Annotated in this window: 109 protein-coding genes and 3 pseudogenes (2 of these 112 running past the window's edge); 64 read left to right on the forward strand and 48 right to left on the reverse strand. The window is 56.4% G+C overall.

Going from position 1 to position 114,594, the window contains the following annotated elements:
• The 5 genes from atuD to ppnP form a co-directional block, all read left to right on the forward strand.
• Window positions 1-881, forward strand: partial view of a citronellyl-CoA dehydrogenase gene (atuD, locus tag ACA071_RS21785; protein ID WP_497641051.1) — the 3' portion only. 277 nt of this gene lie to the left of the window's left edge; 881 of the gene's 1,158 nt are visible here — the last part of the coding sequence; its start codon lies beyond the left edge, outside the window; it ends in the stop codon at window positions 879-881.
• A complete protein-coding gene (locus ACA071_RS21790) occupies window positions 878-1,675 on the forward strand; it encodes an enoyl-CoA hydratase/isomerase family protein (protein ID WP_497641052.1) in 798 nt (265 codons plus the stop codon). Before atuD ends, ACA071_RS21790 begins: the two co-directional genes overlap by 4 nt.
• Window positions 1,676-1,789: 114 nt before the next feature.
• A complete protein-coding gene (locus ACA071_RS21795) occupies window positions 1,790-3,751 on the forward strand; it encodes an acetyl/propionyl/methylcrotonyl-CoA carboxylase subunit alpha (protein ID WP_497641053.1) in 1,962 nt (653 codons plus the stop codon).
• Between the two features lie 71 nt (window positions 3,752-3,822).
• Window positions 3,823-4,365: a 3'-5' exonuclease gene (locus ACA071_RS21800; RefSeq protein ID WP_497641054.1), complete on the forward strand. Its 543-nt coding sequence runs from the start codon at window positions 3,823-3,825 to the stop codon at window positions 4,363-4,365.
• A gap of 69 nt (window positions 4,366-4,434) precedes the next feature.
• Window positions 4,435-4,719 (forward strand): pyrimidine/purine nucleoside phosphorylase, encoded by a 285-nt coding sequence (ppnP, locus tag ACA071_RS21805; RefSeq protein WP_149661813.1) that lies wholly within the window; start codon window positions 4,435-4,437, stop codon window positions 4,717-4,719.
• Between the two features lie 71 nt (window positions 4,720-4,790).
• Here the strand turns inward: ppnP and ACA071_RS21810 are convergent, their stop codons facing one another.
• Together ACA071_RS21810 and ACA071_RS21815 are read right to left on the reverse strand one after the other, a co-directional pair.
• Window positions 4,791-5,597 carry an MOSC domain-containing protein gene (locus tag ACA071_RS21810; protein ID WP_497641055.1) on the reverse strand — a complete coding sequence of 269 codons (807 nt, stop codon included), beginning with the start codon at window positions 5,595-5,597 and terminating at the stop codon, window positions 4,791-4,793.
• A 90-nt stretch (window positions 5,598-5,687) separates the two neighbouring features.
• On the reverse strand, window positions 5,688-6,623 hold the full coding sequence (locus ACA071_RS21815) for a chemotaxis protein CheV (RefSeq protein WP_497641056.1): 936 nt from the start codon (window positions 6,621-6,623) through the stop codon (window positions 5,688-5,690).
• A gap of 441 nt (window positions 6,624-7,064) precedes the next feature.
• Here ACA071_RS21815 and ACA071_RS21820 point away from each other — a divergent pair, with 441 nt between their 5' ends.
• The 3 genes from ACA071_RS21820 to ACA071_RS21830 all read left to right on the forward strand — a co-directional run bounded on the left by ACA071_RS21820 (window position 7,065) and on the right by ACA071_RS21830 (window position 9,596).
• Window positions 7,065-7,535 carry a hypothetical protein gene (locus ACA071_RS21820; protein WP_497641057.1) on the forward strand — a complete coding sequence of 157 codons (471 nt, stop codon included), beginning with the start codon at window positions 7,065-7,067 and terminating at the stop codon, window positions 7,533-7,535.
• A 511-nt stretch (window positions 7,536-8,046) separates the two neighbouring features.
• Window positions 8,047-8,940, forward strand: coding sequence for a sensor histidine kinase (locus tag ACA071_RS21825; RefSeq protein ID WP_497645365.1), 894 nt, complete (start codon window positions 8,047-8,049; stop codon window positions 8,938-8,940).
• Window positions 8,937-9,596, forward strand: a complete 660-nt coding sequence (locus ACA071_RS21830; RefSeq protein ID WP_497641058.1) for a response regulator — start codon at window positions 8,937-8,939, stop codon at window positions 9,594-9,596. Before ACA071_RS21825 ends, ACA071_RS21830 begins: the two co-directional genes overlap by 4 nt.
• Here ACA071_RS21830 and yegS read toward each other — a convergent pair.
• The gene (gene yegS / locus ACA071_RS21835; RefSeq protein WP_497645366.1) at window positions 9,580-10,497 is read right to left on the reverse strand and encodes a lipid kinase YegS; all 918 of its coding nucleotides are present in this window, start codon (window positions 10,495-10,497) and stop codon (window positions 9,580-9,582) included. The two genes, ACA071_RS21830 and yegS, sit on opposite strands and share 17 nt — an antisense overlap.
• Window positions 10,498-10,731: 234 nt before the next feature.
• On the opposite strand from yegS, the gene ACA071_RS21840 reads away from it, so the two are divergent.
• Window positions 10,732-10,998: a hypothetical protein gene (locus tag ACA071_RS21840; RefSeq protein ID WP_497641059.1), complete on the forward strand. Its 267-nt coding sequence runs from the start codon at window positions 10,732-10,734 to the stop codon at window positions 10,996-10,998.
• Window positions 10,999-11,064: 66 nt separating this feature from the next.
• Here the strand turns inward: ACA071_RS21840 and ACA071_RS21845 are convergent, their stop codons facing one another.
• Both ACA071_RS21845 and moaB read right to left on the reverse strand, forming a co-directional pair.
• Window positions 11,065-12,252: a molybdopterin molybdotransferase MoeA gene (locus ACA071_RS21845; RefSeq protein WP_497645367.1), complete on the reverse strand. Its 1,188-nt coding sequence runs from the start codon at window positions 12,250-12,252 to the stop codon at window positions 11,065-11,067.
• Window positions 12,253-12,274: 22 nt separating this feature from the next.
• A complete protein-coding gene (gene moaB, locus ACA071_RS21850) occupies window positions 12,275-12,814 on the reverse strand; it encodes a molybdenum cofactor biosynthesis protein B (RefSeq protein ID WP_497641060.1) in 540 nt (179 codons plus the stop codon).
• A gap of 81 nt (window positions 12,815-12,895) precedes the next feature.
• Here moaB and mobA point away from each other — a divergent pair, with 81 nt between their 5' ends.
• Together mobA and ACA071_RS21860 are read left to right on the forward strand one after the other, a co-directional pair.
• Window positions 12,896-13,498, forward strand: coding sequence for a molybdenum cofactor guanylyltransferase MobA (gene mobA / locus ACA071_RS21855; protein WP_497641061.1), 603 nt, complete (start codon window positions 12,896-12,898; stop codon window positions 13,496-13,498).
• A gap of 77 nt (window positions 13,499-13,575) precedes the next feature.
• Entirely contained in the window at window positions 13,576-13,797 is a 222-nt protein-coding gene (locus tag ACA071_RS21860) for a YgdI/YgdR family lipoprotein (RefSeq protein ID WP_133838227.1), read from the forward strand.
• A 77-nt stretch (window positions 13,798-13,874) separates the two neighbouring features.
• On the opposite strand, the gene ACA071_RS21865 is transcribed toward ACA071_RS21860, so the two are convergent.
• From ACA071_RS21865 to ACA071_RS21875, 3 genes are all read right to left on the reverse strand, one after another.
• Window positions 13,875-14,765 carry a pseudouridine synthase gene (locus ACA071_RS21865; RefSeq protein WP_497641062.1) on the reverse strand — a complete coding sequence of 297 codons (891 nt, stop codon included), beginning with the start codon at window positions 14,763-14,765 and terminating at the stop codon, window positions 13,875-13,877.
• A gap of 72 nt (window positions 14,766-14,837) precedes the next feature.
• Window positions 14,838-15,158, reverse strand: coding sequence for a transcriptional regulator (locus ACA071_RS21870; RefSeq protein WP_497641063.1), 321 nt, complete (start codon window positions 15,156-15,158; stop codon window positions 14,838-14,840).
• A 152-nt stretch (window positions 15,159-15,310) separates the two neighbouring features.
• A complete protein-coding gene (locus ACA071_RS21875; protein ID WP_497641064.1) occupies window positions 15,311-15,547 on the reverse strand; it encodes a glutaredoxin family protein in 237 nt (78 codons plus the stop codon).
• Window positions 15,548-15,768: 221 nt separating this feature from the next.
• On the opposite strand from ACA071_RS21875, the gene ACA071_RS21880 reads away from it, so the two are divergent.
• Window positions 15,769-17,481 (forward strand): cation:proton antiporter, encoded by a 1,713-nt coding sequence (locus ACA071_RS21880; RefSeq protein WP_497641065.1) that lies wholly within the window; start codon window positions 15,769-15,771, stop codon window positions 17,479-17,481.
• On the opposite strand, the gene ACA071_RS21885 is transcribed toward ACA071_RS21880, so the two are convergent.
• The gene (locus ACA071_RS21885; RefSeq protein ID WP_497641066.1) at window positions 17,478-18,686 is read right to left on the reverse strand and encodes an ammonium transporter; all 1,209 of its coding nucleotides are present in this window, start codon (window positions 18,684-18,686) and stop codon (window positions 17,478-17,480) included. The genes ACA071_RS21880 and ACA071_RS21885 overlap by 4 nt on opposite strands.
• A gap of 306 nt (window positions 18,687-18,992) precedes the next feature.
• Between ACA071_RS21885 and ACA071_RS21890 the strand changes: the two genes are divergently transcribed.
• From ACA071_RS21890 to ACA071_RS21930, 9 genes are all read left to right on the forward strand, one after another.
• Window positions 18,993-19,307, forward strand: a complete 315-nt coding sequence (locus ACA071_RS21890) for an ElaB/YgaM/YqjD family protein (RefSeq protein WP_497641067.1) — start codon at window positions 18,993-18,995, stop codon at window positions 19,305-19,307.
• Between the two features lies 1 nt (window position 19,308).
• On the forward strand, window positions 19,309-19,698 hold the full coding sequence (locus ACA071_RS21895) for a phage holin family protein (protein WP_497641068.1): 390 nt from the start codon (window positions 19,309-19,311) through the stop codon (window positions 19,696-19,698).
• Window positions 19,695-20,036, forward strand: a complete 342-nt coding sequence (locus ACA071_RS21900) for a hypothetical protein (RefSeq protein WP_497641069.1) — start codon at window positions 19,695-19,697, stop codon at window positions 20,034-20,036. The genes ACA071_RS21895 and ACA071_RS21900 overlap by 4 nt, the downstream gene beginning before the upstream one ends.
• A 126-nt stretch (window positions 20,037-20,162) precedes the next feature.
• Window positions 20,163-21,326, forward strand: a complete 1,164-nt coding sequence (locus ACA071_RS21905; RefSeq protein ID WP_497641070.1) for an EAL domain-containing protein — start codon at window positions 20,163-20,165, stop codon at window positions 21,324-21,326.
• 68 nt (window positions 21,327-21,394) lie between these two features.
• The gene (locus ACA071_RS21910; protein WP_497641072.1) at window positions 21,395-22,726 is read left to right on the forward strand and encodes a deoxyguanosinetriphosphate triphosphohydrolase; all 1,332 of its coding nucleotides are present in this window, start codon (window positions 21,395-21,397) and stop codon (window positions 22,724-22,726) included.
• A gap of 177 nt (window positions 22,727-22,903) precedes the next feature.
• The gene (locus ACA071_RS21915; protein ID WP_497645368.1) at window positions 22,904-23,308 is read left to right on the forward strand and encodes a response regulator; all 405 of its coding nucleotides are present in this window, start codon (window positions 22,904-22,906) and stop codon (window positions 23,306-23,308) included.
• Between the two features lie 255 nt (window positions 23,309-23,563).
• Complete coding sequence (locus tag ACA071_RS21920) at window positions 23,564-24,190, forward strand: response regulator transcription factor (RefSeq protein ID WP_054052066.1); 627 nt, start codon at window positions 23,564-23,566, stop codon at window positions 24,188-24,190.
• A gap of 8 nt (window positions 24,191-24,198) precedes the next feature.
• Window positions 24,199-27,843: a transporter substrate-binding domain-containing protein gene (locus ACA071_RS21925; protein ID WP_497641073.1), complete on the forward strand. Its 3,645-nt coding sequence runs from the start codon at window positions 24,199-24,201 to the stop codon at window positions 27,841-27,843.
• 49 nt (window positions 27,844-27,892) lie between these two features.
• Complete coding sequence (locus tag ACA071_RS21930) at window positions 27,893-30,841, forward strand: HD domain-containing phosphohydrolase (protein ID WP_497641075.1); 2,949 nt, start codon at window positions 27,893-27,895, stop codon at window positions 30,839-30,841.
• Here ACA071_RS21930 and ACA071_RS21935 read toward each other — a convergent pair whose 3' ends face one another.
• Window positions 30,842-31,324 carry a GAF domain-containing protein gene (locus ACA071_RS21935; RefSeq protein WP_497641076.1) on the reverse strand — a complete coding sequence of 161 codons (483 nt, stop codon included), beginning with the start codon at window positions 31,322-31,324 and terminating at the stop codon, window positions 30,842-30,844.
• The gene (locus tag ACA071_RS21940) at window positions 31,321-32,211 is read right to left on the reverse strand and encodes an ATP-binding protein (protein ID WP_497641077.1); all 891 of its coding nucleotides are present in this window, start codon (window positions 32,209-32,211) and stop codon (window positions 31,321-31,323) included. Before ACA071_RS21940 ends, ACA071_RS21935 begins: the two co-directional genes overlap by 4 nt.
• 166 nt (window positions 32,212-32,377) lie before the next feature.
• Between ACA071_RS21940 and ACA071_RS21945 the strand changes: the two genes are divergently transcribed.
• Entirely contained in the window at window positions 32,378-34,699 is a 2,322-nt protein-coding gene (locus ACA071_RS21945; RefSeq protein WP_497641078.1) for a hybrid sensor histidine kinase/response regulator, read from the forward strand.
• Here ACA071_RS21945 and ACA071_RS21950 read toward each other — a convergent pair.
• The 3 genes from ACA071_RS21950 to msrB form a co-directional block, all read right to left on the reverse strand.
• A complete protein-coding gene (locus ACA071_RS21950; protein ID WP_497641079.1) occupies window positions 34,683-35,144 on the reverse strand; it encodes a MarR family winged helix-turn-helix transcriptional regulator in 462 nt (153 codons plus the stop codon). The two genes, ACA071_RS21945 and ACA071_RS21950, sit on opposite strands and share 17 nt — an antisense overlap.
• Complete coding sequence (locus tag ACA071_RS21955) at window positions 35,141-35,626, reverse strand: glutathione peroxidase (protein ID WP_497641080.1); 486 nt, start codon at window positions 35,624-35,626, stop codon at window positions 35,141-35,143. The genes ACA071_RS21950 and ACA071_RS21955 overlap by 4 nt, the downstream gene beginning before the upstream one ends.
• A gap of 156 nt (window positions 35,627-35,782) precedes the next feature.
• Entirely contained in the window at window positions 35,783-36,178 is a 396-nt protein-coding gene (gene msrB, locus ACA071_RS21960; protein ID WP_010461282.1) for a peptide-methionine (R)-S-oxide reductase MsrB, read from the reverse strand.
• A 226-nt stretch (window positions 36,179-36,404) separates the two neighbouring features.
• Between msrB and ACA071_RS21965 the strand changes: the two genes are divergently transcribed.
• Window positions 36,405-37,616 (forward strand): pyridoxal phosphate-dependent aminotransferase, encoded by a 1,212-nt coding sequence (locus ACA071_RS21965; RefSeq protein ID WP_054052048.1) that lies wholly within the window; start codon window positions 36,405-36,407, stop codon window positions 37,614-37,616.
• Window positions 37,617-37,932: 316 nt separating this feature from the next.
• On the forward strand, window positions 37,933-38,820 hold the full coding sequence (gene htpX, locus ACA071_RS21970) for a protease HtpX (protein WP_109633611.1): 888 nt from the start codon (window positions 37,933-37,935) through the stop codon (window positions 38,818-38,820).
• 136 nt (window positions 38,821-38,956) lie between these two features.
• Here the strand turns inward: htpX and ACA071_RS21975 are convergent, their stop codons facing one another.
• Window positions 38,957-39,610, reverse strand: a complete 654-nt coding sequence (locus ACA071_RS21975) for a thiopurine S-methyltransferase (protein ID WP_497641081.1) — start codon at window positions 39,608-39,610, stop codon at window positions 38,957-38,959.
• 103 nt (window positions 39,611-39,713) lie between these two features.
• Between ACA071_RS21975 and ACA071_RS21980 the strand changes: the two genes are divergently transcribed.
• On the forward strand, window positions 39,714-40,481 hold the full coding sequence (locus tag ACA071_RS21980; RefSeq protein WP_497641082.1) for a DODA-type extradiol aromatic ring-opening family dioxygenase: 768 nt from the start codon (window positions 39,714-39,716) through the stop codon (window positions 40,479-40,481).
• Window positions 40,482-40,666: 185 nt separating this feature from the next.
• On the opposite strand, the gene ACA071_RS21985 is transcribed toward ACA071_RS21980, so the two are convergent.
• Window positions 40,667-42,340 carry a DEAD/DEAH box helicase gene (locus tag ACA071_RS21985; RefSeq protein WP_497641083.1) on the reverse strand — a complete coding sequence of 558 codons (1,674 nt, stop codon included), beginning with the start codon at window positions 42,338-42,340 and terminating at the stop codon, window positions 40,667-40,669.
• Window positions 42,341-42,761: 421 nt separating this feature from the next.
• Between ACA071_RS21985 and ACA071_RS21990 the strand changes: the two genes are divergently transcribed.
• Window positions 42,762-43,553 carry a crotonase/enoyl-CoA hydratase family protein gene (locus tag ACA071_RS21990; RefSeq protein ID WP_497641084.1) on the forward strand — a complete coding sequence of 264 codons (792 nt, stop codon included), beginning with the start codon at window positions 42,762-42,764 and terminating at the stop codon, window positions 43,551-43,553.
• A gap of 107 nt (window positions 43,554-43,660) precedes the next feature.
• Here ACA071_RS21990 and ACA071_RS21995 read toward each other — a convergent pair whose 3' ends face one another.
• Complete coding sequence (locus ACA071_RS21995; protein ID WP_497641085.1) at window positions 43,661-44,416, reverse strand: spermidine synthase; 756 nt, start codon at window positions 44,414-44,416, stop codon at window positions 43,661-43,663.
• A gap of 162 nt (window positions 44,417-44,578) precedes the next feature.
• Between ACA071_RS21995 and ACA071_RS22000 the strand changes: the two genes are divergently transcribed.
• Complete coding sequence (locus ACA071_RS22000) at window positions 44,579-45,925, forward strand: class II 3-deoxy-7-phosphoheptulonate synthase (RefSeq protein WP_497641086.1); 1,347 nt, start codon at window positions 44,579-44,581, stop codon at window positions 45,923-45,925.
• Window positions 45,926-46,047: 122 nt separating this feature from the next.
• Here the strand turns inward: ACA071_RS22000 and ACA071_RS22005 are convergent, their stop codons facing one another.
• Both ACA071_RS22005 and ACA071_RS22010 read right to left on the reverse strand, forming a co-directional pair.
• Entirely contained in the window at window positions 46,048-47,271 is a 1,224-nt protein-coding gene (locus ACA071_RS22005; protein WP_497641087.1) for a winged helix-turn-helix domain-containing protein, read from the reverse strand.
• A 64-nt stretch (window positions 47,272-47,335) separates the two neighbouring features.
• The gene (locus ACA071_RS22010) at window positions 47,336-47,551 is read right to left on the reverse strand and encodes a DUF1127 domain-containing protein (protein WP_201191694.1); all 216 of its coding nucleotides are present in this window, start codon (window positions 47,549-47,551) and stop codon (window positions 47,336-47,338) included.
• 96 nt (window positions 47,552-47,647) lie between these two features.
• Here ACA071_RS22010 and ACA071_RS22015 point away from each other — a divergent pair, with 96 nt between their 5' ends.
• A complete protein-coding gene (locus tag ACA071_RS22015) occupies window positions 47,648-48,502 on the forward strand; it encodes a LysR substrate-binding domain-containing protein (RefSeq protein ID WP_497641088.1) in 855 nt (284 codons plus the stop codon).
• On the opposite strand, the gene ACA071_RS22020 is transcribed toward ACA071_RS22015, so the two are convergent.
• Window positions 48,492-49,241 carry a sulfite exporter TauE/SafE family protein gene (locus ACA071_RS22020; protein WP_497641089.1) on the reverse strand — a complete coding sequence of 250 codons (750 nt, stop codon included), beginning with the start codon at window positions 49,239-49,241 and terminating at the stop codon, window positions 48,492-48,494. The two genes, ACA071_RS22015 and ACA071_RS22020, sit on opposite strands and share 11 nt — an antisense overlap.
• A gap of 111 nt (window positions 49,242-49,352) precedes the next feature.
• Here ACA071_RS22020 and ACA071_RS22025 point away from each other — a divergent pair, with 111 nt between their 5' ends.
• From ACA071_RS22025 to ACA071_RS22035, 3 genes are all read left to right on the forward strand, one after another.
• Window positions 49,353-50,309, forward strand: coding sequence for a LysR family transcriptional regulator (locus ACA071_RS22025; protein ID WP_497641090.1), 957 nt, complete (start codon window positions 49,353-49,355; stop codon window positions 50,307-50,309).
• A 69-nt stretch (window positions 50,310-50,378) separates the two neighbouring features.
• Window positions 50,379-50,840: a MarR family winged helix-turn-helix transcriptional regulator gene (locus tag ACA071_RS22030; protein WP_497641091.1), complete on the forward strand. Its 462-nt coding sequence runs from the start codon at window positions 50,379-50,381 to the stop codon at window positions 50,838-50,840.
• Window positions 50,841-51,177: 337 nt separating this feature from the next.
• Window positions 51,178-51,597 (forward strand): organic hydroperoxide resistance protein, encoded by a 420-nt coding sequence (locus ACA071_RS22035; protein WP_133838258.1) that lies wholly within the window; start codon window positions 51,178-51,180, stop codon window positions 51,595-51,597.
• A gap of 173 nt (window positions 51,598-51,770) precedes the next feature.
• Here ACA071_RS22035 and ACA071_RS22040 read toward each other — a convergent pair whose 3' ends face one another.
• Together ACA071_RS22040 and earP are read right to left on the reverse strand one after the other, a co-directional pair.
• Window positions 51,771-52,340, reverse strand: coding sequence for an elongation factor P (locus tag ACA071_RS22040; RefSeq protein ID WP_007943632.1), 570 nt, complete (start codon window positions 52,338-52,340; stop codon window positions 51,771-51,773).
• A gap of 48 nt (window positions 52,341-52,388) precedes the next feature.
• Window positions 52,389-53,531 carry an elongation factor P maturation arginine rhamnosyltransferase EarP gene (earP, locus tag ACA071_RS22045; RefSeq protein ID WP_497641092.1) on the reverse strand — a complete coding sequence of 381 codons (1,143 nt, stop codon included), beginning with the start codon at window positions 53,529-53,531 and terminating at the stop codon, window positions 52,389-52,391.
• Between the two features lie 124 nt (window positions 53,532-53,655).
• On the opposite strand from earP, the gene ACA071_RS22050 reads away from it, so the two are divergent.
• Both ACA071_RS22050 and ACA071_RS22055 read left to right on the forward strand, forming a co-directional pair.
• Window positions 53,656-54,063, forward strand: a complete 408-nt coding sequence (locus ACA071_RS22050; RefSeq protein ID WP_497641093.1) for a hypothetical protein — start codon at window positions 53,656-53,658, stop codon at window positions 54,061-54,063.
• Window positions 54,064-54,065: 2 nt separating this feature from the next.
• A complete protein-coding gene (locus tag ACA071_RS22055) occupies window positions 54,066-54,548 on the forward strand; it encodes a GreA/GreB family elongation factor (protein WP_497641094.1) in 483 nt (160 codons plus the stop codon).
• A gap of 166 nt (window positions 54,549-54,714) precedes the next feature.
• Here the strand turns inward: ACA071_RS22055 and cysB are convergent, their stop codons facing one another.
• From cysB to ACA071_RS22080, 5 genes are all read right to left on the reverse strand, one after another.
• Window positions 54,715-55,689 (reverse strand): HTH-type transcriptional regulator CysB, encoded by a 975-nt coding sequence (cysB, locus tag ACA071_RS22060; protein WP_054052018.1) that lies wholly within the window; start codon window positions 55,687-55,689, stop codon window positions 54,715-54,717.
• Between the two features lie 113 nt (window positions 55,690-55,802).
• A complete protein-coding gene (locus ACA071_RS22065) occupies window positions 55,803-56,306 on the reverse strand; it encodes a universal stress protein (RefSeq protein WP_497641095.1) in 504 nt (167 codons plus the stop codon).
• Between the two features lie 94 nt (window positions 56,307-56,400).
• On the reverse strand, window positions 56,401-57,306 hold the full coding sequence (locus ACA071_RS22070) for a 5'-nucleotidase (RefSeq protein ID WP_463258088.1): 906 nt from the start codon (window positions 57,304-57,306) through the stop codon (window positions 56,401-56,403).
• Between the two features lie 24 nt (window positions 57,307-57,330).
• Window positions 57,331-58,284, reverse strand: coding sequence for a putative 2-dehydropantoate 2-reductase (locus tag ACA071_RS22075; RefSeq protein WP_497641096.1), 954 nt, complete (start codon window positions 58,282-58,284; stop codon window positions 57,331-57,333).
• Window positions 58,281-58,667 (reverse strand): thioredoxin family protein, encoded by a 387-nt coding sequence (locus tag ACA071_RS22080; RefSeq protein WP_497641097.1) that lies wholly within the window; start codon window positions 58,665-58,667, stop codon window positions 58,281-58,283. Before ACA071_RS22080 ends, ACA071_RS22075 begins: the two co-directional genes overlap by 4 nt.
• On the opposite strand from ACA071_RS22080, the gene ACA071_RS22085 reads away from it, so the two are divergent.
• Window positions 58,666-59,109: a PilZ domain-containing protein gene (locus tag ACA071_RS22085; protein ID WP_169373736.1), complete on the forward strand. Its 444-nt coding sequence runs from the start codon at window positions 58,666-58,668 to the stop codon at window positions 59,107-59,109. The two genes, ACA071_RS22080 and ACA071_RS22085, sit on opposite strands and share 2 nt — an antisense overlap.
• A gap of 128 nt (window positions 59,110-59,237) precedes the next feature.
• On the forward strand, window positions 59,238-60,314 hold the full coding sequence (locus tag ACA071_RS22090; RefSeq protein WP_497641098.1) for a 3-deoxy-7-phosphoheptulonate synthase: 1,077 nt from the start codon (window positions 59,238-59,240) through the stop codon (window positions 60,312-60,314).
• Window positions 60,315-60,375: 61 nt separating this feature from the next.
• Here the strand turns inward: ACA071_RS22090 and ACA071_RS22095 are convergent, their stop codons facing one another.
• On the reverse strand, window positions 60,376-60,663 hold the full coding sequence (locus tag ACA071_RS22095; RefSeq protein WP_020800382.1) for a GNAT family N-acetyltransferase: 288 nt from the start codon (window positions 60,661-60,663) through the stop codon (window positions 60,376-60,378).
• A 638-nt stretch (window positions 60,664-61,301) separates the two neighbouring features.
• Here ACA071_RS22095 and oprI point away from each other — a divergent pair.
• Window positions 61,302-61,553, forward strand: a complete 252-nt coding sequence (oprI, locus tag ACA071_RS22100; protein WP_002553018.1) for an outer membrane lipoprotei OprI — start codon at window positions 61,302-61,304, stop codon at window positions 61,551-61,553.
• 122 nt (window positions 61,554-61,675) lie between these two features.
• Here oprI and ACA071_RS22105 read toward each other — a convergent pair whose 3' ends face one another.
• The 3 genes from ACA071_RS22105 to ACA071_RS22115 all read right to left on the reverse strand — a co-directional run bounded on the left by ACA071_RS22105 (window position 61,676) and on the right by ACA071_RS22115 (window position 63,742).
• A complete protein-coding gene (locus ACA071_RS22105) occupies window positions 61,676-62,647 on the reverse strand; it encodes a L,D-transpeptidase family protein (RefSeq protein ID WP_497641099.1) in 972 nt (323 codons plus the stop codon).
• A 139-nt stretch (window positions 62,648-62,786) separates the two neighbouring features.
• Window positions 62,787-63,080, reverse strand: a complete 294-nt coding sequence (locus tag ACA071_RS22110) for a hypothetical protein (protein WP_123432651.1) — start codon at window positions 63,078-63,080, stop codon at window positions 62,787-62,789.
• Window positions 63,081-63,136: 56 nt separating this feature from the next.
• Window positions 63,137-63,742, reverse strand: a complete 606-nt coding sequence (locus ACA071_RS22115; RefSeq protein ID WP_497641100.1) for an arylesterase — start codon at window positions 63,740-63,742, stop codon at window positions 63,137-63,139.
• A gap of 10 nt (window positions 63,743-63,752) precedes the next feature.
• Between ACA071_RS22115 and ACA071_RS22120 the strand changes: the two genes are divergently transcribed.
• The 3 genes and pseudogenes from ACA071_RS22120 to ACA071_RS22130 form a co-directional block, all read left to right on the forward strand.
• On the forward strand, window positions 63,753-64,436 hold the full coding sequence (locus tag ACA071_RS22120) for an ABC transporter ATP-binding protein (RefSeq protein WP_201205497.1): 684 nt from the start codon (window positions 63,753-63,755) through the stop codon (window positions 64,434-64,436).
• On the forward strand, window positions 64,436-66,940 hold the full coding sequence (locus ACA071_RS22125) for an ABC transporter permease (RefSeq protein ID WP_497641101.1): 2,505 nt from the start codon (window positions 64,436-64,438) through the stop codon (window positions 66,938-66,940). Before ACA071_RS22120 ends, ACA071_RS22125 begins: the two co-directional genes overlap by 1 nt.
• Window positions 66,941-66,974: 34 nt before the next feature.
• Window positions 66,975-67,148 (forward strand): annotated as a pseudogene (locus ACA071_RS22130) (transcription elongation factor GreB); the annotation flags it as partial.
• An 84-nt stretch (window positions 67,149-67,232) separates the two neighbouring features.
• On the opposite strand, the gene greB reads toward ACA071_RS22130, so the two are convergent.
• From greB to ACA071_RS22145, 3 genes are all read right to left on the reverse strand, one after another.
• A complete protein-coding gene (greB, locus tag ACA071_RS22135) occupies window positions 67,233-67,706 on the reverse strand; it encodes a transcription elongation factor GreB (protein WP_497641102.1) in 474 nt (157 codons plus the stop codon).
• Window positions 67,707-67,845: 139 nt separating this feature from the next.
• Window positions 67,846-68,154, reverse strand: coding sequence for a hypothetical protein (locus ACA071_RS22140; RefSeq protein ID WP_497641103.1), 309 nt, complete (start codon window positions 68,152-68,154; stop codon window positions 67,846-67,848).
• A gap of 130 nt (window positions 68,155-68,284) precedes the next feature.
• The gene (locus ACA071_RS22145) at window positions 68,285-68,569 is read right to left on the reverse strand and encodes a helix-turn-helix domain-containing protein (RefSeq protein WP_448108837.1); all 285 of its coding nucleotides are present in this window, start codon (window positions 68,567-68,569) and stop codon (window positions 68,285-68,287) included.
• A 126-nt stretch (window positions 68,570-68,695) separates the two neighbouring features.
• Here ACA071_RS22145 and ACA071_RS22150 point away from each other — a divergent pair, with 126 nt between their 5' ends.
• The 6 genes from ACA071_RS22150 to ACA071_RS22175 all read left to right on the forward strand — a co-directional run bounded on the left by ACA071_RS22150 (window position 68,696) and on the right by ACA071_RS22175 (window position 76,673).
• Window positions 68,696-69,094 (forward strand): hypothetical protein, encoded by a 399-nt coding sequence (locus ACA071_RS22150; RefSeq protein WP_497641105.1) that lies wholly within the window; start codon window positions 68,696-68,698, stop codon window positions 69,092-69,094.
• Between the two features lie 45 nt (window positions 69,095-69,139).
• Window positions 69,140-69,595 carry a hypothetical protein gene (locus tag ACA071_RS22155; protein ID WP_497641107.1) on the forward strand — a complete coding sequence of 152 codons (456 nt, stop codon included), beginning with the start codon at window positions 69,140-69,142 and terminating at the stop codon, window positions 69,593-69,595.
• Window positions 69,596-69,651: 56 nt separating this feature from the next.
• The gene (locus tag ACA071_RS22160; protein ID WP_497641108.1) at window positions 69,652-70,059 is read left to right on the forward strand and encodes a hypothetical protein; all 408 of its coding nucleotides are present in this window, start codon (window positions 69,652-69,654) and stop codon (window positions 70,057-70,059) included.
• 417 nt (window positions 70,060-70,476) lie between these two features.
• A complete protein-coding gene (locus ACA071_RS22165) occupies window positions 70,477-72,615 on the forward strand; it encodes an ATP-dependent nuclease (protein ID WP_497641109.1) in 2,139 nt (712 codons plus the stop codon).
• Complete coding sequence (locus ACA071_RS22170) at window positions 72,616-74,400, forward strand: UvrD-helicase domain-containing protein (RefSeq protein WP_497641110.1); 1,785 nt, start codon at window positions 72,616-72,618, stop codon at window positions 74,398-74,400.
• Between the two features lie 809 nt (window positions 74,401-75,209).
• On the forward strand, window positions 75,210-76,673 hold the full coding sequence (locus ACA071_RS22175) for an RES family NAD+ phosphorylase (protein ID WP_497641112.1): 1,464 nt from the start codon (window positions 75,210-75,212) through the stop codon (window positions 76,671-76,673).
• Window positions 76,674-76,942: 269 nt separating this feature from the next.
• Here the strand turns inward: ACA071_RS22175 and ACA071_RS22180 are convergent, their stop codons facing one another.
• From ACA071_RS22180 to ACA071_RS22190, 3 genes are all read right to left on the reverse strand, one after another.
• Window positions 76,943-77,275, reverse strand: coding sequence for a nucleoside 2-deoxyribosyltransferase (locus ACA071_RS22180; protein WP_497641113.1), 333 nt, complete (start codon window positions 77,273-77,275; stop codon window positions 76,943-76,945).
• Window positions 77,276-77,400: 125 nt separating this feature from the next.
• Window positions 77,401-79,038: an SIR2 family protein gene (locus ACA071_RS22185; protein WP_497641114.1), complete on the reverse strand. Its 1,638-nt coding sequence runs from the start codon at window positions 79,036-79,038 to the stop codon at window positions 77,401-77,403.
• A gap of 440 nt (window positions 79,039-79,478) precedes the next feature.
• On the reverse strand, window positions 79,479-79,790 hold the full coding sequence (locus ACA071_RS22190) for a hypothetical protein (RefSeq protein WP_497641115.1): 312 nt from the start codon (window positions 79,788-79,790) through the stop codon (window positions 79,479-79,481).
• 1,305 nt (window positions 79,791-81,095) lie between these two features.
• Here ACA071_RS22190 and ACA071_RS22195 point away from each other — a divergent pair.
• Complete coding sequence (locus ACA071_RS22195; RefSeq protein ID WP_497641117.1) at window positions 81,096-82,118, forward strand: DUF4238 domain-containing protein; 1,023 nt, start codon at window positions 81,096-81,098, stop codon at window positions 82,116-82,118.
• 101 nt (window positions 82,119-82,219) lie between these two features.
• Here ACA071_RS22195 and ACA071_RS22200 read toward each other — a convergent pair whose 3' ends face one another.
• Window positions 82,220-82,861: a DUF1109 domain-containing protein gene (locus ACA071_RS22200; protein WP_497641118.1), complete on the reverse strand. Its 642-nt coding sequence runs from the start codon at window positions 82,859-82,861 to the stop codon at window positions 82,220-82,222.
• Complete coding sequence (locus ACA071_RS22205; RefSeq protein WP_497641119.1) at window positions 82,858-83,430, reverse strand: sigma-70 family RNA polymerase sigma factor; 573 nt, start codon at window positions 83,428-83,430, stop codon at window positions 82,858-82,860. Before ACA071_RS22205 ends, ACA071_RS22200 begins: the two co-directional genes overlap by 4 nt.
• A 75-nt stretch (window positions 83,431-83,505) precedes the next feature.
• On the opposite strand from ACA071_RS22205, the gene ACA071_RS22210 reads away from it, so the two are divergent.
• The 7 genes and pseudogenes from ACA071_RS22210 (at window position 83,506) to ACA071_RS22240 (ending at window position 87,636) form a co-directional block, all read left to right on the forward strand.
• Window positions 83,506-83,643: a hypothetical protein gene (locus tag ACA071_RS22210; RefSeq protein WP_161599957.1), complete on the forward strand. Its 138-nt coding sequence runs from the start codon at window positions 83,506-83,508 to the stop codon at window positions 83,641-83,643.
• A gap of 36 nt (window positions 83,644-83,679) precedes the next feature.
• Window positions 83,680-83,952 (forward strand): BufA1 family periplasmic bufferin-type metallophore, encoded by a 273-nt coding sequence (locus ACA071_RS22215; RefSeq protein WP_010461569.1) that lies wholly within the window; start codon window positions 83,680-83,682, stop codon window positions 83,950-83,952.
• A gap of 28 nt (window positions 83,953-83,980) precedes the next feature.
• Window positions 83,981-84,835 (forward strand): MNIO family bufferin maturase, encoded by an 855-nt coding sequence (bufB, locus tag ACA071_RS22220; RefSeq protein ID WP_497641121.1) that lies wholly within the window; start codon window positions 83,981-83,983, stop codon window positions 84,833-84,835.
• The gene (locus tag ACA071_RS22225) at window positions 84,832-85,599 is read left to right on the forward strand and encodes an HvfC/BufC family peptide modification chaperone (protein ID WP_497345951.1); all 768 of its coding nucleotides are present in this window, start codon (window positions 84,832-84,834) and stop codon (window positions 85,597-85,599) included. Before bufB ends, ACA071_RS22225 begins: the two co-directional genes overlap by 4 nt.
• Window positions 85,600-85,619: 20 nt before the next feature.
• On the forward strand, window positions 85,620-86,093 hold the full coding sequence (locus ACA071_RS22230) for a DoxX family protein (RefSeq protein WP_347802133.1): 474 nt from the start codon (window positions 85,620-85,622) through the stop codon (window positions 86,091-86,093).
• A gap of 232 nt (window positions 86,094-86,325) precedes the next feature.
• A complete protein-coding gene (locus tag ACA071_RS22235) occupies window positions 86,326-87,072 on the forward strand; it encodes a YkgJ family cysteine cluster protein (protein ID WP_497345948.1) in 747 nt (248 codons plus the stop codon).
• Window positions 87,073-87,434: 362 nt separating this feature from the next.
• A pseudogene (locus ACA071_RS22240) lies at window positions 87,435-87,636 on the forward strand (hypothetical protein).
• Between the two features lie 839 nt (window positions 87,637-88,475).
• Here ACA071_RS22240 and ACA071_RS22245 read toward each other — a convergent pair.
• The 3 genes and pseudogenes from ACA071_RS22245 to ACA071_RS22255 form a co-directional block, all read right to left on the reverse strand.
• Window positions 88,476-89,638, reverse strand: a protein-coding gene (locus tag ACA071_RS22245) for an IS3 family transposase (RefSeq protein WP_497303756.1) whose coding sequence is annotated in 2 segments (ribosomal slippage) — window positions 88,476-89,383 and window positions 89,383-89,638 — 1,164 coding nt in all. Because the reading frame shifts where the segments join, the coding sequence is not laid out codon by codon here.
• A gap of 426 nt (window positions 89,639-90,064) precedes the next feature.
• Window positions 90,065-90,735, reverse strand: a pseudogene (locus ACA071_RS22250) (transposase); the annotation flags it as partial.
• Window positions 90,736-91,165: 430 nt separating this feature from the next.
• Window positions 91,166-92,620, reverse strand: coding sequence for a TrkH family potassium uptake protein (locus tag ACA071_RS22255; RefSeq protein ID WP_497641122.1), 1,455 nt, complete (start codon window positions 92,618-92,620; stop codon window positions 91,166-91,168).
• A gap of 743 nt (window positions 92,621-93,363) precedes the next feature.
• Between ACA071_RS22255 and ACA071_RS22260 the strand changes: the two genes are divergently transcribed.
• Window positions 93,364-96,714, forward strand: coding sequence for an Ig-like domain-containing protein (locus ACA071_RS22260; protein WP_497641123.1), 3,351 nt, complete (start codon window positions 93,364-93,366; stop codon window positions 96,712-96,714).
• Between the two features lie 130 nt (window positions 96,715-96,844).
• Here ACA071_RS22260 and nhaA read toward each other — a convergent pair whose 3' ends face one another.
• Window positions 96,845-98,182: a Na+/H+ antiporter NhaA gene (gene nhaA / locus ACA071_RS22265; protein ID WP_497641125.1), complete on the reverse strand. Its 1,338-nt coding sequence runs from the start codon at window positions 98,180-98,182 to the stop codon at window positions 96,845-96,847.
• Between the two features lie 228 nt (window positions 98,183-98,410).
• Between nhaA and ACA071_RS22270 the strand changes: the two genes are divergently transcribed.
• Complete coding sequence (locus ACA071_RS22270) at window positions 98,411-99,688, forward strand: DUF2254 domain-containing protein (RefSeq protein ID WP_497641126.1); 1,278 nt, start codon at window positions 98,411-98,413, stop codon at window positions 99,686-99,688.
• A 6-nt stretch (window positions 99,689-99,694) separates the two neighbouring features.
• On the opposite strand, the gene ACA071_RS22275 is transcribed toward ACA071_RS22270, so the two are convergent.
• The gene (locus ACA071_RS22275; RefSeq protein WP_497641127.1) at window positions 99,695-101,017 is read right to left on the reverse strand and encodes a chloride channel protein; all 1,323 of its coding nucleotides are present in this window, start codon (window positions 101,015-101,017) and stop codon (window positions 99,695-99,697) included.
• 225 nt (window positions 101,018-101,242) lie between these two features.
• Between ACA071_RS22275 and ACA071_RS22280 the strand changes: the two genes are divergently transcribed.
• From ACA071_RS22280 to ACA071_RS22290, 3 genes are all read left to right on the forward strand, one after another.
• A complete protein-coding gene (locus ACA071_RS22280) occupies window positions 101,243-102,193 on the forward strand; it encodes a TAXI family TRAP transporter solute-binding subunit (protein ID WP_497345930.1) in 951 nt (316 codons plus the stop codon).
• Window positions 102,194-102,267: 74 nt separating this feature from the next.
• A complete protein-coding gene (locus ACA071_RS22285) occupies window positions 102,268-104,295 on the forward strand; it encodes a TRAP transporter permease (protein ID WP_497641129.1) in 2,028 nt (675 codons plus the stop codon).
• Window positions 104,292-104,678: a DUF1850 domain-containing protein gene (locus ACA071_RS22290; protein ID WP_214380599.1), complete on the forward strand. Its 387-nt coding sequence runs from the start codon at window positions 104,292-104,294 to the stop codon at window positions 104,676-104,678. Before ACA071_RS22285 ends, ACA071_RS22290 begins: the two co-directional genes overlap by 4 nt.
• A 589-nt stretch (window positions 104,679-105,267) precedes the next feature.
• Here ACA071_RS22290 and ACA071_RS22295 read toward each other — a convergent pair.
• The gene (locus ACA071_RS22295; RefSeq protein ID WP_214380598.1) at window positions 105,268-105,471 is read right to left on the reverse strand and encodes a hypothetical protein; all 204 of its coding nucleotides are present in this window, start codon (window positions 105,469-105,471) and stop codon (window positions 105,268-105,270) included.
• Between the two features lie 391 nt (window positions 105,472-105,862).
• Here ACA071_RS22295 and ACA071_RS22300 point away from each other — a divergent pair.
• The 6 genes from ACA071_RS22300 to ppa all read left to right on the forward strand — a co-directional run bounded on the left by ACA071_RS22300 (window position 105,863) and on the right by ppa (window position 111,381).
• Window positions 105,863-107,025, forward strand: a protein-coding gene (locus ACA071_RS22300) for an IS3 family transposase (protein WP_497303756.1) whose coding sequence is annotated in 2 segments (ribosomal slippage) — window positions 105,863-106,118 and window positions 106,118-107,025 — 1,164 coding nt in all. Because the reading frame shifts where the segments join, the coding sequence is not laid out codon by codon here.
• A gap of 66 nt (window positions 107,026-107,091) precedes the next feature.
• Window positions 107,092-107,772, forward strand: a complete 681-nt coding sequence (locus ACA071_RS22305) for a response regulator transcription factor (RefSeq protein WP_214380597.1) — start codon at window positions 107,092-107,094, stop codon at window positions 107,770-107,772.
• Window positions 107,750-109,135 carry a sensor histidine kinase gene (locus ACA071_RS22310; protein ID WP_497641130.1) on the forward strand — a complete coding sequence of 462 codons (1,386 nt, stop codon included), beginning with the start codon at window positions 107,750-107,752 and terminating at the stop codon, window positions 109,133-109,135. Before ACA071_RS22305 ends, ACA071_RS22310 begins: the two co-directional genes overlap by 23 nt.
• Window positions 109,136-109,354: 219 nt before the next feature.
• A complete protein-coding gene (locus ACA071_RS22315) occupies window positions 109,355-110,461 on the forward strand; it encodes a D-alanyl-D-alanine carboxypeptidase family protein (RefSeq protein WP_497645369.1) in 1,107 nt (368 codons plus the stop codon).
• A gap of 66 nt (window positions 110,462-110,527) precedes the next feature.
• Window positions 110,528-110,824, forward strand: coding sequence for a DUF6388 family protein (locus ACA071_RS22320; RefSeq protein ID WP_497345921.1), 297 nt, complete (start codon window positions 110,528-110,530; stop codon window positions 110,822-110,824).
• A gap of 26 nt (window positions 110,825-110,850) precedes the next feature.
• Window positions 110,851-111,381: an inorganic diphosphatase gene (gene ppa, locus ACA071_RS22325; protein ID WP_497641131.1), complete on the forward strand. Its 531-nt coding sequence runs from the start codon at window positions 110,851-110,853 to the stop codon at window positions 111,379-111,381.
• Between the two features lie 402 nt (window positions 111,382-111,783).
• Here ppa and ACA071_RS22330 read toward each other — a convergent pair whose 3' ends face one another.
• The 3 genes from ACA071_RS22330 to gmtZ all read right to left on the reverse strand — a co-directional run.
• Window positions 111,784-112,605 carry a hypothetical protein gene (locus tag ACA071_RS22330; RefSeq protein ID WP_497641133.1) on the reverse strand — a complete coding sequence of 274 codons (822 nt, stop codon included), beginning with the start codon at window positions 112,603-112,605 and terminating at the stop codon, window positions 111,784-111,786.
• 701 nt (window positions 112,606-113,306) lie between these two features.
• Complete coding sequence (gene gmtX / locus ACA071_RS22335) at window positions 113,307-113,906, reverse strand: gamma-mobile-trio protein GmtX (RefSeq protein WP_497641134.1); 600 nt, start codon at window positions 113,904-113,906, stop codon at window positions 113,307-113,309.
• A 9-nt stretch (window positions 113,907-113,915) separates the two neighbouring features.
• Window positions 113,916-114,594: the final stretch of a gamma-mobile-trio integrase GmtZ gene (gmtZ, locus tag ACA071_RS22340; RefSeq protein WP_497641135.1), read on the reverse strand. 3,068 nt of this gene lie beyond the right edge of the window; the window shows 679 of its 3,747 coding nt (coding positions 3,069-3,747); its start codon lies off the right edge, out of view; the stop codon is at window positions 113,916-113,918.

Genomic DNA, 114,594 nt, shown 5'->3' on the forward strand with positions numbered 1-114,594 from the left:
TGTGCACCCCGGCGCTGGCGCGTTTTGGCTCCGATGAGTTGCGCGAAGAGTTCCTGCGCCCGGCGATCACTGGCGAGCAAGTCGGTTGCATCGGTGTCTCGGAAGTCGGCGCCGGTTCCGATGTCGCCGGGTTGAAAACTACCGCGCGCAAGGACGGCGACGATTACGTGATCAACGGCAGCAAGATGTGGATCACCAACTCGCCGAGCGCCGATTTCATCTGCCTGCTGGCCAACACCTCGGACGACAAACCCCACGTCAATAAGTCGCTGATCATGGTGCCGATGAACACGCCGGGCATCAGCCTGAGTTCGCACCTGGACAAGCTCGGCATGCGCAGCTCGGAAACCGCCCAGGTGTTTTTCGACAACGTGCGCGTGCCACAGCGCAACCGCATCGGCCATGAGGGTGCGGGGTTCATGATGCAGATGTTGCAGTTCCAGGAGGAACGCCTGTTCGGCGCAGCGAACATGATCAAGGGCCTGGAATACTGCATCGACAGCACCATCGAGTACTGCAAGGAACGCCAGACCTTCGGCAATGCATTGATCGACAACCAAGTGATTCATTTCCGCCTCGCGGAACTGCAAACCGAAATCGAATGCCTGCGGGCGCTGGTGTACCAGGCCACCGAGCAGTACATCAAAGGCCAGGACGTCACGCGCCTGGCGTCCATGGCCAAACTCAAGGCCGGGCGTTTGGGCCGCGAAGTCAGCGACAGTTGCCTGCAATATTGGGGCGGCATGGGCTTTATGTGGGACAACCCGGTGGCCCGGGCTTATCGCGATGTGCGGCTGGTGTCGATTGGCGGTGGGGCCGACGAAATCATGCTGGGGATCATCTGCAAACTCATGGGCACCCTGCCGGGGAAAAAGAAATGAACAGCTTGCCGGTTTGCCAGACGCTGTTGCTCGAACTGCACAACGGCGTGCTGCACATCACCCTCAACCGCCCGGAAAGCCGCAATGCGATGAGCTTGCAGATGGTCGCCGAATTGCGCGCGGTGCTGGCGGCAGTGCGTGATGACCGCGCCGTTCGGGCCTTGGTGATTGGTGGTGCCGGCGGGCACTTCTGCGCGGGCGGGGACATCAAGGACATGGCCAACGCCCGTGCTCAAGGGCCGGAAGCTTATCGCGACTTGAACCGGACATTCGGTGCCTTACTGCAAGAAGTGCAGCACGCCCCGCAAGTGGTCATCACCGTGCTGCAAGGCGCGGTGCTGGGTGGTGGTTTTGGTCTGGCCTGCGTCAGCGACGTCGCGCTGGCCGATCATCAGGCCCAGTTCGGTCTGCCGGAAACCAGCCTCGGCCTGCTGCCGGCACAGATCGCCCCGTTCGTGGTCCAGCGCATCGGCCTGACGCAGGCCCGAAGACTGGCCCTGACGGCTGCGCGGTTCGATGGCACCCACGCGCGGCGAATGGGCTTGGTGCATTTTGTCGAGCATGACCCGCAGGCATTGGCGGAGCGCCTCGATGAGGTGTTAGCCCATGTCTTGTGCTGCGCGCCGGGGGCGAATGCGTTGACGAAAAAACTGTTGCTGGCGAGCGCCGGGCAGCCTTCCGGTGCGCTGCTGGATCAAGCGGCTGAGTGGTTCAGCGAAGCGGTGGCCGGGGTTGAAGGGGTCGAGGGGACGATGGCTTTTGTGCAAAAGCGTAAACCGGGGTGGGCCTCTTAAAAGCTTCGCGGGCAAGCCTCGCTCCTACAGGTTTTCTGTTTGCGGCCCCTGTAGGAGCGAGTCTTGCCCGCGAAGAGGCCCTCAACTTCACCGCATAACATGAGAGAAGCCCCCATGCCCGGACTCAACAAAATCCTGATCGCCAACCGCGGTGAAATCGCCTGCCGCATCCAGCGCACCGCCCAGGCCCTGGGTTACCGCACCGTCGCGGTATTCAGCGATGCCGACGCCGATGCCCTGCACGTACAAATGGCCGACGAGGCCGTCAACATCGGCCCGGCCCCGGTGCAGCAGTCGTACCTGAACATCCCGGCCATCATCGACGCCGCCCGACGCACTGGCGCCGACGCGATCCACCCCGGCTACGGTTTCCTCTCGGAAAACGCCGGCTTCGCCCTCGCCTGCCGAGAGGCCAATATCACCTTCATCGGCCCCAGCCCCGATGCCATCGAGTTGATGGGCAGCAAGCGCCTGTCGAAACTCGCCATGCTCGCGGCCGGTGTACCTTGCATCAAAGGCTATCAGGACGCTGAACAGGACGACGCCACCCTCAGCCGCGAAGCAGAACGCATCGGCTATCCGCTGATGATCAAGGCCAGCGCCGGGGGTGGCGGGCGCGGGATGCGCCTGGTGCACGATGCCAGTGATTTGCTGGAGCAACTGCGCACCGCGCGCTCCGAAGCCCTGCACGGGTTTGGCAGCGATGAACTGATCCTCGAACAGGCGCTGATCGATCCGCGCCACGTCGAAGTTCAAGTGTTCGGCGACCAGCACGGCCACCTGATCTACCTCGGCGAACGCGACTGTTCGATCCAGCGCCGGCATCAGAAAGTCATCGAGGAAGCGCCCTGCCCGGTGATGACCACCGAACTGCGCCAGGCCATGGGCGAAGCGGCGCTCAAGGCCGGGCGTGCGGTGAATTATGTCAGCGCCGGCACCGTGGAGTTCCTGCTGGATGCGCGCGGGCAGTTTTACTTTCTGGAGATGAACACCCGGCTGCAAGTGGAACACCCGGTAACCGAACTGATCACCGGCCTCGACCTCGTTGCCTGGCAACTGCACGTCGCCGAAGGCCGACCGCTGCCACTGAATCAGGAGCAGGTGCAACTCAATGGGCACGCCATGGAAGTGCGCCTGTACGCCGAAGACCCGGCCCAGGGTTTCCTGCCGCAGACCGGGCAGATCAGTGCCTGGGAACCGGCGTTGCACGGTGGCGTGCGCATCGACCATGGCCTGATCGAAGGCCAGCACGTCAGCCCCTTCTACGACCCACTGCTGGGCAAGCTTATTGCCCACGGCGCCACCCGCGAAGAAGCCCGGCGCAAGCTGTTGCGGGCGGTGCAGGACAGCGTGCTGCTGGGCGTGCAAAGCAATCAGCGCCTGCTCGCCAGCCTGCTGCAACACCCGCAATTTATCAGCGGCGAGTTCAGCACCGGGTTTATCCCGACGCATTTTTCCGACCACCCTTGCCTGCATGCCCATCTCCCGAGCGCTGAAGAACTGGCCATTGCGGCGGCGCTGCTCTATCAGGCCTCAGCGCAACATCACACCGCCCCTTTGGCAGGCTGGCGCAACAACGCCAGTGTGCCGCTGCACTATCGCCTTGGCGTGGAAGCTCAGGACTGGACGGTGGAACTGAACGCGGTACCTGGCGAGCCCTACCGGCTTCAGGTCGGCGAGCGAACACTCGAACTGAAGCTCATCCACTGCGACGCACGCCAGGCCACCCTGGAAATCGACGGCATCCGCCAGCGTCATGCCTATCACCTCGACGCCGGGCAACTGTGGTTGTTCACCCGCCCCGGCAGCTTGCGTCTGGAGGATCGCACTCAACTGCCGGTCAGCAGCCAGGCCAGCGTCAGCTCCGGCACGCTCAAGGCGCCAATGGACGGGGCGATCGTCGATGTACTGGTCAGTGAGGGTAGCCCGGTCAGCAAGGGCCAGCTATTGGTGGTGTTGGAGGCGATGAAAATGGAGCATCCACTCAAGTCCGGCATCGACGGTGTGCTCAAGCGCTTGCAAGTCCGGGTCGGCGATCAGGTCAAAAATCGTCAGATTTTGCTGGAGGTCGAATAAGGCGCTAGGCGGATCCGCCGGGTTTGGCTACGCTCAAGCCCTATCAGCACGCGGATACCAGGAACCCTGCGATGCCTCACTGGTTGGTCATTGATCTGGAAGCCACCACCGATGAGGGCGGCTGGCCAGTTACAGAAATGGAAATCATCGAAATCGGTGCCACCCTGGTGGACCGAAAAGGTCGAGAACTGGATCAATTCCAGCGCTTCGTACGCCCGACGCGCCGGCCTTTGCTGACGCCGTTTTGTCGGGAACTGACCCACATCACCCAGGCCAACATCGATACCGCGCAGCCGTTGACCGAGGTCTGGCCGGCGTTCGAGCGCTGGCTCGGCCAGCATCATGCGCGCCTCGAAGGCTGGGTCAGTTGGGGCGACTACGATCGCAAGCAATTGCTCCAGGAATGGCAACGCCTGCAACTCGACAGCTACTTGAGCCAGGTGCCGCACATGAACCTCAAGCAGCGTTTCGCCAAGGCGCGGCGGTTAGAGCGCCCGCTGGGGCTCAACGGCGCGTTGCAACTGGCGGGCATGCAATTCAATGGTCAACAGCATCGGGCGCTGGAAGATGCACGCAATACCGCGCGGCTATTACCGCTGGTGCTTCCCCTCTAGGAAGGTGACGGCGCCAGGGGCGTTGTGCATACTGGCCGGCCCTTTTAAGCCCTTTTCGAGGAATCGCCCATGTTTAAAGTCAACGAGTACTTCGACGGCACCGTCAAGTCGATCGCTTTCGGCACTGCTGAAGGTCCGGCGACCATCGGCGTCATGGCCCCGGGCGAATACGAATTCGGCACCAGCCAGCGTGAAATCATGCACGTGGTGACCGGCGCCCTGAGCGTCAAACTGCCGGACAGCAGCGACTGGGAAACCTTCGCCGCCGGCAGCCAGTTCAACGTGCCAGCCAACAGCAAGTTCCAGCTGAAAGTGGCCGTCGACACCGCTTACCTGTGCGAATACCGCGGCTAAACCCCCGGATTTTCACAGTGCCAAAAAAATGCCCGTGTCCAACGACACGGGCATTTTTCATTCAGGGGCGGCTATTCGAGGATCGTCACCGGCATGCCGACTTCCAGCCGACCATTGCTGTCGTTGACCAGGTTCTGGCCGAACATCGCGCCGTCCTCCTCGGCACGATACTTTTGCAACGTGGCCAAGGGCTCGCGATCACCGCTGCGTTCACCGGTTTGCGGATCGATGGTGGTCAGGATGCACCGTGAGCACGACTTGACCACGCGGAACTCGACATCACCGATGCGAATGCGCTTCCAGCCATCCTCGGCATAGGCCTCACTGCCCTCGATGACCAGATTCGGCCGAAAGCGCAGCATTTCCAATGGACGTCCAACCTTTTGCGACAAGTCCTCCAGAGAAGCCTGGCCGATCAGCAACAGCGGAAAGCCGTCGGCGAAGGCCACTTGGTCGTCATCCTTGCCGTAGCCCGACTGAGTGGTGCGCGCACGATCCAGCGGCACTTGCACTAGCCGCGTCGGCTTGCCGATGAACTCACTGACCCAAGCCCCCGCCGCGTCGCCGGCATCCGGCACGCGCAAGGTGTCACGCCAAATGGTCACGCCGCGCAGTCCGGCGTCGCTGCCGGGCAAAGCGATATCGATCGGTGAATGACCAGGCGCGCTGAGGGTCAAGCCGCCGTCGGCATTCCACAGCGCCGACAACTGGCTCATCTGCGCCACCGCACGCTGGGTCAGGAAACGCCCGCTGGCCTCGTCCACCAGCATCCAGCGTCGATCCCCGTCCAGACCCAGTTTGTCGAGGCCGACTTGATGCAGGGTCTCGCCCTTGCCGGATTTCAACGGATAACGGTAAAGCGCGCTCAGACGCAACATGGCCAGCTCCCTGGTGGGCAAAAACGCCACCCTATACGAGCTTGATCGCTGAATCAAAGGCTGACTCTGCGCCAGCCTTTGTAGTCGGGATCAGGCCGGTACTTCGTCGAGCATCAGGCGCTGGCGCACCACGTCGACGAGTTTGTCTGGCTGAAACTTGGAGAGGAAGTTGTCGCAGCCGACCTTCTTGACCATCGAGTCGTTGAAACTGCCCGACAACGAGGTGTGCAAGACCACGTAAAGGCCACGCAGGCGCGGGTCGTTACGGATCTCGGTGGTCAAGCGGTAGCCGTCCATTTCCGGCATTTCGGCGTCGGTGAAGATCATTAGCAGCTTGTCAGTCATGACCACGCCGGTATCGGCCCAGGCCTTGAGCATGTTCAGTGCCTTCAGGCCGTCGCTGGCGATGTGCATCTTCACGCCCAACTGGCCGAGGGTGTCGCGCAATTGCGAGAGCGCCACATTGGAGTCGTCCACCAGCAACACTTCACGCCCGCGGGCGCGTTCCAGGATCGGGTCATCCAGTTTGTCCTTGGACACCTTGGCGTTGTACGGGACGATTTCGGCGAGGACTTTTTCCACGTCGATGATTTCCACCAACTGGTCATCGACCTTGCTGATGGCCGTCAGGTAATGCTGGCGACCGGCGCTGGTCGGCGGCGGCAGAATTGCTTCCCAGTTCATGTTGACGATGCGGTCCACGCCACCGACCAGGAACGCCTGTACCGAACGGTTGTACTCGGTGACGATGATGGTACTGGTTGGGCTTGGCACCAACGGACGCATGCCGATGGCCTGGGACAGGTCGATCACCGGTAGCGTCTGGCCACGCAGGTTGACCACGCCGCAGACAAACGGATGGCGCTGGGGCATCAGGGTCAGTTTCGGCAGTTGCAGCACTTCTTGAACTTTGAAAACGTTGATCGCGAACAATTGCCGCCCGGCCAGCCGGAACATGAGAATTTCCAGGCGATTCTCACCCACCAGTTGCGTGCGTTGGTCTACCGTGTCGAGAATGCCGGCCATCAATGACTCCTGGGCTTGTTCTGATGAATTCACTAAAGAGGGTTATCGGCTGTTATTGCTAGAGCTTGACCCCCCGACAAAATGCCATGTCCAAGCATTGATGTCACATTAACATCATGCTTTACTGGCCTTGTGATTTCATCTGCTTCATTCCCTGTCGCGCGACCTCAGTTTGCACGATAGGTTCCCCTGCGTAAGGGATTCCCCTAGTAACAATCAGGCCCAACCTGATATTCGCAATATCCAATAGCCATTAATGTGACGCCATTCTCATTGCATGAACGGAGTCAGGCTTTTGTGTGCGATCGCAGGTCAGTGGCCCTCCACCCTCTCGAGTTCTCCAGCGCACGCAAAAGCGGGCCGGAGTGCGCTCGGGCGACAACTCGTGATCATCGACACACACGACATTCCCTCATCAGACGTGACGTGGTGGAGATAAGCATGCCGAACGACCATAAAGAGGGGGCTCAACGCCTTCCCGAGTTTCTCGTCGAGGCTGAAACACTCCTGGCCAAGTCCGAGGAATGCCTCAGTCATCTGCAACTGATCAGCAATGATACGGATGCCATCGACTGCATGCTCAGCAGCCTGCTCAAACTGGCGAACAAGGCCGATGCCCTGGCGCTGGAAGCGGTTTCGGAGTTTTCGCTGCACATCCATGGCTTGTTGAACCATGCCCAACATCACATGGCCCTGCACGAGCAGGCCCTCGATGCGCTGAAAGACTGCTTTACGCTGATGGCCTGGCAACTTGAACTCATCGATCCAAAAACTGGCCAGTTGACGCTCGATGACAGCGAGCAGGCATCGCTGATCGAAGCCTTCGCCTTTCAGGTCGGACAAAGCCGGTTTCAACCACCGGTCCACGCCAAACCGCTCACCCTCGTGGCGTTCTCGGAACGGCAGGCTTAAATTTGTCGGGCAACTATGCGCCGCCTGGTTTTCGTATTCCCAGACCCGACTCAGTAACTTGATCGCCTATGTCGCAATTGAATATTTCATACCTGTCAACGACAGCTCAATAACCAATCATTATTTTTGTCGAGCGCGGACTATCTGTTTCGGGCTCAGGTAGCGCCTGACTTTAAAATAAAATCCTGGCGCCCCCACTATATTCGAACGAAAAAAAACCAAACTTTTTCCATTATGGAACAAACGTCCTGACACCTAATTCCTGACTGTATGGACATATATACCAAACGCGACCAACGGTATCTAAAGTGGTATTATGCCGGCCGTTAGTTGGCTTCAATTAATGGCACCGAGATTCAAGACGAGAGCAGCCCGCTAAACTTCATCGCTGGATTTCGTCTTCTGGTTTGCCCGTTGAAGCCGGTGAATTACCCAACAGTTTTTCAGACAGAGACCCGTCAGCCCTCATGGCCGGTCTGCCCGCAGCGAACATCCATTGGCTCCATCTGCTATGTACGCCAGCCTCAAGTCAATCACCACGTGGCCACCTTCCCGAGTAAACGCGCGCCGGTTCACGCTGTTGCTGTGTACCTGCTCGGCGCTTGGCAGCCTGCTGGTCTATGGCTTCTCCACTCGCCTGCCGGTGAGCCTGTTGGTGCTTAACCTGGCAGCACTGGCCTGTGTCTGGGTCGGGCATCGCCTGTCGCGCAAGTCGATCAAGTTTCAACCTCAAGAATTGGCCGACCGCCTTCTGGAAGTACAGGAAAACGAACGCCATCGGCTCAGCCGCGAGTTGCATGACGACATCGGCCAGTTGCTGACGGCGGCAAAACTCCAAAGTGAATGGCTCAAGCGCCGTCTGCCCGAAGAACTGCAGGGCCAATGCTCGGTGCTCTGTGAAACCCTGGAAGAAACCTTGACCAAGGTGCGTGACGTCTCGGCCATCCTCAACCCCCGACAGCTGACCAGCCTTGGGCTGGAGGCCAGCCTGCGGGCACATTTGCTCAAGACCCTGGCCAATACCTCGGTGCACTGGAGCCTGGAATGCCATCAGCGCCTGACCGGCATTCCGGAAGAAATGGCTGTGGCCGCCTTTCGAATTACCCAGGAAGCGGTGACCAACATACTGCGCCATGCCGACGCCAGGAATTTGCTGGTGCGCGTGCAGCGCCTGCCCCAGGGCCTGACTCTGCTGATCAGCGACGACGGCCTGGGCTTTGCGCCCGCGGCAAACCCCGGGCGCGAGGGGCAACGCGGCATGGCCGGGATGTCGGAACGGATCGAACAATTGGGCGGGACCTTGGCTGTGACCAGCGAACCGGGCAAAGGCACTCAAATCGAAGCACTTTTCCCCTGGGCGCCCCGTGCGCTTGAGCGGGCCAGTACGAATAAGGTTATGCGTTGACTTGTAACTTACTTCTGGTGGATGACCACTCGCTTATCCGGGCAGGCGTACGCGCTCTGGTGCTGGATATTCCCGGCTATGCGGTAGTCGGCGAAGCCAATGACGGCTCGCAACTGCTGGAGATGGTCGAGCAACTGTCCCCGGACATCATCCTGCTGGATATTTCCATGAAGGAAACCGGCGGCCTCGAAGCCTTGCAGCGCCTCAAAAGGGTTCGGCCACAAAGCAAGGTGCTGATCCTGTCGATGCACACCGACCCGGCGCTGATCATGCAGGCACTGGAATCCGGGGCTCATGGCTACTTGCTCAAGGACACCACGGCCACCGAACTCGAACACGCCCTGGACGCCTTGCGCAACAATGAGCGCTACCTGAGCCCGGCCATCGCCCACACCGTGATCAACCAGGCGTTGACCCGCAACCAGAAAAACCAGCCGCCCATCCCGGACTCCCACAACCTGACCGCACGCCAGCTGGAAATCCTGCGACTGATCGTTCGTGGCAAATCCACTCGGGAAATCGCCAACGGCCTGGGCCTGAGCATCAAGACCGTCGAAACCCACCGCTCGCAGATCATGAAACGCCTGCAGATCTACGACGTGGCGGGCCTGGTGCTGTTCGCCGTGCGTGAACAAATCATCAGCCTGGACGATTGACCGCCTGCGATGAACCCAGCAACGGCGAGTTCGGCGGCAGGTGCACGCGCAATGCCGCCGGACGCGCTTCGAAACGCAAGTTGTCACCCTCCAGGGGCTCGCCATCGAGGTTGATGTGCAGGCCTTCCGACACCTTGATCTCGACCCACGGCAAACGGGCCCGCACGAACATGTTGTCGATGCCGAAGCCCTCGGTCAGCAAATTTTTCAACGTGCCAACCACCTCCTGCGGTGCCGGCAGAATGCTGATGTCCAGCAGTCCATCGTCCGCCAGCGCCTCCGGGCACAACACACGGCCGCCGCCGGCCTGTCGGCCATTGCCGATACCCAACGCCAACAGCTCGCCACGCCAGTGAAAGTCCGGCCCCTGCAATTCGCCATAGGCTGCATGCAATTCGCTGAAGCGCGATAAACCGGTGAACAGGTAGGCCGCCCCTCCCAGGATCTTTTTCAGGTCCTCCGAGGTATTGGCCGTGACGTTACTGCCAAAACCGCCGGTGGCCATGTTTAGAAACACTTGTCCGCCGACCTCGCCCAAATCGATCGGCACCGGCGCGCTGTCCAGAAGCTCCAGGGCCTGGGCAGGCTCCAGCGAGATGCCGGCGGCACGCGCGAAATCGTTGGCGGTGCCCAAGGGCAGTAGCACCAGGCTGGCCTCGTTCGAATGCGCCGCCATGGCTTCGGCAATATCGCGTAACGTGCCGTCACCGCCACCGGCAATCACTTGCCTGTAACCGGCTGCCAGCGCTTCATCCACCAGACGCCGGGCATCACCGGCCTCCCAGGTCACCCGAACGGCCAGTTCCCACCCCTGCTTGCGCTTGCCTTCAACCGCCGCGCGGACTTCTTCGTTGAGTGCCTGCTTACCATGCAGAATCAACAGCGCCTTGCGCTCACCCATTGCGATCACTCCCATAATTGGCATCCGTATGCGAGATGTTGACCTCACAGGCACGCAAAAAAGTCAGCTGAACTTGAATAAATTCGAAGTCACAGCGTCTTGCGTCCTACAGAGCGGTATTTTTTCTTACAAAACGTGAGGAATCGGCTCAATTGACCGAGCAGGATGATTGGTACACCTTGGGGGCTTGCGGTATCAATCATCAAATTACAAACACACAAGGATGTGCACGCAATGAATGCAAACGCCCTAAGGGCTCAACAGGCTGATTTCAAAAACAGCGCAAAACCCGCTGGAGAAGTTGATATGGAACCTCGCGTCGTTGAACTGGAGACACACCTCAAATACATCCGCCGGGACATGGACGAAGTACGTGGTGACGTCAAATCCATCAAACACCGATTGGCCTATTCTGCCGGCGCAATCGGCGTGATTCTGGGGCTTCTGGGGTGGATCGCCAACAGCCGGTTCGAACAGGTCGTGACCCTTCTGACTCATTAAACGGCAGGCGTGGACGCCAGGCCCGGCTCGATCAACCGGGCTTGCAGTGTCATTCGATGGCAGGTATCAGCTCAAGACTTCACTCAAGGGAATGAAGTTGACGTAATCACCCTCGACCAGGGTGCGGCCTTCCAGCACTTCCACAAGGCCTTCGGCCCAAGCGGCGCTGCGCAGTACGCCAGAACTCTGATTCCGGTAAATGGTTGCCCTACCCTGTTCGAGCCGCCCGCGCAGGTACTCGCGTCGATTGCCAGCCTTGGGCCAGACAAAACCTGCCGGCACCTGGAAGGTCAGCGGCGTGACGTCTTCGACACCTTGGCGGCGCAGGAGATAAGGTCGGGCCAGCAAAGCGAAGGTCACCAGCGTCGAAGCCGGGTTGCCCGGCAAACCGATCACCGGCACGCCCCGGAAATGCCCGAATGTCAGCGGCTTGCCGGGTTTGATGGCGAGCTTCCACAGTGACAACTCCCCCTCCTCACGCAAGGCAATACCGAGGAAATCGGCTTCGCCCACTGACACACCGCCAGTGGACAGAATCAGGTCGACATGGGTCAGTTCGCCCAAGCGAGCGCGAGTCACCGCCAGATCATCCACCAGGATGCCGGCATCGATCACCTCACAGCCCAAACGCTGCAACCAACTGCACAACAACACCCGGTTGCTGTTGTAAATCTGCCCAGGCCCCAGGGCCTGGCCGGGTTCGATCAGTTCATCGCCGGTGGACAACACCGCTACACGCACTTTGCGTACTACATCCAGCTCGGCACGTCCCAGGGATGCAGCCAGCCCCTGCTCGATAGGGCCCAGACGCGTGCCCGCCGTCAGGACCAACTCACCGACCGTGGTTTCCTGGCCTTGGGGGCGAATGTTCTGGCCTGGGGTCATGGTTTCGGTGAACACCACACGTTCATCCGCCTGGACTTCGGCGTTCTCCTGCATTTCGACACAGTCGGCGCCCTCAGGCACCGGCGCACCGGTGAAGATTCGTGCGCAGGTCCCTGGCTGCAAGGGTTGCGGTGCCTGGCCAGCGAAAATCTTCTGGCTGACCACCAACGGTTCGCCGGTCCAGTCGGCCACGCGCAAGGCATAACCGTCCATGGCGCTGTTGGGCCAGGGCGGCAGATCGAGTGTCGAGACCAGATCCTCCGCCAGCACGCGCCCCTGAACCTGCGCCAACGGCAAGCGCTCACGTTCAAGAATTGGCGCCGCTTCGGCCATTTCCAGCAAACGCGCCAGCGCCACCTCGACAGGCATCAAACTGCCGGTCTTGCCAGGCTTACCCGCGGGATTCACAGGGTGCCGCCTGTTTCAGATGAGGGACGAAATTGCACGGACGGTGCCGCGAATCCAGCTGCTCGGCGAGGATGCCATCCCAACCGGTACGCACGGCGTTGGTCGAACCCGGCAAGCAGCAAACCAGCGTGCCGTTGGCCAAACCGGCCAATGCCCGGGACTGCACGGTCGAGGTACCAATGTCGGCCACGGAAATCTGCCGGAACAACTCGCCAAAACCATCGACCTGCTTATCCAGCAGGCAACTCACCGCTTCCGGTGTGCTGTCACGGCCGGTGAATCCGGTGCCGCCAGTGATCAACACGACCTGCACCACCTCATCAGCAATCCAGGTAGCGACTTGCGCGCGAATTTTGTAGAGGTCATCTTTAAGCAGCACCCGCGCCGCCAGGTTATGACCGGCAGCGCCCAGGCGGTCGACAAAGACCTGGCCGGAGGTGTCGGTTTCCAGGGTCCGGGTATCACTGACAGTCAGCACCGCGATGTTGAGCGGTGCGAAAGGTACATCAGCCTTGGCTTTCATAGGCTCGTCCAGTTGTAGGGGAAACAGCCCGGTGTTATATCACAGCGCCTCATTTTTTTGCCGCCCCCATGGAGAGCTGCCATGACTTCCAATACAGCGTTGCCGCCCTGTTCAATTCTGCTCCTGGCGGGTGGGCGCGGCCAGCGCATGGGCGGCCAGGACAAGGGGCTGATCGAGTGGCACGGCGAACCGCTGATTGCGCACTTGCACCGCAAGACCCGCGCGCTGAGCGATGACCTGATCATCTCCTGCAACAGAAACCAGGAAACCTACACGCCTTACGCCGATCAATTGGTGGTTGATGATCACGCCGGTTTTCCGGGGCCTCTGGCCGGTATCCGGGCCGGCCTGAAGGCGGCCCGTCATTCCCATCTGCTGGTACTGCCCTGCGATGTGCCGCGCATTGATGCCGCCCTTCTTCAAGGCATGCGCGAAACCGCTGCACTGCATCCGGATAAACCGTTGATGCTGCGCCACGGCGACCATTGGGAACCGCTGCTCTGCGTTATCCCCGTGGCCCTTTCGGAGGCGTTCGAAAATGCCTGGAACGAGGGTGAACGCAGCCCCGGCCGAATCATGCGACAGCTGGGCGCCACGGCCCTGCAATGCCCGGACAATGACCCTCGCCTGGCCAACCTGAACACGCCAGAACTGTTAAGTGCACACAACAGTGTGTCAGACTGACACGAGAAGGAACTTGCACGCGTTGCATACGTCTACAAGCTCAGTAACCAAAAGTATTCATATTCGGAGACACACTCATGACTCAACGGACCCTCGCCACTTTCATGCTCGCACTGGGCCTCGCCACCCTCGCCGGTTGCGCATCGCCAACAGTGATCACCTTGAATGACGGTCGTGAAATCCAGGCCGTCGACCAGCCTAAATACGATGAAGAGTCGGGTTTCTACGAGTTCGAACAGCTGGATGGCAAGCACACCCGCGTCAACAAGGATCAGGTTCGTACCGTTAAAGATTTGTAATCTTTGCGGCGATAACCGGATACAGAAAAGCCCGCTAAATGCGGGCTTTTTCGTGGCCGAAGAAAAATGTCGCGGGGTCACCACTGCAAGGTGATGTCGCTCTCGAAGCTACGCTCCTGACCGGTCACCGGGTCTACAAAGCGCAGTCCCTGGGCCAGCAGCTTCAAGGGATTGGCGTAGTCATCCTCGACATCCTTGAGCACCTGCGGATAGAACGGATCATTGCAGATGCTGGCGCCCAACGCCGTCATGTGCACCCGCAACTGGTGCTTCTTGCCGGTCACCGGGTAGAGCCCGTAACGCCAGAGTTCGCCGTTCTTTTCCCTGACCTCGACCGCCGTCTCGGTGTTGCTGACGCCCGGCCCCTCCTGCATACGGAAGAACGGCTCGCCCTCCACCAGTCGGCTTTTATGGACTAATGGAAAGGACAACTCAGGCAATGCCCTGGCAATGGCCTCGTAGCGCTTCTCGATCTGCCGCGTCGGAAACAGCGACTGATAAGCCGAACGTGTCTGCGGATTGGCGGAAAACAGCACCAGGCCCGCCGTATGCCGGTCGATGCGATGCAAAGGCACCAGATGGGGATTGTCCAAACGGCGGATCAACCGCCGCAGCAGGGTCTGTTCCACGTATTCGCCAGCGGGTGTCACCGGCAGAAAGTGCGGTTTGTCGGCGACTACCAAGTGTTCGTCGGCGTACAGGATCGTCTCGATCACCGGAATCGGTTTTTCGTCCGGCACCTCGCGGAAATAGTGAATCCGCAAGCCTTCCTTGTACGGCAGGTCAAGGGCGATCGGCAGGCCCTGGCCATCAAGAACCCGACCGCGCGCGATCCGGTCCAGCCATTGCTCACGACCGATAGCGCGAAAGTGTTCGCACAGGCAGTCGAGTACGGTCTGCCACGAGCCAGGTGGCAGGTAGAGGGTGCTGGCCTGGCTGTGCGCGGCGGAAAAAGATGAAGTGGACATACGAAAAACTCTAACCCTCAATGCAGAACGGCATTATCCAACAGTGATCGGATCGAACCTAGCAGAGAATCCTTAAGCCTGTATCGACTGTGCCCGCGCGGCCGCTTCGGTGAATTCCTTGAGCCAGCGCAGAACATCCACCGCTTCCCAGCGGCCGGGATCGTAAAGCGCGTACATCAACCCCTGATAACCCACGACATCCAGTTGCCGGTGATACCCCGCGCGCTGGAACAAGGCCTCGATTTCGGCAAAACAGGTGTTGAAATGCAGCTTGTTGAAGGGGGTCTTACCTTCGGTGACCAGGCCATCCAGGCGCAGCTCGATCACCGCCTCGCGTACCACATCGACCGACATCCGGTTCACGCTGTTCTTCAATTGTTCGACATTGACCACGGTTCATCCCTCTGACTAGCGGGATCACCTGGCCAAATCCGGAATAGGAGGATGCAAGGCAGGCAATCCGAATAACTGTATGAACATACAGTAACCGAATAACCTGTTTTTCGCCAATGAACGAACACAACACCGCGACGGGTGGGGAAGCCTCAGCGCAAGAACGCCACGACCTGCTCGGCATCGAAGGGCCAATCGAGTTCGGCGCCGGTGTCGAGGCGACGCAACACCGGGATGCGCAGACCGTAGTCTTCGACCCAGTCTTCGTTTTCCGAGATATCGACCAACTCGACCATCAAACCGTGCTCGACCAAGGGCATCAGTTCTTCTTCGGCAACTTCACACAGATGGCAACCCAAGGTGCCGAACAGCTGACATTCAGGAGGCATGACAAACAGACCCGATAAAGTAAGGCTTCATTCTAGGCCCCGTCGTCATAAACCGTCGAGCCAATGCCCGCCAAGGCCTGCAGACGTCTGCATCAGGCGACTTCAAAAGGTTTCGGCAATTTCCTGATGCATATCATTTGCCCTGAATCCCGTTTGCGCGATGCTCTGGCCTTTTTTTGCCTCTACGCTTGGGTTGCCCGAAGCCGTCACCGGAGTTTTTTGTGTTTGCCAATCTGTTGATCATCCTCGCCTCCTCCCTGGTGGTCATTGCCCTGTTCCGGCGCTTGCGTTTACCGCCGGTGCTGGGCTACCTCTGTGTGGGGCTGATGGTCGGGCCCACGGCGCTCGACTGGGTCAACGAAAGCGACGAATTGCCGGACCTCGCCGAACTGGGCGTGGTGTTTTTGCTGTTCTCCCTGGGTCTGGAGTTTTCCCTGTCGAAAATGCTCGCGCTGCGCCGGGTGGTGTTCGGACTTGGCAGCCTGCAAGTGTTAATTTCCGGGACGCTGTTGGGGATCTTGCTCATGCTGTTCGGCATGTCGGTCACCCCGGCCTTGTTGCTCGGTGCCGGTCTGGCGTTGTCGTCCACGGCCATCGTCAGCAAGGAGCTGGGCAGCCTGGGGGAGATATTCAGCAGCCACGGCCAGAACGCCATCGGCGTGTTGCTGTTCCAGGACGTGGTCGCGGTGTTGCTGCTGACTCTGGTGCCGGTGTTCGCCGGCAGCAGCGACCAAGCCTGGTATTGGGCGCTGCCCCTGACACTGGCCAAGACCGTGTTTTTGTTTGTCGGTCTGCTGCTGGCCAGTCGTTGGTTACTGCCCCGACTGTTCCAGGAAGTCGCCGCATCCCGTTCCGCGGAACTGTTCGTGTTGCTGGCCCTGGTGATTGTGCTGCTGACTGCCTGGCTGACCCATTTGCTCGGTCTCTCCCCTGCCCTCGGCGCCTTCCTCGCCGGCATGCTGCTGGGGGAAAGCCATTACCGGCATCAGATCGAGGCCGACATCCGCCCGTTCCGCGACATCCTGCTCGGATTGTTTTTCGTCAGTATCGGCATGTTGATCGACTTGCAGCTGTTTGCCAGCCATGGCTTGCTCATCCTCGGCCTGACCCTCGGGTTGCTGCTGATCAAGGGCAGCGTGGTGGCGCTGCTGGTCAAATGGCGTGGCAGCGATGGTGAGACCGCTTGGCGCAGCGGCCTGGCATTGGCCCAGGGCGGCGAGTTCTGCTTTGCCTTGATGGCGCAGATGCAGCAGCACAAGATGATGCCCGCCGACCTCAGTGGCCTGCTGCTGGCGGCGACCTTCTGCTCGATGCTGGTCACGCCGTTGTTGCTGCGCGCCGCGCCGCGTATCGCCGCCAGCCTGCACCGCAAGCCCAACGAAGAAGCGAAACTCGAAGAAATCAGTGCCCTCAATGCCAGCCTGAATGGCCATGTGGTGATTTGCGGTTACGGTCGCGTGGGGCAATCCATCGGGCGGTTCCTGCACAACGCGCAACAAACCTACATTGCTCTGGACAACGACCCCGTGCGGGTCCAGGAGGCCGCAGCCGGTGAAAGCAGCGTGCATTACGGCGACTCACGGCGCGGCGAGTTACTGGCCGCCGTCGGGCTGGAACGCGCCCGGTTGCTGGTGATCGCGGTGGACCAGACCGATATTGCGCTGCTGATCCTCAAGGAAGCGCGCCGATTCAACCCGAGCGTGCCGATCCTCGTGCGCACCCGGGACGACAGTCAGTGGGCCGAGCTGAAAGCAGCCGGCGCCAATGAAGTGGTGCCGGAGTTGCTGGAGTCGAGCCTGATGCTCGCCTCCCATGCGCTGATCATGCTCGGCTTGCCCGCACATCAGGTCCAGGAGCGGGTCGATCAGGTCCGGCATGACCGCTACAGCCTGCTGCACCGGTTTTATCCCGGTGCTGAAGATGAGGAGAACTAGTCTTGGCTGACGGCGCCGATCTTGTGCACCGACAAGTCTGCGCCGTAATACTCTTCTTCCTGGCTCAGGCGCAAACCATGGAACGCTTTGATCGTGCCGTACACCGCAAAGCCACCGGCCAGCGCCACGATCACGCCCAGCGAGGTGCCGATCAACTGGCTGATCAAACTCACACCGCCCAGGCCACCCAAGGCCGTTTGACCGAAAATGCCGCAAGCGATCCCGCCCCAGACACCGCACAAGCCATGCAACGGCCAGACGCCCAGCACATCATCGATGTGCCATTTGCCTTGGGCCGCGGTAAAGCACCAGACAAACAATGCGCCGGCAATCGCGCCGGTCAGCAGCGCGCCCACCGGGTGCATCAGGTCAGAACCGGCGCAGATCGCCACCAGCCCGGCCAACGGGCCGTTATGCAGGAAGCCCGGGTCATTGCGCCCGACGATCAACGCCGCGACGGTGCCGCCGACCATGGCCATCAACGAATTCACCGCCACCAGGCCACTGACGCCTTGCAACGTCTGCGCGCTCATGACGTTAAAACCGAACCAGCCGACGATCAGAATCCACGAGCCCAAGGCCAGGAACGGAATGCTCGATGGCGCGAACGCCACCAGTCGGCCGTCGCGATAACGTCCTTGGCGCGGCCCGAGCAACAGCACGGCCGCCAGCGCCAGCCAGCCGCCCATGGCGTGAACCACCACGGAGCCGGCAAAGTCATGGAAACTGGCGCCAAAGCGCTCGAGCAACCAGGCTTGCAAGCCGAAGTTGCCGTTCCAGATCATGCCCTCGAAAAACGGGTAGATGAACGCCACGATCAACGCCGTCGCGCACAACTGCGGAACGAAGCGTGCACGTTCGGCAATACCGCCAGAAATGATCGCCGGGATCGCTGCAGCGAAGGTCAGCAGAAAGAAGAACTTCACCAGCGCATAACCGTGATCGGCATTGATCACCGCCGCCGGTTGCATGAAAGTGACGCCGTAGGAAATCCAGTAGCCTATAAAGAAATAGGCAAGGGTCGAAATGGCGAAGTCGCTGAGGATCTTCGACAAGGCATTGACCTGATTCTTTTGTCGAACCGTGCCGACTTCCAGAAACGCGAACCCGGCGTGCATGGCCAGCACCATGACCGCACCGATCAAAATGAACAACGTATTGGAGCTATGGACCAGACTGTCCACAGCGCTTTGCAGATTTTCCATGGGGTTGGCAGACCTGAAGGCTAAAAAAGCACCAAAGCAGTTCGCGCAGGCAATCCATGCACCAAGTTGCGACTTGCCGGAACCAAGGTATTGATTCCAATGAACCGCTTTGGCGCACAAGGTCACGACCTTTGCGCGGGTTTTGATTATTTGAGTTATGGTTTTGCTCAAATCATGCCCAGCAACAGCGCAACGGCGCAGGCTGACGCACCATGACATAGCAAAAGTTGTACCAGTCATTTGTACTGAACCTTCGCCCAAGGCTCATACTCGAACGCATCAGAAGCCACTTACGGAGATCCACCCATGGCCAGCATCAAGGCAAAGACTGCTCAAGAAATCCTGATGAACGATTTTCAAACCCTGGTCAGCGACACCGAACGGTTGCTGGAACACACCGCGTCCCTGGCCGGCGATCAGGCCGATGAGTTGCGCGAACAGATCCACGACAGCCTGCTGCGTGCCCGGGAAACCTTGAAACTGACCGAAGATTCCCTGCGCCAGCGCGGCCAGGCAGCGGTCACCGCCACCGAAGACTACGTCCAGGCCAACCCATGGCAATCGGTCGGGATCGCCGCCGGCGTGGGCTTCCTGATTGGCCTGCTGGCCACACGGCGCTGATATGTCTATCGGCGAATCCGGCTCGTCCGCGACGGGCACCAGCGCTACAACGCGGCGCCTGGGTGCCGCATTTCTAGGGTTGCTGCACAGCCATGTCGAACTGTTCGGCATCGAATTGCAGGAACAGAAAGCACGCACCGTCAGCCTGTTGCTGTTTGCAGGCCTGGCACTGGTCTTTGCCTTGCTGTTGCTGGTGGGGTTGTCGACGCTGGTGATGATCCTGTTTTGGGACACCTATCGCCTGGCCGCGATCATTGGGCTTTGCGTGTTCTACACCCTGGCCGCGATTTTTTGCGGGATGCGCCTCAAAGCAGCCGTTTTCGATGAGTCCTCGCCCTTCCACGGTACTTTGGAAGAATTTGCCAACGACCGGGAGCGCCTGCTGCCATGAGCCTGCCTCAACTGCCTCACAACAGTTCGCGCACGGAAATGCGCAAGGCGCTGATCCGCTTGCGCATGGAAATGCACCGCCAGGAAATCCGCCAGGAATCACGGCAACTGCTGCAACCCTTGCAGCGGGTGCGCGGGATGACGCAAAACCTGCACGATGGCTTCGGCATCAAGCATGCCCCGCTCTGGGGCATGGCCGCCGTGACCCTGCTCGGTTTTCTGACCGGCAAAGGTGCGAAAAGCGGCGGCGTCAGCAGCGTGACCCGCCTGGTTCAGTTGGGCGCCAGCCTGGGCCCGCTGATCAAGCTCGTCATGCAGGGTTCTTCGCGTAAACCCTGATCGCACATTATCTGGCTGCATTCTTGCAATAACACCGGGATCAACCTCTTTATCGAGGGGTTCGATCCTGCGTGCCTCCCCGGTCATCAGGTTTATCCAAAAACAAGACCTTACTAAGGAGGCCTCGTGATCGACGGGCAACCGCTCGCCTGCTTTCAGCCGTTCATCGATACCGCCACCGGCCGTATCGCCGGCGTTGAAGCATTGGGTCGCCTGCGCCAGGCCGATGGTCAACTGACCTCCGTAGGGCCGCTGTTCGCCGACCCGCGAACCCCTGCCATCGCCCTGCGCCGCCTCGACCGGCAAATCCGCGATAACGCCCTGAGCCGTTTGCACGCGGCCCCTGCGGAATGGTTTCTGAGCCTGAACATGTCGCCGCGCTGGATCAGCCGCTTGCGCCCGGACCAGGCGTTGCCGAGTCTCAAGCAACTGGCCCGGCATGGGGTCGATCCGCAACGCATCGTCTTCGAAATCACCGAACTGGGCGGCGACAGCCAACGTCTAGCCGACGTGGTGGCGCGCTACCGCCAGGCCGGCGCGCGGATCGCCATCGATGACTTCGGTGCCGGTTACTCGCAACTCGATCGCGTGCTGGCCTTGCAACCGGACATTCTCAAGCTCGACATGCGCCTGTTTCAGGCCGCCGCCCTCGGCGGGCCGAGCAGCGATGTGGTCAAGGCCCTGGCGCTGATGGCCGAGAAAACCGGGTGCTGGATCATCGCCGAAGGCGTGGAGACCGAAGCCCAGTTGAATTTCGCCCTGGAGTGCGGCTCACGCTATGTGCAGGGTTTTCTGTTCGCCCGGGCGCAAAGCGATTTCTTTGCCACCGACGCCTTCGTCGAGCAGTTCGCACAACTTCGTCAGCGCTACGTGCAGCGCAAGCTCGTAGAGCGCGGCCAACTGATGGTCATGCGCCGCCAACTCAGCGAACTGATGGCGATCCTGCAGGACTGGGCCCAGGCCCGCGCCCCCCTCAGTGCCCTGCCCCAACTGGACGCTTTTCCCTGGCTGTTGCGCTTCTACCAATGCGACCGTCACGGCACGCAACTGACGCCCAACCTCGAATGGCGCAACAACGCCTGGGAAGCCGACAATCGCTACCTGGGCCACAACTGGTCATGGCGGCCGTACTTTTATCACCTGTTGGCCGAGGGTTGGGATGAGCGACGGCTGACCCTTTCCAATACCTACCGCGATGCCACCAGCAACCAGTATTGCCTCACCGCCGGACAGTTTTTCGATAACGGCGAGCGACTGCTGCTCATCGATATCGACGCCGCCGGGCTGTAGTTCCGCTTGCAGGCGATGATGCGAGACAGGACACTGGGCCATCAGTCCCTTGACGGAGAGAACCAGCCTTGGATTGGCAAACCCTGCTTACTCGCGAACGCCTCGGAAAGCCTGTGCACAGCCCGGAAGAACTCGGCCGCAGCCCTTTCCACAAAGACCACGACCGCATCATTTTCTCCGGCGCGTTCCGCCGCCTGGGGCGCAAGACCCAAGTGCATCCGGTGTCCAGCAACGATCATATCCACACGCGCCTGACCCACTCACTGGAAGTCAGTTGCGTCGGCCGTTCCTTGGGCATGCGCGTCGGCGAAACCATCCGCAGCGCCCTGCCCGACTGGTGCGAACCGAGCGACCTGGGGATGGTGGTGCAATCGGCCTGCCTGGCCCATGACATCGGCAATCCACCGTTCGGTCACTCCGGCGAAGACGCAATCCGGCATTGGTTCCTGCAAGCCGCCGGGCGTGGCTGGCTGGATGCAATGAGCGAGGTCGAACGCAATGACTTCCTCAACTTCGAGGGCAATGCCCAGGGCTTTCGCGTGCTCACCCAGCTGGAATATCACCAGTTCGACGGCGGCACCCGGCTGACCTACGCCACCCTCGGCACTTATCTGAAATACCCCTGGACCGCCAAACACGCCGATTCCCTGGGCTACAAAAAGCACAAGTTCGGTTGCTATCAGAGCGAACTGCCGCTGCTGGAACAGATCGCCCACAAGCTCGGCCTGCCGCAGCTGGAAGACCAGCGTTGGGCGCGTCATCCGTTGGTGTACCTGATGGAAGCCGCCGATGACATCTGCTACGCGCTGATCGATCTCGAAGACGGCCTGGAGATGGACCTGCTGGAATACGCCGAAGTCGAGTCCCTGCTGCTGGACCTGGTGGGCGACGATATTCCGGAAACTTATCGCCTGCTCGGCCCGCAGGATTCGCGCCGGCGCAAACTGGCGATCCTGCGGGGCAAGGCCATCGAACACCTGACCAACGCCGCCGCCCGCGCTTTTGTCGAGCAACAGGACGCGCTACTGGCCGGCACACTGCCCGGTGATCTGGTGGAACACATGCACGGTCCGGCCAAGCGCTGCGTACTGAATGCCAAGGACATGGCGCGCAAAAAGATCTTCCAGGACAAGCGCAAGACGTTGCATGAAATCGGCGCCTACACCACGCTGGAAATCCTCCTCAACGCCTTCTGCGGTGCGGCACTGGAGCAGCACAACGGTCGCACGCCGTCTTTCAAGAGCCGCCGGGTTTTGGACCTGTTGGGCAACAACGCGCCCGATCCCCACGGCCCGTTGCATACCTCGTTTTTGCGCATGATTGATTTCATCGCCGGCATGACCGACAGCTATGCCAGTGAGATGGCCCAGGAAATGACCGGCCGCTCGGTCCACGGATAAAAACCTGCGGATCAGCCGTGTCAGAGGCTTCTGACCGGCTGATTGAAGGCACTCGACCTTCAACGCCATTTCAACAACCGCAGAATCCCCCTACGTGTCGCGCTGAGCTTACTGATCGAATACCCCGCCGGCTCGGGGAATAATCAGACCCTCACTGCTGGCGGCGTATTCCATTTAATGCAAACTCCACTGTTCGACAACGACTTGCGCATCTTGCTGGTGGAAGATCATCCCTTTCAGCTCCGCGCTACCCAATGCCTGCTGGAAAGTTTCGGCTTCACCCAACTGACGATCAGCGACAGCGCCGAAAAGGCCATGCAAAAGATGCTCGAGGCCAGCCAGCCGTTCGACATTCTGCTCTGCGATCAATGCCTGCCCGACCTCCCCGGACTCGATTTGATCCGGTTTGCCAGCCGCCGGGGCATGATCAGGCAGGCGATACTGCTGAGCAGCCTGACATCGTTTGAAATGAACGACCTTGAAAAGCAGGCAAGCGAACACCGATTGCCGTTGCTGGGATGCTTGACCAAGCCGCTGAAACAATCCGACTTTAGAATACTGTTGACCTTGGTTTTAGAGTAAAAACGAGCTAACTCCTGACACTTTTCATGCGCAATCAAATACCGCGTATTACTGACACAGTAAGCCTCACCCATTTCTGATTACACAATCAGAACTTTCACATTCCTTATGCAAAACCCAGTTGATACGTAGCCCTATTCTTTTTCAGTTGTAGGAAATGTCCTATATCGCCGCTATAGACCCGTCCGTTCATGCGCCCTCTCAATTAACTGAGCTAAGGTGCGCGCTTTATTCGCGCACGTATGGGACTTGATTATGAACTCCGTTTTTATTGTCGACGATCACCCCGTCATCCGCCTTGCTGTGCGGATGCTGCTGGAACATGAGGGTTATAAAGTCGTGGGCGAAACCGATAATGGGGTCGACGCCATGCAGATGGTTCGTGAATGCATGCCCGACTTGATCATTCTCGACATCAGCATTCCAAAACTTGATGGTCTGGAAGTTCTCTCTCGTTTCAATGCAATGAGCACACCGTTGAAAACACTGGTGTTAACAGCACAATGCCCAACACTTTTCGGCATTCGCTGCATGCAATCCGGCGCCTCGGGGTATGTGTGCAAACAGGAAGATCTCAGTGAACTGATGAGTGCCATCAAGGCCGTACTGTCGGGTTACAACTACTTCCCTAGCCAAGCCTTGAATCCCGTGCGACCGGACGACGTGCGTTACGCCGAACTTGAATTGTTCAAGTCCGTCAACGACCGGGAACTGATGGTCTTGCAACTATTCGCGCAAGGACGCACCAACAAGGAAATCGCCAAAGGCATGTTCCTGAGCAACAAGACTGTCAGCACTTACAAGAAACGCCTCATGCAAAAACTCAAGGCCAAATCCCTGGTAGCGCTCATCGAGATGGCAAAACGTAACGCGTTAGTGTGAGAGACAGGATGCCCAGTCGCATAAAGGACTATCTAATAACATTGAGTGCAGGTTTATGCCTGAGCACCTCAGTGACCGCAGCATCGACCGCCGTCGAGAACTACACCCTGCTGAGCCGCTCAACGGGGGGACATCTGGAAGTCCAACTGGATAAACCCCAACGCCAATGGGCACAGAACAAGCGCGAACTGATACTGGGCACATCCGCCCCGGACTACCCTCCTTTCGACCTGACCGTCAGCGACCGTGACTACGAGGGATTCACCGCTGACTATGCCGGGATCCTCGGCCAGGCCACGGGATTGCCGATCAAGGTCCAGCGCTACGCTTCGCGCCAGGCCGCCATCGAGGCGCTGCAACAGGGTGAAATCGACCTGCTCGGCACGGCCAATGGCTTCGAAGCCCAAAACCCCGACATTGTGCTGTCTGCCCCCTACGCCGTGGATCAGCCGGTGCTGGTGACACGTGAGGGCGAAACCCGATCGTTGACCGATGGCCTCGCCGGGCTGCGACTGAGCATGGTGTATCACTACTTGCCGTTGGAGGAAGTGAAGGCGCTGTACCCGAAAGCACTCATCATCGACTACCCGTCCTACCAGAATGCAATCAATGCGGTGGCCTTCGACCAGGCGGACGTCTTCCTCGGCGACACCATTTCAACCCACTACATGATCAACAAGGGTTACCTGAACAACATCCGCATGGCCAACTTCGGTAAACACGAAGCTCATGGTTTCAGCTTTGCGGTGCACAAGGACAATCCGCAACTGCTGCAGATCGTCAACACCGTACTCATAGCCATCCCCACCAGCGAGCGGGACAACATCGCCAAACGCTGGAGTGCCGGCAGCGACATTCTCCTCACTGATCACAAACTGCAACTGACTGACCGTGAGGAACGCTGGCTGGCGCAACACCCGGTGGTGCGCGTGGTGGTCAATGAGGCGTTTGCCCCTCTGACGTTTTTCGACAGCGACGGTAATTTTCGCGGTGTCACCGCCGACCTCCTTGAGCTGATCAGGCTGCGTACCGGTTTGCGCTTCGAGATCCAGCGCAGTCGTAGCGACGATCAAATGATCGCCCGAGTCAAAGACAATCAGGCTGACCTGATCGCCGCGTTGCTTCCCAGCGCCCAACGCCAGACCCAGTTGAATTTCAGTCGCCCCTATCTGGAAAACTCCTTTGTGCTGTTGACACGCAAGTCCGCCGACAGCGCGACGAACCTGTCGCAACTGCAAGACAAACGCCTGGCCATCGCCCAGGGCAATCCACTGGTGGACTACCTGCGCCGCGAATTCCCGCGGGTCCACCTGATTGAAACGCCGGACACCTTTCACGCCGTGGAATTGCTCGCCGAGGGCCAGGTAGAGGGCGCCGTCAATTCATTGGTGATCGCCAACTACTTTATTTCGTCGCGAATCTTCGAACACAAACTGCAGATCAGCACCACCATCGGCACCCGGCAAGCGGCGTTCTCGCTGGCCACGGCCCGAGGCGCCACGGAGTTGAGCGCCATCATCGACAAAGCGCTGCTGAGCATCGCGCCGGAAGAGCTGGGTGTCATCAACAGCCGTTGGCGAGGCTACTCGGCGGCCTCGGAAAAAACCTGGAACAACTTTCACCGGGTGTTCTATCAGATCGTGGCCGCGGCCAGTGTTCTGTTGCTGATTTCCATGGCCTGGAATGCCTGGATGCGGCGCCAGATCAAACAGCGCCAAGCCGCCGAGCGGGCGCTGAATGATCAGTTCGAGTTCATGCGCTCACTGGTCAATGGCACGCCTCACCCGATTTATGTGCGTGACCGCCAGGGGCTGCTGCAAAGCTGCAACGACAGTTACCTGGAGGCTTTCCAGGCGAAACGCGAGGACGTGATCGGCAAGAGCGTCATGCAGGGCAAGATGAGCAATGCCTTTGAAGCCCGGGAATATCAGGCTGATTATCAAAGGGTCGTGGCCGAAGGCACACCGTTGATCCTCGATCGCCCGCTGCACATTGGCGGCCGGCGTCTGACGATCTATCACTGGATTCTCCCCTACCGTGATTCGAGCGGTGAAGTGCAAGGCATCATCGGCGGCTGGATCGACATCAGCGAACGGCGGCAGCTGTTCGACAAGCTGCGGGCAGCCAAGGAGCAGGCCGATGAGGCCAACCGGGCCAAGAGCACGTTCCTGGCGACCATGAGCCACGAAATCCGCACGCCGATGAACGCGGTGATCGGCATGCTTGAGCTGACCCTCAAGCGCATGGACCAGGGGAGCCAGGATCGTTCCTCGATCGAAACCGCGTACAGCTCGGCGAAAGACTTGCTGGCATTGATCGGCGACATTCTCGACATTGCCCGGATCGAATCCGGGCGCCTGAGCCTGAGCCCGGAGCGGGTCAATCCGGGGGAAATCGTCGGCTCGGTGGTGAGGATTTTCGACGGACTGGCGCGGCAAAAAAATCTTCGCCTGACGTTGGCATTCAATCCGTCCCAACCGCCTGTCGATGTGCGGCTCGACCCGCTGCGATTCAAGCAGGTACTGTCCAATCTGGTCAGCAATGCCATCAAGTTTACGGAACAGGGTGAGGTCAGGATTACCGTCGACCTGCTCCCTGGCGAAGAACCTGAGCGGACGCGAATGCAGGTGCAGGTTCAGGACAGCGGGGTCGGCATCAGCAAAAAGGATCAGCAGCGCCTGTTCGAGCCCTTTGCCCAGGTCGACAATACCGGGCAGTTGGCCAGGGGCGGCGCGGGGCTTGGCCTGGTGATCAGTCGCAGTTTGTGCGAAATGATGGGGGGCAGTCTGCAGCTGAGCAGCCAGCCGGGGGTGGGCACCCAGGTCAGCATTTCACTGTATCTGCCGACGCTGCCACCCGAGCAGGTGCCGGACCGGGTTGAGCCAGACATCCCCAGCAGCGGCACGTCCTTGAGCGTGCTGGTGGTCGACGATCATCCCGCCAATCGTCTGCTCATGTGCCAGCAGCTGGAATACCTGGGACATCGGTTTACCGGTGCCGATGATGGCCGTGCGGGACTGGAAGCCTGGCAGCGCGAGCCATTCGATCTGGTGGTGGTCGATTGCAACATGCCGATCATGAATGGCTACGACCTGACCTGTGCTATCCGCCAGCAGGAACAGCAGGAACAAAGCTCCCCCTGCACCATCCTCGGCTTTACCGCCAACGCGCAGCCGGAAGAAATCCAGCGCTGCAAACAAGCCGGGATGAACGATTGCCTGTTCAAGCCCCTCAGCCTGACGGCGTTGAGTCAATGGGTCGAAGGCATCAAACCAGCAGTTCGTGAGCAGCCGTTCAATCTGGAAGGGCTGGACCTGTTGACTGGCGGCAATCCGGAAATGGCCCGACGCCTGCTGGCCGAGCTCCTGAACAGCAACCGCCTGGATCGCCAGGAGTTGCTGGGCTTGCCCCGACTTGAGGACCGTCAGGCATTACTCGACATCGCGCATAAAATCAAAGGGGCGGCCCGCATCGCCCAGGCCTGTCGATTGATTGATAGTTGCCAGGCCCTTGAACAAGCCTGTCATGACGCAGCGCCCGCGGATGAAGTCGCCCAATGCATAAAAGCCATGGATCAGGTGATGCTCGAACTGGAGCAAGCACTGCTGCACCAGATAGGTCGCAACGACAACGGCAAAATGGTGGCGCCTTAACTATGCTTGGACGCTGAGCAGTGCGTTAACCACTATGGAGAGCCCCGTAATGCCCAGCCCACTGCGCCCGGATCCACGCCGATTTCCACTGCACGTGCATATCAGCGTCATGTTCACCTTCCTGTTGCTGCTGACCGGTGTGGTGCTGGGCATTTTCAACTATCGGCAAACCACCCAGATCATTCTTTCGAGCAGTGAAAAGCTCTTCAACCGTATCGAGCAGGATGTACGCCTGGACCTGCAGGCCACCTATGAACCGATTCGCCATCTGCTGAGCCTGCTGGCCGACACGCCGGCCACCCAGGCCCCGAACCTTGAGCAACGACTGGCGTTGCTCAAACCGTTCAGCCAATCGCTCAAGGACAACCCCAACCTGGCCTCGCTGTACCTGGGCTACGCCAATGGCGATTTCTTCATGGTGCGTCCGCTGCGCACCGATGCGTTGAAGGCGCTGCTCAAGGCCCCGGACACCGCGGCTTACCAGGTGTGGAGCATCGAACACCCCGCCAGCGGCAACCCGGTCGTCTCGCAATCCTTATTCTACGATCAGGCCCTGAACCTCATCAGTCGCCAGGATACGCCCGACGAAACCTATGACCCACGGACCCGCGCCTGGTTTACCAACGCTCGAGCGCAAGCGGACCAGATCACCACCGAGCCGTACGTTTTTTTCTCTACCCATAACGTCGGCACTACCCTGGCCCGACGCAGCGGCGACGGCGCGGTGATGGCCGCCGACCTGACCCTGGCCGAACTCTCCGCGACCCTGGCCAAACACGTCGTCACTCCCAGCACCGACATCGTCCTGTTCGATGCTGAGGGCAATGCCATTGCTTACCCGGACAGCAGCAAACTGATCATCGACGACCAGACCGCCCGCCTGAGCAAAGCCGCGGACCTGAGTCCTGCGCTCGGTGCCCTGCTCGCCAGTCCACCGGCGGGCAATCGCCTGGACGTCGCCGGCCGTCAGTGGATCGTCGCCCGCAGCCACATGCAGGAGGGCGGCCCCCAGGGTTTGCAAATGGCAATGCTGGTGCCCGAGGATGAATTGCTCGTCGACGCCTACCGCATGCGCTGGCAAGGGGCATTGATTACCCTGACCACGCTGCTGCTCTGCCTGCCAATGGGCTGGCTGACGTCGCGGATCCTGGTCAAGCCGCTGCGTGCCTTGGTGAAGGAGTCCGATGCCATTCGCAGTTTCGATTTCAACTTCCCCGTCACCCGCCGCTCGCCGGTGCTGGAAGTCGATCAGTTGAGCGTGTCGATGGCGCGGATGAAGGACACGCTGGGGAGTTTTTTCCAGATTACCGACAGCCTGTGCGCCGAAACCCGCTTCGCACCCTTGCTGCAACGGGTGCTGTTTGAAACCGTAAAAATCGCCCAGGCCCAGGCCGGCCTGATCTACCTGCGCGAAAGTGATGGCGATCGCATCGAGCCCCAGGGTCTGGTCATCAATGGCACGTCCCAACCCTTGCCATCGTTCGACGTCCGAGGCCACGAATTGCAGAATTCGCAGAACCCGGCGTGGTTACAACAACTGGCGAATGCCGACAACGTGGTCGACAACCTGGGTTACGAACAAGCGGGGGATTTGCAAAAGGTCTTGCTTGCCATGGAGAGCCCACGGGTGCACCTGATCGGCATTCGCCTGCGCAATCGACATAACGAAACCGTGGGCCTGCTGATTCTGTTGTTGGCCGACAGTGGCAGTCAAAGCGATCTGGAAAAACTTCGCCCGGATCGCATCGCGTTTCTTCAAGCGGTGTCCGGCGCGGCAGCGGTGAGTATCGAAAGCCAGCGTTTGCAGGCCAAGCAAAAACAACTGCTCGATGCCTTTATTCAATTGCTGGCCGGCGCGATCGATGCCAAAAGCCCTTACACCGGTGGCCATTGTCAGCGTGTGCCGGCGCTGACGCTGATGCTTGCCCAGGCTGCCGCCGCCAGCCAGGCCCCGGCATTCAGCGGCTACCATCCCACCGAAGATGAATGGGAAGCCCTGCACATCGCCGCCTGGCTCCACGATTGCGGCAAGGTCACTACGCCCGAATATGTGGTCGACAAGGCCACCAAACTGGAAACCCTGAACGATCGAATCCACGAAATCCGCACCCGTTTCGAAGTGCTCAAGCGTGATACCTGGATCAACTATTGGCAGGCCATCGCCCTGGGTGGCGACGAGCAGCACCTGGCCGAATTGCGCAACGCCAACCTTGCCGGCCTGGACGATGACTTCGCTTTTATCGCCCGCTGCAATCTGGGCGGCGAGGCGATGGCCGAGGCCGATCTCCAGCGCCTGAACCTGATCGCCCAACGCACCTGGACCCGAACCCTGGATGACCGACTGGGGGTGTCCTGGGAAGAGAATCGGCGCCAAACCCGCACGCCGGTGCCGACGCTGCCGGTCAGTGAACCGCTGCTGGCGGACAAGCCCGAGCATCTGCTGGAACGTGCCGAAGGCGAACTGATCCCGGAAGACAATCCCTGGGGCTTCAAGCTCGAGGTGCCGCACTACAAATACAATCGCGGCGAACTCTACAACCTGAGCATTGCCCGTGGCACCCTGACTCGCGAAGAGCGCTACATCATCAATCATCACATGGTGCAGACGATCCTGATGCTCAGCCACCTGCCCTTCCCCGGCCACCTCAACAACGTCGCGGAAATCGCCGGCGGCCATCACGAAAAAATGGACGGCACCGGTTATCCCAAGCAGTTGAAGCGCGAAGACATGAGCCTGCCGGCGCGGATGATGGCCATTGCCGATATTTTCGAGGCGCTGACCGCGGCCGATCGCCCCTACAAGAAAGCCAAGTCCTTGAGCGAAGCGCTGGGCATCATGGCGACGATGTGCCGTGACGCCCATATCGACCCTGAGCTATTCGGGCTATTTATCAACGAGCAGATTTACCGGCAGTACGCCGAGCAATTCCTCGACCCGAAACAGATCGATGCAGTGGACCCGGCAAGCCTGCTGGTCAAGGCAGGCTTGCGGGTGTGATCAGCAATCAGTCAGGCGCAGGAAAATCGCGGCCAGCTGTTCGATACCGGCCTGGTCGTCGGCGGTGAAACGCGCCAGTTTCGGGCTGTCCAGATCCAGCACGCCGATCAGTCGGCCGTCCTTGACCAGTGGCACCACCAGCTCGCTGTTCGAGGCGCTGTCGCAGGCAATATGGCCAGGGAACGCGTGCACGTCCTCAACCAACTGGGTCTGCAAGGTAGCTGCCGCCGCCCCGCACACGCCGCGGCCGAACGGAATTCGCACACAGGCGATCTGGCCCTGGAATGGACCCAGCACCAGCTCTTCGTTGCGATTGAGGTAGAAACCGGCCCAGTTCAGGTCATCGAGCTGGTTGAACAGAAACGCGGAAAACTGCGCGGCGTTGGCGATGAAATCCCGCTCGTCCGCCAGCAGCGACTCCAACTGTGCCCACAGCATGCCGTAGCCTTCGAGGCCCTGGCCGCTTTGTTTTAAATCGATCATGCCTTGTGCTCCAACAGCTTTAACCCAACCCAATAACGCGCAAATTGATAGGCACAGCGGCCATTGCGATTGCCCCGGCCGGTCGCCCAACGGACGGCGAGAATGTCGAGTTCCTCGTCGCGCTGCCAGGCCAGGCCGGCCTTGTCGGCCAGTTGCCCGATCCAGTGTTCAACGACATTAAGGAAGTGTTCTTGAGTGAACGGATAAAACGACAGCCACAGCCCGAATCGATCCGACAACGCGATCTTGTCTTCCACCGCCTCGCTGGGATGCAGTTCGCCGTCTACGCGCTTCCAGTTTTCGTTATCGCTTTCCTTTTCCGGCACCAGGTGGCGACGGTTGGACGTGGCGTACAGCAGGACGTTGTCCGGCGCCTGTTCGAGGGAACCGTCGAGCACGCTCTTGAGCACGCGGTAATCGCCTTCACCCGATTCGAACGACAGGTCATCGCAGAACAGCACGAAACGCTGGGGCAGCTTGGCGATCTGCTCAACGATACGCGGCAAGTCCGCCAGGTGATCACGCTCGATCTCGATCAGGCGCAACCCGGCCTCGTGATGTTCGGCCAGCAACGCGCGGACCAGCGACGATTTGCCGGTGCCACGCGAGCCCCAGAGCAACGCGTGGTTGGCCGGCATGCCGTCGATGAATTGTTGGGTATTGCGCCCCAGTTGCTCCACCTGGCGGTCGACACCGATCAGGTCGGTCAAACGCGTGTCGAGGCTGACTTGCAGCGGCAACAGAAAACCGCTGCGGCCCTCATGCTGCCAGCGTGCGGCCAGGCAGTGCGTCCAGTCGATGGTTTGCCGAGGGGCCGGCAGCAGGGGTTCGATACGGGCCAGAACGGCATCGGCGCGTTCAAGAAAAGCATTCAATCGGGAATCCACGTCTTCTCCTCAGGCACGTTTCACAGTAATGATGGCGATACAGCGACTAAACACAGCGTTCAACAACCGCCCCAACCTTGCAAAGGCTGGACGCGGGAACATCGGGATACATACATGATCGACTATGCTTGAGCAGCGAAGGGAAACGGAAGTGGTTCAACACCCCATGGATATCAAGTTCACCCACCGGCTGTCATACAAGCAAGCCCGGCTCACTGTGCTGGTCGGTTTCATACTGGGCACATTGCTCAGTCTGGTGCAAATAGGCATCGATTATGCCAGCGAAGACGCCTCCATCAACCGCGAAATACTGTCTTTGCTGGAAATCAGCCACAACCCGGCCTCACGTATTGCCTACAACATCGACGCCGAACTCGCCCAGGAACTGACCATGGGCCTGTTGCGTTCGCCGGCGATCATCAGCGCGCAATTGACCGATAACAACAATACGGTGCTGGCCAGCGTCAAACGCCAGGGCCTGGAAAGCGGTTATCGGCTGATCAGCGACTTCCTGTTCGGCGCCAACCGTCAGTTCGAAGACCGCCTCTTCCTCGACCACTTGCCCGACGAATCCCTCGGCACCTTGCAACTGGAGGTCGACACCTACTCCTTCGGCAGCCGATTCCTGCGCCGGGCCGAAGTGACCCTGCTCAACGGTTTCGCCCGCAGCCTGATCCTGACCGGGATCCTGCTGGCGCTGTTTTACGTGATGCTGACCAAGCCGCTGGTGCGGGTCATCCGCGAACTCAGTGGCCGCGATCCGCGCAGCGGCGAATCGACGTGGCTGGAATATCCGGCGGGGCATGAAAACGACGAAATCGGTGTGCTGGTCAAGGTTGCCAATCAACAGTTCGAAAACATCGCCACCGAAATCCAGCAACGGCGCAACGCCGAAAACCGCCTGACCGATTACCTCGGGCAACTGGAAAACATCGTCTCGGCGCGCACCGCCGAACTCAAGGCGATCAACACTCGGCTCAGCCAATCCAACGAGGAACTGGAAGTCGCCCGCCGGACGGCCCTGGACATGGCCGAAGCGCGCTCGGCGTTCCTCGCCAACATGAGCCACGAAATCCGCACGCCGCTCAATGGCCTGCTGGGGATGATCGCGCTCTCCCTCGACGGCCCGCTCAACGCCGAGCAGCAGCAACAGCTGTCCATCGCCCATGACTCGGGCAAGGTACTGGTGGAGCTGCTCAACGATATTCTCGACTTGTCGAAATTCGATGCCGGCCAATTGGAACTTGAACACATTCCGTTCGACCTCGGCTCGCTGATCGAGGACACCGCCAACCTGCTGTCGCAGAACGCCGCACCCAGCGTCGAACTGGCCTGCCTGATCGATCCGCAGTTTCCCGCCCTGGTACTGGGCGACCCGACCCGGGTCCGGCAGATTGTCAGCAACCTGTTGTCCAACGCACTCAAGTTCACCCGTTTCGGGCGGGTCGATGTGCGTCTTTCAACGTTTGAGGATGGCGTGCGCATCGAGGTGTGCGACACCGGCATCGGCATCGCCCAGGACGCGCAGGTGAAAATCTTCCAGCCTTTCACCCAGGCCGGCGCCGGCATCACCCGGCAATTCGGCGGCACCGGGCTGGGGCTGGCCCTGACGTTTAACCTCTGCGAAGCCATGCAAGGACGCCTGACGATCAGTTCCGAAGCCGGGTTCGGCAGCCAGTTCTGCGCTGACCTGCCATTGCCCAGCCACACCCGCGCCATTGCACCCCAACCGCTGCAAGGCAAGGTCATCGCGATTACAGCGGCCAGCAGTGGCCTGGCGGAACTGTTGAAAGGCTTGCTGCCTCTATGGGGACTCGACTATCAGCAGCGCTCCATCGAAGACTCGATGCTCGGCCTGGAACCCGATGTGCTGATTACCGACTGCCCGGAATGCCTGTTCGGCCTACGGCCCACACTGACGGCGCCGATCCTGCTGGTGACGGCTTATGGCAGTTTCATGCCCAGCGAAGAAGCCGCCGCCCTGGCACCTTTGCAGCAACAGGCGCGGCCATTGGCCCGCAACGCGCTGTATCAGACGCTGCGCCGGATCCTGCAACCGGACACCACCACCGTCAACGACGGTCGGCCCGAAGCCCTCACCCCGCAACGCCGCGGCCGGGTGTTGCTGGTGGAGGACAACCCGGTCAATCAATTGGTGGCCAAGGGCATGCTCGGCAAACTCGGCTGCGAAGTAATTGTCGCCGCCCATGGCGCAGAAGCCCTGGATCAACTGGAGCTGAGTGAGTTCGACCTGGTGCTGATGGACTGCAATATGCCGGTGATGGACGGCTACGAGGCCAGTCGGCACATCCGCCGCAGCGGGCGTTGGCCGCAACTGCCCATCGTCGCCCTGACCGCCAATGCCATGTCCGAAGAACGCGAGCGCTGCCGTGCAGCAGGCATGAGCGACTACCTGGCCAAACCCTTTCGCCGAGAGGAACTGGCCGCCCTGCTCGACTTGTGGATACCGACTACGACAACGCTTTGATCTGCCCCAACAGCTGATCGAGGCCATCGCGCAGTTCGTTCAAGCGATTGAGGTCAACGCCGCTGTCGCACAGCAGGCGCGCCTTGAGCGGCCCGACCTGCTCACGCAAGGCAAGCCCTGCTGGCGTCAGACTCAGGTGCACCTCACGCTCATCCCGCGCCGAACGCTGGCGCTGGACCAGTTGCAGTTGCTCAAGACGCTTGAGCAACGGCGTGAGCGTGCCGGAGTCCAGCGCCAGGCGTTCGCCCAGGGCCTTGACGGTCGGCTGCTCCGGGGCCGCTTCCTGCCATTCCCACAACACCAGCATCGCCAGGTATTGCGGGTAGGTCAGGCCAAGCTGATCGAGCATCGGCTTGTAGCCACGAATCACCGCCCGGGAAGCGGCATACAGCTTGAAACAGAGCTGGCTGTCGAGCTTCAGCGAATCGGCGGACACGCTGTTCATTTCAGCAGAGCTTCGATCTCGGCGCTCAAATCCTGCGGCTTGGTCGCCGGGGCGAAGCGCTTGACCAATTGGCCATCCTTGCCGATCAGGAACTTGGTGAAGTTCCACTTGATGCCTTGGGAGCCCAGAACGCCCGGTGCGCGTTTTTTCAGTTGAACGAACAGCGGATGGGCGTCGGAACCGTTGACGTCGATCTTTTTGAACAGCGGGAAGCTGACCCCGTAGTTCAACTCGCAGAACTCGGAGATCGCCCCTTCATTGCCAGGCTCTTGCTTGCCGAACTGATTGCAGGGAAAACCGAGCACCACCAGGCCTTGGTCCTTGTAGGTCTGCCACAGTTCTTCAAGGCCTTTGTACTGCGGGGTGAAGCCGCATTTGCTGGCGGTGTTGACCACCAGCACAGCTTTGCCGGCGAAATCGGACAGGGTTTTTTGTTCACCCTTGATGGTGGTAACCGGGATGTTCAGCAGGTTGTCGCTCATGGTTCGGGCTCCAGATGAAGGAAGAAGCACTGAACATAGCGAGCAATTGAATTGTGTGCAATTTAATAAATCAATACACCCGATTGACTCACGACAATCCACATACCCGTAGGAGGTGCCGAAGGCTGCTCCTACGGGTGCACCGGTAGGACCGGGTTATTCGCGGGGAACGAGGTCCAGACACACCGAGTTGATGCAGTAACGCAGGCCGGTCGGTGGCGGGCCATCCGGGAACACGTGCCCCAGGTGTGCATCGCATTTGGCGCAGACCACTTCGGTGCGGATCATGCCGTGGCTGACGTCACGGATCTCGACCATCGCACTGTCGCCGATCGGCGCGTAGAAGCTCGGCCAGCCGCAACCGGAATCAAACTTGGTCTTGGAGTCGAACAACGGCTCATTGCAGCAGATGCAGTGGTAAACGCCGTCGGTCTTGGTGTCGTTGTACTTGCCGGAGAACGGCCGTTCGGTGCCCTTGAGGCGGCAAACGTTGTACTGCTCCGGATCGAGCATCGCCTTCCATTCTTCCAGGGTTTTATCCAACTTTTCCATCGTCACACCTCAGCAGCTGAAAAAGCCCGATCTGTACCTTTTCCACGGATCGGGCGGCACGTATGATTGCGCCTCGTCAAACGCCAGTCTGGCAGCCAGACCCCGCGCATTCAAACGGATTATGAGTGTCGCCATCGGAAGGCGTCAGGCCTGTGTGAATACGCAGGATTCCCAGTACGGTTGTGCATACGCCGCCTGGATCGTTCATTTTCGGGAACACATCGCCATGCAGGTCAGCAAATCGAACAAGCTCGCCAACGTCTGCTACGACATTCGCGGCCCAGTGCTCAAGCACGCCAAACGCCTGGAAGAGGAAGGCCATCGCATCCTCAAGCTGAACATCGGCAACCCGGCGCCCTTTGGTTTCGAAGCGCCGGATGAAATCCTCCAGGACGTGATCCGCAACCTGCCGACCGCCCAGGGCTACAGCGATTCCAAAGGCCTGTTCAGCGCGCGCAAGGCTGTGATGCAGTACTACCAGCAGAAGCAGGTCGAAGGCGTCGGCATCGAAGATATCTACCTGGGTAACGGCGTTTCCGAGCTGATCGTGATGTCGATGCAGGCCCTGCTCAACAACGGCGACGAAGTGCTGGTGCCGGCCCCCGACTATCCGCTGTGGACCGCCGCGGTGAGCCTGGCCGGCGGCAATCCGGTGCATTACCTGTGCGATGAGGGTGCCGACTGGTTCCCGGACCTGGCCGACATCAAGGCCAAGATCACTCCGAACACCAAGGCCTTGGTGATCATCAACCCGAACAACCCGACCGGTGCTGTGTATTCGAAGGAAGTGTTGCTGGGCATGCTCGAACTGGCCCGCTCGCACAACCTGGTGGTGTTCTCCGACGAGATCTACGACAAGATCCTCTACGACGACGCCGTGCACATCTGCACCGCGTCCCTGGCGCCAGACTTGCTGTGCCTGACCTTTAACGGTCTGTCCAAGTCCTACCGCGTGGCCGGTTTCCGTTCCGGCTGGATCGCCATTTCCGGCCCGAAACACCACGCCCAGAGCTACATCGAAGGTATCGACATGCTGGCCAACATGCGCCTGTGTGCCAACGTGCCGAGCCAGCACGCGATCCAGACCGCACTCGGCGGCTACCAGAGCATCAATGACCTGGTGCTGCCGCAGGGTCGTCTGCTGGAACAGCGCAACCGCACCTGGGAACTGCTCAACGACATTCCGGGCGTGAGTTGCGTCAAGCCGATGGGGGCGCTGTATGCCTTCCCGCGCATCGACCCGAAAGTGTGCCCGATTCACAACGACGAGAAGTTCGTGCTCGACCTGCTGCTGTCCGAGAAGCTGCTGGTAGTGCAAGGCACAGCCTTCAACTGGCCATGGCCGGATCACTTCCGCGTGGTTACCCTGCCCCGGGTCGACGAACTGGATCAGGCCATTGGCCGGATCGGCAACTTCCTCAAAACTTACCGCCAATAAGCTGACGGACACCGTGCGGCGCGGGTCCGGGTCGCACGGTGATTGATTCAGCAACACATCTCTGCGCCCTGCCGCACCTCCTTGCCGTCATCACCGCCTGCTGACCGGTTTCGTGCTCGCGTCTAACAAAGACGGGGGCAGCGTAGTCTATCGACTGACAAACCCTTCCTGCATCAACGTCGGAAATGCCCTGCACGCGGCTAAACTGTTGCTGTAGGACACAGTTTGAAATAGTCACTCGGTTGAATAGCACGGTGCAGCACCTTATATACCCCGCAGTACGCTACATCTTTAGCATGAGGAGATTTCTACAACCATGATGCGCATCCTGCTGTTTTTGGCCACTAACCTGGCGGTCGTGCTGATTGCCAGCATCACCCTGAGCCTTTTTGGCTTCAACGGGTTCATGGCGGCCAACGGGGTTGATCTCAACCTCAATCAGCTGCTGATTTTCTGTGCGGTCTTTGGTTTCGCCGGTTCCCTGTTCTCGCTGTTCATCTCTAAATGGATGGCGAAGATGAGCACCAGCACCCAAATCATCAGCCAGCCGCGCACCCGTCACGAGCAATGGCTGCTGCAAACGGTGGAGCAACTGTCTCGCGAAGCCGGGATCAAGATGCCCGAAGTCGGGATTTTCCCGGCCTACGAGGCCAACGCCTTCGCCACCGGCTGGAACAAGAACGACGCGCTGGTCGCGGTCAGCCAGGGCCTGCTCGAGCGGTTCTCGCCGGATGAAGTCAAAGCCGTGCTGGCCCACGAGATCGGTCACGTCGCCAATGGCGACATGGTCACCCTGGCGCTGATCCAGGGCGTGGTGAACACCTTCGTGATGTTCTTCGCGCGGATCATCGGCAACTTTGTCGACAAGGTGATCTTCAAGAACGAAGAAGGCCAGGGCATCGCCTACTACGTGGCAACCATCGTCGCCGAACTGGTGCTGGGTATCCTCGCCAGCTCGATCGTCATGTGGTTCTCGCGCAAACGCGAATTCCGTGCCGACGAAGCCGGCGCACGATTGGCCGGTACCAGCGCGATGATCGGTGCTCTGCAGCGCCTGCGGGCAGAACAAGGGCTGCCGGTGCACATGCCGGACACCCTGAACGCATTCGGCATCAACGGTGGCATCAAGCAGGGGTTCGCCCGCATGTTCATGAGCCACCCGCCGCTGGAAGAGCGTATTGACGCGTTGCGTCGTCGGGGCTGATAGCCCTGCGCAGAAACACGAAGGGGCGATCAATTGATCGCCCCTTTTTTGTGTTTTGAAGATCAAAAGATCGCAGCCTTCGGCAGCTCCTGCGCGCCTGTGGGCGCTGGTGAAGCCTGCGATCTTTGCTTTTGAATCAGCTCATCAAGCGATACACCCGCTCTTCAAGCCGAGTAACACCGCTTTCGACAAACTTCCAGCTCTCACCCAGAATGTCCTGGTCTTCCAGAATCTTCAGTTCCCAGCTTGCCCCGAACAACCGCTGCACTTCGTCATCCAGCACGGCAAACGGCGGCCCGTCCTTTTGTGCCTGGTCGTAATCCAGGGTAATTAACAGCCCCAAAGAATCCTTCGGCAGAATCCGCTTCAGGTGCTCGGCGTATTGCTCACGCATCTTCGGTGGCAAGGCGATCAGCGCCGCGCGGTCGTACAGCGCGCTGCAATCGGCGACATCGCCGGCGGTCAATGCGAAGAAATCACCACACCAGATCTCGATCGAACCGGCACGATAGACCGTGAATGGTCCTTGATCGCTGACGTCCGGGTCAAATTGATGTTCGTGGAAAAAGTCCTCCACGGCTTTTTCCGACAACTCGACGCCCAATACCTCATGACCGCATTTGGCCAGCCACAGCAGGTCCAGGCTTTTCCCACATAACGGCACCAGTACCCGCGCGCCTTCTTCCAGGCCCAATTGCGGCCAGTACCGTTGCAGATATGGATTCACTTCCGGCAGGTGAAAGCCGATCTGATTCGACGTCCACCGCTTGTGCCAAAACTCCGGCTGCATAATTAATCCCGAAAATTCGATCAAAAGACCCTAAAACTTATATTAGATTTAGATCAATGATCTGACTGAAGATGACGCCATCTTACCCCTCAGGAGCTCTTTCATGTTCCCCAGCCTCTACATATCCCATGGTTCGCCCATGTTGGCACTGGAACCGGGCGCCAGCGGTCCGGCCCTGGCGAGCCTCGCGGCGGAAATGCCGAAGCCCGAGGCGATAGTGATTGTATCGGCGCACTGGGAAAGCAACGAGTTGCTGGTCAGCGGCAACCCACAGCCTGAAACCTGGCACGACTTCGGCGGTTTCCCGAAGGCTTTGTTCGAGGTGCAATACCCGGCGCCGGGCAATCCGCAACTGGCGGCTGAGGTTGTCGAGCTGCTCAAGGCGAATGACCTGCCAACGCGCATCGACGCCAAGCGCCCATTCGATCACGGGGTCTGGGTGCCGTTGTCATTGATGTACCCGCAGGCCGACATTCCGGTGGTGCAAGTCTCACTGCCAACCCGTGGCGGCCCGGCCCTGCAAACCCGTGTCGGCCATGCGCTGGCCAGCCTGCGCGAGCACGGTGTGCTGTTGATCGGTTCCGGCAGCATCACCCACAATCTGCGCGAACTGGACTGGCATGCCGGCCCGGAAAGCGTTGAGCCGTGGGCCAAGGCATTCCGTGACTGGATGATTGAAAAACTCGCCGCCAACGATGAAACCGCACTGCACGATTATCGCCAGCAGGCGCCGAATGCAGCGCGCAACCATCCGAGCGATGAGCACTTGCTGCCGTTGTACTTTGCTCGTGGGGCTGGGGGTGAGTTCGGGATTGCGCACCAGGGGTTCACCATGGGGGCGCTAGGCATGGATATTTACCGCTTCGGGTAATTGATCGTTCCCACGCTCCGCGTGGGAATGCAGCCCGGGTCGCTCCGCGTCCCAACAGAGGACGCAGAGCGTCCGTTGAGGCATTCCCACGCCGAGCGTGGGAACAATCAATCAAACAGCAGGCAAAAAAAATCCCCGAACCAGTCGGGGATTTTTTATGTTCGATCAATCAGCCCGAGAGCGGATTAATCTTCGCGGTAGCGACGCAGCTTCAACTGCTTGCCAGCAACGCGAGTGTCCTTCAGTTTGGTCAGGAGTTTTTCCAGACCATCTTCCGGCAGTTCGACGAGGCTGAAGCTGTCACGCACCTGGATGCGACCGATTGCTTCGCGAGCCAGACCACCTTCGTTGAGGATGGCGCCCAGCAGGTTCTTGGCGGCGATACCGTCACGCGCACCCAGCGCAGTACGGCAACGAGCACGACCTTCGGCCAATGCAACCGGAGCACGACGCTCACGATCACCACGGTCCGGACGATCACCGGTACGCTCTGGACGATCGCCACGCGGTGCGTTGTTCGGCACCAGTGGACGTTCTTTCTCGATCGCAGCCAGGGTCAGCGCCTGAGCGTTGGTGGCCTTGCGCAGCAGCGCAGCGGCCAAGGCACGCGGGGTGCAACCGATGTCAGCGGTCAGGCGATCAAGCAATTCGCCATGAGTCGATTCGGCATCAGCGACCAGCGGCGACAGGCTGTTGGTCAGTTTCTTGATGCGGGCATCGAGAACAGCTTGAGCGTCCGGCAGGCGAACTTCAGCAACCTTTTGACCAGTTACACGCTCGATCACTTGCAGCATGCGGCGCTCACGTGGAGTCACCAGCAGCAGTGCACGACCTTCGCGACCGGCACGGCCAGTACGGCCGATACGGTGAACGTAGGATTCCGGGTCGTACGGCATATCAACGTTGAACACGTGAGTGATGCGCGGAACGTCCAGGCCACGAGCAGCAACGTCAGTCGCCACAACGATGTCCAGACGGCCATCCTTGAGGGATTCGATCACGCGCTCACGTTGGTTCTGAGCAATGTCACCGTTCAGCGCAGCGGCTTTGTAGCCTTTGGCTTCCAGGGCACTGGCCAGGTCCAGGGTCGCTTGCTTGGTGCGCACGAACATGATCAGGGCGTCGAAGTCTTCGACTTCCAGCAGGCTCAATACAGCCGAGGTCTTCTGGTCAGCGTGAACCAACAGGTGAGCCTGTTCGATCGCGGTAACGGTCTGAGTCTTGGTCTGGATCTTCACGTGCTGCGGATCACGCAGGTGACGCTCGGCAATGGCACGGATCGACTGCGGCAGGGTCGCCGAGAACAATACGGTCTGACGGGTTGGCGGCAGAGCCTTGAAGATAACTTCGAGGTCGTCCATGAAACCCAGTTTGAGCATTTCGTCCGCTTCGTCGAGAACCAGGTGGTTCACGGTAGACAGGACTTTTTCGTCACGACGCAGGTGGTCGCACAGACGACCCGGAGTGGCGACAACGATCTGTGCGCCATTACGGATTGCTTTCAGTTGTGGGCCCATAGGGGCGCCGCCGTAAACGGCCACAACGGTAACGCCCGGCATTTGCTTGGCGTAGGTTTCGAAAGCGGTTGCTACTTGCAGCGCCAACTCACGGGTTGGCGCCAGGATCAGGGCTTGCGGCTCGCGCTTAGCAGGATCGATGCGATGCAGGATTGGCAGAGCGAACGCGGCGGTTTTACCGGTACCGGTTTGCGCCTGGCCAATCATGTCGTGGCCGGCCATGATGATCGGGATCGATTGCTGCTGAATAGCCGAAGGCTCTTCGTAGCCAGTCGCGATGACGGCTGCAAGAATATTCGGATTAAGATTAAAAGCGGCGAAGCCGCCGGTTTCCTGGGTCATGGGTCTGCCTCTAAGTGCATCCGCAAAGACCCATGCTCCAAAGCTGCGCATGCCGTGTAAGACTCAAGAGTCGCCCTGGCTGCTTTGTCGGCGGGGATTTGCGAAAACGAATGAATGAAAAAGATTCGTCAAGGAAGAGTCCGCTGTGCGGACGTGCAGCCGAAGCTGACTTCGGGGAATTGCGCTACCTAAACGCGGCCCGGTTAAAGGCCGGCGCGCACTATACCGGAATTCGCCCAAAAAGGGAGCATTATTTGTCGGAAAACTGACGTATACACCGTTGTGTCACAGGCTTTGCGGATAATCGTGCAACGGTCTATTTTTCAAAGGCCCGGCCCTGCTGGCGATGGCGCTAAAACGGTTCACCCTGGTGACCCGGACCTTCGGTCTGGCACCCCCTTCCCGCCCGAGGAAATACCTCATGAATCAGCCTGTTTCCAGTCGTGTCAGCCGCGAACGGCGCGGTCATGTCTTGTTACTTGGCCTGGACCGGGTCGCCAAACGCAACGCCTTCGACCTAGATCTGCTCAACGAACTGAGCCTGGCCTATGGCGAATTCGAAGCAGACAGCGAGGCGCGAGTGGCGGTGGTATTCGGTCACGGCGAGCATTTCACCGCCGGGCTCGACCTGATCAATGCCAGTTCCGCCCTCGCCGAAGGCTGGCAGGCTCCGACCGGTGGCTGTGATCCGTGGGGCGTGTTCGCCGGGCCGAGGGTCAGCAAACCGGTGATTGTCGCCGCGCAAGGTTATTGCCTAACCATTGGCATCGAGCTGATGCTGGCCGCCGACATCAACCTCTGCGCCAGCAACACCCGTTTCGCCCAGATGGAAGTGCAGCGCGGGATTTTCCCGTTCGGCGGCGCCACGTTGCGGCTGCATCAAGTGGCCGGTTGGGGCAACGCCATGCGCTGGCTGCTGACCGGCGATGAATTCGATGCTCATGACGCGTTGCGCCTTGGGTTGGTGCAGGAGGTCATGGCCAGTGAGGATTTGCTGCCAAGGGCGATTGAATTGGCGGAGCGCATTGCCCGGCAGGCGCCGCTGGGTGTTCAGGCAACGTTGATGTCGGCCAGGCAGGCGCTTTATGAAGGCGAAACCGCGGCGGCGCAGGGGTTGCCGGCGGTGGTGAAGAAGTTGCTTAACAGTGAGGACGCCAAGGAGGGTGTGCGGTCGATGATCGAGAAGCGGCCGGGCGTTTTCAAAGGGCTTTGAAGTTTGAGACGAATAATGTCTTCGCGGGCAAGCGTCGCTCCTACAGGTTGCGCGTAACCCTTGTAGGAGCGAGGCTTGCCCGCGAAGAGGCCCGCGCAGACGCCGAATTATGTCGCCGGTCGAATCGCCTTGATCAACGACAACAACGAATACCCCAACCGTGGCGCCAGTTCTTCGGCCCGGGCGATCAAACCATCCCTGTCCAGTTCCTGATCCAGCTCCGACGGCACGATCAAAATCACATTGCCCTCCTTCACCGGCAGCTCCCAGTAATGCCGGTGATAGAGCCCGCGAAACATCGCCGCGCCCAGCGGTTTGCCGTCATCGGTGGCCCACTGATTGATCACCAGCCAGCCACCCGGACTCAGGCGTTTCTGACAGTTTCCCAGAAAGCTCCAGGCCAGATGCCCGACGCCCGGCCCGACATCGGTATAGAGGTCGACGAAAATCAGGTCCGCCGGTTCCGCCGTCTCCAGCAACTCCAAGGCATCGCCGACCCGGATATACAACCGAGGATCATCATCCAGCCCCAGGTATTCGATGGCCAAGCGTGGTACATCGGGGCGCAGTTCGATGGCTTCGACGTCTTCCAGCGGCAGGAACTTGAGGCAGGCCTGGGTCAGCGTGCCGGCACCAAGCCCCAGGAACAGCGCGCTTTCCGGCTGTTCATGGCACAACGCACCGATCAGCATGGCGCGGGTGTAGTCGTACTCCAGCCAGCTCGGGTCGGCGGTGAACACGCAGCTTTGCTCGATGGCATCACCGAATTCGAGAAAACGGTAATCGGCCACTTCCAGCACGCGAATCACGCCGAACTCATCTTGTACCTCGGCGAGCAAATGCTCGACGCGCTCCTCAGTCATTTCGTCTCCTGATCGTCACCGGGCCAGCAACCTGGCCAAACAGCAACGCGACAAGCCGCAACATGAAGCGGCAAAGGCGCGATTGTCCGCGAAGCGACGGGAACAGGTCACGCACTAATTGCTGATAACATAAGCGCCCGTGCGTAAACACTAGAGACCGTGATGAGCCAACCCTGGAGCCCTGACAGCTGGCGTGCCTTGCCGATCCAGCAACAACCCCGCTACCCCGACGCCGCACATTTGCTGCACGTCGAGCAAACCCTGGCCAGCTATCCGCCGCTGGTGTTTGCCGGTGAAGCCCGGGAATTGCGCCGTCAGTTCGCCGAAGTGACCCAGGGCCGCGCGTTTCTGTTGCAGGGCGGCGACTGCGCCGAAAGCTTCGCCGAGTTCTCCGCCGCGAAAATCCGCGACACCTTTAAAGTGCTGCTGCAAATGGCGATCGTCATGACCTTCGCCGCCGGTTGCCCAGTGGTCAAAGTCGGGCGCATGGCCGGCCAGTTTGCCAAACCGCGTTCAGCCAACGACGAAACCATCGACGGCGTGACATTGCCCGCCTACCGTGGCGACATCGTCAACGGCATCGGCTTCGACGAAAAAAGCCGCGTGCCGGACCCGGAACGCCTGCTGCAGTCCTATCACCAGTCCACCGCGACCCTGAACCTGCTGCGCGCCTTCGCCCAGGGTGGTTTTGCCGACCTGCATCAAGTGCACAAGTGGAACCTGGACTTCATCGCCAACTCGGCCCTGGCCGAGAAATATAGCCACTTGGCCGACCGCATCGATGAAACCCTGGCCTTCATGCGCGCCTGCGGCATGGACACCTCGCCGCAACTGCGCGAAACCAGTTTCTTCACCGCCCACGAAGCGCTGCTGCTGAACTACGAAGAAGCCTTCGTGCGTCGCGACAGCCTGACCAACGATTACTACGACTGCTCTGCCCACATGCTGTGGATCGGCGACCGCACCCGTCAGCTCGACGGCGCGCATGTCGAGTTCCTGCGCGGGGTGAACAATCCGATCGGCGTGAAGGTCGGCCCGAGCATGAATCCCGACGACCTGATTCGTCTGATCGACGTGCTCAACCCGGACAACGATCCAGGCCGCTTGAACCTGATCGCGCGAATGGGCGCAAACAAGGTTGGCGATCACCTGCCGCAGCTGATTCGCGCCGTTGAGCGGGAAGGCAAGAAAGTGCTGTGGAGTTCCGACCCGATGCACGGCAACACCATCAAGGCTAGCAGCGGCTACAAGACCCGCGACTTCGCGCAGATCCTCGGCGAGGTGAAGCAGTTCTTCCAGGTGCACGAGGCAGAAGGCACGTATGCCGGTGGTATCCACATCGAAATGACCGGGCAGAATGTGACCGAATGCATTGGTGGGGCTCGGCCGATTACTGAAGACGGGTTGTCGGACCGTTACCACACCCATTGCGATCCGCGGATGAATGCTGATCAGTCGCTGGAATTGGCGTTTTTGATTGCCGAAACCCTGAAGCAGGTTCGACGCTGAGTCAGTGATCGTTCCCACGCTCTGCGTGGGAATGCAGCCCGTGACGCTCCGCGTCACTGGACGCGGAGCGTCCCTGGAGGCATTCCCACGCAGAGCGTGGGAACGATCAGGTTAAGGCCCGTTTACTCAATCCGGGCCAATGCCTCCCGCAACCGCCCCGCACTCACCCGCTGACAATTCAACTGCACCTGCTCAAGCCCCAACCAATCCGCCATCCGCCGCAAATTAACCGCCAACGCCAGCATCCCCGCCTCATCCAGCCCCGGCTCTTCCTCATGCACGGCGTGCACCGCCAACCGGCCCAACGCCCGTTCAGCGCGCAAATCCACCCGCGCGGCAATCCGTTCGTTGTGCAAAAACGGCAGCACGTAATAGCCGTAGACCCGTTTGTCCTGCGGCGTGTAAATCTCCAGCCGATAACGGAAATCAAACAACCGCTCGGTGCGGCTGCGTTCCCAGATCAGCGAATCGAAGGGTGACAGCAAGGCACTGGCCTCGACCTTGCGCGGTACCTTGGGCTCGGGCAGGCAATAGGCCGGTTGGCGCCAGCCCTCGACTTCGCAAGCCAACAACTCACCCGCCTCCACCAGTTCCGCCAAGCGCGGCCGGGCATCACCAGGGCTCAGGCGAAAATAGTCCCGCAAGTCCTTTTCCGTCGCCACACCCAATGCGTTCGCGGCGTGCAGCAACAGGCCGCGCAGGGCTTCGGTTTCAGTAAGCAAAGGCTGCTGCAAAATCGCTGAAGGAATTACCCGCTCCGGCAAATCGTAAAGCCGTTCAAACCCGCGTCGGCCAGCGACCGTCACTTCACCGGCGGCAAACAGCCATTCCAGCGCATGCTTTTCGGCGCTCCAGTCCCACCATGGGCCAGCCCGTTCCTGACGGGTCGATAAACTTCCAGCGCCCAGCGCGCCCAATTCCTGAACGGAACCCAGCACCCGGCGAATCGTGTCCTGTTGCTCACGACCAAACCGCGCCAATTGCTGATAGATGTCTTCGCCACGAGTCGCACGCAACATGCGCCAGCGCATCAAGGGGTACATGGATAACGGCAATAACGACGCCTCATGGCCCCAATATTCGAACAACGTGCGCCGCCGCCCCTGACTCCAGGCAGCCTGGTCGAGAAGGTCGGATGAGTAATTGCCAAGACGAGAAAACAAGGGAAGGTAGTGCGAACGCACCAACGCATTGACCGAATCGATCTGCAAAATGCCCAGCCGTTCAATCAACCGATTGAGCTGGACCGGTTTGATCGCCGCTGGCGGCTGGCGCCCGTTGAACCCTTGGGCAGCCAGTGCCAGACGTCGAGCCTGTTTGATGGAAAAGGACAGCGTTGCGGGCATGAGCATCTCCTTGTCTGCTCGCAACCTACCTCACCAGAGAGGGGTTTGTGTAGCAATGGCCTCATCATTTATGCATCGGATCGTCCCAGAACGGCCGGATCGATTCGTGCTCGACGTCCGCACGACTGACACCGATGTCCTTCAGCGCTTCATCGCTCAAACTCGCCAATAGCTCACGTTCGCGGTGAAGTTCGTACCAGCGACTAAACTTGTGCAGCAAATCGGAAACCGCGTGGATTGAGAATTTTTCTGCCGTTACTTGCTCGTGTTGACCTTTCATCATGTCGCCCTCCTTTAGGGATGGCTCAAGTCTCGCCCCGGAGCTAAGATCAATCCAACGAATGTTTCTGATGGTATGCATCTCGGAGATTGATGAATGTCGGCGTTCCCCAGTATCGATACCGATGTACTGCGCACTTTTGTCGCCATCGCCGACCTGGGCGGTTTCACCCGCGCCGGCGAAATGGTCAACCGCACGCAATCGGCGGTGAGCATGCAGATGAAACGCCTGGAAGAAGACGTGTTGCAGCGCCAGCTGTTCGAACGCGACGGGCGCCAGGTCAAGTTGACCGCCGAAGGCCAGGTGTTGCTCGGCTATGCGCGGCGCATTCTCAAACTGCACAGCGAAGTCTTCAATACCCTGCGCGAGCCGCACATGGTCGGCACGGTGCGCATCGGTACGCCGGATGATTACGTGATGCGTTTTTTGCCGGGGATCCTCTCGCGTTTCGCCAAATTCTACCCGCTGATCCAGATCGAAGTGCACTGCGAATCGACCAAGCAGCTGTTGCAGCGCCAGGACCTGGACCTGTCGATCGTCACCCGCGAGCCTGGCACCGAGATTGGCCAGTTACTGCGCAAGGAGCGTTTTGTCTGGGCCGAAGCGCAATGTTTCAGCGCCCACGAGCAAACACCGTTGCCCCTGGCGATGTTCAACAGTGATTGTTTCTGCCGGTTGTGGGCCTGCAACGCCCTTGACGCGATGGGCCGCGATTACCGCATCGCCTACAACAGTTCGAGCCTGTCGGCGTTGATGGCCGTGGTCAGCGCCGGCTTGGCGGTGACCGCGCAACTGGAAAGCCTGATCACCCCGGACATGCGCATCCTCGGTGCCGCCGAAGACCTGCCGTTACTGCCGGAGGCCAGCATCATGCTGGTGCGCAACCTGCACAATCCGTCGCCGATCACCGAATGCCTGGCCGAGCACATCGTCGAAGGCTTCAAACTTTAAGGGCGAGCATCACCGCACAGAACACCAGGAAGCCGCAGAACAGCCCGCGCAGCAGCCGTTCCGGCATCGCGTGGGCGATCTTCACGCCCCAACTGATGCTCATCAGACCACCGACCGCCAAGGGCAGGCCGATCATCCAGTTCACCTGATGATGCACCGCGTACGTCACCAGGGTAACGCCGGTGCTCGGCAACGCCAGGGCCAGCGATAAACCTTGCGCGACCACTTGCGAGGTGCCGAACAGGCTGGTCAGCACCGGCGTCGCCACCACCGCCCCGCCCACGCCAAACAATCCGCCCATGGTCCCGGACGCGGCGCCGAGCACGCCCAGCCACGGCCATGAATAATGCATCTGCGAAGATGCCGGCGCGTTGGCGGTAAACATTCGCACCAGGTTGTAAGTCGACAGCGCTACCAGGAACGCGACAAATCCCACACGCATGGTTTGCGCATCGATGCCCACGGCCCAGATCGAACCGATCCAGGCAAAGCAGAATCCCATGGAAGCCAGCGGCAATGCGTGGCGCAACTCGATGCGATTACGCTGGTGATAGCGCCACAGCGCCAGCATCACATTCGGCACTACCATCACCAACGCCGTGCCTTGGGCGATCTGTTGATCGAGACCGCACAACACGCCGAGCAGCGGAATGGCAATCAGGCCACCGCCGATGCCAAACAAACCACCCAGGGTGCCCAAGGCAGCGCCAAAGATCAGATACAGAAAAAACTCAAGCACAGGCTCATTCCCTCTTGTCAGGCGTTTCATCCTACGCAGTCGGCCCTAGCGGGGAAACGCACAGCAACGCACAATGGCTGTGCCGATTCCGCACAAGCGCTGGTAAAAACCATGAACCCCAACCAACTGACCGACCAACTCGGGCTGTTCCTCGATGTGCTCGAAACCGGAAGCTTTTCCGCCGCGTCCCGGCGCCATCCGCTGACGCCTTCGGCGGTGGCACGGCGCATCGACAGCCTGGAGAGTGCGGTCGGCAGCCAGTTATTCCTGCGCAGTACCCACGCGGTGCGGGCGACGCCGGCTGGTTTGGCGTTTGCCGAGCGGGCGCGGCGGATCGTTACCGAGTTGCGCCTGGCACGGGCGGAAGCGGTGTCCCTCAGCAGTGCCCCCGAAGGCTTGATTCGGGTGGACGCGCCAGCAGCATTCGGCCGGCGACATCTGGCGCCGGTCATTGCCGATTTTCTGATGTTGTACCCCGGTCTCGACGTGCAACTGCACCTGATCGACAGCTTTGTCGACATGCAGGGTTTGAATCTGGGCAAGGTCGACCTGGTGCTGCGTGCCGGACAGATGGAAGATACCCGGCTGGTGGCCACGCCGCTGGCAAACATGGTACGCATCGCCTGCGCCAGCCCCGATTATTTGAAGCGCCGAGGCGTGCCGACCAATCCGGCGCAGTTGATTGAACACGATGGCCTCGACTGGGACGGTCTCGCCCCGCCCTTCGCCTGGCGTTTCGAGCGGGATGGGCGCATGCAGTTGCACCGCCCCGCGCACATCCGCATGAGCGCCAACAATGCCGAAGCGCTGGTCTGTGGCGCACTGGCCGGGCTGGGTATCGCGCACTTGCCGACCTGGCTGGCCAGCGAATACCTGTTGCGCGGTGAACTGCTACCGTTGTTCTGCGAAAACGGCCTGCCAAAACCGGAAACCGCAGGCATCTACGCCTTGCGTCTGGAACAGCAGGCCAGTTCCCGCAGTCGTTTGTTGCTGGAATATCTGAAAACTCGCTTCAGTCCGATTGCGCCGTGGGATCTGGCCCTGCAAGGCAATCTGGCCGGCCACTGAGTCATAATTATCTGGCGCATTAAAGATTCGCCCGCTAGATTCATGACGATCACTGATCAAGGCTTTGACATGACCACCGAACGCAACACCCCGGACACCTGCGACCACCTGCTGCTGGACAACCAGGTCTGCTTCGCCCTGCACTCCACTTCGCTGCTGATGACCAAGGTTTACAAGCCGCTGCTGCAAGCGCTGGGCCTGACCTATCCGCAATACCTGGCGATGATGGTGTTGTGGGAACGGGATGGTTTGACCGTAGGCGAAATCAGCACACGACTGCTAACCGATCCTGGCTCGTTGACGCCATTGCTCAAGCGCCTGGAAGTTGAAGGCTTGCTGAGCCGGACCCGCAGTCGTGAAGATGAACGGGTGGTGATCGTCGAATTGACCGAACAGGGCCGCGCCTTGCGGGACAAGGCCCGGGACATTCCGCAGTGCATCCTTGGCGCCAGTGGGCGGACGATTGAGCAGTTGAAGAAGCTGCAAAATGATCTTCAAGAGCTGCGTAGCCACCTGCAAGACAGCCTCTAGCCCAAAACCAACATCAGTCCCCTGTGGGAGCGAGCCTGCTCGCGAAAGCGATATGACATTCGGCATTGTTGTTGACTGGCACACCGCTTTCGCGAGCAGGCTCGCTCCCACATTTGTTTTGTGGCTCCCTTCAAAAAAAATTCCCTCCTGAAAATCCTGAGCAAACCGCTCTAAATCAATAGCCTCCACATCCATCAACCACCCGCTCGTCTCCCTTTCTCAAACTTTTTCAAAAATTTATCTTGCGCGCTAAATATTCGCGCGATACATTCATCTCGCACTTACTTAGCGCGCAAACATTTAGCGCAAAAATACAAACCCGAATGAGGCTCACACCATGCAAACTCTCTACACCGCAATCGCAACTTCCACCGGTGGCCGCGACGGTCGTGCGGTTTCCAGCGACAACATCCTCGACGTCAAACTCGCCACCCCGAAAGAACTCGGCGGTGCTGGCGGCGCAGCGACCAACCCCGAGCAACTGTTTGCAGCCGGCTACTCCGCCTGCTTTATCGGCGCACTGAAGTTCGTCGCCAGCCAGACCAAACGCACCATCCCGAACGATGCGTCGATCACTGCCCATGTCGGCATCGGTCAGATCCCTGGTGGTTTCGGCCTAGACATCGACCTGCACATCAGCCTGCCAGGTCTTGAACAAGCGGATGCACAAACTCTGGTCGATGCGGCTCACCAGGTCTGCCCGTACTCCAACGCCACCCGTGGCAATGTCGAAGTGCGTTTGCACGTGACCGTTTAACGTCCGGGCAAAAGCTCGCAGCCTCGTTTCACTCGACAGCTCCTACAAGGATTTTGATTTTTCCCTGCGTAGGAGCTGTCGAGTGAAACGAGGCTGCGAGCTTTTGATCTTGAAATCCAAGGCACAAAAAAGCCCGACTCAATGGTCGGGCTTTTTCATTCCTCGAGCTGTGCTTATTTAGCACGGCCTTTGTAGGAACCGCCTTCGCGGGTATCGATCTCGATCATGTCGCCGATTTCGATGAAGTCAGCAACCGACAGTTCGGTACCGTTCTTCAGTTTGGCAGGCTTCATCACCTTGCCGGAAGTGTCGCCGCGAGCGGAACCTTCGGTGTAGTCAACCTGACGCACGATAGTCGTCGGCAGTTCTACGGAAACCAGACGCTCTTCGAAGAAGATCGCTTCGCAAACATCGGTCATGCCTTCTTCAACGAAAGGCAGAACGGCTTCGATGTCTTCAGCGTTCAGCTCGTACATGGTGTAGTCGGTGGTGTCCATGAACGTGTAGGTGTCGCCGCTGATGAAGGACAGGGTCGCTTCTTTGCGGTCGAGGATTACGTCGTCCAGTTTGTCGTCAGCGCTGTAAACGATCTCGGTCTTGTAACCGGTCAGCAGGTTCTTCAGCTTGGTCTTCATGATCGCGCTGTTACGACCGGACTTGGTGAATTCAGCTTTCTGAACCAGCCAAGGATCGTTTTCGAGACGGATCACGGTACCGGGTTTCAGTTCTTTACCAGTTTTCATTGCGAATATCCGAATTTGGATGGGATTTACAAAAATCTAGGCCGCGTATCATATCCAATTTACATAAAACTGTACCAGCGCCGCGGCAAGATCCGCCTGCAAGGCTTGTTCCAGACACCACGTTTCGGCGTGTTTTTCCAGCTCTGGCCAGTGTTTACGGGTGGACTGCCAGTGGTCGGTCATTCTGTCGCCGGCATTCCAGGCCCGCCAAAGACCGCTGATCGCCTCGCTGGCGGGTGCCGACAGGCCTTTTGTATAGAGGGCGAGGAACGCTTCGAGCTTGTCGAGGTGGATGTCTTCGTCCTGCTGGTAGATGTGCCACAGCAGCGGCCGCCCTGCCCATTGGGCCCGGACAAAGGAGTCTTCGCCGCGCACTGCGTTGAAGTCGCAGCACCAGAGCAGGTGATCGTATTGATCCTGTCGGATGAACGGCAGCACCTGAAGGGTCAGGGCATCGCGCACATGCAACGCTCCGGGCGCCAGATCATTCACCGCGAGCCAGCGCTCGACGTCTGCGAGAATCCGCCCTTCCGGCACCAGCAGATGCGTAGGCGTCGAATCGGCGGCCATGGCGTCAAGCCAACTTGCCAACCCCGTGTTTTCGTAGGCAAACAGCGAGATCAATTGCGCAGCGGGTGCACGATTGATCCCCAAACCCTGCAGGAATTCTCGCTGGGCCTCGGGGCTTTGCTGAAACTGCCGACGCCGCTCCAGCAATCCGCGCTCTCGCAGCAAGCCACCGGTGCCCTTCTGAAATCCCGGGAAGAAGAAGTACTTCTGCACTTTTTTGTACTTCACCGACGGCAACCCGTGGCAACCGATGACCCAGTCCTCGGCGCTCAGGTAATCGAGGTTCATCCACAACGGCGGCTTTTCTCGCTCGGCCATGGCTTCCATGTAGGCGCCGGGCAGCTGGCAGGCGAACGCGGCGATCACCACGTCGGCGGCAGCAATGGGTTGCCATTCGGCCGCCCAGTGACACACTTCGACACCTTGCTGCCATTGCTGTGCAGCATGGATGTCGATCTCCGGGCATAGGCGTTCGAAGGCCCGCAGATCATCGACCCACAAGCGCACGGCCACCGAATGCTCGACCACCAGTTGCCGGGCCAGACGCCAGGTCACGCCGATGTCGCCAAAGTTATCGACTACGGTGCAAAAAATATCCCAGCGGGCTTTCAGTTCAGGCATTCCAGGCTTCCGTTGGCAAAGGCACCGATTGTCCGCATAAATTACCCCGTGCAGAAGAGCCAACGACGATTAATCTTCGTGCGACAATCGCCATCCGCCCGCGACCACCCGCCAGGAGGCAGCCATGCCCTACCGTCCCAACCCGCGCCGCCCGTTGCCGATCCAGCTTAATGCCCTGCAATTGACCGGCAGCATTGCTTTGGGTCTGTGGCTGGGGTTCCTGGCCATTGCGCTGACTTGCTGGCTCGCCTCGCGCTTTTTGTTCCCCGAACAATTGGCACCGGTGGCCCAGGCCGTACAGCAACTGGCCAAACCGCCGGTAGTGCAACCGGTGCCGGACATTGCGCCTCAAAGCCCGCTGTTCGAGCAGTACAAAGAAAACCTGCGCAAGAACGAGCAACAGCAATTCCTCGATCAGGCCCGCAGCAACAACCGCAACCTGTCGAACCCAAAATGTCAGTTCTGGCTGCAGCAGGACCAGACGGCGCCGAGTGAAAAAAGCCGCGCCAACGTCCAGCAATTCTGCGATTGATCATGAATAAACACATCGTCCACCAACTGATTCTCGACAAGCTGCGCATCGATCTCGACATCGCTGAACGCGCGGCGCAAACCGCCTACGAAACCGCGACCCACGAAGAAAACATCGCCGAAAACAAATACGACACGTTGGGGTTGGAGGCGTCTTACCTCGCGGCCGGGCAAGCAAAACGGGTCGAGGAAATCCGCCATTCACTGACGCTTTGCCAGAACCTGACGCTGCGCCCGTATGACGATCAGCGCGGTATCGAAGTCGGCGCCCTGCTCGGCCTTGAAGACGAAAAGGGTCGTGAACAATGGCTGTTCCTGGCCCCCGACGCGGCGGGTTTGAAGGTTGATCTGGTGGGGCAGATGATTACCGTCATCACCCCCCGCTCACCGCTGGGCAAAAGCCTGCTGGGCAAGTTCGAAGAGGACGAGGTGGAGATTCTGGTGGCGGGCGCTCGGCAACAGTTCTCTGTTACCGAGGTGGTCTAGAACGGTGTCCTACCTCGTGAATACGTTCCTCTTTTGACGAGTGGCTGTTGTCGTCAGGCAAGGCGCCGCGACGAGTCATAACCCGCTATGGCGAGGAGCGGCAACGCAGCATGACGGCAACAGACGCCGTCAAAAAGGAACAGTATTTGCGCGGTAGGACACCCTATTAATGGACCGGCAGTTCAACGCCGTCGAACAGCTCTTCCAGTTCCTGCTTGTTGTGGCACTGGATGGCCTTGGCCATGACTTCACGGGTCAGGTGCGGGGCAAACTTCTCGATGAAGTCGCACATGAAGCCTCGCAGAAAGGTGCCGCGACGGAAGCCGATCTTGGTGATGCTGGACTCGAACAGGTCGCTGGCATCAAGCATCACCAGGTCGCTGTCGAGTTTGGCGTCGACCGCCATTTTCGCCACGATACCCACGCCCAGACCCAAACGAACGTAAGTCTTGATCACGTCGGCGTCGGCGGCGGTGAACACCACTTTCGGCGTCAGGCCGCGATGGCTGAAGGCTTCGTCGAGTTTCGAACGGCCGGTGAAACCGAACACGTAGGTCACGATCGGGTATTCGGCCAGGGCTTCGAGGGTCAGCTTCGGCAGCTTGGTCAGCGGATGGCCCTGGGGTACGACCACGCAGCGGTTCCAGCGGTAGCACGGCATCATCACCAGGTCACCGAACAGCTCCAGGGCTTCGGTGGCGATGGCGAAATCCACGGTGCCGTCAGCGGCCATTTCGGCGATCTGCATCGGCGAACCCTGGTGCATGTGCAGGGCAACGTCCGGGTACTGCTTGATGAAATTGCTGATCACCGGCGGCAACGCATAACGGGCCTGGGTGTGGGTGGTGGCGATCGACAGGGTGCCTTTCTTCTCGTTGGAGAATTCCTGGGCAATCTGCTTGATGCTTTCAACCTTGCGCAGGATTTCGCCAGCGGTGGTGATGATGCGTTCGCCGGCCGGTGTGACGCGGGTCAGGTGCTTGCCGCTGCGGGCGAAGACTTCGACGCCCAGTTCGTCTTCCAGCAAGCGAATCTGCTTACTGATGCCCGGCTGCGAGGTGTAGAGACTTTGGGCGGTAGCGGAAACGTTGAGGTCGTGGTGCGCCACTTCCCAGATGTAGCGCAGTTGTTGAAGCTTCATATGAATCCCTCAAAGCAGGTAGACGCCACGGGCATCAGCGACGGTATATAACTATATTAATGGCTTGAAGAATAAATCTAGAACTTTTTTATCAAAACGCCATTATTCGTGTTCTAGCGATCACCCTGCCGACGACGTTCTACCAGCGGCACCAGATAGACCGGCACCCGGGCCAGTTGCAGCACCCGCGCGGCGGTGCGGCCCAAAGGGGTTTCCGCGCCCGTGCGGTGGCTATGACTACCTACGATCAGCAAATCCACAGAGAGTTTCTGCGCCTGGTCGAGAATCACTTGAGCCGGATCGCCTTGAAGCACTCGCACCGCTTGAATCCGCTGCAGATCCTGCTCCCCGTCTTCCCCCAGTTCCTCACGAAAGCTTTCCAGCACTCGACGTTCGATATTGGCGATGACCGTATTCAGGCCCTGACTGTGAAACTCGTTCAACGCCTGTTCATCGAGGTAGCTTTGCAGCACCGATTCGGCGAACAACCCCATGGGCTCCACCGCGTGCACCACGTACAAGTCGCAATTGAATGTGCGTGCCAGTGCCAGCGCATGCTGCATTACAAAAGGTGCATACAGGCCGAGGTCGGTGGCATACAGCATGGAATGAATCATCTGACCTCCTCGCGTGCCAACATGGCGGAGATTGATTCAGCTTAGCAGTGCCTTGCCGAGTACGACGGGCCGCGTAACACCTTGACGCAGGGGCTTAAACTTTCTGCTCATTGCTTATGCCATGAGGCACGTGACCGGTGGCGACCACTTCGCGGGCCAGTTCGCAATGACCGGCCTGATCGTCGAAAAACACGTCGGCGGCAAAGGCTTCCAGGAACGCTGCTTTGGTCAGTCCACCCAGAAACAGCGATTCGTCCAGGCGAATGTCCCACTCGCGCAACGTGCGGATCACTCGCTCGTGGGCCGGTGCCGAGCGCGCGGTCACCAGCGCCGTACGGATCGGGCAAGCGTCGTCAGGGAACTCGCGCTGCAACAGATTAAGCGCCGCCAGGAAGCCTTTGAATGGCCCACCGCGCAACGGCTCACGGGCCGCTTCGCGCTCGCTGGCCTGGAACGCTTCCAGCCCACCGGCCTGATAGACCCGCTCCGACTCATCGGAAAACAGCACCGCGTCACCGTCGAAGGCGATGCGCAATTCATCACTCGCTGCCCGGCTCGCACCGCCCGAGAGAATGGTCGCTGCGGCGAACCCGGCATCCAGTGCGCTGCGTACATCTTCGGCATGGGTCGAGAGAAACAGGTCGCAGCCGAAGGCCTTGAGATACGGATACGGACTGCGCCCGCCGACAAACGCCGCACGGGAAATCGCCAGGCCGTAATGGTGAATCGAGTTGAAGACCCGCAGGCCAGTGTCGGCACTATTGCGCGACACCAGCACTACCTCGACCCGCGCGCGGCCCAGACTGGCATTGAGCTTCAGCAGTTTTTCCACCAGCGGGAAGGCATCGCCGGGCTCGAGGATTTCGTCTTCGTGTTCGATCTGGTACTGCCGATAGGCTTCGACCCCGCTCGACAAATACACCTTGTGGCTCTCGCTCAAGTCAAACAACGCTCGCGACGAAATCGCCAGCACCAACTTGTCATCTATGTCTTTCGCCATGCCCTTCCCCTCTGGTGGATCGACTCAAACGTTACGTCGATCGATAAAACCGAGCGCCCGATACAGGGCCTCGATGCGCGGCAATTCACATCCCGCCGCTTTCGCCGCCGCCAGGGGCCGGGCGTAAATCGCCTCCAGCTCCAGCGGTCGTTTGTGCAGCAAATCGTGGTGCATGCTCGGCCAGTAGTCGGGCATTTTCTCGGTCATCATGAACAGGTAGTCGGCGTAACCGGGCGGTATGGCGTGACCGCAGGCCTCGGCGCCTTGCACCACTTCGGCCATCAACGCCTGGATCAGCGCGCGGCTGTCGGCATCGGCCATCAACGGCGTGGTACTCGCCCCAAGCAGCACCGACAAACCGTTGTAAGGAATATTCCAGACCAGTTTCTGCCAGCGCGCCTGATGCAGATTAGGCATGGCTTGCGAGTCGATGCCGGCAGTGCGGAACAGCCCGGCGCCCTCCTCGACCAGCGCCATACGCGCCGCATCATCTTTGGCCGGGCCACTGTGGTAACCGACATTCACCGACCCCAGCGCCTGGTGGGTGATTACGCCCGGACCTTCACGATGGACGCAAATCAGACACAAGCCACCGAGCAGGTGCAGTGAATCGGGCAACAACTCACGCAGACTGTCTTCGACATCCAGGCCATTTTGCAGCAGCAAAACTTTCGCGCCGGGGGCGGCGGCTTGAGTGATGATCGGGGCTAGACCCGAGCTGGTGCTCTTGGCCGCCACCAGCAACCAGTCGCACGGCGGCATGTCTTCAGCCGATGAATAGGCCTGGACCGGGTTCAGGCTCAGCGCGCCATGCACCGCACTGTTCACTTGCAACCCGCGCTCGGCGACCGCGGAAAACTCACTGCGCAACAGAAAGTGCACATCGAAACCGGCACGCGCCAACATCACCCCGTAGAAACCGCCGATCGCGCCGGTCCCGATAATGCCGATTGTCGGCTTGGCAACTGCTCCCATCATGGCAACTCCTCAGCAATTCGATTCAGCGCCTGCCCCACCGCTGCATTGAGTTCGGTGCTGGTCAGGCGCGACTGTACCGCCCCAAAGAATTCACCGTCGCGCACCACAAACAGCGCCGGTAAATGAAAGACCTCATAACGTTCGACCAACCCGCCATTGTCGGCAGCGTCGATCCAGCACAGGCGATCGACCGCCAGATCGAGCCTTGGCAACTGCTCGCGGGCAAACCGGCAACTGGCGCAGCCGACACTGGTGAAAACCACCAGTGAGGTGCCGCTGATCGCCAGCAGCCGTTGGTCGGCGTCGAAATCGGTCAGTTCCGATTCGACCACTATACTGGGGGAAACAATGTCAAATGGGCGACACAGGGAGTCCGTGTTCATGGGACGTTTTCTTCCTCATCCTGACGATGTACCCGTGGAGCTGACGCTACTCAAACATGAGTGCATTTCTCGGCAACGGCTGCACACTATCAGCCTCGGGGGCATGGCTTGCAATTACCACCGCGCCTGGCGTCACGGCACGGCGCTGGAAGTGCGCATGCCAACCTTGAACCCCGACTTGCGTTACCTGGGCTATGTGGCCTGGTGCCTGCGACGAAAGCGCGGCTATCTGGTGGGCATTGCCTTTGTCGACGAGCAGATGCTGTTCAGCGCGCGGATGGGCGAGCAGGTGTGCCAGATTGAACGTTACTGTCGCCTGCATGAGGCGCACGAAGATTTGCAGGATATTCAGGCCCTGGCCCTCGAATGGGTCCAGCAACATGCCGACGAGTTCTCCCACGACACGGTTCGCAAGGCTTTTGCTCAGCCTGTGCTGGATTAAACCCGTGTCTGCCCATTGTCGAACAGGCGCTTAACGCGCTAAGGTTCCGCTCCCCGACGCGCTTAATTTGCTGTGCTCCGCCGCGCGGGTTCGCTGGCGGATGGCACCCGTGACCTGACGAGTAAACGATGGCTGATTTACCGATCAACGACCTAAACGTCGCTTCCAACGAAACCCTGATCACTCCCGATCAGCTCAAGCGTGATATCCCTTTGAGCGACGCTGCCCTGCGCACCGTGACCAAGGGCCGCGAAGTCATTCGCAACATTCTTGATGGCACCGACCACCGTCTGTTCGTGGTGATCGGGCCGTGCTCGATCCACGACATCAAGGCTGCCCACGAATACGCCGATCGCCTGAAGACCCTGGCTGCCGAAGTGTCGGATACCCTGTATCTGGTCATGCGCGTGTATTTCGAGAAGCCGCGGACCACCGTCGGCTGGAAAGGTCTGATCAACGATCCGTACCTGGACGACTCGTTCAAGATTCAGGACGGCTTGCACATCGGTCGCAAATTGCTGCTGGACCTGGCCGAGATGGGCCTGCCCACCGCTACCGAAGCCCTCGACCCGATCTCCCCGCAATACTTGCAGGACCTGATCAGCTGGTCGGCCATCGGCGCGCGCACCACCGAATCCCAGACTCACCGTGAAATGGCCTCCGGCCTGTCCTCGGCTGTCGGCTTCAAGAACGGCACCGATGGCGGCCTGACCGTGGCGATCAACGCCTTGCAGTCGGTTTCCAGCCCGCACCGTTTCCTCGGCATCAACCAGGAAGGTGGCGTGTCGATTGTCACCACCAAGGGCAACGCCTACGGTCACGTGGTCTTGCGCGGCGGCAACGGCAAGCCGAACTACGATTCGGTCAGCGTCGCGCTCTGCGAGCAAGCGCTGAACAAGGCCAAGATCAAGCCAAACATCATGGTCGATTGCAGCCACGCCAACTCCAACAAGGACCCGGCCCTGCAACCGCTGGTGATGGAGAACGTCGCCAACCAGATCCTCGAAGGCAACCAGTCGATCATCGGCCTGATGGTCGAGAGTCACCTGAACTGGGGCTGCCAGGCGATCCCGAAAGACCTTGCCGACCTGCAATACGGCGTGTCGATCACCGATGCCTGCATCGACTGGTCCGCCACCGAAAACACCTTGCGCAGCATGCATGCCAAGCTCAAGGACGTGCTGCCGAAACGCGATCGCAGCTGATCAGCCGTCTAGCGCACACAAAAACGCCGGGCTTAACCCGGCGTTTTTTTATGCGTTGCGTTTACTGGCTCAGCTTGGCCGCGTGCCGCTGATGACGCTCCATGTAGCGCTCCACGTAAGAGCACGATGGAATCACCGTGTAGCCCATTTCTTCGGCGTACTGCAGGGCCTGCTCGGTCAATGCCGCCGCAATGCCACGGCCACGCAATGCGTTGGGCACGAAGGTGCGATAGATATCCAGGGTCTGTTTCCCCAGATCCATATAGGTCAGGTAGGCACGATGACCGTCCACATTGGTCTCGAACTGATGACCAGCCTGGTCATGGTGGATGGACAACGCCTCGCTCATCACTACTCCTCGCGGGTCTTGGATTCTGACCCCTACCTTACCGATGTTTTTCCGGCGAAGGAACATCTACGCCACCCTGTGCCTGAATGGACACCGAGAAGAGCGACACCGATCTCGCGCAACCTGGCACGTATCAAATAGTAGGCACCATTGGCGAAAATGCTCAAGGTGCGCTCGTCATCACGCTAGGGTGGCGGGTGCTGCTCCGGGTTACGCAGGGACGGCTCGACCGAAGATCTTCCCGGGTCGAAGCCTGAACATTGCCGGATGTTGAGACTTAAGACGAGCGCCCGTTGTTAAAGTCACCTCTACATGCACAAAGATATGAGAGGCGCTGCGCAAAATCCGAACAAAAGTGTAGACGAAACCATGTAGACAGACTTTAACAAAGACCGGAAATAATGCCGCTGGGATAGGGAACTTTTCGCATGCGGCTCGCTCATTTCGGGCCTTGCAGCTGAGTATTTTTTATACAGCGCAGTTAAAAGTTGCTCGAAAAAGAATCAACGCCTACAATTTTTTTTGCTTCTTGCTTTACGTCAGTTTACTTACGACAAGTAATGGGTAGTATGTACGCCGGCTATTTCCTCACTCTGAGGAGACAGCTACTTAATAGAATGTCCTTGAAGGGGAACACGATGAACAACGTTCTGAAATTCTCTGCTCTGGCTCTGGCCGCAGTTCTGGCTACCGGTTGCAGCAGCGTATCGAAAGAAACCGAAGCACGTCTGACCGCTACTGAAGACGCAGCTGCTCGCTCCCAGGCTCGTGCAGACGAAGCTTACCGTAAAGCTGATGAAGCTCTGGCTGCTGCTCAAAAAGCACAACAGACTGCTGACGAAGCTAACGAGCGTGCTCTGCGCATGCTGGACAAAGCTAGCCGCAAGTAATAGTCCTTCGGGATTGTTATCAAGCCGATCCATTTATGGGTCGGCTTTTTTATGCCTGGCGTTTAGTACCGGCCATAAAAAAACCCGCCGACGGCCAACGTCGGCGGGTTCTTTTTGGGTGCTTACTGCTGCAGATCGACCGGCACGCTCGACACCATCGGTGCGGAGGTATTCGGTATAGCGATTTCCACTGGCAGGCCATCTTCGGCCGCCACCACGTCACGCACCACATCCCAGTTCATGCGCAGGTTGTTGGTGATGTCTTCACGCTTGAGCATCGCGTTGATCACCGCGGTGTGCTTGTCGACCACCGACGGGTTGCCGTTGTCATCCAGTGGCGTATGCGCTTCGAGGTAAACCTTGCCGCCGCTCATGCCGAATTTGTACGGGTCGTTGATGATCCGCACCGACGTACCGACCGGCACCATGCCCGCCATTTCCAGCACGTTGTTGTTAAACATGCGGAAGCAACCGTGGCTGGTGCGCATGCCGATGCCGAACTTCTTGTTCGAGCCGTGGATCAGGTAGCCCGGGGTGCCCAGGCTGAACTTGAACGGCCCCAGCGGGTTGTCTGGCCCGGCCGGCACCACATTCGGCAACGGGTCACCGTCGGCGAGATGCTCGGCCTTGATCGACGCCGGAGGGGTCCAGGTCGGGTTTGGCGTTTTCGCCGTGATGGTGGTGTGGGCGATTGGCGAACCCCAACCTTCACGACCGATCCCCAGCGGGAAGGTGTACACCACGTTCCGGCCTTTCGGGAAGTAATAGAGGCGGTACTCAGCCAGATTGATGACGATACCTTCGCGCGGACCCGGCGGCAGGATAAAACGGGTCGGCAACACGATTTCAGTCCCGGCGCCCGGCAGCCAGGCGTCGACGCCCGGGTTGGCCGCAACCATCTCCGAATAGCCCAGATCGTAGGTGGTACCAAGGTCAGCGAAGGTGTCTTCGTACTTGGCCTTGATCACTTGCACCTGACCGATGATGTCTTCACCAGGTGGCGGTAGAGGCAGCTCTAGTGCTGAAACTGGACCGGTCGCACAGAGGGCGGCAAGGGTCAGACAGCGGGTGACGGCAGGAAAGCGCGGCAACATCCGGAAAATCCTTCGCAGGGTCGACAATGGGTATAAGAACGCGATTGTACACCGACACCCGTAAATTCGGGGAGATCGAGACATTGCAGGCGATATATGACGTTTTTTTCATGTGGGCGAGCTTGCTCGCGATAGCGGTCTACAGCTCGAAGCGCAGTTCTGGCCAGATCGGCGAGGTGCCGCGTTTTTGCGACTCGAGGATGGCTCGGCACAGCGAGCACAAACGCTGATCCTGGAACACCCTGCGTTCCACGCTCGACCAGCGCGGCTGCGCTGGCAGCAAGCTGCCGCACAACGTCCGGTCCGCCGAGCCGCCGAGCTCCAGCTGACGGGTCACCAGATGCACCCGCACTTCCTGGCAGGCGAACAGATCCAGCTGTTCGTCAGGCTCGATCAGTTGGTAGGCAAAAAGGGACCAGGCGGGACGCGGCATCGGGGGCTCCAAATCGGGGGCGCCACCTTAGCCGAAACACCGCCACTAGAAAAGCGTCAAAGCAGCGGTTTCAGCGTCGGCCAGACATTTTCCAGCAACTTGTCCTGTGCCGCTGCTGCCGGGTGCAGGCCGTCGGCTTGCATCAGGTCAGGATGACCGCCGATCCCATCGAGGAAAAACGGTACCAGCGGGATTTTTTTCTCCTCTGCCAGCGCGCCATAGACCTTCGCAAAGGCCTCGGTATAACGGGCACCGTAGTTGGGCGGCAATTGCATGCCCAGCAACAGCACCTTCGCACCGCTGGCCCGAGAGCTGTCGATCATCGCCGCAAGGTTTTGTTGCAATTGTGTTGGCAGCATTCCGCGCAAGCCGTCGTTGCCCCCCAGCTCGAGGATTACCAACTCCGGTTTATGCTCTGCAAGCAGCGCCGGCAGGCGTGCCTGGCCTCCGGCACTGGTGTCCCCGCTGATGGAGGCGTTGATCACTTTATCGTCGAAACCTTCGCGCTTGAGCCGTTGCTCAAGCAGCGACACCCACCCCAAGCGGGTATCCAGTCCGAAACCGGCGCTGATACTATCGCCAACGATCAGGACTGTACCCGCCGCTGCGTTCTGGGCCATGCACATCAAGGCCAGGCCAGCACTCAAAAACCACACACGCATCGGATTCTCCATGGGCGCAAGCATTCTCACCGCGAAGAACCTCAGCAAAGTGGTTCCCAGCGCGGAAGGTGAACTGACTATCCTGCACGAACTCAGCCTGGAACTGAACAAGGGCGACAGTCTGGCCATCGTCGGCGCCTCCGGTTCGGGCAAATCCACCCTCCTCGGCTTGCTGGCCGGCCTCGACCTGCCGAGCAGCGGCGAAGTCACCCTCGCCGGGCAAGCCCTGAGCAATCTCGACGAAGATCAACGGGCGCGCATCCGCGCCGAGCACGTGGGTTTTGTCTTCCAGTCTTTCCAACTGCTCGACAGCCTCAACGCCTTGGAAAACGTCATGCTGCCGCTGGAACTCGATGGCCGCAAAGACGCCCGGGAGCGCGCCACCGAATTGCTGCAACGGGTGGGACTGGGCCAGCGCCTGACCCATTCGCCACGCCAGCTCTCCGGTGGCGAACAGCAGCGCGTGGCAATCGCCCGTGCCTTTGCCGCTGAACCCGACGTGTTGTTTGCCGATGAACCCACCGGCAACCTCGACAGCCACACCGGCGAGCGCATCAGCGACTTGCTGTTCGAACTGAACCAGGAACGCGGCACGACCCTGGTGCTGGTGACCCACGACGAACGCCTGGCACATCGCTGCCGGCGCCTGATCCGCCTTGAAGCCGGCCTGCTGGTCGCCCCTCTGGAGCCTTGATGGCACGCTTGCCGCTATTGCGCCTGTTCAGCCTCGCCATCCGCCAACTGCTGCGCGACGCCCGCGCCGGTGAGCTTCGGGTGTTGTTCTTCGCCTTGCTGGTGGCCGTGGCCGCCAGCACTGCCATCGGCTACTTCGGCGCCCGACTCAACGGCGCCATGATGCTGCGCGCCACCGAGTTTCTCGGTGCCGACCTGTTGCTCGAAGGCAGTTCGCCGGCGCGGCCCGAACAGATCAGAAGCGGCACCGAACTGGGACTGGAACATGCCCAGGTCGTGGAATTCTCCAGCGTCATCGCCACCGACAACGGCATTCAGCTGTCCAGCATCAAGGCGGCTGACGAGGTCTATCCGCTGCGTGGCGAACTGAAAAGCGCCTCCGCGCCCTTCGCCCCGGAAGAAACTGGTGGCGGGCCGAAACCCGGTGAAGCCTGGGTCGAGGCGCGCCTGCTGACCGCGCTGGACCTGAAGATCGGCGACAACATCGACGTCGGCATGAAAACCCTGAAACTGGCGCGAGTGTTGACCTATGAGCCGGATCGCGCCGGCAATTTCTACAGCTTGACGCCACGGGTGCTGATCAACCTCCGCGACCTCACAGCCACCGGTGTGGTGCAGCCCGGCAGCCGGGTCAGTTACCGCGAACTCTGGCGCGGCAACGCCCAGGCGCTGGAAACCTATCGTCAGTTGATCAAACCAGGCCTTGCCGCCAACCAACGCATCCAGGATGCCCGGGATGGCAACCGGCAGATCGGGGGGGCATTGGGCAAGGCCGAGCGCTACTTGAACATGGCCAGTCTGGTCGCAGTTTTGCTGTCCGGTGTGGCGGTGGCGCTGTCGGCGACGCGTTTCGCCACGCGCCGATTCGATGCCAGTGCCCTGCTGCGCTGCCTGGGTCTTTCCCGACGGGAAACCATGGTGCTGTTCAGTTTGCAGCTGACAGTACTCGGCCTGCTCGCCAGCCTCAGCGGCGCCCTGCTCGGCTGGCTGGCGCAGCTTGGGCTGTTTGCGCTGTTGCATGACTTGCTGCCCACCGACGTTCCACCGGGCGGCTTGTTGCCAGCCATTGCCGGGATCGGCACCGGGCTGGTAGCACTGGCCGGTTTTGCCTTACCACCTCTGGCAGCACTCGGCCGGGTGCCGCCATTGCGCGTATTGCGTCGGGACATGCTGCCGATCCCGTCCAGCACCTGGATGGTCTATGGCGCGGCGCTGGGCGCGCTCGGCTTGATCATGTGGCGTTTGAGCCTGGACCTGGTCCTGACCTTCGCCCTGCTCGGTGGTGGCGTGATCGCGGCCGTGGTGCTCGGCGGTTTGCTGCTGTTGTTGCTCAATAGCCTGCGACGGATGTTGGCTCGCGCGTCTTTGCCTTGGCGTCTGGGCCTGGGCCAATTGCTGCGACATCCATTGGCAGCGGCCGGCCAATCCCTGGCCTTCGGCTTGATTCTGCTGTCGATGGCGTTGATCGCATTGCTACGCGGCGAGTTGCTCGACACTTGGCAGAATCAGTTACCGAAAAACGCACCGAATTATTTCGCCCTGAACATCATTCCTGCAGACAAACAGGCCTTCACCGACCGCCTGATCGAACTGTCGGCGCAATCAGCCCCGCTGTATCCAGTGGTGCCCGGCAGGCTGATCAGCATCAATGGCGAAGCAGTGCAGGACATCGTCAGCAAGGATTCGGCCGGTGACCGGGCGATCCAGCGTGACCTGAGCCTGACCTGGGCGGCGGACTTGCCGGCGGGTAACAAGCTCACCTCAGGTAACTGGTGGACCGAACAAACACCGGATGATATTCCCGGCGTGTCGGTCGAAGGCAAGGTCGCCGAGAGCCTGAAACTCAAACTGGGCGATCACCTGGTGTTCACCGTCGGCGGGGTCAATCGGGAAGCGAAAGTCACCAGCTTGCGGGAGATCAACTGGGACAACTTCCAGCCGAACTTCTTCATGATCTTCCAGCCCGGCACCTTGAAGGACCTGCCAGCGACCTACCTCACTAGCTTCTATCTGGCGGCGGGTCACGACCAGCAGATTGTCGATCTGTCCCGGGCATTCCCGGCGGTGACCATCCTGCAAGTCGAAGCCTTGCTGGAGCAACTGCGCAGCATCCTCGCCCAGGTCACCCTGGCGGTGGAGTACGTGCTGTTGTTCGTATTGGCAGCGGGGATGGCGGTGCTGTTCTCCGGCCTGCAGGCAACCCTGGATGAACGTATTCGCCAAGGTGCGTTATTGCGGGCTCTGGGCGCAGAGCGGCAATTGCTGGTCAAGGCGCGGCGCATCGAGTTCGGCTTGCTCGGCGCAGTCAGCGGCTTGCTGGCGGCACTGGGTTCGGAGTTGGTCAGCCTGGTGCTTTACCGCTACGCCTTCGATTTGCCCTGGCATCCGCATCCGTGGCTGCTGGTGTTGCCTCTGATCGGTGCGGTGCTGATCGGTGGCGCCGGCGTGTTCGGCACGCGTCGCGCCTTGAACGCGAGCCCCCTGACAGTCTTGCGCGAGGGTTGATAGACTCAAGCGCTCTCTACCACAAGAAGTCGCCATGAGCCGTTATCGCCCTCCCCGCACCGCTGGCACCGCGCTGATCACCCCCGAAGGTGAAGCGCGGATGCGCGCCGAGTTCCACGAGTTGTGGCACGTGCGCCGACCACAGGTGACGCAATCGGTCAGTGAAGCAGCGGCCCAGGGTGATCGCTCGGAAAACGCCGAATACCTACTATGGCCCCACCACCCATACTATTAAGCAGGAGAAGCCTGAGCTAGAGCACCTCGTTCAATAGTATACATACTAAAATGAGTACTATTTTAGATACTCGATTTTGTTGACCCACCATTCAATTACTCCTTGAGGCGTTTGAACGAAGGCCTCATCGCCTACCTCCTTTTTGAGGAGCGCCCTTGCCATCGGCGAATCAATTGAAATGTAGTCATTACGACCATAAATTTCGTCATATCCGACAATCCGAAAGCGCTTAACTTCGCCGCCCTCATTTTCCACCTCGACCCATGCACCGAAAAACACGCGTCCCTCTTGCTCAGGTGAAAATTCGACCACCCGCATGTCCTCTAACCTCTTACGGAGGTAGCGCACACGTCGGTCAATTTCTCTCAAAAGCTTTTTATTATATTGATAATCGGCATTCTCACTCCGATCACCGAGCGAAGCTGCCCACGTGACTTTTTGTGTCACATCTGGACGTTTTTCTCTCCACAGATAGTCAAGCTCGTTTTTAAGAGCCTCAAAGCCTTCCTTCGTGATCAGCTTCGTACTCAAACAATCTCTCCCTCTAAATAACCTGCGGCTCGAACGTATTCGCCCCCACCAGCCAATCCGGTCGTGCAACACCAACCAAATCACGTATCCGGGACCATATCTGTCCGTGATTGACCGGCACTACGCGAGATTCCAAGCGTCAATCGACTGATTGGATGGACACAACATCAACGTATTTGAATTTTTTTTTCTTCGCCGCCGCCTTGGCTTCAATCTCTGCCGTCAACGTACTGAGAGTACTCACGTCGTAAACGAAGATCTCTAGCTCGCCTTCAAATTCTTTGGTGACATGCATAGTCACCCGAAGCTTAGGAGACAGGGCTTTTGCTACCGGACGTGGCTTTGTGGGAGTGGCTACCTGTATCGGCAGCGCAGTTTTGTCGGAGGTCGGAGTCGAAGCGGCTGTACCAAAAAGCGCTTGGCGCATTTCTGCTTCAAGATCGTTCATACCATGCCCTGATTCTGATGTTTAGTTACTCACAGGCGAGCTTTGCGGGATTTCGTTTCTCTACGTCATGGGTACGGCGAGGTCAAGCCAGGCCCCTTTTCATTGCAGCAGCAAGGAACGAATTGAACGCTCATTTAGCAGCGCCCACACTGAGATCCTTCGCAATGATTTTTATAAGCGAGCGCAGCTCAGGGGCTTCAGGGTCATGGATGAATGTCTGAGCCAGTAGCGACATTGGGTGCACATTCAGAACCTCCGAGAGGTTTCGGATAAGCTCTAAATTCGGCTGACTGACACCACGTTCTAATCGCGACAAATGCTCCCTGGTTACAACCCCCGCAAAATCCTGCTGGCTAAGGTTCCTGCGCAAACGCAGCTCCCTGAGCGCCATGCCAAATGCATTCTTGCTGTCCATATATTAGCCGGCAAATGTTTACATCTGACCAGAAATGCGCAAATATTGATGTGACATCAATGTCACACAAGGCATCGCTTTCGCAGGTGTAGCCGGCACAGGACCTCCCGCTAAGGAGCATTCGCCATGGCGAACGATCACTTCGAACAAAGTTTGATTCGAAAATACCCTGGGATTTTCCATGATCCAGATGCAGTGTGGCCTAGGGTGGGATGGCGGGGCTTTGACTGTGGGGAAGGATGGTTCCCCCTGATCGAAAGGCTTTGCAGCGAGATCCAACAACGCACTGAAGAGTCCCCAGCAAGCACAGTATTCATCAGTCACATTAAAGAAAAATTTGGGGTCCTGCGGGTCGCATATCAAGGCGGTAGCGTTTCGATCACTGCGTTGATAGAAATGGCCGAGAGTGAATCTAGTAAGGTTTGCGAAGCCTGTGGTGCTCCTGGCAATTTGGTTCGCACGCGTCACGGATGGATCAAAACTTTATGCGCAACTTGCACAAATCAGGCGCCCATTAGCTTCTGATCCCCCTCCCCATCAGGTCCCGAGAAACGAATAAGGCAAAACTATATGTTTATTGTCCCGGAGCAAAACGAAGATGGCCAGGTTGACCCCGGCTGGTTGCGCAAGCGCGTGTTCATTGCAGCGGACTCCGACCTCCTTCTGCTCGCGTTGGTCTCCACCAAGAGCGTTGAAGGTGATTCAGATACTGATTGCATTTGGGGCTTTCGGCGTGCAGATGATTTGGATGCGCTGATTAGGGGGATCCTTCAGGGCGATGGCCGAACAGCGGTCACTTCAATTAGCATCCTCATACCACCGGAGAAGAACGGCCCAACCGATCTGAGGACCGAGACCGTCACAAGAATCCATGAGCGGACATTCCTCAAGAGCTATAAGGTCCCTGACAAACAGTACATTTTCTATACAGATACCGGCTCTAGCTATCACTCAGATAAAAACAACTATTCCGGACTAGAATTTGGACGAGATATCTATGTGTCTAAGAAACATAAATTCGCTTGAGCGCTTATGCGTCACACTTCGAGTTTTGGTGAAGACTCAAATATCATAGGTGCGCTATGACATGGATTTTATCCTTTCGCAAACTGAAAGACAGTTCGATAAAAATCTTGCGCATTCTTTTTGAAGACAAAGAAATGCGAGGCGATAGATTCGACGACTTGAAATGTTCCAAATCAGGCGCACTATCTGTAGATATTAAGGATATTCAGGCTAGTGAATCGTATAAAAAAGCTCGCATGCAATCTGACCGGGTCTTAGGGATTAAATCGAAGCCAGAAAACAATAGCGTCAGTATTTCTAATGCCAAAATTGATTCAGTCGGTCGGATTTCACTTCCTAATGCTATACGTAACAAAATAGTTGGAGGATCCGAGATTGAGTTTGCAGAGTTACCTAAAGGGAGAATACTAATTCTTCTGACACCTCACACATTGATTACTGAACGAGATCTGTCCGATAACTGAAGCTTGGACCTAGGACAATTCCGTGTAGCGGGTTCGCGGACGGAACAGTGCCGCTACGCGGAAGAAGCCAGTGAGCTATTCCATACACATGGGGACGCGTTACAAAAAACGCATCCAAGGATGTAGTGTGGCCGAACAATTTTGGCGGACTGTGACACTTACACAAAAGAAGCCCCCTCCAAAACCCGCTGTTTATGCGTCTGGTATTGACGTCATAACACGATGTGCCGCGCCTTTGAGATAGGCAACCTAAACAGGACTGAGGACTAAATGGCGCGAAGCTACGCGCCTCCGTCGCAATCTATCTACCGCCTACCTCGCCTAAGGCAAATCTGAGACAGCAGTCACGTCATTCTGATATTGTCAACAGATACGGCACGCATCGTCGCGCCCCACAAAATGCAAAGGAATGTGCTAATGCATCTCTCAAAAGTAACGCTGGTAAACTATAGAAACTTCGAAAGAGCTAAGTTTATTTTTGAGAAAGGGATAAATACTATAATCGGTGAAAATGGAGCCGGAAAAAGTAATTTGTTCAGAGCAATTAGATTATTGCTAGACGCAAATATCTACCGATCAGCCTACACACTTGATGAAAAAGACTTCTTCAGAATGAAAGGGTCTTGGAAAGGACACTGGATAATAATCAGCCTAGAGTTCGATAATGTGAGCCAGGATGAGGCGATTCAATCACTATTCGCGCATCGAGGCGCTGTAATCGACCGACAGAAAGTCGGGAAAGCCACTTACAACTTAATATTTCGTCCCAATCAATCTACAAGAGCAAGGTTTGCCGCATTAGAACCAGGTGATATTGCTGGCCTGAGCAATCTTCAGAACGAAATTTCCGCAAGTGACTACGAGTCATTTTTTACAGGGAGAAGTGACGCAGACTTTACAGACCCGGATCAGTACCGGATTGTAGTTGGAGACTTTAAAGCTGTCCGATTCCCAGCGATAACATCACACCTTGTTGGATCGCCGATCCCAAACCAATTATCCGTATCAAAAGAAGTATCTTTCACTTTCATCAAAGCCCTAAGGGATGTAGTGGCAGATTTCAGCGGAAACAAACAAAATCCACTACTTAATCTCCTCAAACGGAAAAGCGAAGAGATAGATCACAAAAAATACATCTCAATCACGGATAAAGTAAAGACTCTGAACAACGACATCGAAGCGCTTTCAGACGTTCAAGATGTTCGCAGTGATATTCGCGAAACTATTACCGAGACGGCTGGCGAAGCCTATTCTCCCGCAAGCCTCCATATAAAGTCCGATTTACCTACTGAAGCAGAGGATCTTTTCCAATCGCTTAAACTCTTTGTCGGAGAAAATGATGAAAATTATGCAGGCGACATTAGTGAACTGAGCTTGGGCGGCGCGAATTTAATATACCTGACACTGAAGCTTCTTGAGTTCAAATATCAGAAGCAAAGGGAGACAGTCGCAAACTTCCTTATCATAGAAGAGCCCGAAGCGCATATTCATACGCACATTCAAAAAACCTTGTTTAGCAATATCAATTTCGAAAACACGCAAATCATATACTCCACTCACTCCACTCAAATCTCAGAAGCAAGCAATATAGAAAATGTAAATATTCTTGCTAGAAAGGGCTTGAGGTGCGAATCATATCAACCTTCCAATGGCTTAAGCGCACCAGAAATTCGCCATTTACAACGTTACCTTGATGCCACCAGAAGCAGCCTGTTATTTGCTAGGGGTGTAATACTTATCGAAGGGGATGCGGAAGAAATAATAATTCCGGCACTCGTAAAAGAGGTATTAGGGATCAGCCTTGATGAATTGGGCATAAGCCTCATTAACATTCGTAGTACTGGTTTTGAGAATGTGGCCTGCGTATTCCACAAAACTAGGATAAAGCGATATTGTAGCGTTATCACTGACCTCGACACCGCTATATCTGAAACGGAAGCTCAAGCGGATGATTCAGAAGCCGTTAAAAAATATAAGCGTAAAATGTCCGCTTCACAAAAGTCTGGATTGGAACGCAAGCTTCGGCTAGACAACTTTGCTAAAGGGAATACCTATCTAAAAAATTACTACGCAGATCACACTTTCGAAGTTGACTTTATCAAAAGTGGAAACGCGGAAGAAGTGCATGAACTAGTCGAGGTTATTTATCAGGACCCCAAGACCATCCTTCTTGCCAAGGCAGATATTAATTCAAGTAAAATCGCCGTGTATGGCAAGCGAGTCTTAACTATGGCTGCACACGCTGGGAAAGGCTGGTTTGCAATTCAACTCGCAGATGAAATAAACCCTTGCACAACCATTCCGAACTATATACTAAACGCTATATTCAATGCACAGGCTGCGATATCAGATAGTCTAAGACTGCGAATTTTGAAGTACAGAATAAACACCTTTAGAGAATTCCCATACTTTGAAGACTACGCAGCAGCCGTTTGCGAAGCTGATGAGCAAATCCAAGCATTTGAAGAAAACATTATAGACAATGAAAGCTTAATGAATGCGCTGGAGATAATTTTCCCGGAAGACAACATCGTAAAAAAGCTAGTGGAGATTTAAATGGACTCGTTAACATCCGCTGGTCTCAATGAGGAACAGATTCGAGCTATAAATCATCCGGAGAGCGTATTCTTGACCGCGTGCCCCGGCAGTGGAAAAACAAAAACACTGACCTATAAAATCGCTCATGAACTTACAAAGATTGAAACACACCGAGATTTTATTATCGCTATAACTTACACGCACAGAGCCGCCGATGAAATTCTTGAGCGTGTGGAGAATTTCGGTCTGAACACCCAACAATTATGGATCGGGACAATTCACTCATTTTGCCTAGAGTGGATTATAAAGCCATATGCGATATACGAACCCCGTTTGCAATCGGGATTCACTATAATCAATCAACCTGATGCTGACGCATTGCTTGACGAAGTTTGCTCTGATCTTGGCAAGCCAACTATTAACTCCTTCGATTGCGGTTATTTTTTCAAAGACGACAAAGTTACCCTTCTTAGCAGCGACAATAAAAAGCATGAGAACATACGAAAAGCGCTAAAACAGTATTTCAGGATTCTGAAGAATGAGCGAAAAATTGACTTTGAACTAATCTTATATTTCGCACACAAACTTTTAAAGGCACACCCAGCGATATCGAAAGGACTATCAAATCTATTCCGCCACATACTGATAGACGAATATCAAGATACAAAATCAATTCAATACCAAATTGTTTGCGCGATTTTCGAAGCAGGCAAAGGGAGCACAAAGGCCTTTATTGTAGGAGACCCGAATCAAGCCATTTTCAAAACGCTCGGAGGTTTCCCAATAGAACTACATCATTTCGTCGAGCTATCAAAGCTAAACGTTGCCGAATTTTCGCTTACTAAAAATTATCGCTCATCAAAAAAAATCATTGATTATTATGGTGAATTTAGCCTGAACAAAGCTAAGATCACAGCCTCATCCGATGAAAAAGATTACCCTAGCACAATAGCTTACAACCACGCAGTACACACCAACATACTGGAAGACGAAATAGTTAGACTAATTAATTACAGTATAAATGTACAAAAGATAGACCAAGAACAAATATGCGTTATCGGCCCTCAATGGCAGTCTCTTGCCAAGATGACACGTCGACTAATGAGTCGGCTGCCCCAGTGTAATTTTGACGGCCCTGGCATGGTTCCTTTCGGGAGAGAATTAGATAACTTTTGGTACAAGCTCAGTAAAATTTGCCTATCAGAACCAGCACCTGATATGTATATCAGACGTCTACGCTGGGCAGGAGAGATTCTCAACTCGCTTCACACAGAAGGTGTCAAATGCGATTTCTCGAAGAGCCGCTTACTAAAAGAGATAAATCAAATTAATGTAGAAGAAAATAAGGGAATGACTTATTTAAAGGTTTATTTCGATAAATTCATTAACCTACTAAATATAAATATTGAACATTTCCCCGGACTAGAAAATCATTACTCATCTTTTTTTGAACATGCTACAAAAAAAATCGAGCGAGCAAAAAAAGAAGGCAATGACTTGCTTGAGGAAACTGAATATTTTAAGCGAGTTTTTAGGCCTCGCACAGGAATAACCATATCAACAATACACGGAGTCAAAGGCGCAGAATTTGATAATGTCATCGCCTTCTCATTGCTACAGGGGGTGGTTCCGCACTATAAGGATCCTGAACCACTCGAAAGCGCTAAAAAGCTGATATACGTTATTTTATCCAGAGCCAAGAAAAACATTTATCTAATTTCAGAAACCGGAACACGAAACCCTCCAAACACAATATTAGCAAACTACAAGTATGAGTATTCCATGCTACATTTAAAAAACTAACACATTATAGCTATATCGTATTTAGCAGCCATTTATTTTGCGGTATATTGCCGCATCAGGCATCCAGATCTGAGATCCCTTTTATCAGCTGACATAAGCTGTAATGGTAAGGGGGTCTCGGGACCACTGAATTCCAAAGGCAAAGTCAGGAATATGCCCAAACCCCACAAGAGAAGGCCTACACCAGCAGCGCGCCAGGAAATCCGGGGGCACGTTGAAGTTGCCATTCAATTTGTAGGCGTGCTGTGGAAATAATATCTGTAAACAATAGGCAGCTGACTCCTGGCTCAAGCTCTCGGGTCGGGAAGCCGTCAATCCGACCTCCTATTACCAGAACTTTTATTGGCTTAGCGCTATACCCGGCAAGCTCATGTCGATACCTAGTTGCTTGTTGGTAATCCGCAAAGCTCAAAGGATGCGAGGGACGCTTAAACTCGATCAGCAAGAACCGTACCCTGCACCTCAGTGAATTCGCTTTCAAGATCATCAATGCCCAGCGGTTTACCATCGATGATAATTTTGAAGTCCTTCTGACGACCGTACTCCATGATCAGTTCTTGGCGTAGCCGATCAGCGCTTGGGTAACGAAGCCTTTGGACCGTCCAACGCTGATCCCGCTTTGTAGCTGACTCATCATCTCCCTCCGTATCCTCCAATCCGGATGGCTCGCCACACCGGCCGCTCGCAGCGTCAATTCCATACCGGCGTTATTTGCAGCCTTGAGATATCATCTTTCGTCTGAATCTAAGGTTCACATCGACTCAGCAGGCCTTTCTTGCCTGCTACTCTGACCTTTGAGAGACGAGCAAATGAACGAAATCGCCCATTTAGGTTACCTTTCAAAGATCGTGTGTCATGAGTGTGTGGGGGAAGAGTTCCTCATCAATCTCATCAACAACAGCTGCGGTCTTAGCACCTGTTCATACTGTGAAGTGGGCAAGCCGTGTATTTCCATCGCTGAGCTAGCTAATCATGTGGAAAGGGCAATTGGCGAGCACTATGCTCGCACCTCGCCTGAACCGGACGATTCTGAGTCCGCTTGGATGCGCTATTCAGATTTTGATCATGATTGGGAGCGCGCGGGCGAGCCCATTAAGGACGTCGTTACCGATCTGTTGGATTGTGACGAAGCAATTGTGATTGATGTCCTGACGCTTCTTAGCAAGCGCCACGACACCTATGCCCCAGGCGACCCGGACGAGGGGGAAAATGAGTTTTCGGCAACCTCCCATTATGAGGAAATGGCTCCATCCCTCTATCGTTGGTCCATGATGTGGAATCGGCTAGAGGAAAGCCTCAAGCATGAAGGTCGCTTCTTCAACCAAAGCGTACATGACGTACTACGATCAGTATTTGCAAACCTCGATCAGGCTCGCTCGTATCAGCATGGTCTTGCGATTGTCACCATTGGCCCAGGAACCGCGCTCAAGGCTCTCCATAGAGCTAGAGAATTTCAGTCGATGGACGAACTACAGGCGGCCCTCAAAAACCCAGTAGATGAGTTGGGGCCGCCACCTGCACGCTTAGCTAAAGCTAACAGGATGAATGCATCAGGGATCTCCGTATTTTATGGTGCGGAAGATTCCCACTCGGCTCTGGCCGAGGTGCGTCCAGTGGTAGGTAGCAATGTGGCTGTGGCGAAGTTTGCAATTATTCGCCCCCTCAAACTTCTGGATCTCCGCGCCTTGGAGACGGTTAACTGCCCTGGAAGCCTTTTCGATCCAAATTTTGCGGAGGAGTGTGAGCGTGTAGGCTTTCTGCGCACGTTGACTAAACGGTTGACCGTTCCTGTTATGCCCAGTCAGCAGGACCGTGAGTACCTAACTACTCAGGCTGTTGCGGACTATCTAGCAGGGTTAGAGCAGCCTGCAATAGATGGCATCCTCTTTCCATCAGTTCAAGATGGTACAGGAGTCAACGTAGTGCTTTTCCATAAAGCTTCACTGGTTGAGAAGCTTGAGGTTTTACGAAATGGCAGAATTGAGGCTTCACTGACGGAGTATGATCAAGACAGTGGAGTTGAGTACCCGTCATATAGTATCGGTATCGTTGAGCGCCAAGAGAAGAAAACCGATACTCAAACTAGTGATCGGATTTCCAGCTTATTCTCTTCCGCGACGCTTAGGATACCAGCTCTGCGCCTTGAATTAGATTCTATAGAAATTCATCAGATTAGTGCCGTACGTATCATCGCGGATTGTCACAAGGTATCGCTTTATAAGGGCGGCTATCTTGCCTCGCACCATTCTGAAGAGCCGGCAACAGATTTCTAATGAACGAGACCACCAGGCTGCGAAACTACTGAATTTAAATTCGCATACGCCGCACAGCGAGAGTTGCATACGTTTTTACAGGAGGCTGAGCAGCTGGTTTCGGGCCGACTTATACCCAGCCCTTGCTCAATCTCTGCCATTCGAGCTAGGCCGTAGCCAATTAGGCCCGGCCCGAGCGTGAACTTCAGAACTACGCTGACGCTTTACTTTTCAGTATGCAAAAATGGCTTGCTCTTTAGCCCTCGATTGATACGGGCTACCGCTTCAGATTATTCCGCATACGAGGGAGAATGATTAATTGAGAAATTACTTTCAAGCCATTCAAGAAGTCCTCGCTTATCTCTGAATACTCTTTCGCAGCTCTGACTAATCATGGGATTATTTCCAGTTGGCAACGCTTGCCGAACATCCTCTTGCAATGCAATGCACCGTTTCCCATGCGCGAAGCAGTATCCTAATTCGAAAGCCACACCTTCATCAATATGAGCACCATGAAGCACAGCCAGTACGATATCGGCCTCAGTCATTGCTTGCACATCTGCATCAAAAACCATTCTTGCAGCTACATCTTGAGATATGCCACCGCTTATGAGATCCCGCATCAGTAGGCCGTCCTTTTGAGGTAAAAAAAACGTCAAAAAATGGCGAAAGTTCCTCTGCTAGTGATTCGTTGTAAGCAAGCTCCATCTTATTGAACAGTGGGGCGGCAAAATAAAGGCTCATTTTCTTAGACATTGGCAATCTTGCTCATCTCAGCATCAAGGTCGACTGGAGAATATGCAGGCGAAAAAATAATCTTCGCCACATCGCGGACTACGTCCACTTCTCGCCTACTGGTAGAATGAATAATTTTTGGCATTAATGGCTCATAAAGTTCCAGACTTTTGGACTGAAGCTTTGCAATCTTTTCCGGTGGCCAGCTAGTTTCTTTTCTCTTGGTAATCAACCGAGACCAGATTTCGATTGGTTCGCCTACCATGTGAATGATTTCGCCACTTTCAATAAGCTTTGATGATTTTCCAGGTCTGATGCCCTGATTAAGCATCGAGCGAGCCCGTTCCGCTTCAGTCACGTCAACCACAAATGTGAGCGGATCGATTGGAGATCTGTCAATGAGAAACAGGCCAACCGACTTTCCTACCAAGTAGCTGTTCTTTTTTCCAAACTGCTCGTTTGTCCAAGAATCAATTGTCATCGTTTTTTGAGTAGATAAATCTTCTGGAGAATTCGCCATTTCAGAAGGACGTTCGTCAAACCACTCATCGAGCGTTATCAAATTCCCAAATTGACTCAAAACTGTAGACTTTCCAATACCTATGGAGCCTACCATATAATAGCAATACTTGGTGGGAAGCCCGAGAATGTCTGACTCGTGTAAAAACTCATCTTCTGGAATAGTTATTGCCAACAAAAACTCTTGAATGTCGGAGTTTTTAAAAAACAAGGTTATTAAATTATAGTTATTGAAATTCGCCTCAAAAATAGCTGACTTTGACTGGGCATCTATCACCTCGTCATCGCTCATAAATCTGATAAAATAATTATAGTTCCCAGGGCTTATAGCTGCTGCCTTGCGCAACAAATGCAATAACGTTGAATCGGTGAGTGAATGCCCTAACAAGATGCTCGTTTTTTTTGTTAAGACATGAAGAAGCGTTGATAGTCCGCCACCTATTCCGTCCAGTAATTGATCTGCAAAGGCCCCGTCCGAAAATATCAGATTTTCACTCTGGAATTTTTTCTTATCAAAGGGCAAAAAACCATTTGGATGATAAATCACACATTTATCTTTAGTGAACTGAGCATGGTGTGACCAAACAGTCTGGTAAGGGCGCTCATGTTTAGTCGGATTTAGATCCGTACGTGATAACCCGTACTCCACATAGTCGTCAAAATTGTAATTCACAGTCAGCTCTGATTGCTTTATAAAAGCAATCATTTCCTCGAAATATGGATGATTATCTATCGTGGCACGACGCTCACCCTCCTTCGTTTCACTATATAGAGCATCATGAATTAGCTCACGCCAATCCGATAGAATCTTTTTTTCAACCAAGTTGGCATTCGCGTAAAGCTCTCCTTCTAATATTTCAAATTTCTTATAAGAGTGAAACATCTCAAAGAGAACTAAAGCCGCTTTGCCTGGTGCATCTGTCACCAACATAGATTCAGGCGCTTTCGAATGCATTGCTTTCTTGATTTTTTCAATCAGGCTACCCCAAAGAGGTAGCTTTAGATCCCAACTGATGCCAGCCCCCAACACTAAGCTCGCTTTGTTTTTATGTAGTTGCACTCGAAGTTGACAGATATACTTCCAGGCCGAGATGACTTCGCCAGACTGAAATTTTGATCCCGCAGAGGCCATTGGTCTCATCCCTATGTGGTGAATAACAGCAACATAATCTAGATGGCTTTGGATATGATAAATACTCAACGAGAGGCTTTACCATCTAAATATCAATGATGCCAGTATATTCGACATTTCCAACATGACGAAAGCGCAATCCGAGGTTCTCGTCCTTGCTTCCGACGCATGCCAGGAAATGAAGGGTGTTCGATGATTGGCGGTGAATGCACTACCTTTGCGTGGTGCCGCCAAACATTAAGGGTGCTGATTGTGGGCATAAGCACCGCAAGCGGTGTGGATAGCATTGGTCTCATACGTCTCTTCCACACAGTGGCCCATGGCGGGCAACGATTAGGCATAAGCACCTTCTCCTACCGACGAGCCAGCTGACGGAGCTATGCGCGGCTTCACCGTCTGGCAGCAAGCTTAGCCCGACAGTGAGGCCTAATAGCTTGGGGTCAATCTATATAGCTGTCGCTATATTGACCCGCTTGACGTCCATCAACTGTCAAGGTGAGGTTGAAACGATTGATGTCTGGCTCCATTTGGAACGGACCACTCGGATCGTAGGAGCGGAAGGAAAGCTCGACAGAATTACCGTCCGAATCCGAAAATTTGTACTCGTATCGTAGTATCGTGATCGAGCGTTTATCCTCCCCTCCCCGCATGCCAGTAGATCCGGCGATCCGGAGCACTCCGCCGAATTCCCTGGCCTGGCACGCATGCTGGATAGCGTCCTTCAGCGCTGAAAATATCGATAAGGCATTCATGGCTGTCATTTACCTTGTAGTAATTGGTAAGCGTACCCCACCGACCTCTACGGCGTGATGTAACCACAGCATAGCCGTCAATGATTATTCAAACGTTATTAACCCTGCGACGAAAATCGCTCATACAGAGATCTTATCAATCACCTCCTTTTTTGTCTTTTATTACCGCAAATAGTATCGGAACAAAAAATGTATACAGTGGTAGAAGTAACGCACCATAAACAGGTAAGTACCATGATAGTTTGGCATACAAGAATGGTCCCCCAAGCGCAAAGACCCAGACCGCGAACGAAGCAGTAGAAATCGTTGCCTGTAAATGAGCAGAAGGAAGCATAGGGAGCTTTGATATATAAATCGTGTAAAAATACGTACCAACAAGCAAGAAAGCAAATATAATCCAGTATACAACTGAGGGAATTGAGTTCTCCGCAGAGCTTTTAATTATACCATCGATTGTTACAAACACAGCGACCACATCGGCCGGTATTAATTTCAGCAATCTTGAGGAATAGTCATCTGTTTTCGGAGCTTTAGGTCTCTGAGGGGGAGGCTCATCCAACTCGCTAGCGAATCCATGGGCCACTCTTGGTACAGTACGTAGAATAATCTCGTATAACGATTTGTCTATCGATGTAATAATCCGCCTTGTCATACAACCCTCCGAATACCGGACTTGCATATTCAGCAGCCCAGTAAATATCGACAGTATTTTTTAATTACCCCATTCAGAATAGCTGATTTTTTTGAGGTGGTATGCAATCTAAATTTTACTTTTCAACCATTCCATACACTAAAGCGGATCGCCTTAGCCCCTTCTACCCCAATCATCAATTTTGTGTTGGTAATAACTATAAATGTTTTATTTGAATCCGATTTTATGCCGTTATGTCGATTCAAATCAGGTCGTAAGCTCGTCATCAACGATTCCATCAATAAGAGATCGAGCATCTTCCGTTTTAGTTGGGTAGACGCTCCACCCACTTGTTTACCCGTACGCCGCGATTCTCAGGATCTCCCCATGTCCCTTCCTCCTCTCAAAGGCTTTTCCGCCTCACTGCGATTACCGCAACGGTGGGACTACCATTTTCCTCACTGGCCTTCAACACAGTGGCGATTGATTTGCCCCTGATTTTGCCGACACAAATGACTGGCATCTTTGGGTCGATTACAGCCCTTCGTGGAAGGCGACAATCAGTAAAAAACGGTTTCGTTGACTCCAAAAACCAAGAGTGAATTCAACCAGCCAACCATCTGTAACAGATATGATCGCACTGGACGGATTCTTCAAATTTGCGAGATCTTGGAATGCCGCAACTACGCAAAGACAATCACTACGTACCGAAGCTCTACCTGAAGCAATGGGCGAACAACGGCAAAATCCCCACTTATCGTTTGCTGGTACAGAATGAAAACGTACCCCTCTGGAGGGAGCAATCCCTGAAAGGGATCGCCTTCCATCAACATCTCTACACCTACTTGGCAGGGCAAGAAGAGACGGATGAGTTCGAACGCTGGCTCGACAGTGAATTTGAAAATCCTGCTGAAGACTCCATCCGCCGAGTTGTCAGTGAAGACCGCCTTTTCCCTGAGCATTGGAGGCGGCTGGTACGTTTCGCGGTAGCCTTAGATGTCCGCACTCCCGCTCGCCTTAGGCAATTCATTCGAACCCAGAACGCGACATTGGAAGCGTTGATGGATGAGACCATGCAACGTTCAGTCCGTGAAATGGAAGAATCAGTTGGAAGAAACGAGCTGCTACCGAGTGACTTGGAAGATCGTGATGCTCTCTCCCTTTTCAAGATATCAATCGAGCCGCTGCCCGACGGCGGCGGACAGGTAAAAGCCGAGACCATCATTGGTAGACGATTGTGGATATGGCAGATGAGGCACGTGTTAACGAAAACACTAGGCCGCATACCGGCCCACAAGTGGACAATTTTGCATGCTCCGCCTGGCATGTCATGGCCAACATCAGACAATCCACTAATACGTCTTAATTTCCAAGACTCAAAAAACTATGACTTTGGTGGAGGTTGGGGAGTCAAGAACGGAGACATACTCCTGCCTTTGAGTCCGAAGCACCTTCTTCACACGTCCATTGGTAACAGAGCATGGCGTCGAGGTACGACACCTGATGTTAAGACCTATTGGCTGATACGAAAGATCATAATCGAGCACGCTGATCGATATGTATTCGCTCAAGCCCCTAGTGATATCCACTTGATTAGACCCAGGCTTGTCTGCCCGAAGACCTATGAAAATGAACTGGAGACCTGGCAGAACTGGCATCGCTCTCAGTGCCAAGCCGAAATAGAGCTAAAGCGATAAATTGTCACTCTGGGATGTGAGCTGGCAATAATGTACTCATCTCAAATTTGCGACGATGGTCAGTTGTGGGGTCGCTGTATAACTAGCGACTTTCAACCCCACTACCATTGAAGCCAGCGCGGTCCGAGCAGCGCACCGATAACGGTTGGTATCAACATGCCAAGCAAGTACCAGACGCCCCAGAACGGGACTTCCATTTCAGGGCAATGCAGGCAATAGGCGATGGTAGCCATCGCCCCTGAAAGCAGTCCGCCGCAGGCGCCGGCCAGTCTCAGGCGAGTGGGTGCCAACCCGCGCAGCGCCCAAAAGACCGCAAAGAACCCCGGAATCGAAAGCAAGGTGATGTTCAGCGTACACAAGCGCCAGGTTTTACCGAAGATCATCGAAGCACGCACGTCCGGGGCTGCTGTCATCAGGACATAGAGGGCGCCAGCCCACACCGCTGCAACCGCAGCAATAACAAGCAGTTGTCCGGCGCCTGGCGTAACTCCGGGCCTCGCCAGGCGCACAACCTGGCTCAACGCGCCGACCATCAGGCACAGGGGCAAGGCAATCTTTGCCCAGAAAATCGGAGTTGCCGCCACTTCGGCCAGATCCGGACGTGCGCCAAACATGACCAACACCAGCAAGAAGGCCGTTATCAGACCGACCAGCACCGCGACGCCGAAGCGCTTTGCGAGCGCATGCCGGTCGACCGGTGTAACACCAGTCGCCAGCATGGAAATAAGATCGTCAGTTTTCATCGTGTACCTCTAATCCTGTCGGCCAACGCCTTAAGCCCGCGATGGATGCCAATCTTTACCGCTGACTCCGAAAGCCCGGTCATTTGCGCGGACTCGGCGACCGACAAGCCTTCAAGCTTCACCTGCTGAATCGGCAAACGCTGCCGGTCAGGCAGTTGCTCAAGTAACTTGCCGAGGTCGCGATGGGCCTGCTCCGGCTCCAGATGAGGCTCGGCAAACAGCTCCGCCACATCGTCGAGCGAGTCATTGAGCACTTCATTGCGCGACCTGCCACGAAAAAAGTCCGTGAGTTTGTAGCGGGTGATGGCAAACACCCAGGCCGTCAGCGGTTGGTCCGCACGGTACGTTTGTCGACCGTTATGGACGGCCAGCAAAACCTCTTGCAGCAAATCCTCGACTTCACCCGGTTGCCGCTGAAGTCGGGTTCGAACAAAGCCGCGTATATGACCACTCAGCTCCTTGAGGAAAGTGCCATAAGCCCGCTCGTCTCCACCCAGGCCCGCGAGGAACAAAGTCTGAAGATGAATTTCCCGGCTGCGCAATGCGTCGTTATGTGTAGTTCGTTCCATCGTCCACTCTGGTTACACGAGGATGAAAATATTCTGTACTTGCATAACGCCAGCGCCAATAACGGGCGATGGATCATGCTTGCCGCCAAAGGCATAAGGCAACAAGCAGATTCATTTTGCGGTTCTAAAAAATATTTTGCGATGGCTGTAACCGGATTTGAAAACTCAGCGAACTACCTTTCGGATCTGAAGCACAGCGCACTCCTGCACTGATGCGACGACCCACCCTCATGATCCCGGAGAATAACCATGAACAATCTGAAGCTTGCTGCCATCGCCGTTGCCTTTTCCTCCTTTGCTGCCGGCGCCATTGCCGCCGAGACCCCAGCCGCCGCAGGCGCCATGGAAAAATGCTACGGCGTCGCCATGGCCGGTCACAACGATTGCAAGGCCGGTGCAGGTACCACATGCGCAGGTACGGCAAAAATGGATTACCAGCCGAATGCCTGGAAAAACGTTCCCGCTGGCACTTGCACCACCATCAAGACACCAAAAGGCACCGGCACCCTCACACCAATGTAACGTCAACGCCACGGGGCACGTACTTATCATGAACAAGGCATTCCAGATCGGGGCCGGACTTGGCCTCAAACCGAACCATTACCAAGAGGCCCACGACTGCACGGTCGAAGGTCTCTGGTTCGAAGTTCATCCGGAAAACTACATGGTTGGTGGCGGCCCCCGTCTGGCATGGCTGGAGGCCATTGGCGAGCGGCACCCATTGTCGTTGCACGGGGTGTCACTTTCGCTGGCGGCCGATTGCCCGCCGGACCCGGAGCACTTGAAGCGCCTGAAACAGCTCGCTGATCGCGTTCAACCGGCACTGATTTCCGAGCACCTGGCATGGTCAGCCTGGCGCGACCAATACCACCCCGACCTGTTGCCTTTTCCCCGAACAAATGAAGCGTTACAACGTATAGCAAGCAATATCCAGCGCACACAAGACGCCCTCGGACGTCGCATTGCCATCGAAAACCCGACCCATTATTTGCACCTGGACGGGCATGACTACAGCGAACTGGAATTTCTCACCGAATTGAGCACGGTGACTGGCTGCGGCTTGTTGCTGGACGTCAACAACGTGCACATCAGTGCGCACAACCTGGGTTTTAACGCCGCCGATTATCTGGATGCCTTTGCGGCCGACGCCATCATGGAGATTCATCTGGCGGGGTTCACCAAGGATCCGGGTGAATCCTCGTTACTGATCGACAGCCATGATGCCCCTGTCGCCGAAGATGTCTGGTCGCTCTACCAGCGGCTGATCGAGCGGATCGGCCAGCGTCCGACACTGATCGAACGCGACGACCATATCCCCGCTTTCGACGTTTTACTGGCCGAGCGCAACCGAGCGCAGACGTTATTGAACCTTGGGCAAAATCAGCGAATGAAGGTGGCGATATGAAGCCCTCTCTCGCAAGCTTTCAGGATGCCTTCGTCGATGCGTTATACGGCACTGGATCATCCACGATGGATTCGCTGACCCAACAACCAGGCTTTGCGGTCTATCGCAATACCGTACTCAAAGGCACGACGGATGCGTTGCTAGCCAACTTCCCTACCGTAGAGCGCCTGGTGGGAACTGACTGGCTTAAAAGCGCCGCCGCCATACATGCCCGGCTTTCACCGCCAACAGATGCACGTTTACTGAATTACGGAGCGGGCTTCCCCGACTTTCTCGACAAATTCGAGCACGCGCAAGACATGCCGTATCTGGGCGACGTCGCCCGTCTGGACCTGCTCTGGACACAGGTTCATTGCGCCGCTGATGAGCCTGGTCTTGGGCTGAACGATTTGGCGCAGATTCCCGCTACGGAATTGGGCAACTTGCGGCTTAAACCACGGGACACCGCCCGTTGGGTCTGGTTGCCGGACTGTCCCGCCTACACGATCTGGTGCGTCAATCGTGAACAACGGGAAATGCCTGAAAAACTCGAATGGCAAGGTGAAGGTGCACTACTGACACGCAAGGCCGGCCGCGTGTATTGGCAAGCTGCCAGCGCCGCAGACTGTGCCTTTCTCGACGCCTGCGCGGCCCACCTGCCCCTCGATGTCGCCGCTGACTGGGCCATTGATGTCGAGTCTGACCTGAACCTGGAAAACCTCATTATTCGCCTGGTGAGTGCTGACGCGTTTGTAACGGCGGAACTCCTGACAACTAGTTACTGAAGCCATCAACGGAGCACAGCATGGATACCATCAACACCCGCTCACCTGCCGCCGACAATTCCCTGCGTGGCCTCTGGAATCGCTTTGCAACCCGTTTGGGCAATCTGATCAGCGATTCGTTTCTGGTGTTGGTGGCGCGCATCGCCATCGCCGCCATTTTCTTCATGTCCGGGCGCACTAAAGTCAGCGACGTTCTGACGATTACGCCGAGTACCTACGAACTGTTCCGTACGGAATACGCCTTGCCTGTGATCTCTCCAGAACTGGCAGCACACCTTTCGACCTACAGCGAGCACCTATTTCCACTGCTGTTGGTCCTCGGGCTGTTCACCCGTCTATCCGCCTTGGCGTTGCTGGGTATGACCTTTGTCATTGAGGTTTTCGTTTACCCCGATGCCTGGCCGACGCACCTGTCTTGGGCGGGATTGCTGCTAATCATCATCGCACGCGGTGCAGGAGCACTTTCGCTGGATCGCAGACTGGGCATCCGGTGATCCATTCACGTATGGGGAACTCTCTAGCAGGAGTTTGCGAGTAGTTATCGCCCACATCAGCGTGAAGTTCGCCGTCATTCCAAGAGCACGCCTTTGTACTGGTTAACAATCCTGAGGCTGCCTCATGTGGGCAAGCGCAGGGCACGCACGCGCATTGCGTAGGCAATACGCAACTAAATAAGCGAATACAGCCGATCTATCTTCAACCAATTTCTACATACCGGTGAAAAATATGCAAAGCAACATCGTACGATTCTCCTGTGTAGGCTGCGGTATTTGCTGCAAGGGCCGACTGATACCGCTGACATTGGCTGAGGCACAACAATGGTTAAACCGCGGTCACGACATCGCGGTGATTCTTGAGGCCTTTGATGAATCAAGTTGGCCTCATTCATCAGCGGAGTTTGCCCACGCCAAAGGCCGATCTGTAAGTGTAAATTGTGGTAAGACCCAGATACAGGTCATCGCTGTGTTTGCCGGCAAAGCACTTGAGCAATGCCCTAATCTCAGAGCTGACAATCTTTGCGGCATCTACGAAGAACGCCCCCTGGTTTGCCGCATTTATCCGATGGAAATCAACCCATTCATCGCGTTACGTCAAGATAACAAAGCGTGCCCGCCACAGGCGTGGGAGAGCGACGACATTCTCTGCACAGATGGGCGTACAGATCCGGCTCTGGAAGCACTCGTCAATCAATCTCGACAAGCAGACAGAGCCGATGCATCAAGCAAAATCGCCATCTGCGCGCAACTGGGCCTGAATGTGGCGAGTTGGAAAGACAACGCGCTGGCCGTTTACTTTCCACCACGAGAAAAACTGCTCGAAGCGATACACCGCGTCAAAAGTACTCTTGAGGAAGATCCAAGCTGCGAGTGGCAGGTGCGGGTCGATGATTTATCGCTGCGCGAGCGATTGACCGCATCGGACGTGTCTCTGGCTGCCAACGAGTCCGCCGAGTACATCTTTCATGTTTTATGAACCGCCTTTAACGCAGAGTTCGCTCATCAATACCGAACTACTGTGCGTACTCGCGCGTTTATTTTTCACGCAATATGACCAAGAGGCCACACGGGTTGATTGCAGTCCTCCGGACGGGCAGCTGTAGCTTCACAGAATAGTTGATCATTTTCACAAGTAGTTGAGCAGACGCCCCCTGACAGGAAAGCGACAAAAACGCCAATTCTCCGAATTGGCCGAAAGCAGACCTCCGCCATGGATTAGCCATCGCGAAACTCGCACGACTAGCTTCAGCAAATTCTCCAGCAACTCTTTAAGCTCAGCGCGATACTCATCATTTTCACGGTACGTGTAGCAATGGAAGATCTGCTCAGCCGTCATCAGTGGCCAGCGTTGTCGCAGACCTACCCCCTTCCCCATCAGGCAAGATTGATCAGAACCAGTTAGCCCTTTGGACTGACGCTGTGGGTCGAGGAGCGCGGCTCAGATGAGGTTGGAGGCAATGTGCGCAGTGCGCTGGCAACGATCAGCAAGAACGAAGAGTTCATTAACATGACGTTAGCGGTACTCATGACATCTGAATGACTTCTATTGAAATACAGCAATCGGCCAATTTCAGCTATTGCTGACCGGCAGCTATGGGCCTGTACGCCGGTCGCCAAGCGAGCGATGCAACCCTTAGAGTTTCAGGTCGGGATTACTGTCAGGGCGATACACCATCTTGCAGGGCAAGGCACCCACCCGTCGACTCCAATTGAGAAAGGTTTGATGTACTAGCTATATGCCGCTAAAACTTAAGCGAGGATAAAAATATAGGTGATGACATGGTATCGAGATTTGTTGTCGTTCCGGCGATACCTACCGAGACTGGATCGGTACGTGATGGTGCTCGCTTCTACTCCAGCATGGCGCCTTGTGGCTACAGCATCTACGACAACAAGGAAAAGTGTCGTCTTCACCTGTCATTTCCGACGCGAGATGAAGCGGAGGCTGCGTGCGAATTGAAAAACTCAGAGCAACTATTCAGCTCAATGTCCTGACTGCGACCACCGTGGGACCTCCATAGCACTGCGCACAAACTCTAGAATTTCGACCACAATCTGCCAATCGATCCAGTAAGGGTGTAAAGATCTGAGTGGTGACCTATGACGGCAAACGAGGATTTGATTGATTGAAATGGCCGCTGGCATATCACTAACGGCGTCGTGTGAATGCCATCTGCAAAAAGCTCGGTCAATGGGTATAGGTAGCTTTGAGTGTTCGTCTTAGACATCTTTGACTAATAGAAGACTTCTCAGTCCGCCGACGGTCCATAGCTACCTGTGGCCCGCCCATCTAGCATAGGCATCGGATCAATTTTGGGGGAGTTAAGAAAAGTAGCCCACGCCTCATACGCCAGCTTCTGGCGATAGGTAGTGTAGTGGTCAACTAATCCCGGACACGACGTTAAGTTTTTCTTCGGCCCGAGCTGGCGCCAGCCCACCATTGAATTGATGGGGTCGAACCCAGTTGTACCGATGCATCAAGAAATGGCTGATATCGCGCTGGGCTTCTTGAGCCGTTCGGTAACCCGTGGTCGGTATCCATTCCGTTTTCAAGCTGCGGAACACGCGCTCCATTGGCGCGTTGTCCCAGCAATTCCCCCGGCGACTCATGCTCTGGCGCATGCGATAACGCCACAGCCGCTGGCGAAATAAACGACTCGCATACTGCGACCCTTGATCCGAGTGAAACAGCAGGCCCTGAGGTCTTCCGCGCTGCTCGTAAGCCATATCCAGCGCCTTGATAACCAGATCGGCGTCCGGCTTTTCCGACAACGCCCAGCCCACCACCCGGCGCGTGCAAAGATCCAGCACGACAGCCAGGTAATGCCATTTCCCCTGGGCCCAGATGTAGGTGATGTCGCCGCACCACACCTGGTTGGGTGCCGGAACATCGAACTCCCGATTCAAGATGTTCGGGATATCCAACCGTTCAACCGTCGCTCGTTTATAGGCATGTGATCCGGGCTGTTTACTGACGAGGTCAAGCTCACGCATCAGGCTGCGCACTTTGAATCGACCGAGCTGCTCACCGTCGTCACGCATCAGCGACAGGATGCTGCGGCTGCCCGCAGCACTGCGACTTTGCGAGAACAGCTCGCTCACCCGGCTGCGCAACCGAAGCCGTTCGACATCAGGCGTTCGGCGCCTAAGGTGCTGGGCGTAGTAGCACGAACGGGTGACTTCAAACACCTTGCACAGCCAATCAATCGGCTCATGGACGCTCAGCTGATTGATCAGCGCGTACGCTCGTGATCTTCCGACATCAAGAGCGCGGTAGCCTTTTTTAATATCGATTTTTCCCGTTCAAGGCGGGCGATCCGGGCTTCCAGCTCCTGGATTTTCTGCTGTTCCGGGGTCAGCGCTTTGCTCTGCGGAGTGACGCCTTGGCGCTCCTGCTGAACCTGATCAACCCAGCGGCGCAGGGCCGACTCGCCGACGCCGAGTGAACGGCTGGCTTCGATGTAGCTGTAGTTTTGTTTGAGCACGAGGTCGGCAGCCTCGCGTTTGAATTCAGCAGAAAAGGAACGGCGTTGTTTGGTCATTTGACACCTCGATCTGGCGAGCATTCTCACCTAAATGGGTGTCCGGTTTCATTAGACCACTACATAGCTTCATTCCACAAGGTCCCCTCCAACTGTCGTGCCGATACAAGCATCATAAGATTGGTGGTGGCTGCATCAAGCTCAAGCAAAAGCTCGTGGGACTGGAAGCGATAGTCGTCTAGGTTGTTCATTATAGAGGTACACCAGTCATGGCTCTGAATTACGAGTTGTTGTTCCTATATAGGATCAGTGTGACATCAGTTTCATCATCGCGTTGATCCGCAAGACAACCGGCTTCATCTTAGGCAGGCTAGAACGTCAGGTAAACACTTTCCCTCCACTCAAAGCGAGGTAGCATTGCGCAAGGGCTGAGCGACGGCTTTGGCTCGGATAGCAACCACGCACCGTGACTGATCCCCCCTTGCCCTCGGCCGTCCGATGAGCCTGTGTGGGTTCCACATCCACGATGACACCGTGCTCGGTATAGATCAGATAATTCGTGGAGTAAGCGTAGAAAGCTGGGCCACCTGGAGCACCGGTCCAGCGGGCTTGAAGATCCGTCAGCGACAGGCGCATCGGTAGCATTTCGGCCAGAGCCTTTTCATCGAGCGCCTCAAGATACTCATGCACGGCGCGAGTGCTCAGGGCCGAATCGCTCCAGTTTACCGGTTCATCACCCGGTACACCGCGCTGCCGACTCGCATCCGCTTTGATGGTGCTGGTGTCCAAGGCGAAGCCCTCGCTCTTGACCAGGCCAGCGCCCATGCAGCGACGCCGCACTTCATTAAACAACCAGCGAAACAGATCGCTGTTCCGAAAACGGCCGTGTCGATTTTTGGAAAAGGTCGAGTGGTTGGGGACTTCATCTTCAAGGCTCAACCGGCAGAACCTGAGATACGCCGGGTTCAGATGGGTTTCTTCGCGCAGCCCACGATCAACATGCGGATCATCAGCTCGGGATCAATTGAAGGACGCCCAATTGGGATGTAGAAATCGCCGAGGTAATGGCGCAAATCGCTCATATCAAGACACTGATCAATGCTGCGCAGAAGGTGATTTGCTGGGATGTGATCTTCAAGGTTGAACGAGTAAAACAGTCGGTCCTACCCACTCGATAACTGTCCCATCATGCTGCGTGCTTCCCTGCTGGCCAATGTTGAGATTTTGCCGCAGGCCAGAGAGGGGAGCTACTTTTTCAACAGAATCGACCAATAGCTGCCCGTCAGAACCGGCGAAGCGGGGGCGATTCAGTATTTGCCGACAGGCTAACGAATATCCAGACGACAAAAAGCCCGCGTATGGCGGGCTTTTTGTCGAAGGGGAACCAAATCCTTTGGTCTTGGCCCAGTATTGCGCAGCAATACACAATGTATCAAGGCAAACCAATTGGAAGATTAAAAGATTTGGATAGCTGGACTATGTTGAGCTTCTCGCTAACGCACCCGATGAAATTGTCACAACTGGTATTGCGAATCCGGACGCTAGGACGTGGTAAACGGGCTTCCTGGCGACTCAAAGGCGAAGCGATCAATATCTCCAGAACACAGGTGTCAAAATCACCAGCACCGTCAGAATTTCCAACCGCCCAAGCAGCATGCCGACGGTCAGCAGCCACTTAGCAGCGTCAGGCAACGAAGCAAAATTGCCCGCAGGCCCAATGACCGTGCCAAGCCCCGGCCCAACATTGCATACTGCGGTGGCGGCCCCACTCAAGGCAGTCGTCCAATCCAGTCCAATCAACGCTAACCCCAAAGCGATCACAGCAATAGTAATTGTGAAGAAAAACGAGAAGGTCAACAGCGAACGCAAGACGTCCTCATCGATGGAATGGCCGTTGTACTTTTTCTGGATCACCGCACGGGGATGAATCAGTTGTTTCAAGCCACTCAGGAGCAGCGCAGCGGCAACCTGAAAGCGGAAAATTTTAAGGCCACCGGCGGTTGAGCCGGAGCATCCCCCGACGAAGGTCAGGTAGAAAAACAACAACACGGAAAAACTGCCCCACAATGTGTAGTCACCTACCGCGATGCCGGTAGTCGTAACGACCGAGGTCACATTGACAGCCACGATGCGAAAGGCATCCCACCAGGTGTAATCACTGTGGAAACACAACCAGGTTCCCACTACCAACCAGGTAACGATCAGGAACCCAACAAACCCGCGCACCTGATGATCCTTCAGTAACACACGCCGATGGCCGCGCAATGTTGCGACGTACAAGGTAAAGGGCAGGCTACCCAGAATCATGATGACCACCGCTACCCAGTGAATCGCTGGCTGCGTCCAATGCCCAAGCGAGGCGTCCGAAGTGGAAAATCCGCCAGTAGAGATCAAAGACATTGCGTGGTTGACCGCTTCAAACGGCGTCATCCCAGCGATCCAGAGTGCCAGAGCCCCGGTGCCAGTAAGTCCCAGATAGAGAAAGAGGATGTACTTGGCTGCCACATGAGAACGCGGTGTCACTTTCTCCGACCAGTCTGAGGACTCTGTCTGGAAAAGACGCATGCCACCCACTCGCAACAGTGGAAGGATCGCCACCGCCATGCCGATGAAGCCTATACCCCCCAGCCAGTGCAGCATCGAGCGCCAGATCAACAATCCCGGTGAAGCGGTATCCAAACCACTCAGGACAGTTGAGCCCGTGGTTGTGATGCCGGACATCGTTTCGAAGAAAGCGTCGGTGTAACTGATGTGACTGATAAACACCATTGGCAACGCAGCGAAGGTACAGACCACCACCCAACTGCCAGTCGTCAAAAGGTACATATCCCTCGGACGGAGCTGGCCAGTATCAGGGCGCCCACGCACGATCAAAAGAAGGCCGCAGATGAAGGTAACCAAACTCGACCAGAGAAAGGCCGACAGATCGTCGCTACGCTCATAGGCCACCAGCGTAATCATGGGAATAGCCATGCTTACGGCCAGCGTGATCAGAAAAATGCCTAGGATGAAGCCGATGAGCCGCATTGCCGCGATGGACATAGAAATAGCCTGCCAGATTTAAGCTGCGAAGCCTTTCAATCAGGCCTTCAGAGCGCTACCGACCATCCAACTCATAGCCAACGAGTGGAGAGTATCTGCAACGTTATTGAGTAATGTTTCCTACAAATAAAAAACCCGGCACAGGGCCGGGCTTGCCTGTACTCCCCTACTACACAGTTCCCAAATGAGAGGGATGGAGAACCGACTGAGGAGCACAGGTCGCCGATATTGCCAAAGCACGTTTAGCAAAGCAATCCATCTATGAAAAATGCTCCGACAGCTAACTGTCGCTACACCACTGCGATGAGCAGACTAAAAAACCGCTAATTCATTGCGCCGACAAATCCCAGCTCCAATTGAAATTGTAGGTTTAGAGGGGATCGCGGGTTGGGAAGAATTTCAAGCAGATTCCCCCGAGCTTTGTAGACTGATCATTTTTTCCAAAATTGGGGAACTACCCCCATTGGTTGGGGAAGACCCACCAATTTATAGGAATATGCCCCATCATGTTCTGTAAGCGCGCAGAAACACTCTGAAACAACTTACTAATTCATTAGTACTTTTTTTTCGAGGCCAGATGATGGCCTAACAGTTGCAATTTCCCCACTACCGCAGCATCTGCCGTCACTGAACAGGATGGCGGGTTTCGCCGATAGGCATGACGCGAGGGGAATAAAATGAAATCTGCTACACAACATATCCATTCAGTGAGCTATTTACGCAGGGCAGGCCTTACCTCTGCGATGCTCGTGACCCTGGCCACGGCCAACGCGGTACCGCTTGACGATGTCAGCGAGCCGCCAACGACAGACCCCTCAGCATACTACACACCTCCCGCCGACCCGCTGGCAGCGGCTGCCGAGTTGGACGCCATCAAAGGCCTGCCCGAAGCCAACCAGGGAGCAATCGCCTATCCCGACGGCGTGTACGGCGACCGAAACACACCGCGCGCCGAAAACGTACTGCCGCCGAGCGTTCAGACCTCGTTCAATTTCCCTACCAACGGCAAGCCCAGCCCGTTGTTCGGCGCCCAGCCTTACACCCAGCAATTGCTGCTGTTCGAGGAGTTCGGTACGGAAAAACTCGACCCCACCCTGCCTGCACCACCACTGACATTCCCGGTACCCACCGTCGGCCCATTGCCGCAGCAAGACCCGAACAGTGTCGCCCGCAGCGGCCCTTCGAGTTCGGCATTGGAAGCCTTCATGCGCCAGCCCGGGCTGTACCCGTTTCCATCGCAGTTCTCCAACGTGCTGGACCGCAACCCTTGGAAGGCGCAGATCGAAACCTTCCTCAACCGCCATCCGGTGGGTTCGCCGGCCGAGGGCCGGCCACCGGGAAAAGGCTGGTCGCATCAACGCTGGAACGAGTTCTATCCACAGGTCGCCTTCAAAACCGTGCAAGCAGGCGCTAAGCTCAATAGCGGCATGCGTGACCGCCGGCAATTGCACAACTATGCCGTCGGTGAGTTCGGGCCAGGCGGGCTCTACTACCAGACCTCGGACATTCCGACCACGACGGGCACGACCAAAGGCATCGATACCCGTTTCCACCCCAGCATGCCGGTTCAGAATCACAATGCACTGTGGACCTTCGACGGCACCTTTCCGCCCAAATTACTTATGGTGCGTTACGGCCAACCGGTGCTGATGCGTCACTACAACGCCCTGCCGATAGACCCGGCCGCCAACATGGGCTTCGGCCTGCACACCATCAGCACCCACGAACACAATGGCCACTCCCCGGCCGAAAGCGACGGCTACACCAACGCGTTTTTCTTTCCGGGGCAGTACTACGACTATCGCTGGCCGCTACAGCTGGCCGGTTACGACACCATCAACACCAAAGCGCAGGACCCGCGGGCGGCGTTCCCATGCGCACCGGGTGAGAAGCTGTTCGTCAACGACGCCAGCCCCGGTCTGAAGACCTGCGAAAACGGCACGATTAAGATTCGTGGCGACTGGCGCGAAACCATGAGCACCCATTGGTTCCACGACCACATGCTCGATTTCACCGCACAGAACGTCTACAAGGGCAACGCGGTGATGATGAACTACTACAGCGCTCTGGATCGCGGCAACGAAGCTATCGAGGACGGCGTCAACCTGCGCCTGCCCAGCGGTTCGGCAATGCCCTGGGGCAACCGCGACTACGACGTCAACCTGGTGGTCGCCGACAAGGCCTGGGATGCCAACGGCCAGTTGTGGTTCAACCCATTCAATACCGACGGCTTTCTCGGCGATCAGATCCTGGTCAACTGGCAGTACCAGCCACGCTTGAAGGTACGGGCACGCAGTTACCGTTTTCGCATTCTCAACGGCTCGGTGTCGCGCTATTTGAGGATTGCCCTGGTACGTGAAGTCGCCGGCAACGGTGGCGAATTTCCAGGGCCGGCCGGCTCGAATCTGTCTTATACCCGCGTGCCTTTTCACTTGATCGGCAACGACGGCAACATCATGGAACACGCTGTGCCGTTCGACGGAAGCATGGATCTGGACGGCGATGGGGATAAGCAGAACCACAACGCGATCCTGCCCACCCAAGGCATTGCCGAGCGCTTCGACATCATCGTCAACTTTGCGAAAAACGGGATTAAGACCGGCGACAAGCTGTACTTCGTCAATCTGATGGAACACAAGACCGGCAAGGGTCCAGAGAAGAACGCCCTGAGCCTCGCGGACGTGCTGTCCGAGAAGTACAAAGCGGTGATCAAGCAAGGCAGCAAAGGTCCGGAGTGGGACAAGGGCGATCCGGTAGTGGGCAAGTTCATGCAAATGATCGTGCAGCCCTACACCGGTACAGATGTCAGCATGAATCCTGCCGAATATGAGCCCGCCAAACCGGGCAAAGCCGCCGGCAAAGTCATGATCCCGCTGACCCTCGACCGCGATGACCCAGCCGTGCAGGCCAAGCTGAAACTGGCGCGGCACCGCGAGTTCGTCTTCGGCCGCTCCGACGGCACAGACGAAGCTCCGTGGACCATCAAGACCGACGGCGGTTTTGGCTACAGCATGGACCCACGCCGACTCAACGCGGCCCCGCAACTGGCCAACGGCCCGACCGATGGCGGCTACGTCGGCGACGGTACGCTGGAAGTGTGGAAAATCAAGAACGGCGGCAACGGCTGGAACCATCCGGTACACGTGCATTTCGAAGAAGGCATCATCCTCAGCCGCGACGGCAAGGCACCACCGGAATGGGAAAAATGGGCACGCAAGGACGTGTACCGCATCGGCCAGGGCATCGACAGTTCGGTCGATGTGGAAATGGCGATCCACTTCCGTGAATTCGCCGGGACCTACATGGAACACTGCCACAACACTCAGCACGAGGACACTTCGATGCTGCTGCGTTGGGATATCGAGCATCCCGGGCAGTTCCAGTTGATGCCGACGCCTCTGCCTGGATGGGACGGTGTCACCTACGTCAACTCCGCCGCGCTGCCGACCTTCCGCACTGGGGACGCGAAGAACAATGACGATGATGACGATCAGGGTTCGAACAAAAAACCCGTCGCCAACCCGGACAGCGCCGCCAGCGCCAACGGCCAAGCGGTGACCATCAATGTGCTGGCCAACGACACCGATCCGGACGGCAACCTACCGCTCAAAGTGGTAGGCCTGAATCAGCCGGATTCGGGCATGGGCACGGTCATCACAGACGGTGCGCATGTAATCTACACGCCACCGCCTAGCATCACTGCGCCATTCACCGCGACCTTCGCCTATCAGGCCAGCGACGCCAAGGACGCCGTCTCGGAACCGGCAATGGTGTCCGTGGTGGTCTCGGCACCGGCAGCAGTCAACGAAGACTTGGTTGTCACCAGCGCCACCGTCACCGCCCGCAGCAACAGCCGCTACACCTGGGACCTGGCAGGCACGACGTCGCGAGGCACGGGCAACAGCATCACGGCGACGGCCTCGACCACCGCCGGGCCGCTGAGCCTCGGCACGGCCACTCTAACCCCGACCGGCACGGGTGCGCGCTGGCGGGTGTCGGTGACGACCACCGGTAGCGGTCCGTCGCCGAGCCCAACAGTCACCATAAGCTCGGCGTTTGGAAAAAGCACCACTGCCCCCATCAGCAGTCGTTGAACCGTATTTAGGAGGGCTTTGCGCCACTTGTATGAATTTGGGCATGCTTGTAATCGCCACCGAGCAATGGCAAGTCAGCCGTTGCCGGGTGGCGATTGCATCGTTGCAAACTGGCACATAGTAAATGTGCTTAGTACTTCAGCTTCCCCCAAATCAATCCGATGAGTGCGGCTAAGCCAGACGCCGCGAGCACGCTAAGTTTCGCCGTTGAGAGTAACGCCGGATCAGGGAACGCTAACGACGCTATGAAAATGGACATGGTGAATCCGATACCCGCCAGCAGTCCCACCAGGCCGACACCCGCCCAGGTCACGCCCTCAGGTAGCTCACAAATTTTGAGTTTAACGAGGGTTACGCTGGCCAAAACGATTCCGAGAGGCTTGCCCAGTACCAGTGCCAATACAACCCCAATGAATACATTCAGTGAGACAGCATCTTCCAGGCTGTTGCCCTCTAGACTCACCCCAGCGTTTGCCAGTGCGAAAAGAGGCATAACCCCAAAAGCTACCCATGAATGCAGTCCTGCCTGGACTCGCTGCACTGGGGGCAGTATTTCCCGCTGGGCGTGCCGGAGTTGTTCCAGCGGTTTCGCCACTGCCTGCGGACTACTCCCGGACTGGGCAAGTCGATCCATTAGTTCATGGAACGTACGACCGATGGTATCTAGCGGGCGTTCCGTTGTGGGTTTAGATTTGGTCGGTGTCATCAGTCCGAGAACGACCCCAGCGAGCGTTGGGTGCACACCGGTTTTCAGGAGACCAAACCACACAATGGCGCCAGGCAATACGTACGCGTAGGCCTTGCTAATGCCCATTCGCTGAAAAGCCAGCACCAGAGCCAGTCCGCTCAACGCCACCACCAAGCCGAAATAGTCCAAGGTTGAGGTATAGAACACGGCGATGATGAGGATGGCGACAATGTCGTCGATGATGGCCAGTGCCAATAACAGAACACGAATACCGCCTGGAATCGACTTCCCCAAAAGCGCGAGAACACCTACTGCGAATGCAATATCGGTGGCCGTCGGCACGGCCCACCCAGCACTGCCCTCGGTTCCATGATTGAACAGCGTGTAAATGATCGCCGGCACCAAGACGCCGCCCAATGCGGCTCCTAGAGGCAGGGTCGCCAACTTGAAGTTCGCAAGCGCACCGTCATGAATCTCCTGGCGTATCTCCGCCCCAACAACAAGGAAGAAAACTGCCATCAAGCCGTCATTGACTAAAAAGTGTAGTGAGCAAGCGACTTTGAAGTCACCTAGCCCTAAAGTGAGTTGGGTGTTCCAGAAATGCTCGTAGGAGTCGGCAATCGGGCTGTTCGCCCAGATCAGCGCTACCAATGCCGCGAGTAATAGAACGACACCGCTGACGGCTTCGATATGGGTAAACCGCTCAATCGCTGTCAGCGCGCGTGCGGTCAACTCTTGGGGAAGTGGAATAGAGGGGGACGCCAAGTTTTTATCAGGCACATTAACTCTCCGCTGGCGGCCCGACCAACGTTTGAGCATTAACCTGCGATGTGCCGTATGCAGCAACGCACCCGGCTCGATGATAGGTAGCTTAACAGCGGGAAGCAAATGACTCCGCCAATGAACCTTCCGCCGGCAATGTCACTCCATCAAAGGTGATCGAGTTGTTGCATTGGCAGACCGAACTTGAATCGTGGACCAGTGACGTCGCTATAAAAGGTATTGAAGATGATCGCTCGTTGGCGCTGGCTGCTACATCAGATGACGAAACGGCTCTGGTTCAGAGCCAGTTTATTTTCTGTACTGGGTGTGGCGACCGCATTGCTCGCCGTTGTCTTCAATGACTACATTCCCGCCTCACTGCCAGCGCGTATCGGCGCTGACGCTGTTGACAAGATTTTGGGCATCATCGCCTCCAGCATGCTCGCCGTGACCACCTTTTCGCTCAGCACAATGGTGACGGCCTACGGCGCCGCTAGCAGTGGCGTAACACCCCGCGCCACCACACTGGTGATGGAAGACCGCACTACCCAAAATGCCCTCGCCACCTTTATCGGTTCATTTCTGTTTAGCTTGGTGGGAATCATTGCATTAAGTACTGGAGCCTATGGCGCGCAAGGAAGGGTTCTGCTTTTTGCAGTGACCATCGGCGTGGTGATTCTGATCGTGTACACACTTCTGCGTTGGATCGATCACCTATCGAGATTGGGGCGGGTGGGTGAAACCATTGATCGCGTCGAAGCGGCCACCATCCATGCGATACAAAATCGGGTCGAATGGCCTTATCTGGGGGGCGTCGCCTACCCTGCCGATGGGAGTGTTCCGTGCTCAGCGAAAGCCGTTACGAGTCTTCAGACCGGGTATGTCCAACACGTCGATGTGCATGCGTTGGGTGCGATTGCTGAAGAGCATGAGACGCAGATTTATCTCGATATTCTTCCCGGCAGCTTTGTGCATGAAGGCATGCGTCTGGCCCAGGTCGTGATTTTAAGCAATGAACACATCGGAGATCCGGGGGCCTGCGCTGAAAAAATCCTGGGTGCCTTGACCATTGGCGTACGCCGAACCTTTGAACACGATCCACGGTTCGGGCTTTCGGTGCTGTCGGAGATCGCCTCACGAGCCTTGTCGCCTGCGGTCAATGATCCTGGAACTGCAATTGACGTACTGGGACGCGGGGTCAGGAGCCTTACCTGCTGGGGTAAACCAACAGAACAGATGGCGGAAATAGGTTCAGGGTGCGAGCGAGTCTTCCTGCACGGACTGGATGTCGGTGACCTGTTCGACGATTTTTTCGCTCCCATCGCCAGAGATGGTGCGAGCTTGATTGAAGTGGACGTCCGACTGATGAAGGCCCTGATCAGTCTGGCGCAGATAAATCCGGATATTTTCAAAAGTGCCTGTACCAGACATATGAGTCTACTGCTCCAACGAGCGGAACATGCGCTCACATTGTCGGAAGACCAGGCGAAGCTCAGTGCACTGGCCCGAACACTGGTCCACTAGAACACCCTAAGGATTTGTCTTTCGGGTTGTGACGTCATTATCCGGCGATTGCAGAAAGCCACGAGCCAGCTGCTGATACAACTCGGGCCCCATCCGTGCGCTGACCGCTTTAGCAATCAATGCGACTGCCATGAGGCTGATCACCATCCCATGGCTGTCGATCATCTCCATCACGATAATTGCGGAAGTGATCGGGGACTGTGTTACTGCGGCCAGAAAACCGACCATGCACAGCGCAATGATAGGCTGCGTCGCCAAACCAAAGAAGTCCGCGACGTTGGCTCCTACAGCGGCGCCGACTGCCAGGGACGGGGCAAAAATGCCGCCCGGGATACCGGAGAAGTAAGTCACTACCGTCGCAAGAAAACGCGTGATCGGTGCGTGCCATGGCAGGCCGACATCGGACACGATGATCTGCGACGTGATCCCGTAGCCGCTGCCAAATGACATACCGCCACTCAACCAGCCCAGTATTGCCACGATCATTCCACACGCGCCGGCGAACCATACAGGATGCGTGCGCCGCCATTCCCAGAGGACGAATCGATGATGGCGCTGGGGCCACAGCAACATCCGACTAAACAGGCCGCCCAGCAGCCCGCAGCCAACTCCGATCACCAGCACCGGGGCAATGATATCCAGGCCGATTTCGTGTATGTCGAAGTGACCGAAATAGTTGTAGTTGCCCTGCAAGGCGATGGCGACCATCCCCGACAGGATGATCGTGCTGAGCAAGACTCCGCTGGTGCGGGTCTCAAGCTTGCGCCCCAGCTCTTCGACGGCAAAGGCCACACCGGCCAGTGGTGTATTGAAGGCTGCCGCGATGCCTGCCGCCCCTCCGGCCAGAATAAGGTCCTCGCTGCGGATGATTCGCGCATTGGGCAGATAGCGGTGAAAGAAATGCATGATCGAAGCAGCGACTTGCACCGACGGCCCCTCGCGTCCTGCGGAAAAACCACCGGTCAGCGCCAGTGTGCCAAGTCCTATCTTGGCAAAGGCAATGCGCAGCGACACCAGTTTGTCGACGGGTTTGCCCTGATGCGCCAGGCGCGTGGCGGCAATCACCTGGGGAATGCCGCTGCCTTGGGAGCCGACAAAAAAACGGGTGGTCAACCACACTACCAACATGCCGACCAAGGGTGTGTAAATAAACGGCAACCAGGGCCGTTCGGCAGTCTGTTGCGCAAATTGCGTCAGTGCCAGATCAGCCAACCGAGCAAACATCACGACAAGTAGGCCCGCCAGGGTCGCAGCCGCCCAGAGCGTCACGCGTGTGCGCCAGCGTATGGAGGCGAAGCGGCGGCGTAGTAGCACTATCGGTTTGATCACCCGAGCAAATTCCCATTGAGTTTCAGGACTGTGGTGCTGGCAAGACTAACCGGATATGCGCTGTCGTCCAACGGCTCTAGCTCCAATGCGGACAACCATCCCGTCACTGCAAGCCTTTACCAGCACTTCCACCGCCGAGATTGGCTCAATCCACCACTGTCCGCGCCTGAATCAACTACAGTGGAATCACTCTGCATACAGACAAAAACAAGACGGAGATTTCCCATGCGAGTAATAAGCCGCTTTGCCCTGTTAGCCGCCGCTACGTTGGCTGTCACCACCGCAGTTCAGGCTGCTCCAGTATTCATCAACATTCTAACGGGGGGAACCAGTGGGGTTTACTACCCAATTGGTGTTGGCCTGTCGCAGATCTATAACGACGGCATCCCAGGCGTGAAGACTTCGGTTCAGGCCACAAAAGCTTCGGTGGAAAATTTGAACCTGTTGCAAGCCGGTCGTGGAGAGTTGGCACTCGCACTGGGGGACTCCGTAGCCGATGCGAAGAACGGCGTGGAAGACGCCGGTTTCAGTGCGCCGTTAACCAAATTGCGCGCCATCGCGGGTGCTTACCCTAACTACATTCAAATAGTGGCCAGCAAAGAGTCAGGAATCAAAACTCTGGCGGACCTTAAAGGCAAGACCATCTCCGTAGGAGCGCCAAAGTCAGGCACTGAACTGAACGCGCGAGCGATCTTCAAAGCCGCAGGCCTGACCTATGAAGACATGGGTAAAGTGCAATACCTACCCTTTGCCGAATCGGTCGAATTGATCAAGAACCGGCAGTTGGATGCCACCCTGCAATCTTCCGGGTTGGGCATGGCGGCTATTCGCGATTTGTCCTCTGTCATGCCGTTGAACTACGTTGCAATCCCGACTGAGGTGGTCGCAAAAATCGGCAACCCCGCCTATCAGGGCGCGATGATTCCGGCCAATACCTATGATGGGCAACCTGAAGCGGTACCTACGGTTGCGATTACCAATATTCTGGTAACGCGTGCCGATGTATCCGATGAAGTGGCTTATGAAATGACTAAGCTGTTGTTCGAAAACCTGACTCGCTTGGGCAACTCTCATTCAGCGGCCAAGGACATCAAGCTGGAAAATGCAGCTAAAAACCTGCCGATAGCACTGCACTCGGGCGCGGAACGCTACTACAAGGAAAAGGGCGCGTTGTAATGACACAAGGCGTGGCGGCAGGACCGCTACGCCTTCTTTCGCTCTTTTCAATGTGGTCATGAGGCAGGCAGCTAATGAGTGAAGATCATCAGGGCATCTCTGCAAATCCGCGAGACTGGCCAAAAACCCTGTTTTACGTGGCGTTGCTGTTCTCGATCTTTCAGATTGTCACCGCAGCGTTTGCACCCATCTCAAGTCAGGTTTTACGCGCCGTACACGTCGGTTTTTTGCTTTGGGTAGTTTTTCTGAGCTACCCCGCTTACGGCAAGGATCGTCCCTGGCAACCGCTGGCTTGGGTACTCAGTCTGGCTGGGATTGCCACGGCTTTGTATCAGTGGGTGTTCGAGGCTGACCTGATTCAGCGCTCCGGCGATCTGACGACAGCAGACACCGTGATTGGTCTTGTGCTGATCGCACTGGTGTTCGAAGCCGCCCGACGGGTAATGGGAATTGCGCTTCCAATCATCTGCGGCCTGTTCTTGGCTTATGGCTTGTTAGGCGAATATCTGCCCGGCGACTTGGCACACCGGGGATATGGATTTGACCAGATCATCAACCAACTCTCATTTGGTACAGAAGGGTTGTACGGAACACCAACCTACGTGTCGGCCACCTACATTTTCCTGTTCATCCTGTTCGGTGCCTTTCTGGAACAGGCTGGCATGATCAAGTTGTTCACAGATTTCGCCATGGGGTTGTTCGGTCACAAGCTGGGCGGTCCGGCCAAAGTCGCAGTCGCCTCGTCGGCACTGATGGGGACCATAACCGGTTCCGGGATTGCCAACGTCGTGACGACAGGGCAATTCACTATCCCGTTGATGAAGCGTTTTGGGTACCGGGCGGCGTTTGCCGGCGGGGTCGAAGCGACCTCCAGCATGGGCAGCCAGTTGATGCCGCCCGTGATGGGGGCCGTCGCCTTTATCATGGCTGAAACTATCAACGTGCCGTTCGTGGAGATTGCCAAGGCAGCGTTGATTCCCGCGATTCTTTACTTCGGCTCCGTGTTCTGGATGGTACATCTGGAAGCCAAGCGCTCGAACCTCAAAGGCCTGCCCAAGGACCAATGCCCCAGTGCACTGGGCGCGGTAAAGAAGAGCTGGTACCTGCTGACTCCTCTCTTGGTTCTGGTTTATCTGCTGTTTTCCGGTCGCACGCCCCTGTTCTCCGGCATGGTGGGGCTGGCACTGACGGCCATCGTCATTCTCGGCTCGGCGATCATTCTCAGAGTACGTAATTTTGGCCTGCGCTGTGCGTTCTGGATCGCCCTCGGAGTTCTGTGCACAGGATTCTTCCAGCTGGGAATCGGAGTGATTTTTTTAGTCATCGCGGTGCTGGTATTGGTGTGCGGATTCATAAAAGGTGGCCGGGAAACGCTGACGATTTGCTTGCATGCGCTGGTCGAAGGTGCGCGACATGCGGTACCGGTGGGGATTGCTTGTGCGCTGGTTGGCATCATCATCGGCGTAGTGTCACTGACAGGCGTCGCCTCAACCTTTGCGGGTTACATTTTGGCCATTGGCCGGGACAACCTGCTGCTTTCACTGGTGCTGACGATGATCACCTGCCTGGTATTGGGCATGGGTATTCCGACCATTCCCAACTACATCATCACCAGTTCAATCGCAGCACCTGCACTGTTGGAACTGGGTGTGCCCCTGATCGTGTCACACATGTTCGTGTTCTATTTCGGCATCCTAGCCGACCTAACGCCACCGGTGGCCCTCGCCTGTTTTGCCGCAGCACCGATTGCGAAGGAGACCGGATTCAAGATCAGTTTATGGGCGGTCCGTATTGCGCTCGCTGGGTTCATCATTCCGTTCATGGCCGTCTACAACCCGGCGCTAATGTTGCAAGGTGGCAATTTATGGATGACTGCCTACATGTTGATCAAGACAACGTTGGCGGTCGGTCTCTGGGGAATGGCATCAACGGGATACCTGCAACAAAAAATGGCGCTATGGGAACGCTTGTTGAGTGTTGGCGCGGGAGCATTGTTAATCGTGGCGTTGCCGCTGACCGATGAAATTGGCTTTGCACTTGGGCTGCTGGTGATCCTTCAACACGTGTGGCGGTCGAAGCAGGTCGGGACGGCTAACGCATGATTGGATTGTGTCTGGGTCTCGCTGGCGTCGTCTGGGCGCAGTTGCCCATTTCGCAGTTCACGCTGGCGTGGGACCACACTATCGAGAAGATCCGTTGGGAGGAGGACTACCGCGTCACCAAGCAAGGCCTTGTGTTGAAGGAAGCCAGAATCCGGGGCAATGGTGCGGGAATGGAAGTTCCTGAGGACGCCCGACTGGAAAATGGCAGTTGGCACTACCAACGTCAGCTGCCACCGCTGCAACCTCTGCGCTTGGGGCGTACTCCGGAGGCTGGAGACTACCAATTGTGCATTAATGGGGCGTGCAACTTCATGAGCCGGTGGGTTGGAATACCGACCAACAGCCAGCCTTTCATACAGATGTGGAGTTGCGAGACGGGCTAATGCCTGGATATCCGAATTCGAATTTGGAAAGACAGGTAAACGACTTGGCAGACTGAAAAAACGCCTATCGACATTTATGAGCGCATTTTGCCAGCGACCAAAGGTTAGGATGGATAACGAGAAAGGTCATCGCGCCCCATCAGATTTAAACTTTGGCATACGGTCTCTGCTTCTTCGCACACTAAGTACTTTTCACTGAAGAAGATACCCGTAACCGTGTTGACGATCCGGTAATAAAAATACGTGTTGGAATTGTTCACCGCGTCTCGATAAACAGGCCCATCGTCCGTAGGCAATGGACGTTTTTGCACGACAAATATTTCGTCCATTCCCCTCCCCAGTTTTTGCTCACCGATAGACAAAGCCACCCTCTCCAATTCGCGCAAACGATTCGAGCGTCTGTGGCGTAGCAAGATACCTCAAGCGGGAGAAATAGGTCGACTAGGTGCGGGGCCCCGTTGCGACTCCTTTAGTGAATCAGGTGAATGGGACGTATATCGCACGAAGCGCAGACTCAGCGCGCCCACTCACCCCTGGAACTGCACACCTGTGGTAGACGCCATGATCTGGAAATCTATTGAAATGAAGGTCAGTCGACAGCCTGGAAGTCTCCGTAACCTCTAGGAAGCTCCATCCAAGTGTCAAGAGCTGCGAGCTGCCTGGCGACAGCAGCATCCCACTCGGAACCTACGGCCATGTTTTTACTCATCATGGCGTGGATGACAGCTGTCGCCTGTTGGTACTCATGATGTATTTCCAACGCTTTTGCTAAAAACTCTTTTTGCCGAGTCATAGGGGGCTCCAAAGGCTGAAACCGAGCATTGATCTGCATCCTTATACAATTGACATCAGCATGAATTCGTTGGTTGCAAGAGGCTGGTTGATAGCCCCAGATCTACATCAGGTACACCTGAATGCTTCATGCAGTGACCCAACTTGCGTAGGTACACATCAAACCAAAGGCTAACAAAAAGAACGCCAAATAAGGGGTCATGTTTTCCCTCCTCTCGGTGCGGAGCGCATCAGTTTTCGAATATATCGGTGCTTTGGCATGCATCAAGGTTAAGGTGGGTTAAGAAAATTTAATCTTCGGCCGCTGCGCTGGTCACTAAGGTGGACCTGTAGTGGTCTAATGAAACCGGACACCCATTTAGGTGAGAATGCTCGCCAGATCGAGGTGTCAAATGACCAAACAACGCCGTTCCTTTTCTGCTGAATTCAAACGCGAGGCTGCCGACCTCGTGCTCAAACAAAACTACAGCTACATCGAAGCCAGCCGTTCACTCGGCGTCGGCGAGTCGGCCCTGCGCCGCTGGGTTGATCAGGTTCAGCAGGAGCGCCAAGGCGTCACTCCGCAGAGCAAAGCGCTGACCCCGGAACAGCAGAAAATCCAGGAGCTGGAAGCCCGGATCGCCCGCCTTGAACGGGAAAAATCGATATTAAAAAAGGCTACCGCGCTCTTGATGTCGGAAGATCACGAGCGTACGCGCTGATCAATCAGCTGAGCGTCCATGAGCCGATTGATTGGCTGTGCAAGGTGTTTGAAGTCACCCGTTCGTGCTACTACGCCCAGCACCTTAGGCGCCGAACGCCTGATGTCGAACGGCTTCGGTTGCGCAGCCGGGTGAGCGAGCTGTTCTCGCAAAGTCGCAGTGCTGCGGGCAGCCGCAGCATCCTGTCGCTGATGCGTGACGACGGTGAGCAGCTCGGTCGATTCAAAGTGCGCAGCCTGATGCGTGAGCTTGACCTCGTCAGTAAACAGCCCGGATCACATGCCTATAAACGAGCGACGGTTGAACGGTTGGATATCCCGAACATCTTGAATCGGGAGTTCGATGTTCCGGCACCCAACCAGGTGTGGTGCGGCGACATCACCTACATCTGGGCCCAGGGGAAATGGCATTACCTGGCTGTCGTGCTGGATCTTTGCACGCGCCGGGTGGTGGGCTGGGCGTTGTCGGAAAAGCCGGACGCCGATCTGGTTATCAAGGCGCTGGATATGGCTTACGAGCAGCGCGGAAGACCTCAGGGCCTGCTGTTTCACTCGGATCAAGGGTCGCAGTATGCGAGTCGTTTATTTCGCCAGCGGCTGTGGCGTTATCGCATGCGCCAGAGCATGAGTCGCCGGGGGAATTGCTGGGACAACGCGCCAATGGAGCGCGTGTTCCGCAGCTTGAAAACGGAATGGATACCGACCACGGGTTACCGAACGGCTCAAGAAGCCCAGCGCGATATCAGCCATTTCTTGATGCATCGGTACAACTGGGTTCGACCCCATCAATTCAATGGTGGGCTGGCGCCAGCTCGGGCCGAAGAAAAACTTAACGTCGTGTCCGGGATTAGTTGACCACTACAACCTGCCAAGGCGGCATTGAGTCGCAAGCGTTAAGAGCAGGCTGAAGCGGAGGAAGGTATGAATTGCGCATTGGTCATAGAGGACGACAAGGTGACGGCGGAAGTCATCATCACTGAACTCCAACGCCATGGTTTCAGTGCGAAATGGGCCGCAACTGGACGCGACGGATTAGCACTGGCGATTGCGGGAGGTTATGACGCCATTACCCTGGATCGAATGCTTCCCGATTTTGATGGCCTAACCATTGTCAGTACGTTGCGTAGTCTTGGGATTCAAACACCTGTCCTGATGATCAGTGCACTTTCAGACGTCGATGAGCGCGTTCAGGGTCTGCGTGCGGGCGGCGATGATTATCTGACCAAACCCTTTTCTGCTATCGAGATGGTTGCGCGTCTTGACGCATTGCTTAGGCGCACCAGTGTAGACGCAGGCCATCCGCAACTTTGTTGCGGAAACCTGCGACTGGATCTGGTCGAACACAAACTGACTCGAAATGATGAACACATTCTGCTGCTACCGACCGAGTTCAAGCTGCTCAATTACCTGATGCGCAGTGCCGGCCAGTTGGTCACTCGGACCATGCTGTTTGAAGAGGTCTGGGGTTATCACTTCGATCCTGGGACGAACATCATTGATGTTCACATTGGTCGGCTTCGCAAAAAGCTTGAAGGCGACGAAGGCACACCCGTCATTCATACAATACGCGGTGCCGGCTATGTCCTTGCTACCAAAAACTGAGGAGTGGCGCTCATCCGGTAGTCGATTGATCGGGTTCTACGCCATATTTTTTGTGGTTTGGGGGGCACTCTTCACCGGGGTGTTGTACTGGGAAATCTCCCACTACCTGGGCACCGTTGCAGAGCGGACATTATTGCAGCGTGCCCACTACTATCAAAAAATCGATGACAAAAAACTGGTGAAAGAACTGGCTGCCAGTGAAGCCTACTCAACGCCCGGGATCGATGCTTACGGATTGTTCACTTCCGACGGACAACACGTTGCAGGAGACCTGCTCAAACTGCGCTCCAGTTTGCCTGATGATGGCAAGGTTCATTATCTTGAGCGCGGACTGAGCATTGCGTTACCTGACAAAGAAACCAGAAGCAGTTATGCCCTGCTAGCACGTCGCCCCGACGGGCATATTCTTATTCTCGCGCGTGACGGCGGCTCGATTTTAGCCGTTGGCGGGATTATCGAGCAGGCATTGATGTGGGGACTTTCGTTAACACTCATCCCCGGATTGATTGGTTGGCACTTGTTGCGGCGTCTGCCCTTACGCCGTGTCAAACGCCTACAGCTTTGTACCGAGAGCATCGTTTCAGGCAACTTGTCGGAGCGTTTACCCTTATCCGCCCGTCGCGATGAATTGGATATGCTGGCAAATGCCGTGAATACGATGCTCGATCATATCGAGCAACTGATGCATGAGGTCAAAAGTGTTTGTGATGGTGTCGCTCACGATTTGCGTACGCCACTAACTCGGCTGCGTGCAAGGCTTTATCAGCTCCAGCAACTGCCTATGGACAACGATCACGAGCAAACTTTGAACCAAGCCCTTGAGGAAAGCGAATCGATCATGGTGCGTTTTCAAGGATTGCTTCGGGTTGCTGAACTCGACGACATTCGTCGCCGCTCGGCATTTGCACCTTTCAAAATTATGGCGCTGTTACAGCAAGCGCATGAATTTTATGAGCCTTTGGCACTCGACCGCTCTCAGACGCTCTCTCTGGAAATTGCCAATAACCTGCCTCAACTGTATGGCGACTCTTCGTTGATGTTTGAAGCCTTGGTCAACCTGCTCGATAACGCCATCAAATTCACCCCAGAGGGAGGGCACATCAAACTGCGGGGAAGTATCAAGGATTCAACGGTCATCATTGAAGTTGCTGACGATGGCACTGGCATACCCGAGACAGACCGTACACACGTCATCCGCAGGCTCTATCGAGGGGACGCTAGCAGAATGCAACCCGGCCATGGCCTCGGATTATCCCTGGTCGCGGCCATCGTGAAATTGCACGGCTACACGTTGGATATTCAGCCTGCCGCTATGCATAGCGGAACCCGTGTCTTGATTATCTGCCCGACGGTTTCCGGTTGATTTGCGGATTTATCGATACCGGCACATTAAATTTAAATTAATCCAGCTTAATTTTGAGGCTCGCCACCCTGAGGGCTAGCTTTACACCACTTTATGTTGATCTAGGGCCTCTTCCTTGTGAGATACCTGTTGTCCCCGCTTGTGTTAACCCTGTTCTGTCTAACGATGCCTGTAGTCTTCGCTAACCATGCCCTTGCTGAAAATAACGCGCCAAGAGCGATGATCCCAGCCGCGCCAAAGCTCGGGGCTAGAGCCTGGATTCTGATCGACTCGGCTACGGGAAGCGTCATTACCAGTCACAACAGCGATAAGCGACTTCCCCCTGCAAGCCTGACAAAAATGATGACGGCGTTTGTCGCCACACGTGAGATCAAGGCCGGGCACATGAAAGATGATGACAGCGTCTCAATTAGCGAAAATGCCTGGCGCACGGGTGGCTCACGTATGTTTCTCGACCCAGGCAGTTCGGTTTCTGTTCGCAACTTGCTGAGCGGTGTGATCATTGACTCTGGTAATGACGCAAGCGTTGCACTCGCCGAACATGTGGCTGGAAGTGAGGGCGCCTTCGTCGGGATGATGAATTCGACTGCATCTGTATTCGGCATGAGTAACACGCACTTTGTGAATTCCACCGGGCTGCCTGACCCAGAGCATTATTCATCTGCCCGCGATATGGCTTTGTTGGCGCGGGCAATCATCAGCCAAGGGGCTAACTCTTACGCGCTTTACTCCAAAAAACACTTTTCTTGGAACGGCATTCGGCAAGCCAACCGCAATCTACTTTTATGGCGCGACTCAAGCTTTGACGGATTGAAGACTGGCCATACTGAGGCCGCTGGTTATTGCATGGCGGCTTCGTCGCACCGAGCTGGGCGACGCTTGATCAGTGTGATATTTGGCGCCAGCAGCGCGCTTAAACGCACGGCAGAGACGGAAAAGCTCATGGGCTATGGTTTTCGCTTCTACGACACCCAAACCTACAAAAAAGCAGGGGAAATACTCACGTGGTCTGCACTCTGGAAGGGTAAAGAACGATTGATCGCCTTGGGATTGTTGGACGATATGACCCTCACATTACCCAAGAATGAAAATCGTGAAGTAGAGACACGTCTGGAGATTGACGGACCACTTGAAGCGCCTATCTCTGCTGGCACCGTCGTTGGAAGACTGGATCTGTACGATGCTGAGCAAAAACTGGGCAGCCTACCACTGGTAGCACTTGAAGACGGTGAACCGGGTGTTTGGTGGAGACGTTGGTGGGACACAATGCATCTGTTTTTTTACCAAACGATCCGCGGTTGGTTCGATGAGCCGGAGATTGCATGACCGTGGCAAAGGCGACCTCACACTGGGAAGAAAATGCCCGGACGACTCACAGGGCCGGAGTAGCTGATGAACTCGGATGACTTGCGAAGAGAATTAGCGCTGTCGAAGTTCTTCAATGGCGACTCATCACTCAACGACGCCGTCCAAGGACTGAGTCCGGACGATAAAAAATTCTGCATCGAGTCGGCCTTTGAACAAGAAGCCATGCGGCTGGGGATCGAGGTATGGGAGCTAACGCTTACATTGATTTCAGAGTCTCCCGAAGAACTGAAAAATTTGACCCTGGAGTTTCATCGAGAGGTGGCAGAAATGGTAGAAATGGAGTGGGAGGAGTATTGCAAACTGAATGGGATTAATGGGTAGTCTTCTTAAGTCATTGGAGTACGAATATGAGTTATGAAGATTTTTCAGCAGGTAACGAAATTCCCGATGATTTTTTTACGGTCATTGATATCCCTGCAAACCATTCTCCAGTTAATTACGAGGTGGATAAACTAAGTGGGCAGATTTTCGTCGAACGCTTCCTCAGTACAGCAACGCTCTATCCGGCGTACTACGGATTTATTCCAAATACGCTATGTGATGATGGCGATCCTCTGGACGTACTGGTGATTTGCCCTTACCCAGTATCGCTTGGCGTTGTTGTTCGCAGTCGACCAGTTGGTGTTATGTACACAACGGACGAAACCGGCCCGGGAGCCAATATAATAGCGGTACCGCACGAGAAGCTTAGCGCGTTGTACAGCAACGTGAAGGAATGGGAAGACCTTCCCGTACTACTGCTCGCCCAGATCCAGCATTATTTCGAAAACTCCAGAGTGTTAGAGCCGGGCAAGTGGGTGAAGATGGGCCGCTGGGGGAGCGCAGATGAGGCGAGGGAGGAGATTCGCAAGTCGGTAGCCACCTATGTAAAAAGCTAGATTTTGGAACTCCTGAGTCAAAGTGACATATCCATACTTATGACGCAGAACATAAGCGGGCTTAGGCCGATGGCACATTCGCAGTCTTCGCCATCGTTTACTTCATTGTTATCATCCCTGATTGCGTAGACACATGTTTCCGTCAACTTGTGGTTCTATTTGCGCATTATCGCCAGCGACAGATTTTGCTGAGTTCCGCCCTTGCTGACCGACAGCTATGGGATGTTTACTGCCCCTCACAACAGGCAACAATCAGCCGATTCTGTTGAAAAAGTCGGTCTGCCGCCATTTTGACGAAAACGACTGCTGAGCAGTATTCGCTGATGAGCCAAATTGCAGCGCTTCGCAACGCGCACGAAGGAAATCGCGCAAACGGATGGTTGAGTGCAAAACGCTGTCCGGCTAGTGGGGCTTTGCAAAAGGAGGCACCCCATATTTAACAGCTAGCGCCTCCACCTCTTCAAAGCTGATAACTCCTGACTTGCCGGAATGGGCAACGATGTCAAACAGAGCATGTACTACCTCTTCAGTATCCAAAATGGGTACTTCGGTGTTCCGGCAAAAAAGCGTGCGGACGCGTTTTCCGACATCTACCTGCCGAACCAGAATTTCGTAGCGATATTTTTCAGGTGGCTTATCTGCCGTGAGTTCTTTTGATAGGCTCGGGGCCTCCCCATCGTACATAGGCCTCATTCGATGTGATCGGCTCGGATGGCTCTTAAACCAAGCAGCATCATCAGTCTTCCAAGGAGTGTCTCCCATAGACACGCTAGTCGGCTGACGTTTAATCCCTGCCTGCTTCATCACAGTGTCAGACATCTGATCCAGAGAAATGAAATGCGACCGTACCGAGTCAATAGCGATTGCAACGTCCTCTTGCGATAGTGGATGTCTTCCACGAGTAGCGCTCCCAGGCGGAAGGCTTTCAATATTTTTGGTGACATAGACGCCAGAAACTAACGTCGCAGCCAGCCGATGCGAACAACACTCCCCCGACAGCACCACTTGAGAATGAGCGTCAAAGCCCCCAAAGGTTTTACAGTTATGCTCTAGAGCTTTTCCGCACAGCCCGCAATGGTCGCATCCCGTGCGAATCAACTTCCTGAATTCCGTTTCAAAACGACGCCTATCATTCCTATTCATATTCATCCGCCTGTTGTGAGTAAAAAAACAAAACGAAAAGCGCCTAAAAAAACCAGTGCCGCTGCGACTGATGATTAACAACGCAGTACGCCTTCTTTTCCGTTTTGGTTGCGACGACGCTCTTCCCCGGTATTGCAAAATAGTTTCAGGCAAGTCAGTTAACTTCCCCTATTCGCTGAGCCATCGCCATGACCGGCCGACAACGGGCTGACGATAATGCAGGCGAAGAAGCTATTGGTACAGGACACTAATTCGAATCAACCGCTTGGCGTGGCTAGTTTTTAATTTCCCTTTCGCATGGCACACCCACCAACTAGGGAACCCATGAATTTTCGGCACACCTAATTACTAGTTGGTATAGCCCAATACCGCAAGAAACTTTTTGGAAAATTTGACAAACCGTATTCTGTACGTATTTATGGGAACGCGCACTGGAGACTCACTTGGCAGACGCGTCCATCAAGGCGTACGCCACCTAGCAAAACAGCGCCTCATCTGTGTTACCATCGCAAGTCAGTTACGTTGATATTTTAATCACCGCATTTCGCTTGAAAGCCCGCCGACAGATTGGGTTAATATCTGTTCACAACAACCAGCCCTCTGCAAGCTTTCCGAACGCCCTTCAAATACCGGTCGCCGGTTTGGCCGCCCGCCCACTTAGGTAATGGAGTATCCCTGAGTAGGGACATAAATTATCAATATTCCTTTAGTAACTCACCTATGATACGCGCCTGGAATGAATTGGCGCTATACATGTCCGTGGGTTGTGAGATACGTTTGTATCATAGATGCTGCAACGCTTTCTTAATAGCATCTATAGTCATAGGCTTGAATACTCTTGTACCATTCTGATCCAATATATCCCCCATTGACCCGAGCTTAAATCGCCACATAGCCAAAAAGTCGGGAGATACCAAATACTCCAATGCACGACGTTCAACTTCGTCAAATCTAAAATCAGCCCGCGGCCCCTGACGATCATCGATTCTAATCTCCAATCCCGGCGGCACAAACTCTCTAATAAGACGATTGGCCTCCGCCAGCTCTGCAAGTTTCATATTAACAAGCAGCCTTAACCTCAAATCCTTAATATCTTCAACCCAGCCATCACCACTCTTACCTCTTTCAGTTGAAGTATCTGGTTTCGCCGTAGCGGCGAAAGATTGTATGAGAGTCCTGTAATTTTCTCCGGTCGAGTTCCTGATGCTCTGCACTTTCGGAACACCTTTACCTCGCCCGAGCTTGGATATCATTGAATAAGAAAAATCTTTTGAGCCATGAGCACGCTGCTCGTCACATATCAAATAGATTGCATCTAGTGTTTTAGCTACTTTGGCCGACGATTTTGATTTTAAGGTATTGAGAAGGTCTAACTGATTCATACAAACCACCTATCTGATCTTTTTCAAATCCGACCGGAACAGCGCTTTTAAATCTGCTTCTGTTATCCTCTCATCGTCCGCTAAGTCGACCATATGAATTTTTCCGGCGACCAGCGCGTCGATTCGCTCCCAACTCTTAAGCCTGCTTAAGACGAGCTTCGTAAGTTGATTACCAATAACCAGTTGTTGATTTGTATCAAGCAAGCACATCACTGGCCTAAAATTGTTCAACAAAAACATTTTATCCAGCATCTGCGAGCGACTTGAGAGCGCTAAAGAGGCTGAAGCTGATTCGTAAATTTCAGCATTCTCACAGACTTCACTTAATTGATGAAAATGGGAGGTTTCCTCCGCAGCCAAATGAATTTCATGTCCTGATTGAAATATAAGCTGCGGCAAATTACTCGAATCCTTCTGATGCACTTGCTTATTCAACAAGGCCTCACACTGCTTCACAAGTTTAGCGATACTTTGTATATCGCACAGAAACATATCCAATTTCATAGCAGCACCTTCAAGCTCCGAACGGAGTTTTCTGATCCTACTTTCATTGAAGTCACGATCACCCGAATCATATTTTTTACCTAACTTCAAGGATTTCAACTGCTCGTCATCGCAAGCATCGACCGCCTTATTTAGTTCGTTAATTCTCACCTCAATATCACTATACTTTTCATATTGAATTCGC

The organism is Pseudomonas sp. LBUM1646, assembly GCF_059716165.1.

Bases quoted from the DNA above. Each gene is read 5' to 3' on its own strand.
- ACA071_RS22295 (WP_214380598.1), bottom strand. From the start codon at position 105,471: ATGACTCGGCAAAAAGAGTTTTTAGCAAAAGCGTTGGAAATACATCAT.
- ACA071_RS22270 (WP_497641126.1), top strand. From the start codon at position 98,411: ATGATCGCTCGTTGGCGCTGGCTGCTACATCAGATGACGAAACGGCTC.
- ACA071_RS21815 (WP_497641056.1), bottom strand. From the start codon at position 6,623: ATGGCCGGCATTCTCGACACGGTAGACCAACGCACGCAACTGGTGGGT.
- ACA071_RS22115 (WP_497641100.1), bottom strand. From the start codon at position 63,742: ATGCGTGTGTGGTTTTTGAGTGCTGGCCTGGCCTTGATGTGCATGGCC.
- ACA071_RS21875 (WP_497641064.1), bottom strand. From the start codon at position 15,547: ATGCCTCCTGAATGTCAGCTGTTCGGCACCTTGGGTTGCCATCTGTGT.
- mobA (WP_497641061.1), top strand. From the start codon at position 12,896: ATGACTTCCAATACAGCGTTGCCGCCCTGTTCAATTCTGCTCCTGGCG.
- ACA071_RS22210 (WP_161599957.1), top strand. From the start codon at position 83,506: ATGCTTGCCGCCAAAGGCATAAGGCAACAAGCAGATTCATTTTGCGGT.
- ACA071_RS22015 (WP_497641088.1), top strand. From the start codon at position 47,648: ATGTCGGCGTTCCCCAGTATCGATACCGATGTACTGCGCACTTTTGTC.
- ACA071_RS22140 (WP_497641103.1), bottom strand. From the start codon at position 68,154: ATGAACGATCTTGAAGCAGAAATGCGCCAAGCGCTTTTTGGTACAGCC.
- ACA071_RS22035 (WP_133838258.1), top strand. From the start codon at position 51,178: ATGCAAACTCTCTACACCGCAATCGCAACTTCCACCGGTGGCCGCGAC.
- ACA071_RS22185 (WP_497641114.1), bottom strand. From the start codon at position 79,038: ATGGCCTCTGCGGGATCAAAATTTCAGTCTGGCGAAGTCATCTCGGCC.
- ACA071_RS21985 (WP_497641083.1), bottom strand. From the start codon at position 42,340: ATGACCCAGGAAACCGGCGGCTTCGCCGCTTTTAATCTTAATCCGAAT.
- ACA071_RS22230 (WP_347802133.1), top strand. From the start codon at position 85,620: ATGGATACCATCAACACCCGCTCACCTGCCGCCGACAATTCCCTGCGT.
- ACA071_RS21900 (WP_497641069.1), top strand. From the start codon at position 19,695: ATGAGCCTGCCTCAACTGCCTCACAACAGTTCGCGCACGGAAATGCGC.
- ACA071_RS21925 (WP_497641073.1), top strand. From the start codon at position 24,199: ATGCCCAGTCGCATAAAGGACTATCTAATAACATTGAGTGCAGGTTTA.
- ACA071_RS22205 (WP_497641119.1), bottom strand. From the start codon at position 83,430: ATGGAACGAACTACACATAACGACGCATTGCGCAGCCGGGAAATTCAT.
- ACA071_RS22180 (WP_497641113.1), bottom strand. From the start codon at position 77,275: ATGCGGGATCTCATAAGCGGTGGCATATCTCAAGATGTAGCTGCAAGA.
- ACA071_RS22165 (WP_497641109.1), top strand. From the start codon at position 70,477: ATGCATCTCTCAAAAGTAACGCTGGTAAACTATAGAAACTTCGAAAGA.
- ACA071_RS22280 (WP_497345930.1), top strand. From the start codon at position 101,243: ATGCGAGTAATAAGCCGCTTTGCCCTGTTAGCCGCCGCTACGTTGGCT.
- ACA071_RS21995 (WP_497641085.1), bottom strand. From the start codon at position 44,416: ATGACTGAGGAGCGCGTCGAGCATTTGCTCGCCGAGGTACAAGATGAG.
- ACA071_RS21965 (WP_054052048.1), top strand. From the start codon at position 36,405: ATGCAGGTCAGCAAATCGAACAAGCTCGCCAACGTCTGCTACGACATT.
- ACA071_RS21950 (WP_497641079.1), bottom strand. From the start codon at position 35,144: ATGAACAGCGTGTCCGCCGATTCGCTGAAGCTCGACAGCCAGCTCTGT.
- ACA071_RS21865 (WP_497641062.1), bottom strand. From the start codon at position 14,765: ATGTCCACTTCATCTTTTTCCGCCGCGCACAGCCAGGCCAGCACCCTC.
- ACA071_RS22290 (WP_214380599.1), top strand. From the start codon at position 104,292: ATGATTGGATTGTGTCTGGGTCTCGCTGGCGTCGTCTGGGCGCAGTTG.
- ACA071_RS22000 (WP_497641086.1), top strand. From the start codon at position 44,579: ATGAGCCAACCCTGGAGCCCTGACAGCTGGCGTGCCTTGCCGATCCAG.
- ACA071_RS22070 (WP_463258088.1), bottom strand. From the start codon at position 57,306: ATGGCGAAAGACATAGATGACAAGTTGGTGCTGGCGATTTCGTCGCGA.
- moaB (WP_497641060.1), bottom strand. From the start codon at position 12,814: ATGAAAGCCAAGGCTGATGTACCTTTCGCACCGCTCAACATCGCGGTG.
- earP (WP_497641092.1), bottom strand. From the start codon at position 53,531: ATGCCTGAACTGAAAGCCCGCTGGGATATTTTTTGCACCGTAGTCGAT.
- ACA071_RS21790 (WP_497641052.1), top strand. From the start codon at position 878: ATGAACAGCTTGCCGGTTTGCCAGACGCTGTTGCTCGAACTGCACAAC.
- ACA071_RS21795 (WP_497641053.1), top strand. From the start codon at position 1,790: ATGCCCGGACTCAACAAAATCCTGATCGCCAACCGCGGTGAAATCGCC.
- ACA071_RS21840 (WP_497641059.1), top strand. From the start codon at position 10,732: ATGAATGCAAACGCCCTAAGGGCTCAACAGGCTGATTTCAAAAACAGC.
- ACA071_RS22120 (WP_201205497.1), top strand. From the start codon at position 63,753: ATGGGCGCAAGCATTCTCACCGCGAAGAACCTCAGCAAAGTGGTTCCC.
- ACA071_RS22235 (WP_497345948.1), top strand. From the start codon at position 86,326: ATGCAAAGCAACATCGTACGATTCTCCTGTGTAGGCTGCGGTATTTGC.
- ACA071_RS22255 (WP_497641122.1), bottom strand. From the start codon at position 92,620: ATGTCCATCGCGGCAATGCGGCTCATCGGCTTCATCCTAGGCATTTTT.
- ACA071_RS22260 (WP_497641123.1), top strand. From the start codon at position 93,364: ATGCTCGTGACCCTGGCCACGGCCAACGCGGTACCGCTTGACGATGTC.
- ACA071_RS22040 (WP_007943632.1), bottom strand. From the start codon at position 52,340: ATGAAAACTGGTAAAGAACTGAAACCCGGTACCGTGATCCGTCTCGAA.
- bufB (WP_497641121.1), top strand. From the start codon at position 83,981: ATGAACAAGGCATTCCAGATCGGGGCCGGACTTGGCCTCAAACCGAAC.
- ACA071_RS21885 (WP_497641066.1), bottom strand. From the start codon at position 18,686: ATGGAAAATCTGCAAAGCGCTGTGGACAGTCTGGTCCATAGCTCCAAT.
- ACA071_RS22145 (WP_448108837.1), bottom strand. From the start codon at position 68,569: ATGGACAGCAAGAATGCATTTGGCATGGCGCTCAGGGAGCTGCGTTTG.
- ACA071_RS22155 (WP_497641107.1), top strand. From the start codon at position 69,140: ATGTTTATTGTCCCGGAGCAAAACGAAGATGGCCAGGTTGACCCCGGC.
- ACA071_RS22160 (WP_497641108.1), top strand. From the start codon at position 69,652: ATGACATGGATTTTATCCTTTCGCAAACTGAAAGACAGTTCGATAAAA.
- ACA071_RS22105 (WP_497641099.1), bottom strand. From the start codon at position 62,647: ATGTTGCCGCGCTTTCCTGCCGTCACCCGCTGTCTGACCCTTGCCGCC.
- ACA071_RS21990 (WP_497641084.1), top strand. From the start codon at position 42,762: ATGAATCAGCCTGTTTCCAGTCGTGTCAGCCGCGAACGGCGCGGTCAT.
- ACA071_RS21915 (WP_497645368.1), top strand. From the start codon at position 22,904: ATGCAAACTCCACTGTTCGACAACGACTTGCGCATCTTGCTGGTGGAA.
- ACA071_RS21930 (WP_497641075.1), top strand. From the start codon at position 27,893: ATGCCCAGCCCACTGCGCCCGGATCCACGCCGATTTCCACTGCACGTG.
- ACA071_RS21975 (WP_497641081.1), bottom strand. From the start codon at position 39,610: ATGCAGCCGGAGTTTTGGCACAAGCGGTGGACGTCGAATCAGATCGGC.
- ACA071_RS21895 (WP_497641068.1), top strand. From the start codon at position 19,309: ATGTCTATCGGCGAATCCGGCTCGTCCGCGACGGGCACCAGCGCTACA.
- ACA071_RS22195 (WP_497641117.1), top strand. From the start codon at position 81,096: ATGCCGCAACTACGCAAAGACAATCACTACGTACCGAAGCTCTACCTG.
- ppnP (WP_149661813.1), top strand. From the start codon at position 4,435: ATGTTTAAAGTCAACGAGTACTTCGACGGCACCGTCAAGTCGATCGCT.
- gmtX (WP_497641134.1), bottom strand. From the start codon at position 113,906: ATGAATCAGTTAGACCTTCTCAATACCTTAAAATCAAAATCGTCGGCC.
- htpX (WP_109633611.1), top strand. From the start codon at position 37,933: ATGATGCGCATCCTGCTGTTTTTGGCCACTAACCTGGCGGTCGTGCTG.
- ACA071_RS21890 (WP_497641067.1), top strand. From the start codon at position 18,993: ATGGCCAGCATCAAGGCAAAGACTGCTCAAGAAATCCTGATGAACGAT.
- ACA071_RS22010 (WP_201191694.1), bottom strand. From the start codon at position 47,551: ATGAAAGGTCAACACGAGCAAGTAACGGCAGAAAAATTCTCAATCCAC.
- ACA071_RS21810 (WP_497641055.1), bottom strand. From the start codon at position 5,597: ATGTTGCGTCTGAGCGCGCTTTACCGTTATCCGTTGAAATCCGGCAAG.
- ACA071_RS21945 (WP_497641078.1), top strand. From the start codon at position 32,378: ATGGATATCAAGTTCACCCACCGGCTGTCATACAAGCAAGCCCGGCTC.
- ACA071_RS22090 (WP_497641098.1), top strand. From the start codon at position 59,238: ATGGCTGATTTACCGATCAACGACCTAAACGTCGCTTCCAACGAAACC.
- ACA071_RS22095 (WP_020800382.1), bottom strand. From the start codon at position 60,663: ATGAGCGAGGCGTTGTCCATCCACCATGACCAGGCTGGTCATCAGTTC.
- ACA071_RS22110 (WP_123432651.1), bottom strand. From the start codon at position 63,080: ATGCCGCGTCCCGCCTGGTCCCTTTTTGCCTACCAACTGATCGAGCCT.
- ACA071_RS22030 (WP_497641091.1), top strand. From the start codon at position 50,379: ATGACCACCGAACGCAACACCCCGGACACCTGCGACCACCTGCTGCTG.
- ACA071_RS22075 (WP_497641096.1), bottom strand. From the start codon at position 58,284: ATGATGGGAGCAGTTGCCAAGCCGACAATCGGCATTATCGGGACCGGC.
- ACA071_RS22305 (WP_214380597.1), top strand. From the start codon at position 107,092: ATGAATTGCGCATTGGTCATAGAGGACGACAAGGTGACGGCGGAAGTC.
- oprI (WP_002553018.1), top strand. From the start codon at position 61,302: ATGAACAACGTTCTGAAATTCTCTGCTCTGGCTCTGGCCGCAGTTCTG.
- ACA071_RS22055 (WP_497641094.1), top strand. From the start codon at position 54,066: ATGAATAAACACATCGTCCACCAACTGATTCTCGACAAGCTGCGCATC.
- ACA071_RS22200 (WP_497641118.1), bottom strand. From the start codon at position 82,861: ATGAAAACTGACGATCTTATTTCCATGCTGGCGACTGGTGTTACACCG.
- ACA071_RS22025 (WP_497641090.1), top strand. From the start codon at position 49,353: ATGAACCCCAACCAACTGACCGACCAACTCGGGCTGTTCCTCGATGTG.
- ACA071_RS21820 (WP_497641057.1), top strand. From the start codon at position 7,065: ATGCCGAACGACCATAAAGAGGGGGCTCAACGCCTTCCCGAGTTTCTC.
- ACA071_RS22005 (WP_497641087.1), bottom strand. From the start codon at position 47,271: ATGCCCGCAACGCTGTCCTTTTCCATCAAACAGGCTCGACGTCTGGCA.
- ACA071_RS22310 (WP_497641130.1), top strand. From the start codon at position 107,750: ATGTCCTTGCTACCAAAAACTGAGGAGTGGCGCTCATCCGGTAGTCGA.
- ACA071_RS22080 (WP_497641097.1), bottom strand. From the start codon at position 58,667: ATGAACACGGACTCCCTGTGTCGCCCATTTGACATTGTTTCCCCCAGT.
- ACA071_RS22215 (WP_010461569.1), top strand. From the start codon at position 83,680: ATGAACAATCTGAAGCTTGCTGCCATCGCCGTTGCCTTTTCCTCCTTT.
- msrB (WP_010461282.1), bottom strand. From the start codon at position 36,178: ATGGAAAAGTTGGATAAAACCCTGGAAGAATGGAAGGCGATGCTCGAT.
- ACA071_RS21955 (WP_497641080.1), bottom strand. From the start codon at position 35,626: ATGAGCGACAACCTGCTGAACATCCCGGTTACCACCATCAAGGGTGAA.
- ACA071_RS21860 (WP_133838227.1), top strand. From the start codon at position 13,576: ATGACTCAACGGACCCTCGCCACTTTCATGCTCGCACTGGGCCTCGCC.
- ACA071_RS22225 (WP_497345951.1), top strand. From the start codon at position 84,832: ATGAAGCCCTCTCTCGCAAGCTTTCAGGATGCCTTCGTCGATGCGTTA.
- ACA071_RS21935 (WP_497641076.1), bottom strand. From the start codon at position 31,324: ATGATCGATTTAAAACAAAGCGGCCAGGGCCTCGAAGGCTACGGCATG.
- ACA071_RS22065 (WP_497641095.1), bottom strand. From the start codon at position 56,306: ATGATTCATTCCATGCTGTATGCCACCGACCTCGGCCTGTATGCACCT.
- ppa (WP_497641131.1), top strand. From the start codon at position 110,851: ATGAGTTATGAAGATTTTTCAGCAGGTAACGAAATTCCCGATGATTTT.
- ACA071_RS22320 (WP_497345921.1), top strand. From the start codon at position 110,528: ATGAACTCGGATGACTTGCGAAGAGAATTAGCGCTGTCGAAGTTCTTC.
- ACA071_RS21920 (WP_054052066.1), top strand. From the start codon at position 23,564: ATGAACTCCGTTTTTATTGTCGACGATCACCCCGTCATCCGCCTTGCT.
- ACA071_RS22170 (WP_497641110.1), top strand. From the start codon at position 72,616: ATGGACTCGTTAACATCCGCTGGTCTCAATGAGGAACAGATTCGAGCT.
- ACA071_RS22315 (WP_497645369.1), top strand. From the start codon at position 109,355: ATGATCCCAGCCGCGCCAAAGCTCGGGGCTAGAGCCTGGATTCTGATC.
- ACA071_RS21825 (WP_497645365.1), top strand. From the start codon at position 8,047: ATGTACGCCAGCCTCAAGTCAATCACCACGTGGCCACCTTCCCGAGTA.
- ACA071_RS21845 (WP_497645367.1), bottom strand. From the start codon at position 12,252: ATGCCTGTCGAGGTGGCGCTGGCGCGTTTGCTGGAAATGGCCGAAGCG.
- ACA071_RS21800 (WP_497641054.1), top strand. From the start codon at position 3,823: ATGCCTCACTGGTTGGTCATTGATCTGGAAGCCACCACCGATGAGGGC.
- cysB (WP_054052018.1), bottom strand. From the start codon at position 55,689: ATGAAGCTTCAACAACTGCGCTACATCTGGGAAGTGGCGCACCACGAC.
- yegS (WP_497645366.1), bottom strand. From the start codon at position 10,497: ATGGGTGAGCGCAAGGCGCTGTTGATTCTGCATGGTAAGCAGGCACTC.
- ACA071_RS22125 (WP_497641101.1), top strand. From the start codon at position 64,436: ATGGCACGCTTGCCGCTATTGCGCCTGTTCAGCCTCGCCATCCGCCAA.
- ACA071_RS22285 (WP_497641129.1), top strand. From the start codon at position 102,268: ATGAGTGAAGATCATCAGGGCATCTCTGCAAATCCGCGAGACTGGCCA.
- ACA071_RS22085 (WP_169373736.1), top strand. From the start codon at position 58,666: ATGGGACGTTTTCTTCCTCATCCTGACGATGTACCCGTGGAGCTGACG.
- ACA071_RS22175 (WP_497641112.1), top strand. From the start codon at position 75,210: ATGAACGAAATCGCCCATTTAGGTTACCTTTCAAAGATCGTGTGTCAT.
- ACA071_RS22190 (WP_497641115.1), bottom strand. From the start codon at position 79,790: ATGAATGCCTTATCGATATTTTCAGCGCTGAAGGACGCTATCCAGCAT.
- ACA071_RS22050 (WP_497641093.1), top strand. From the start codon at position 53,656: ATGCCCTACCGTCCCAACCCGCGCCGCCCGTTGCCGATCCAGCTTAAT.
- ACA071_RS21980 (WP_497641082.1), top strand. From the start codon at position 39,714: ATGTTCCCCAGCCTCTACATATCCCATGGTTCGCCCATGTTGGCACTG.
- ACA071_RS22150 (WP_497641105.1), top strand. From the start codon at position 68,696: ATGGCGAACGATCACTTCGAACAAAGTTTGATTCGAAAATACCCTGGG.